Source organism: Shewanella sedimentimangrovi, from assembly GCF_017354965.1.
Taxonomy (GTDB): domain Bacteria; phylum Pseudomonadota; class Gammaproteobacteria; order Enterobacterales; family Shewanellaceae; genus Shewanella; species Shewanella cyperi.
The window spans coordinates 3,791,819-3,907,161 of sequence record NZ_CP071502.1 but is presented as its reverse complement, the minus strand read 5'-3'; the positions used below and the strand labels follow the sequence as shown (position 1 = coordinate 3,907,161).

Genomic DNA, 115,343 nt, shown 5'->3' with positions numbered 1-115,343 from the left:
CTCCTGCTTGCTCATTTGGGTATTAAGCTGCTTGAGTTCCTTTTCCAGCGCGGTGGGTGAGTGTTTGTCAAAGGCCTGATAACCACTCAGCAAAAACTCCAGATAATCTTTGAGCTGTTTGAGAAATGCCTTTTGCCCGGCGCGCAGGCTAATGTCCTGCAGGCCAAACTGGCTGCTGAGTTTATCGTTTATCACATCGAGGGCATGTTCGTTGCCCGCAACTATCAGTACAGATTCACCCCGGGCCATGTGTTCGGCGGCGACAGCGGCAATGCTGTAACTCTTGCCGGTACCAGGCGGGCCAATTACACAGCCAAGGCTTTGATTGGCAGCAATATTGAGCACTTTTTCCTGGGCCCGTGACAGCAGGCAGGGCAGCGATTGCCCCTTGGGGGGCAGTTGCCTGGGAGCTATGATGCCGCCGGTAAGGCTTAACAGCGGTGCCGAAAGGGCTTCAACACCTTGCATGGTCGCAACTTCATGCAGGATGCCGCGGCTGGCGGCGGGGCGCTCGAGAAAGACCAGTGCTGAGGCTGAAAATAGTCCAAGGCCGGCTTTTTTATGATATCGCTGCAGCGTATGCAGCGGTGTCAGCTTCGGAAAGCCCAACAGCCCCAATACGTCTATCTGCTGCGAACTCTGACCCAGCAATCCCGTCCAGGTCTCGGGTTGCTCAGGCTTGCCGATGGCGGCAATGCTGGCGTCAGCCGAGTCTTCAGGTAGCAGTAGCTTCAGCAGCGGCTCGTTAATCTGGCTGTTGCCGTCTTTAAGGCTGACATAATAGTCGTCGCCATCCTGCTCCAGAAGGGCCTCGCGAAAGACTAATGGACTGAAAATGGGCCTTTGCTGGCCATTTTCTTCAATTTGACCCACCACAAAGTGGGAGCAATAGAGCAACACTCGCTCGCGCAGATACATGGCAATACGTGGCTGCAGGGCTTCGGCAAATTCCCGCTCCAGAGGCTGACGCGGCAAAAAACCATTCAGCAGTATCTCTTCGCCTTCGAGGAATAACCTGTCTTCCTTTTTTAGCCTGCCCAAGTGCCACAGGTTAAGGTCGACACAGTCTTCCTGGTAACAGTCGTGGTAATAGGCAAGCAGGTGTTTGGCATGTTGCATCGATTATTGGCAAAGTATCTGTAAATCATAATGTTGTAATCGCACATGCTAGCGGTTTTGCCCATAGGTTTCCATTATCATTCCTTCGGGTATGCGGGCTCCTTTCTTGGCCCCCAAGATGAGCAATGGTATTGGGGGTGTATTTGGGTTGGGAGGAAAATGGATTGTTTGCATGTTGAGCTGCGTAACATGTACCACAAGGGCCGGCCCGCTTGTGGAGATGCCTGATTAACGCCTGGTCAAGCGTCGCGGTTAATCACAGCCAGACTGAGCTCAGTGCTGTTTGTCACTGTGAGGCAGTACGTCTATACGCTCGCGTTCATCATTACCGGGCCGTTTGTCGCTGGCCCCTGGTGGGCCCATTCTGAAATCGAGTTGTACTTCCATGGCTTTGGTGGCCTTGGGCTCATACTGCCATTGATTAAGTGCCTCGATGGCGACCTTATCAAACACGCCGGCGGGTTCTGACTTGAATATGGTCACATTGGATACCCGCCCATCCTGGCCTATGTCGAACCTGGCCTGGATATAGCCTTCCACCAAGTCTTTGGCGGCCTGTGCCGGATATTTGGGCTCAACCCGCATCACAGGATGGGGGGCGGCCTGCTTTTCACCGGCTATGGCTGGCGCCTGGCTCCAGATGCCGAGCCCGGCGGTCAGCACCAGTGGCAGCAGCAGTGAGCTGCGGCTGAAGCCGTGTTGGGTCTTAAGCTGCATGAGTCTTTGTTTCATTGTGTGTTTATCTCCATAGTGGTGTGAAAGTGGTTGCCAATTCCGGGCAACCTGGGTGGCATGGCCTATCAGCGCGCGGCCATAGGCAATACGCTCTGCCTGGGTGAGACCGGCTGTTACGGCAGCGTCACAGGCGAGTTCCTGATCCTGCCGGAAACTACGGTACGCCAGCAGACAAAGGGGGTTAAACCAGCACAGGCAAACCAGGCTAATGGCCAGCAGGTTGAGGTGCAGATCGCCCCGCTGCCAATGCCCGAGTTCGTGGGCCAGGATGAGATTTTTTTCCTCGTTCGGCGTCTTGTGCATAAAGCCCGATGGCAATACCACGGTCGGGGATAGGAATCCGAGCACAAAGGGGCTGAGGGTGTCATTTGAACTGAGCAGCTTGAGTCGCCCCTCTGCCGGCAGCGGCGACGCACGGCGCAGGAGTTTGGCCAACTGAATGAGACTGCGCAGCAGTAATCCCAGGCAGGCGATGAGTCCCAGCCAATATCCGCCGCCAAGCCAGTCAATTTCACTGGCCTGTTGCGACAGTTTGCCCAAGGTGACCCGGTAGGTTTCCATGTTGGCCGTTGCCGGCAGCCCCATGGGCAGCGACAGCAAGGTCAGCAGCAGTGGCACTGTCAGCCAGAGGCCATACTGGAAACGGGCGCCGAATCGGGTCAACACCCAGGGCCTGAGCAACAATATCGTTGCCAGCAGCAGGCTCAGAGGTGGCGTGATAGCCAGCAGCCAATTAATCATGCCCTTGCTCCTTTTCCCAGGCATCGATCAGCTGCTTCAGTTCGGCCACGTCATCCTGGGTCAATTTGCTTGAGCCGGCAAAACCTGCCACCAGGGGGGCCAGCTTGCCGCCGAACACCCGCTTGATAAAGCTCTGGCTTTCCCGGCTTTGGAAGCTTTGTTGGCTCAGCAAGGGGTAGTAGTTGTAAGCGCGACCGTCTTTGTCAAAGCCCACTGCGCCCTTGTTCACCAGGCGGTTTAGCAGGGTTTTGACCGTCTTTTCGTGCCACTGATCCTTTTGGTTGAGTTGCTGCACTATGTCATTGGCATTCAAGGGGGAAGATTGCCACAGTACCTTGAGCACTTCGAGTTCGGTGGGGCTGATGTCTTTAATATCTGTGTCTGTCATGACCATACCTGCGTTATTGATTACAACTGTAATACAAAACATATTACAGTTGTAATCAATAACGCAAGCAGAAATTTTGCGCAGGTCATTTTATGTCAGTCGCAGGGGGCGATTTTGGCCGTGAGTATGTGATCTTCCCAGCGACCATTGATCTGCAGATAGCTGCGGGCAAATCCTTCCCGTTCGAAACCGAGGCGTTCCAGCAGGGCGCCGGAGCGCACATTGGCAGGCATGTAGTTGGCCATGACCCTGTGCAGCTTCAGCGTGCCGAAGGCGTACTGCAGCGCAGTTTCACACATCTGCCTGGCCTGGCCCCGCCCCTGCAATTGACGGTCAATGCCATAACCCATAAAGCAGGCCTGGAAGGGACCGCCCACTATGTTGGACAGGGCGCAGTGCCCCAGAATGTGGCGTTCATCGGCAAGTACCAGCCAGGCGCACTGGCTGCCTTCGGCCTGTATGTCACGGATGCGACTCTGCCAATTGGCCAGGCTGTGAAAACCCTCGGGCCGCAGGGGTTCCCAGGGGGCAAAATGGGCTTGGTTGCGGCGAAAATAATCGGCCATCGCATGGGCATCTGTGGCACTGAGCAGTCTGGTATGCATGGCCGGGCTCTCCTGTGGCTGGGTTTTCTGTGGGCGCCCTTGGGAACAAGCGCACAATCACTGATGTGGGTTGTGGAAATTGTTCTGGCAGTTGATTGATTTTAAAGGCTAAATGTTGCATTGCAAATATAGTTTTCAGCCCCTATTCCCTAAAGTCTCCGGCCGCTATATGCTTGTGCCGTTTTCACCCTCCTTTGGCTATTGTTTGAGCAAACGATGAAGCATCTTTTCGCCGCACTCTTGCTGTTTTTGGCAAGCCGTGTGGTGGCCGGTCAGCCCAGTGACACCCCCGATATCGCCCCAACCTGCAGTGCCCGGAATGCGGCGAAAATACTCCCTCAGTTGCAGGCCTTGCTTGGCCGTGCCGATGGCGTTTGGCCCGGCTATGAGCTGGCGGCCAAACAGCTGGTGTATCGCCAGGATGGCGAACCCTGGCTTTGGCGCAGCGGTCAGCTTGTCGGTGTTGATAACGATGTGTTGGACGGTGTCGGTGATGCCGGCAAGGGTGTCGGATTCGGCGATTACCAGGGTTGGCCGGTATTGGTGCTGGAAGGGATGGAGGATTGCGCCGCTGCGGAAGCCCAAGCCGAATCCTTGCTGATACAGACGCTGCAGGAAGCCTTTATTTTCTACGTGCAATCGGGATGGAGTGTGCTTGAGTGGCAGTCTTCGCTCAGTGGCGAAATCTATCCCTTGAATGCCGAAGTGCGGGCGGTGCGGCAGCATTTGCTGCAGGCCTTGTTACAGGCCTTGGCCGAACCGGGCGCGCGACCACAGAAGCTGGCGGAGGCCGCCTTTTGGCGTCTGCGTTGGCGTGCCCTGGCACCCCAGGAAGACCAATTGGGATTTGCGACCGAATTGACACAGGGAACCGCGGCCTATGTGGCTATCAAGGCCCGGGCCTTGGAACTGGCGAGTCACAGCGGTAAAAGCTGGCAGGAGGAAGTGGTTGCCATGCTGAAACGGCAACCGGCCGCGATGGATGCCCAGGCTCAAAGCCGCCTTATCGGGGCCTTGGCCGGCTTGCTGCTGGATATCAGTTGGGGCGCCGGCAGTTGGCAGGATGCCGCCATCCAGGGCAGTTTACCGCTGGAGCTGTTGCTGGGGCCAGTGAGTGCCGGTCGGATCAGTCCAAAATCCACCACCAAGCCTGCCGCCGATTATGTTTATTACACCCCGACCAATGGTGCGCTGACCTCCCTGGAGGCTGAGCTGCAGGATGCGGATTTGCCGCTGCTTATCGTGCCGTCCGTGGTGGAACAGAGCCATTTCGAGGATCGACATGGGGTACGCGCCGGTCCCTACATTATGGTGTTGGGGGAAACGCCATCCCAGGCCTATCTGGGACTCAATGGCGAACTTGAGGGCCTGGCGCTGAAGGATGTGGATGCCCTGGAATTGGTGGGTGAACAGGATTGTGATGGGCTGGAGACGGCCTTGCTGATCCCCCTGACCCAGGCACACACATTTAACGATGGCCAACTGTCATTGAATGGTGAGCGGCTCAAGGGCGTCATCCGCGCCGAGCTGCACCAGAGTGCCGGGCGCAGGCTTTATTGCGCCGAGCTGTAACGGGATGAAATGATGAAGAAACATCAACCTGAATTTACCTATATGCGGGGCCTGGCCATAGTGCTGATCGTCCTGGGTCACAGCATATACAACTCCAATCAGGGCTTTCCTGCCTTGTTGGAAAACCTGTTGCGGGGCGGCACCGCGCTGTTCGTGTTTATCTCGGGCTACTTCTACCACAGGGTGTTTCATCCACGATTGGTGTACCGGGAATTCATGATGGGTAAGGTGCACAACGTGCTTTATCCTTTTCTGTGGGTGTCACTGTTGGGACTGCTGGCGCTGGCGCTGCAATGGTCGCTGATGTACCACAGGCCCCTGACGGAAGTCGCTAAGGGCATCTATTACACAGTGCGCAATGGCTATGTGCTTTATCCCCACTGGTACATTCCCTTTATCATGGCTGTGTTCGCCCTGTCGCCGCTGTATTCGGCCTATATTCGCTTGTCGGCGCTCTGGCGCTGGCTGTTGTTGCTGGTTTTCTCGCTGATCGCCATTTGGATGCACAGGCCCATAGGCAACATAAACGTGGTGCAATCGGTGATTTACTTCACGCCCTTCTATTTGCTCGGGATCCAATACTCGGCCCACGAGCAGAGCCTGGTGCGGCTGAAGGTTCCCATGGTAATGCTGGCCCTGCTGGGCTTGGTGTTCACCCTGGTATTCCAGACTTATTTCACCGACCATCTGGGTAACTTCCATAAGCTCGCCTGGCAATACAAGGGCATAGATTGGCAGTTTATCCAGAAGTTTTGCCTTTGCTGGTTGGTGTTGGGGTTGTGTCAGTGGTTGGCGGCAAGGGAGCTGCCACAGAAGCTCCATAATGGGCTGGAGTCCCTGGCCGAAATGAGCTTTGCCATCTTCTTTATTCACCCACTGTTTTCTCTGTTGTTCGGGGTTATTACCGGGTTGGCTCGCTATAAGTTGCCTCCGGGCAATCCCTGGACCACGGTGGCGTTCTCGGCACTGATTTTCGCCTTTCTGATGTTGGGCAGTGTCTGGAGTGCCAGGTGGATAAAACGCCGTCTGGGGGACAGGTCGAGACGTTTCATTGGCTGGTAACGTGAAACTATTGGTTGGCAAGGTAAAACAACAAGGCGCCCTCGGGCGCCTTGTGACTTTATAAACTCAAGCCCCGGGCTTACTTGCTCTCAAAGGTGAAGGCCTGACCCGCGAGCGCGGCTTCGTACATCAGTCCGCCCTTGGCGGCGGTAAATACCGCCATGCCGTTGACATAGGCGCCGGTGGCCGCTTGTTCTCCACCGGATTGACCGGCACCGGCGGAATTGCCCGTGGTGCCGGCCTGAGCGTTGGCTCCCACATTGATGGCGACGGCCGAAGCCTGGGCTCCAAATTCAAAACTGCCGCTGGTGAACTCCTCAAATGCCTTGGCATCGCGGAAGAAAATGATTTCGCTGTAGGCCTGACCACCCAGCTGGAAGCCGATGGACAGCTGGGTCATGCTGGAGTCACCCACATAGGCACCACCACGGAATACCCGACCTTTACCGTAGGCTGCACCTATGCCAATGCCACCCTTGCCTATGGTGGGGAACAGGGCGTAACCGTATGCGGAATTGAAGAAGCTGCGGGTCTCATTGGCCTGTTTGAAGTTGGCCAGGGCATCCTGGTAGCTGTCGGCAATGGCGGGTGTCGCGGCAGACAGAGCCAACATGAGGGCTGCGCCGAGGGATACAATCAGATTTTTCATGACGTTCTCCTTTGCTGAACTTATTCCAGCATAACCGGCAGCAGCGGAATTGGAACCTCGGTACGGTAAAATCGGCTCCCGGGTCAGCCGGGGTTCAGCAATGTAATTCAGTTGTTGCTGAACTGCTTGCGCCGCTGACGATTGGAGACATTTTCCTGGGGAAGGTCGGGTACGGGGCGGCGCTCAAGCCGTAAGTGACGTATGGCCAGCAGCGGGTGTGCCAGCAACATTCGCGGTCCGGCGAAGCGCATGATGGTTTTCGCCTGCTGTCTTTGCTCTGGCTTGTAGCAGTGGATGGGGCAGCGATTGCAGGCCGGCTTCCTCTCCCCATAGGGACAGCGGTCGAGTTTTTCCCTGGCATAGTCGAGGAACTCGCTGCAATCGGGGCAGGGACCAGCTGTTGAAGTCGATTTATGGTGAGCCCGGCAATAGAGCTTAACCATGGCTTCTATGGTGGCGAACTCTTGCTGCAGTCCACCCAGGAGTATGATGTCGCTTGCCATTGTGGTGCCTCCCCCAGGTTGCCTGCCTTCATCATAAGCCCGGCAGTCGGTATCGACAGCAGCAGAGTCCGAAAAATTGAGCTGCCGCACACTATTGTTGTTCATGGGATGGCAGGGCCGCTTGATAATTTTGATGGCCGACGCCGAATCAGAGATAAATACTTGATTTTATCGGAGACAATGCGTTAATAGTAATCACTGAATGCGCCTGATTTCCCTTGGGGAGGGATGGCACGCCAAGGGCGAACTGAGTATCGCTTTTGGCTCAGAGCAGACACCGGGCCAGTGCCCGGTATACAAGGTGGAAACCATGAAAATCATTATTATCTTGTTGCTGGTCGGCATTGGCATTTATCTGTATCGCCGTGCCCAGCGACTGGCGCGGGAAGAGCAGCAACCACCAAGGCCTGCCAAACCGCTGCAACAGCAGCCCGAGCAGACCCAGTCCGAAGTTGAGGCGCCATCCGAGGCAGAGGCGCCGGAAGCGGCACCTGTTGTGGCTGAAGACCTTGCGCCCACCGCGGCCGCCAAGCCTGATATGGTGCCAGAGCCAGAGCCAGAGCCAGAGCCAGAGCCAGAGCCAGAGCCAGAGCCAGAGCCAGAGCTAGAGCCAGAGCCAGAGCCAGAGCCAGAGCCAGAGCCGAAGGCCGCAGCTAAATCCAAGTCCAAGCCCAAGCAAGCATTTGCTACGGTTGCCGCGCCCGAATGGGCCAGCGACAGCCTGAAACAGGCCCTGAAGGAATTCGCCGCCAGTAGCGATCCGCTGGTAAAACACCAAAGCCTGCTGACCGCTGTTGGAGAGTGCTATAAGCAGCGCAAAGATGGCCAATGGCTAACCTTGGGCGCCACTCTGGCCGGTGATTATCTGCTCCTGGCAGCATCCTTGCTGAACAAAGGGGAAGCAATCAAGGGCGCCGGACTGATGCAGGCATCGACCTTGCTCAGCGATGCCGGCCAATTTGAGCCGGCACTGGCCGCCTGTCGCCTGGCCATCAAACATCAACTCAGCGATGGCACTGTCACCGGCTTTGAGGGACGTTTGGTCAGGATTGAAAAAGCCCAGGCCAAGGCCGGTGCCTGAAAGCCCCAGGATAAAAGCGGTTAATTGCCACGCCCCGGCGTTGTAGAATGATCGCAGCAGAGCGGTGCGCCTTGCACCGCTTTTTTTATCCGGAGAACCGATGAACCTGCGTCCCCTGTTGTACCTGTCGCTTTTGCCGCTGGTCTTTGGTTGCACCAAGGCGCCCGACTGGACCCTGGTGTACCGCGAAGCCGTGCCGGCCTCGGCTCCCTGGCGCTTTGGCGAGATTGCCGGATACTACCCCAGCCTGGAGCAATGCCTGCTCAAGGGCAAGGGCATGCAGCATCTGGGTAAGGGCGAATTCCGCTGTGGCAGCCACTGCGAGCTGGTGGATGATGATAAGTTGGCGCCCCGGGACAGAGTCCTGCGCTGCGATTGGCAGGAGGCTGTGAATGCGCTTTAAGCAGGATTTTTTCGAGCAACTGCCCGAGTTTTACAGCCAGGTGTGGCCCGCCGGATTGCCCAATCCCCGCTGGTTGTGTTGGAGCCCGGAAGCCGCGAGTCTGATAGGTTTGCAGCAGCCCGATGAAGCCCTGCTCAAGGGACTGGCCGGCAATGAGGAAATTCCCGGTGCCAGCTATTACGCCCAGGTCTACAGTGGGCATCAGTTTGGTGGCTACAGTCCCAGACTGGGGGATGGCCGCTCCATCATACTGGGTGAAGCCTTGGGCCCCAATGGCGCCTGGGACGTGGCCCTCAAGGGTGCCGGCCCAACCCCCTATTCCCGCCACGGCGATGGGCGGGCGGTATTGCGCTCGGCGGTGCGCGAGTTTCTGGTATCCGAGGCCCTGTTTCACTTAGGGATTCCCACTACCCGTGCCCTGGCGGTGATAGGCTCGGAATTGCCGGTATGGCGCGAAAGCCTGGAATCCGGCGCCATCACTGTGCGTCTGGCCCGCAGCCATATTCGCTTCGGCCACTTTGAATATTTCTGTTACAGCGAACGCGGTGCCAAAGACAAACTGTTGCAGTTGCTGAACTTCACCCTGGCCCAGCACTACCCCCATCTGAGTCAGGACATGGCCGGTTACCGGGCCTGGTTTTTTGAAGTGGTGCGGGACACGGCCCGCATGATTGCCCACTGGCAAGCGGTCGGTTTCGCCCATGGGGTGATGAACACAGACAATATGTCTATCCTGGGGGACAGTTTCGACTTCGGACCCTTTGCCTTCCTCGACACCTTCAAGGAAGACTTTATCTGCAACCATTCGGATCCCGAGGGGCGCTACGCCTTTGGTCAGCAACCCGGGGTGGCACTTTGGAACCTGCAGCGCCTGGCCCAGGCACTGACGCCGGTCTTGGCCTCGGACGATTTGCTGGCGGCGCTCAATACCTATCAGGATGAACTGGTGCAGGCCTATCTGGCCTTGATGCGTGCCAAATTGGGCTGGGTTGCCGATGGCAGCGACGAGCAGGATCAAAGGGATCTGACGCTTATCGGGGAATTTACCCAGCTGCTGGAGGCCAATCGTTTGGACTATACCCAAAGTTTCCGTCGTTTTGCCGCCCTTGACCCCAATGATCCCAAACCCGCGCTGCGGGACGATATGATAAATCTGCAGGGGTTTGATGCCTGGTATCAAGGCTATCGTGACCGCGTGGGCCAGCCGGCCGATGTGGTCCAGTGGCAAAGGCAGCGTGCGGGCGCCAATCCCAAATATATATTGCGCAATTATCTGGCCCAGGAGGCCATAGCCGCCGCAGAGCAGGGCGACAATCAGCCGCTGCAACAGTTGTTCGAACTGCTTAAAAAGCCCTTTGATGAACAACCGGATAAAGAAGATTATGCCAAGCGGCCGCCGGATTGGGGCCAGGGGCTGATCATGTCCTGCAGCAGCTGAATTCCTTTGTGGGAGAGTGAAATGAGATTACAACAGGTGTGGCTGGATAATGACGCCGGCACATTGCAAATCCGCGGCGAAATCAACTTTGATGACTTCGCCGCCTTTGCCGAACCCTTGGTCGAGTCCCTGGATTGCCGAGTGCTGGAACGCCAGTGGGGCGCCGACCGCCACCAATGGTTGCTGGACTTTGAAGGGTGCCAACTCTGGCTCAATTATGAGTTTTATGGCGATGTGGCCTGGCTGGCCAGCGACAGGGCCGAGGATATCGAAGTCTTGGCCTTCCTGGAGCACTTGCTGCAAAGGCAGTTGGAGCAGCAACAATGACGGATGCCGCCTTCCATTACCAGGCGTTGACCCCGGATCTGATCCTCGATGCGGTGGAGTCCCTGGGAATTTATCCCGAGACCGGGTTGCTGGCGCTGAACAGCTACGAGAACCGGGTATACCAATTTCGCTGTGATAGGGGCCGGCGCTATGTGGCCAAGTTTTACCGCCCCGAGCGGTGGAGCGACGCGCAGATTTTGGAGGAGCACAGTTTTGCCTTTGAACTGGCCGAGGCCGAGGTGCCGCTGGCGACTCCGGTGTGCATCAATGGTCAAAGCCTGCATCACTTTGGCGGCTTTCGCTTTGCCCTGTTCCCCTCCATCGGTGGACGCGGCTTTGAGGTCGACAATCTGGAGCAACTGGAGGCCGTGGGCCACTTTATCGGCCGCCTGCATCAGGTGGGCAAATCCGCCGCCTTCACCAGCCGTGAGGCCCTGACGCTGAAAGGTTTTGGCGATGACTCGCTCGCCTGGCTCAGGCAATCCGGGCACGTGCCTCCTTACCTGGAGCAGGCGTTTTTCACCGTGGCAGAACAACTGCTGCAGGCTGTGAAGTCGCGTTGGTTTGAGGCAGGTACCTTAAGGCTGCACGGCGATCTGCATCCGGGCAATATTCTCTGGACCCCCGATGGGCCGGGATTCGTGGATTTGGACGACGCCCGCACTGGACCCGCGATTCAGGATCTGTGGATGATGCTCAGCGGCGATCGCAGCCAGCGGCTGCTGCAACTGGAAATCCTGCTGGAGGCCTATGAGGAATTTTGCAGTTTTGATACCCGCGAGCTGGCACTGATAGAGCCATTGCGGGCGCTGCGCATGTTGCATCACAATGCCTGGCTCAGCCGCCGTTGGGCCGATCCCGCCTTCCCCATGCACTTCCCCTGGTTCGCCGGTGACAAGTATTGGGAGCAGCAGATCCTCGCCTTCAAGGAACAGTTGGCGAGTCTGGATGAGCCGGTACTCAGCCTCATCCCCTATTGAATTGGCACCAAAAAATTGAACTCCGGGCTTGAGAAGCACTCAAAAGCCGTATTAAGGTATGGGCACACAAGTGCCCGCAATGGCCGGCATTGCCGGTATTAAGGAAAAACCAAAGATGAAAAAAGTACTTTTGATGGCTGCCCTGTTGTTCGCACCCCTGGTTTCCATGGCGGTTGAGTACAAGGAAGGGGTACATTACACAGTGATCAGCGAAGGCCCAGGCTCGGCCAAACCCGAAGTTACCGAGTTCTTCTCATTCTTCTGCCCACACTGCTACAACTTCTCCAAAACCGTACTGCCTAAGATTGCCGAGAAGCTGCCCGAAGGCGTGACCTTTAACCAATCACATGTGGATTTTATCGGCCGAGAAATGGGCCTGGAAATGTCCCGCGCTTTTGCTGTTGCCCGTCAGCTGAACGTGGAAGAGAAAATAGATAACGCCCTGTTCGAGGCTATCCATGCCAAGAAGCAGCATTTCACCAGCCGTGATGACATTCGTGCCCTGTTCGTTGCCAATGGCGTGGAAGGCAAGGCTTTCGACGCCGCCGCCAATTCCTTTATGGTCAATGCCCAGATGTCCAAAATGAAGCGCGATACCGAAAACGCCAAGATTTCCGGCGTGCCTTCGCTGGTGGTCAATGGCAAGTACCGGGTAGAGACTGGCGCCATCAAGTCCTACGATGAGCTGCTGGATATTGCCTTTTACCTGGCGACCAACAAGCCCTGAGTGATAGCCCAATAAAAAAGGAGCCTTTAGGCTCCTTTTTTATTGCCGTGGCCGGCGACAGGATAAAAAAAACCGTACTTCCTGGTCGCAAGAAGCACGGCATAGAGCCATATGGCTCAGTTTTACCCTGAGTAACGTCATCAATGTAGCAGTATGACATTTTGTTGGCAAGTGCCAAATCCTTGACTTGCTATATTAATCTGCTTGTTAAGTGAGCAATCAATTCAGTTTACGTTAACGGAAGCATGATTTTACAAAAAATGGCTTAGAAAAATGAAACTAGACTGGTACAAAGTGGGTCAAAACAGTGTACCGAAAACAACGCCAACAAAAATACAGGAGGTCGCGTGAGAGTTTTTCCTGTTTACGCTCCCAAACTGATCGTCAAACATGTCAGGATTTTCCTGACCGGGGTGATCTGGGTGAAAGACCTGGGAAGGCTGGAGTTTGAGAAGGGAAAGTTTTTGCTTCCCAGAAAAAGCCTGCCGCAGGTTAAGCAGGCCATCATGGAACTGAACGAGCTAATCGAGGCGCAAAGCCAAGAGGCGAAAACCGCTTAATCTATCTGATTATTGAGCAGACCAACCAGGCCGGTGACTTTTTCATTCCAGGAGTTGAGCTCCTGTTGCAAGAGTTGGTTCTGCTCACTTAAGCCAACACTCTTCTGTTTTTCTTCTTCCAGCTCTAATTTGAGCAATTCAATGGTTTCCAGCGCTGCCTGGATTTTGGTTTCCAGTTTGGACAGTAATTCAAGGCTCATGGGGAGTCCTATATGGTTTCCGGATGGGATTGAGATTCTAACAAGCCCGGTGGACCCAGGCATAGTCATTCTTGCCGACAGCGCAAAAAAGCGTCCGAATTGACCACGCTTTTGGGGCTTTTCTTTGCAACTCTGTTATCAGTCTGGTTATGCTGGCATTTTCTGACAAAGCCCACCCATAGCCATGGACATTTCCGCCACCCATTTACTGCCCCTGTTGCTGACCCTGATACTTGCCCTGGTGTTGCGCCGAACCCTGTTGGCCCTGGGGATTGGTGTGCTGGCCAGCGCCGCCATGCTCAGTGATTATGCACCGCTGGCCACTCTGGCCTATTTGGGGGACAGCCTGAGTGGGCAATTCTACCTTGATGGCTGGCAAAGTTGGCACCTGAATGTGTTGGCCGCCATGATGCTGCTGGGGGTGATGACCGAATTGTTGGCCCGTGGCGGTGCCGTGGCTGCTTTTGGACATTGGCTGGAGCGGCGCATTCGCGATGGTCGCAGCGCCCGCTTGGGGATCATGCTGCTGGGCTGGCTGGTCTTTATCGACGGCATTTTCAGTTGCCTGGCGGTGGGCCACATCAGCCGCCCCATTGCCGAACGTTACGGTCTGCCCAAGGGGCAGGCGGCCTACCTGGTGGATGCCAGTGCCTCGCCCCTGTGTTCACTGGTACCCTTTTCCAGTTGGGGCCCCTATGTGATGGCACTGCTGGCGGCCATCAGTTTCCTGCCGCTGCCGCCATTGGCGGCCTTTATCGAGATAGCACGCCATAACCTCTATGCCATTTGCACCCTGGTGTTGCTGGCGCTGGTTGCCTGGGGCAATTGGGGTTGGCCCGAGGCCCAGGCCTGGCCAACGGAGGGGGAGCTGCGCCGGGGCAGCCCCTGGCAACTGCTGTTGCCCTTACTGACTTTGCTGACGGCCGCCGTCATTCTGACCCTGTATTCGGGCGCTCAGCAAGGGGGGGAGCTGGCCCAGTGGCTTGCCAACGCCGACATAGGCACAGCCATGCGGGATGCGGCCTTGCTGGCATGCCTGGTGGCCTTGCTGCTGTCTGCCGTCGGGGGCCGTAAGGTCGGGCAATTGCTTGGCGATCTGCTCCATGGGCTGCGCAATATTTCCCTCGCCATCGCCATACTGCTGCTGACCTGGATGACGGGCAAGGCGATTGCGGATCTCGGGGTGGCCAAGTTGCTGGCCGAAACTGCCGAACTCTGGTTGTCGCCCCGCTTCCTGTTGCCGGGGATCTTTATGCTGTGTGCCTTGATGGCCTTCGCCACCGGCACCAGCTGGGGCACCTTTGCCATCATGATCCCCATCTGTGCCGAGATAGCCCACTCCCTGGCGCCGGAATTGCTGTTGCCGGCCCTCAGCGCCGTGATGGCCGGCTCAGTGTTCGGCGATCATTGTTCGCCGATTTCCGACACCAGTATTCTCAGTGCCACCGCCAGTGGCTGCGAAGTGCAGCAGCACGTGCTGACCCAGTTGCCCTTTGCCATGATGGCGGCATTGGCCAGTCTGGGGGGCTATGTTTTATTCAATCTGGGGCTGGGCTATGGCTGGGGGCTGTTGTTGGCCCTGGGACTCTTGCCTGTCATGCTGGCACTGCTGCGCCGGCTGACCCGCCCAAACAATAGGGTCATCGGCCAATAGCCGATGTGAAACACATTTCACTGTTTAATTTACGGGAGCAAAGCAATGACAATTCGACGTTTGGGTGTGGGCCAGCGCATGAGCAACATAGTGATCCACCAGGGTCTGGTTTATCTCTGTGGTCAGGTGGCCAAGGACAAATACCAGGGGATCACAGAGCAAACCCGCACCATGCTGGAGGAGGTGGACGCCCTGCTGCTGGAAGCCGGCAGCTCCCGTGAGCATCTGCTCAGTGCCACCCTGTATCTGAAAAACATGGGCGACTACGATGCCATGAATGCGGTGTGGGATGCCTGGGTGCCCCGTGGGCATGCCCCGGCGAGGGCCTGTGTCGAGGCCAAGATAGCCGAGCCCGAGTATCTGGTGGAAGTGTCGGTTATCGCTGCCCTGAAGCCCTAATCCCTCATCCTCAAGCAATGCTCAGGGCTGCAGTTGCAGCCGCCCAAATTCGGCACCTTCGACATCGGGAGTCAGGGCAATGATCTGATCGAGGCGGATGGAGCGGATCTGGGTGGGGGTTTCCACCACCAGCCATTCGCTCTTGTCGGCCCGGGTTTCCGTGGTCATGGCCCTGGCGTGCAGCTTGCCTTCATCCTTTAGCTCCAGCAGCAAGGGATAGCCGCGAATGCAGGCCAGTTCGATGCAATCATAGAGATCGCAGGATATAGCGCGGTAGTCTTGCATTGATTATCTCTTAATTGTTAGCCAACCCCTTCAGTTTCCTAAACTTAGCTTGTCTTGCTGAAAAAGCAATTAGTTAGCGCACGTCATTCCCTTTGTGCCAAAGGTATGCCAGCCCCGGTCTTCTGGATATGGCAGGGGGAGGGCAAGATGAAGGCATGGGTTAGGGCATGGATTTGCGGATGGCTGCTGACGGCGCCGCTGGCGCAGGCTGAACTCTTGACCAGCGGCAACCGCGGTATCCGGCTGATAGAGCTGTATACCTCCGAGGGATGCAGCAGTTGCCCACCGGCGGAGGAGTGGTTGTCGGGGTTGCAGGATCTGCCCGGTTTGTGGCGTGACACCTTTGTGCTGGCCTTTCACGTCAGTTACTGGGATTACCTGGGCTGGCGCGATCCCTATGGCAGCAAGGCCTTCAGCGCCCGTCAGTACCAACACCTGAACGCCCGCCACAGCCGCAGCGTCTATACCCCGCAATTCTTCATCAACAGCCGCGAATGGCGCGGCGGCCAATTGCCGGAACCTGCTTCCCAGTCCACAGGAGAGCTGCGAGTCGACACCAGGGGTTCGCTCATTGAGGCCAGCTTTACCCCGCTCAATGCCATGGCGGCGCCCGAGCTGCACCTGGCACTGGTGGCCATGGGATTAACATCGCAGGTGACCGCGGGGGAAAACCGCAGTCGGGTGCTTAAGCATGATTTTTGTGTGCTGCAACATCAGCAGCTCAAAGGCGAATGGCGACAGGGCGCCTGGCATTCCCAGGCCCAATGGCCGGCATTACCGGCCACGGCCGCGGGCGCCAGTCGTTTGGCACGGGTTTACTGGATTGAGTCCGGGGGCGAGGTGCAGCAGGCCCTTGGCCACTGGCTGGTCGAACCCTGACCCGGATCAGCCATTGCGGCGGGCATAGATAAACAGGTCGGTATCACCATTGGTGGAGGCTTGGCGAAACTGTTTGAAGACAGTGAATCCCTGTTGCTCCAGCAAGGCTTGCAGCTCCTGCCCCCTGTGATAGTGAATAAAGACCCTGTCACCGCTGCTGGAGGTTTGCCAACCCGAGCGCTCGGGCTCACCCTCCATGGTACTCAGATACAGCAGCCCGCCGGGCCTAATCTTGTCGTGGGCACCGGCAATAAACTGCAGGAGATCAGAGCTATCCAGATAGGGCAGGCCAAAGCCGCAGCAGCAGAGATCAAACTGGCCTTCCAAGGTGCCTATGTCGCGGCTGTCCAGCAGCAAAAATTCGCCGTCGGGAATATTACCTCTGGCCAGGGCCAACATGCCCGGCGCCAGATCCGTACCGGTAATCCGTAACTCGGGTCGTCTGCGCTTGAGGTATAGCCCCAGGCTGCCGGGACCGCAGGCCACATCCAGCAAACGCACATCGGTGACGGCCATTTCCGCCAGCAGCCACTCGTAACTTTGGGCGTAGGGGGGCCATTCGAGGAAGCGCTCCTGATAGCGTTCCGCCAGACGACTGAAGGTGTCGGCGGTGATCTGGTATTTGTCCGTTACTTCACTTTCCATAATCGCCTAAAAAAATTAGCCCGAGGAGTTCCTCAGGCTAATCAATGGGGAAGCCGATGGCAAATCAGAGTTGCTCATGGCGGGACCTTTCATGCTTGCCACGGGATTCCTGCCTTTGATGCCCCTGTTCCCTTGCCGGTTGATGTGAGCGCATGTCCTGCCCTCTGTCCTGACGTGGTTTGCTTTCCTGTCTTGGGGCTCTTTCTATCCGCTCGAACTTCTCAACTTTCGCCGGTTTGTGAGTCTCAACCCGGGCGGGCGTCTGCCTGTATTCGGCTCTGGGCTGATGGATCTCACGCTGCGGGCTGCGAACCTCGGCTTTATGGCCTGATTCATTGCTGAATTTAGGCTCATTGCGGAACTTATGTTCAGTCCGGGGCTCACTCCTGAACTTGGATTCATCGCGGGCCTTATGTTCAGTCCGGGGCTCATTCCTGTATTTGGGCTCGGCTCTCAGCTTTTGCTCGAACCCTTGCTCCCGTCTTTCCTTCACTGCGTGCCACGAGGCTTTCCCCGGAGTCAGTAGCCGAACTTCGTGTTCACGGGCCTGGTGACGTTCGAACTGACTGGGGGCGTGGCTGAAGTAGCGATGCTTCACTTCGGGTGTACGATAGGCTACGCCGTGCCTGTGGTGTGGATTGTGGTGCCAACGGCTGCCACCGTTGCTGATCGAGATCCGCGTTGCTGGTGGGCGGTGGTAGTGATGGTGATGGTTAACCACCAGATAGCGCTCGGCCCAGAAGACGCTGCCGAAGTAGAAGTTGAACGAGATCCCTATACCGCTGTGCCACCAGAAATGGCCGTGATGATGTCTGTGGTTCGGAAATACCGTCCAGTACACTGGAGGATAGGCACTCCAGCGCCAGTAACCATAGACGGTGCGCGGGTCGTAATAGGGCACGTACACCACTTCGGGCTGCGGCGCTTCAATGATGATCTGGGTATTGACCCGTTTCACCACCAGCTTATCCATGTCATCCAGGCTGTTGGCCCTGTCGGCGTCCCGGCGCAGCTGCTGAATGCTGTCGAGCACCCGCGCTTCGTCATCAAGGAAGGCATCGCCCAGTCTCTGGGTCCAGTCGAGATCTTCGCTCATTTTCTCCAGCACATTGGGGAAGGCCACCAGGGCCACCACGCTGGGATCCCAATCCTGCTTGCCCGCCTTGGACATCAAACGGTCGCTGCTGAGATTGTCGTGTTTCTTGCGCCAGCGATTCGCCTGCACCACTTCCAGCGGATAGCTGGCGGCTATCAGTATGTGGGTCAGCAGGCTGTCGGGATAAAGGGCGATGGGCGCCAGCATCTGGGCCAGCTCGGCATCGGAAAACTTCTCATTGCCCCACTCTTGTTCCCGGGCTTGGTGTTCCTGGGCTTGGGGTGCGGCCAGCGCCTGGGTCACAGGGGCGGCAAACAGGGTCATGGCACACAGTGCCAGTGTCGCTGCCTTGGTCGCTTGGGTGATTGCCTTTTTCATAGGGCCTCCGCTGAAATTTGCTGGCAGGTCGCCAGCCTTGAGACCATATTAGGACCGTCAAGATGAACATAAGCTGAAAGATTTTTTGGCCCCGCCAAGCGGGGGATTTTTATGGAAAACCCTGCGGGTTTTGTCGCTTTGCAAGCGACGTAAAGTCGAAGCCTTCCAGGCTTCACTCGGGCAGAGGGCTTTGCGCGCCCAAAGCCCTCTGCACTCCAAAGGGCGCCCGCGACGAAGTGGAAGGCCCCTCGGTCATTTGGCGTCTTTTTACTATCGCGTCAGACGCTCATCCCTGATTCGACTGACGCTGCCTCGGTATCCATACCTCGGCCACGTAACAGACGCCAATGCCCTTCGGCCACTTCGAGCGGATAAGGTGCAATCGTCAGCCGTCTCAGTCAGGGGAGTGCTGTGCCATTTTTAGGTGAGATACTATCGTTCCCATGATGTTTTACGTTACATTGGAGCCCCGTTTACAAGGAGGTTTTATGAAGTATTTTTGTTTTTTCGCTCTGTTGGCTTTTTCCTCTTTCTCATATTCAAACAATAGCTTGCCTAATAACCGTCACATTGCCGTGGTGGGTAATGCACAGGTCAGTGCCACGCCAGATATTGCCGTGATCCACCTTGAGGTTGAAAGCTTAAAAGGCAGCAGCGCCGAAGCTAAAACGGATGTCGATGATAGGGTGAACAAGCTGCTGGCGGGCCTTGGCAAATTTAAGATTGATGAGAAAAATGTCTCAGCTTCCGGCATCTCGACAGCGCCTGTTTATTCCTACAGTGAAAATGACAAGCGCGTGCTGGATGGTTACCGCGCCAGCCGCAACTTAAAAGTGACTTTGAATGAGTTGGACAGCCTGAATGCACTGATGGATTTTGCTCTCAGTGTCCAGATTGATGAAATCACACGCGTTGAGCTGAAATCCTCGAAAGAAGCCGAGCTTAAGAATGAGGCCAGTGCCTTGGCCGTCGCCAATGCCAAGGAGAAAGGGAATATGCTGGCCAGCGCTTTTGGGGCAACTCTCGGCAACGTCTATAGCATTGGATCTTCAGCCGATGACAGTTACGGCCGCTATGGCTCCAACAGTGGCATAGAACGGATTGAGGTATCGGGCAGCTTGGCAAAGCCAAGAGTGTCAGGAAAATACCTGCAAGAGAACATGGTCTTTTCCGCCTCAGTCAGTGTGGTATTTGATCTGAATGTGGAGTGATATGTGCCCCTCTTGCGGCTCTCTTGATGACGCTTATGTGCCAGTTTAGTGTGGAGGTTCTGTGGATTTTGTAGGGATATTTGCAGGTGCTTTTGCGCAAGTCTGGTTCGTCATTCCTTTGCTTGCCGTTGCCTTAATATTTCAGAGTCGCTGGTTTAAAGGTGTGTTTGGCGAGTTTTTGGTAAACAGGCAGCTATCTCAACTACCCGACTCAAACTATACGCTTGTAAAAGATGTCACATTGCCAACTGAAGATGGTACAACTCAGGTTGATCATATTCTTGTGTCCAGGTTCGGTGTTTTTGTTATTGAAACCAAGAACATGAAAGGCTGGATTTTTGGCTCTGTGAACCAAAGGCAGTGGATACAAAAAATCTATCGGTACTCTTCCCGGTTTCAGAATCCGCTTCATCAAAACTACAAACATGTAAAAACACTGGAGTCATTGTTAGGTATAGGCGTTGAGAAATTGCATTCTGTGATTGTGTTTACTGGCGACAGTACATTTAAAACGGACATGCCAGATAACGTCACCCATGCCAGTGGTTGCTTGAGATACATCAAAAAGTTTGACCAAGTTGTGTTTTCAGACACAGAGCGTTACGAAATTATTACGTTATTACAAGAGGTTAAATTAAAAAGAGGTATTGTCACAGACATTAAGCACAGACAGCACGTTAAGGACCTGCGTTCTTCCAAAAAGCAGATAAAACTATGTGCTCGTTGTGGTTCAGAAATGGTGATGCGCGAAACGAAGCGTGGTGACAATAAAGGTAAACAGTTCTGGGGGTGTTCCTCGTACCCTAAATGCAGATCCGTTGAAGGCATCAACTGATGCGTAACAATGTTGCCCGTTCATCACAGTCTGGTTTGTTTGTGTCTGCTATTGAGATGGGCGAGGGCTCCTACCTCTCTCACACAAAATACGACTCACGTTTTATTCCCCACCGAAGCTGATTTGGCTGTCGGGCTGAGAGAAAAGGGCAAGCCGAGGCTACCCTTGATTTTGATATACACGAACCTCTCTTGATAGCACCTGTAAATGCAGTCCTACGGAAGGGTACAGTATTGAGTAAATGAGTTCGCCATTCTCGTACCTACCCATAGTCTCAGTATCAAGATCGCACTTCAGACCTAACCGTTGGGAAGACTTTATCAAGTCTTCAGCAGGACAATTGGTGTGATTAAGCAGCAACAAGTCGAGAATGACGTTCTGACCACCAAACCCCGTCATGAACAGCTGTGCTACCCCGATAAAGTTAACCACAAACTCATCGCCCCTTTCCTTTAGGGATAAAGTTACGCTTTCATCTTTTACTTTCAATGATATGACTTCGGCGTCGTGCAGGGGTGGCACCACTACTTCGGCTGCATCATTCAGTACAATTTGGATTTCAGTCATTTTTCATCACCCGACAAACTCTAACTTGTCGATATTTCCTTGATACTTGACGTAAAGAGTCAGTACACCCAAAACACTTTTGCTGAAGATTGCACCAATCCCGCTTGAAGCGGCCGAGGGCGTTGCTGAAAATGGCGTGGCGAGGCATGGATGCCGAAGCAGCGCCAGTCGAATCAGGGATGAGCGTCTGGCGCGTTAGCCAATTTTCAGTATAAGGCCGAGGGGCTTTCCGCTTCGTGGCGGGCGTCCTTTGGGTTGCAAGGGGCTTTGGACGAGCAAAGTCCCTTGCCCCGGTGAAGCCTGGAAGGCTTCGACTTTCCGTCGCTTGAAAAGCGACTCACTCTCCGTCGTTTGAAAAACGACCCAACAAACTTCCCGTCGCTAAGTCAAGCGACACCCAAGTTACTGGCGGAACACCAGCTCAAACCGGGCGCCGCCGAGGGCCTCGCTACGGCCCAGGTTAAGTCGGCCCTGGTAGCTGTCGACCAGGTCGCGCACTATCGCCAGGCCTATGCCGTGGCCTTTTTCGTAGGTATCTGCGCGCATGCCGCGCTCGAAGATGCGCTCTTTCAGTTCATCTGGGATCCCCGGGCCATCATCTTCCACCACCAGGTGCAGGTTGTTGCCTTGCATCACCCCGGCGATACGCACCTGGCTTTTGGCGGCCTTGCAGGCGTTGTCGAGCAGGTTGCCGAGCAGTTCGGTCAGATCGCCGCTGTCACCCTTGAACATCAGATCCGGCGCCAGCGACTGGGTTAACTGGAGCTGGGTATCCGCATGGAGTTTGCCCAAGGTGCGCAGCAGCTTGTCGGTCACCTCGGCAATGGCTACCCCCTGATGCCAGGAGGCGGCGCCGGCACTTTGGGCCCGCTTCAGCTGATGACTGATGGAATAGCTGATGGCGTCGATTTGCTCCAGTGCCGCCGCCGGTAACTGCGGCTGACTCTTGAGCACGGCCAAGGGGGTTTTCAGACTGTGGGCCAGATCCGCCAGGGCATTGCGGTAACGGGTGCGCTGATTTTGCTCTGTGGTCAGCAGTGAATTGAGCTGGCGCACCAGGGGTTGCAGCTCCCGGGGAAAGGCATCGCCAATCAATTGTTGACGGCCGTTTTCCACCGCTTCCAGCTCCCGCTGGAAATGTTGCAAGGGTTTCAGGGTCCACAGCAGCCACAGGCCCTGAACCGCCGCCAGCAAGATGGCGGTCAGTGCCAAATAGCGCCACAGGCTGTGCCTGAAGTCGCGCATCAGCTTGTCATGGGCGGCGCGGGATTTGATGATGTGCACCGTCAGGGGGAAGTCCTGCAGCCGGCCTTGGGCGTTGCGGGTCTCGAAGCTGGCGCTGAAGCTGAGAATAAATTGCCGCTCATCGCCGAGGCTCGGTTCGCCAAAGCTCAGTTCGCCAAAGCGGCGCTCGCCCCGGGCCGGACGGGGCAGGGTAGCGGGCAGCGCCTGACTCACCAGGGAGCCCGAGCGCCACAGTACGGCACCGTCGGCGCCGCTGATGATGGCATACAGCCCGGATTTGTCGATATTGAACTGGGGTTGGGCCAAGGCGTCCGGCATCTGCAACCCGTCGCTGTCCACTTCCGCCAGGGTCAGCACCGAATACAGCAGGGCATTGAGTTCGTCGCGGGTGCCGCTGCTGGCCTGGCGCTCGAAGGCATTGTGCAGTGCCATGCCAATGGCCGGCAGCAACAACAACAGCAGCAACAGGGCGCTGAGCCGCAGCCGGGTTTTCAGTGACATGGGGCGGGGATTATCAGCCACCTTGGGCATCATCCAGTTTGTTAAGCCGGTAACCCTGGCCGCGGAGGGTTTCTATCAGGCCCAGGCTGTTGTCCGGGTCCAGTTTTTTGCGCAGCCGGCGGATAAAGACTTCAATGACGTTGGAGTCCAGATCGAAATCCTGGTCGTAGATATGCTCGGTCAGCACGGTCTTGGATTTGACCTCGCCCCGGTGCAGCATCAGGAATTGCAGCAGCTTGTATTCCGATCCCGACAGGTTGACGGACTGACCGTGGAGCAGCACCTCGCCGCTGGCACTGTTGAGGCTGAGGGGACCGTTGTTGATCACCGGGCTGGCCTTGCCGGCGGAGCGGCGGATCAGCGCCTTGAGCCTGGCGCTCAGTTCTTCCGGGTGGAAGGGTTTGGTCAGGTAGTCATCGGCACCGGCATCCAGGCCTTCTACCTTGTCCTGCCAGCTGTCCCTGGCGGTGAGGATAATCACGGGAAAATCCCTTTGGGCCTCACGCAGCGCCCGAATAAGGCTGATGCCATCGAGCTTGGGCAGGCCCACGTCTATAATGGCCGCATCGTAGTCGTATTCCTGACCCTGGAACAGGCCGATTTCGCCATCTGTGGCCAGATCCACGCTGTACAGCAGCTGTTGCAGATGGTCCCTGAGATTTTGTGCCAGGGCGGCATCGTCTTCCACCAACAAGAGTCGCATATCAATCTCTCCCTACCGAGCCCGTGACCGCATCCACGGCCACGTAAAACACCTTGCCGTCGTTGGTCACCATTTTGATGCGATAACCGGGATTGCCGTTGACCGTGCTGCGACCCACCTTGAGCACCTTGCCCGGGTAGCGCCCACTGGCCATGGACGCCGCCTGTTCCGGACTGCGGACCCTGAGCTGGACCTGTTTGCCGTCCGGTGTCATCAAGTGGCTTGGCTTCAGGGATGGCAGCATGTATGCCTCACCTGTGGCGGTGACCAGCAGCAGGCAGGTGCCCAGCAGGGTGGCGGCAAATTTCATTCTCTTGTCCTCGGCACAGTGAAAGCAGGGAGTGATTCTGCTCTCAGTGTAAAAGATCCCCTGTCCATAAGAAACAGGCTGTTGCGGCATTCCCTTGGTTGCAGTTATAGCCGCCTTAAGCTGAACATTGGCTGAAAGTGGACTTTTGCACGCGTTCAGCCAATGTTCACCTGGCGCTGGTTTTAATGGCCCCATCAACCAGTCGAAGATGAGGTCAGGATGATGAACACATTCACTCGCAGCCAAACTTGGCGACAATTGTTACTGTTACCTTCCCTGCTGTTGCCCCTGGTGGGCCAAGCCGCCGAACCTTCACAGGCATCATTGGGCCGTGGTGCCGATCACAGCCTGCCGGCCGAACGCCTGGTGGATGACGCTACCCTGGACAAGCTGAGCCCTGTGCTCAAGCAGCTGAATCAGGTGCAGGCTCTGCCGGCCACCCCCATGACCCGGGAGCAGGTGCAAAGTGAGAAGCACAAGGGGGCCAAGCTGCAACGCAGTGCCCAACTGAATTCAGGTGTCTATCACGAGTTCAGCTTCTATGACGCCTTTGCCCGCCTGTTGGAAGACAGGGACTACGACGGCTTTTACAGCAGCTTCTCGGTCACCTTTGATGCCGATGTGTATTCCAGCTATGCCGGTGAAAGTGTGCCCGTGTATGCCGAGCTGTATTTAAGCTACGAGGGGGGCGACTGGATCCGCTACTTCACCACAGAAAATTTCATCATCCAGGGACAAACGGATTTGGATGACTACGAAGTGGTGACCACCCTGGCACAGGGCTATCGGCTGGGTCATTACGATGTGCTGATCGATCTCTATGAGGTGGGCTACGGCGATGTGGTGGCCACCATCAGCTCAGACGACACAGATGGCCTGTATGCCTTGCCACTGGAGGCCGCAGCCACGGATCTGGAGTATGTCGCGGTCAGCGACGGCCATGGTGGTGGTGCCCTGGGTTGGCTCGCCCTGACGCCTCTGGCTTGGTTGGCCTGGCGCCGCAGACGCGCCTGAATGCAATTCTTGGGGGACGGCTGACCGTCCCCTTTGTCTATTGGCTTTACAGCAGCACCTTTCCCTTATTCCCCGCTCACTTGACTTTATCCCTGCTGCTCCCTAGTCTGCTTGATCAGTAATCAAGGTGGTATGCAATGGACATAAAATTTAATTTAAAACCTGCGTCAGAGCGCCGCACTGAGCCTTTTGTCCCTCAGGGTGAAGTAGGCTTTGGCCGACTCAGAACCGATCACATGTTTATGATGGATTATCAGGACGGTGAGTGGCTCGATCCACGGATTGTGCCCTATGGCCCGTTCGAAATGGCCCCCGGCGCCATGGCGCTGCACTACGGCCAGTCCATCTTCGAAGGTGCCAAGGCCTTTATGCACGAGGACGGGGAAATCTACACCTTCCGCCTCAACAAGAATGCCGAGCGCATGAACCGTTCCGCCGACATAGTCTGCATTCCCAATCTGCCCGAGGCGATGCAGCTGGAAGCCATCAATGCGCTGATCGATGTGGACAGGCTGTGGTTCCCGCGTCAGGAGGGGGCCTGCCTCTATATTCGTCCCTTTATCTTCGCCACCGAAGACCGGTTGTCGGTCAGCCCCAGCAGCAAGTACACCTTCTGCGTGGTGCTGAGCCCCAGCGGTGCCTATTATGGCAAGAATCTCAACGCCATCCGCCTGCTGATCAGCACCAAGTACCACAGGGCCGTATCCGGCGGTACCGGTGCGTCGAAGGCCGCCGGTAACTATGCCGCTTCGCTGCGGGCCGGCAAGGCCGCCGCCGAATACGGTGCCGCCCAGGTGCTGTATCTGGATGCCAGCAACAAATACATAGAGGAAGTGGGCGCCATGAACCATTTCCATATCCTCAAGGACGGCACCATAGTGATCCCCGAGTTCACCGACACTATCCTGCGTTCCATCACCTCGGAGTCAATCCTGGCCCTGAGTGAGGAGCTGGGTTGCAAGGTACGTCAGGAGCCCGTGTTGCTGGAGAAGTTTATTGCCGATATCGAGTCCGGTGAAATCGTTGAGGCCGGCGGTTTTGGTACCGCCGCCGTGGTGTCGCCAGTCGGCTCCTACATTTTTGAGGATGGCAGGGTGGTGACCGTTGGGGATGGCCAGGTCGGCCCCCATATCAGCCGCATCTACAAGGTCTTTACCGAGATCCAAAAGGGTCTGCGCCCCGGTCCCGACGGCTGGGTCAAAAAGGTCGAGCATCGCGCCGGCTAACGCCGCGCTCAAAAGATGACGGCAATAAAAAAGGCTCCCTCGGGAGCCTTTTTTAATATCGGGTTCAGCTGGGTTCCGGTACCGACAGCAGCAACTTGCCACACTCTTCGGCGCTCATGGGCTTGCCAAGCAGGAAGCCCTGTACCTCGTCACACTCTTGTTGTGCCAGGAAGTGCAACTGCTCCTCGGTTTCCACCCCTTCGGCCACCACGGTCAAATCCAGACTGTGTGCCAGGGCGATAATGGCGCTGGTGATGGCGGCATCTTCCGGGTCATTGCTGATATCGCGCACGAATTCCCGGTCAATCTTCAGGACATCGATGGGGAAACGCTTGAGGTAACTCAAGCTGGAGTAGCCGGTGCCGAAGTCATCCACCGCCAGGGTCAGTCCCAGGGCCTTGAGCTTCGACAGCACGGCCACCGACTCCTGGGGGTTTTTCATGATCATCGATTCGGTCAGTTCCAGTTGCAGGAAGTGGGCCGGCAGCCCAGCCACCGCCAGGGCAACCTCTATGGTGGACAGTATGTCGGCCTTGAGCTGACGGGCGGACAGGTTGACCGCCACGTGCATCTCCTGGCAGCCCTGCTGTTGCCATTTGGCCATCTGCTGGCAGGCCTCGTTGATCACCCAGTGCCCCACCTGATTGATGATGCCTATTTCCTCGGCCAGGGGGATAAATTCCCCGGGAGAAATGTTGCCCAGCTCAGCCGAGTGCCAGCGCAGCAGCGCCTCGAAGCCTGTGAGTTCCCCCGTGTCCACCTTGAACTTGGGCTGATACACCAGGCGGAACTCCTGACGGCTGATGGCCTGTTTTAACCCGGCCTCCAGTTCCACATGGCGCATGGCGTATTCATTGAGCTTGGCGGTGTAGAATTGGAAGTTGTTTCTGCCCAATGACTTGGCGTGATACATGGCGGTATCGGCATACTTGAGCAGTGAATCCGCATCCAGGGTATCGAGCGGATACAGGCTGATCCCTATGGAGGTGGAAATGGTCAGCACCTTGTCTTCCAGAATGAAAGGGGTTTGGAAGGCGCGGATCAGTTTCTCGGCAATCAGGGTGGCCGCCTTGGGTTTGGTCATGCCCTCAAGGATGATGGTGAACTCGTCACCGCCGAGGCGGGCAACCGTATCCCCATCGCGGATACAGGTTTGCAACCTGTGGGCCACGGATTTGAGCAGCAAATCGCCCACATGGTGCCCCAGGGAGTCGTTGATATGCTTGAAGCGGTCGAGGTCGAGGAACAGCAGCGCCACCATGGTCTCATTTCTGTGGGCCTGACTGATGGCATGGTTAAGCCTGTCCTGGAACAGGGTGCGGTTGGGCAGCTTGGTGAGCGGATCAAAACTTGCCAGCAGGCGCAGATCTTCTTCGGCCCGTTTGCGGTCCGTGATGTCGGTAAATACGGCCACAAAGTGGCTGGCTTCGCCCTTGGCATCGATCACCTGATTGATTTCCAGCCAGATCAGCAGGGTTTGATGCTGCTTGGTGCGGATCTTGAGTTCGCCGGACCAATGTTTTTGCCGCAGCAGCTTTTGCTCTATGGCTTCAAATTGCTGGCGATGCCGTCTGTCCTTGGCGAGAAACAGGAAGTGCTTGCCCAGTACCTGTTCGCCGCTGTAGCCGGTGATCAAGCTGAAGGCGGGGTTCACCGAAGCGATGCGGTAATCGAGACTGCCCACCACCACGGCCTCGTTCATGCTGGCCAATACCTGGGCCGACAGGCGCAACTCGTTTTCGGTCACCTTGCGGCTGGTGATGTCCTTATGGGTACCCACCATACGCAGCGGCTTGTTGTCCTTATCCCTTTCCACCACCTGACCGCGGTCAAGCAGCCAGATCCATTCGCCGGGACGGTTTTCGATACGGTATTCGGCTTCGTAAAAGGGTTTTTTACCGTCGATGTGGGCCTGCAGCGCCATCAATACCCGCCCCTTGTCTTCCGGGTGGATCTTGTCCAGCAAGACGGGGCCTTCGTGCTGCTGCGAGTCATGGGGATACATGCGGGTGCGGAATACCTTGCCGGCAGCGAGATCCCAGTCCCACATGCCGTCACCCGAGGCCCACAGGGCCAGTTTCAGCCGTTCTTCCGAGGTGCGGATGCTGTTTTCAAATTCACGCCTTTGTATGAGTTTTTGCCTGCGGGCATGGATTAGCCAGCCAAGCAAACTCAGCAAGACAATGATGTAGCTGAAAAAGGCCGGGGTGGTGCGATACAGGGGCGCTTTTACCGTCAGCGGAATACTGAGAATTTGATGTCCCAGGGTATTGTGATCAAGACCGTGTCTCACCCGCAGAATATATTCTCCGGGATTGAGGTTGGTGTAAGTGATATTCGGGCTGGCACGATCGCTGTGCCACTTGTTATCAAAGCCCTGCAAATAGAAGCCAAAGCGATCCCGCCCGGGATAACTGAAGTCCAGGGAGCTGACCTCGAAGTTGACCACCTTGTCGGAATAGTCCATGACTATGGCCGGAGGATGACTGAGATCCAGCACCTGATGCGAGACTGTGCCCACGGCGTACCCCGTCAGCGCCAGCCTGGCATCCGTGCGTTGCTCAGGGATCCCCAAGGGATCAAAGCGGGTAATGCCGTTAATGCCACCGAACCAGAAGAAACCATACCTGTCCCTGTGTTTGGTGGCACCGTTGTATTCCTGCTCCTGCAGGCCCTCATACTCATTGAAGGTCAGCAGGCTGTTGTCTCTGGGGTCATAGCGGCTGACACCGGCGTTGCTGCTGAACCAGATGCGTTGGCGTGAGTCTTCCAGCAAGCCATAAATGGTTTCGCTGGGCAGGGAGACCGAGTCGCCCAAATGGCGGAATTGCCATTGCCCCTCGCGCTGGGTCGCTATGTCTATGCCTCCGTGGGTGCCGAGCCAGATTTCCCCGTTGCTCAACTGCACTATGTCGCGGATACGGTTGTTGCCGAGACTGTAGGGATTATTGGCCTGGTGGAGGAAGGACTGCACTATGCCAGTGTCCATTTCCAGCCGGTGTAACCCCTCAAGGGTCCCAATCCACAGATCATCGTCTATGTGCTGTACCACCAAAACCTGACGCAATGAAACCTTTTTGCCCTGGGCATTGTGCATGATCACCTTGGTGAGCGCATTGCCGTCCGTTTGTTTCAGGTACACACCATCATCGGCCGCCAGCCACAGACGGCCCTTGCTGTCTATGTCGAGGTTACGCAGCATATTGTTGCTGAAAAGCGATTGCCCCAGCAGGCTGAATGTCCCCTCGACCGACAGTCGACCCAGACCATAATTGGAGGCAAACCAGAGGGTTCCTGCAGCGTCTTCCTTGATATCCCTGACTATAAGGGAAATGGCGTTTTCATCCAGTCCCATGGCCTGGGTAAACAGCGAGGTGCGGTATTGATAGCGGTCAGCGCCGGGTTTCAGGGTCTTTAAGCCGGCGCCTTCGGTGCCTATCCACAGGGTGCCATCGGCTGTTTGGTGCAGGGCACGCACCATGTTGATCTGCTTGGGTCTGGCCGAGCTGTTATCAAACAGGTGCTCGAAAAATTGTCGCTGGACGTTGATTTTATCCAGTCCGGAATAACTGCCACCGAGCCACAGGTTGCCGTTGGGGTCGAGCAGAATGCTCATCAGGTTATTGTCGCTGATATCGCGAATACTGCGGCTATCGTTTCTGTGGTATTGGGGTTGCCAGCCGTACTTGGCTTTTAGTTCAATCAGGCCGGCGCCGGGGGCAATTGCCCATATCTCCCCCGGGGCGTCCATGTCGAAATCACGTATGTCCCCCTGAAAGAAGCTTTCCTGCCGGCTTTCAAACAACAGTTCTGCCGCTGTCTTGTCGAGGTGATAACGCCACAGTTTTTTGCCGGCGGCAATCCAGGCATTGCTGTTATCCAAGGCGCGGATCTGATTGATGCTGTCTTTACCGGGCAGCTTAAGGCGGGTGATGCTGTTGCTGCTGACCGCATAGCCACCATCACTCCTGGTGCCGACCAACAGAAAGTCATCACCGGCACTGGCCAGGGCGGTGATCTGCGGGTTAAGGGCGTTACCCAGGGGAATGGGGCGGATCTGGCCATTTTTGAGGTTCATGGAGAACAGGCCGCTGCGGGTGCCTATCCACAGGGTTTCGGAAATGACCGCCAACCGGGTGATGCCCATCTCGGTAAGGCCCTGGGCCTCGCCAAAGCGGCTGAATTTGCCGGTGCTGAGATCGAGCCGGTTCAGGCCCTGGGTGAAGGTACCTATCCACAAATGACCTTCCCTGTCCTGAATAATATCTGTGATATAGCCTTCGGAAATACTGTCTGGGTCTTGGGGATCGTGCAGGAAGACGTTGAACTTTTGGCCGTTGTAATAGTGCAGCCCGTCCTGGGTGCCAATCCACAGCATGCCGGCGCTGTCGGTGAACAGGCGGGTGACGGTATTTTGATTCAGGCCATCGCTGCTGCTGAAATGCTCAAACTTGAGGCTGTGCTGGTATTGGGGCACAGTCACATGGGCCAAATCGGCCGAGCTTTTCCATGGGATCAAGACGATCAACAGGGCAGCAATCAATAAGCGCAAAATCCGCGTCCCCTTTTTCTAGGTGCCTTTGGTGGCTTTGTTATGACCAACATCATGATACCAATATAGTTATTTGTATAGGGCATGTTGACGTTTTGTGGTCGTTTTTGCAGGAATATGACCGCTTTTTATACCGGGCTCCGTTCGGGCAGTATAATCGCACAGCACAAGCGGGCGTTGACGCGATTAAATTCCAGCCCTGAGACCTTAATATGCCCTGGAGCCTGGGTCAAAACCTGCCTGCGCTTTCGTTCGTTGTGGCCTGCTGGCCCGGGCGTCAGCATGGCCTGCCGCAGCTGGCTATGTGTGCCACAGCAAGAGTCCCAGCAGCACTGTTGCCAGCATAGCCAAAGCCAGCAAGCAGCGTACGGTTCTGGCCCATTTGGGATGGCTGAAGACTCGCCGCAACGCACCACCTGCCAGCAACCAGCCCAAATCCACCACTATGGCACAGCCAAAACACACCATGGCCGTCAGGCCATATCGCAGATACTCCTCATCCCCCGGCAGTAAAAATTGCGAGAACAGCGCTAGGAATGCCATATAGGCCTTGGGATTGAGCAGATTGAGAATGAAGCCGTCCAGCAAGCTTGGCTTGTCCTGGCGTTGCTCGGCCGTGGGCAGTACGGGCGCGGTGGCAATGCGCCAGGCGATGCGGGCGATATAGAGGGCGGCGATGATTTGCAATGCCAGCGCCAGTTGTGGCGCCGTCTTCAGCAGGGCCGCGACGCCGAACAGGGCTCCCGCTATGGCGGCCAGCAGACCTGCGAGTATGCCGCCGAGAAAAGGCAGGCTGTTGCGCACACCAAAGGTGGCGCTGCTGGCGGCCAGTGCCAGTGGGGCCGGTCCGGGGGAACCGAGCAGCAGCACTGTGGCGCCCACCAGCAACATCAGGGATTCAAACATGATTTTCTCCAAATTCAGGTAATAGCAGCCCGCGACAGCCAAAAGCAATCGGTTTTAAGGACAGTCGGTTTTAAGGGCTATCCGTTCAAGCAAAAGAAAAGGGACCTTGCGGTCCCTTGAATATCAGAAGCTGTCGCCGGGAACCCGGACCGCGCCTTCCATCAGGATCCGCGCCGAGCGGCTCATGATGGCCTTGGTCACAGTCCACTCGCCATCCTGCAGTTTGGCTTCGGCGCCGACACGCAGGGTGCCGGAGGGATGACCGAAACGCACCGCCTGGGGCTCGCCGCCACCGGCGGCCAGGTTGACCAGGGTGCCGGGGACGGCCGCGGCCGTGCCTATGGCCACGGCGCAGGTGCCCATCATGGCGTGGTGCAACTTGCCCATGGACAGGGCCCGCACCAGCAGGTCGACATCCTCGGCCGCAATCTGCTTACCACTTGAGGCCGTGTAGGACTTGGCCGGTGCCACAAAGGCAATCTTGGGGGTGTGCTGACGGGTGGCTGCTTCGGCGACGGTTTTGATCAAACCCATGCGCAGGGCGCCCGCCACGCGGATGGCTTCAAACATCGCCAGCGCTTGCGGGTTGCCGTTGATGGCCTCCTGCAATTCCGTGCCCTGGTAGCCTATGTCGGCGGCATTGACGAACACGGTCGGGATACCGGCGGTGATCATGGTCGCCTGCAAGGTGCCGACACCCGGCACTTCCAGGCTGTCCACCAGATTACCTGTGGGGAACATGGAGGCCGGACCATCACCTTCGCCCTCGTCGGCGGGGTCGATAAACTCCAGCACGATTTCGGCGGCGGGGAAGGTCACGCCGTCCAGTTCAAAGTCACCGGTTTCCTGCACCTCGCCATTGCTGATGGGCACGTGGGCGATAATGGTCTTGTTGATGTTGGCCTGCCAAATGCGCACCGAACAGATGCCGTTGGCGGGAATGCGGGCAGGATCCACCAGACCGGCGTGGATGGCGAAGGCTCCGGCGGCGGTGGACAGGTTGCCGCAGTTGCCGCTCCAGTCCACGAAGGCCGAGTCTATGGCCACCTGGCCGTAGAGGTAGTCCACGTCGTGATTAGCGACGTTGCTCTTGTTCAGGATCACGCACTTGCTGGTGCTGGAGGTGGCGCCGCCCATGCCGTCGGTGTGTTTGGCATAGGGATCGGGGCTGCCTATGACCCGCATCAGCAGGGCATCGCGGGCCGCGCCCGGTACCCGGGCAGCTTCTGGCAGGTCTTCCAGGCGGAAGAATACGCCCTTGCTGGTGCCGCCACGCATATAGGTGGCGGGAATTTTTATCTGTGGTTTAAATGCCATGGCATTGAATCCTTTGACATGAATTTAATAACGCTAGCCATTCCTAGTTGTTGCCATTTCATGTTTTACCTGGGCCTAGGAGCGAAGATCTTGCTGCGAGGCCAAGTCGGGAGCGCGGAGTGTATCGACCGATACATGAGCACTCCCGACGCCGGGATCGCAGTAAGAGAACGCTCAAACACTGCCTTGCAAGAAGTCTTCGGCAAAGCGCTGCAATACCCCGCCTGCGTCATAGATGGACACTTCCTCGGCGGTATCCAGGCGGCAGCGCACCGGCACTTCCACCGTTTCACCGTTGCGGCGATGGATAACCAGGGTCAGCTCGGCGCCGGGGGTGCGTTCACCCTTAACGTCAAAGCTTTCGGTGCCGTCTATGCCATAGCTGTTTCTGTCGTAACCCGGCAGGAACTCCAGCGGCAGCACGCCCATACCCACCAGGTTGGTGCGATGGATACGCTCGAAGCCCTCGGCCACAATGGCTTCAACTCCGGCCAGACGTACACCCTTGGCGGCCCAGTCACGGCTGGAACCCTGACCATAGTCCTTACCGGCGATGATGATCAGCGGCTGCTTGCGCTCCATGTAGGTTTCAATGGCTTCCCACATGCGGGTGACCTTGCCCTCGGGCTCGATACGGGCCAATGAACCCTGCTTCACCTTGCCGCTTTCGTCCTTCACCATTTCGTTGAACAGCTTGGGGTTGGCGAAGGTGGCGCGCTGGGCGGTCAGGTGATCGCCCCTGTGGGTGGCGTAGGAGTTAAAGTCTTCCTCCGGCAGGCCCATCTTGGCCAGGTACTCACCGGCGGCTGAGCTGGCGAGAATGGCATTTGAAGGTGACAGGTGATCTGTGGTGATGTTGTCACCCAGCACCGCCAGCGGCAGCATGCCGCTCAGGCTGCGCTCACCGGCCAGGGCGCCTTCCCAGTAGGGCGGACGACGTATATAGGTGCTTTGTGGGCGCCAGGCATACAAAGGATCCTGGTTTTCACCGTACTCCACCGCCAGATTGAACATGGGCTCGTACACCTTGCGGAACTGCTCCGGCTTAACGCTGGATTTGACTATGTCGTCAATCTCGGCATCGGTGGGCCAGATGTCCTTGAGGGTCACGGGCTTGCCGTCGGCATCCAGGCCCAGCACGTCTTTTTCGATGTCAAAGCGCACTGTACCTGCGATGGCGTAGGCCACCACCAGCGGCGGCGAGGCCAGGAAGGCTTGCTTGGCGTAAGGATGGATACGGCCATCGAAGTTGCGGTTACCGGACAGCACGGCGGTGGCGTACAGGTCACGGTCGATCACTTCCTGCTGGATCTTGGGATCCAGGGCGCCACTCATGCCGTTACAGGTGGTACAGGCGAAGGCCACAATGCCAAAGCCCAGCTGCTCCAGGTAGGGCAGCAGGCCGGCTTCCTTGAGGTACAGTTCCACGGCCTTGGAGCCGGGGGCCAGTGAGGTCTTGACCCAGGGTTGGCGCACCAGGCCTTTCTGCACCGCGTTGCGGGCCAGCAGACCGGCGGCAATCACGTTGCGGGGGTTGCTGGTGTTGGTGCAGCTGGTGATGGCGGCGATGATCACTGCGCCGTCGGGCATTTCACCGGGTACCTGTTGCCACTTGGCGGCGATACCCTTGGCGGCCAGATCGCTGGTGGCGACCCGGGCGTGTGGGTTGGATGGACCGGCCATGTTGCGCACCACTGTGGACAGGTCGAATTCCAGCACCCGGCCGTATTCGGCGCCTGTCATGGCATCGCTCCACAGACCAGTGGTCTTGGCATAGGTTTCAACCAGTTGCACCTGCTGCTCATCGCGGCCGGTCAGACGTAGGTAGTCTATGGTCTGGTTGTCGATATAGAACATGGCGGCGGTGGCGCCGTATTCCGGGGTCATGTTGGAGATGGTGGCGCGATCGCCCAGGGTCAGGCTGGCGGCACCTTCGCCGAAGAATTCCAGGTAGGCACCCACAACTCTTTCCTTACGCAGGAACTCGGTCAGGGCCAGCACTATGTCGGTGGCTGTGATGCCGGGTTGGGCGCGACCGCTCAGCTTGACGCCGACTATGTCCGGCAGGCGCATCCAGGAAGCGCGGCCGAGCATGACGTTTTCGGCTTCCAGACCACCCACACCTATGGCGATTACGCCCAGAGCATCCACGTGTGGCGTGTGGCTGTCGGTACCGACGCAGGTGTCGGGGAAGGCCACGCCATCGCGGGTCTGGATCACCGGTGACATCTTCTCCAGGTTAATCTGGTGCATGATGCCGTTGCCGGGCGGGATCACATCCACGTTCTTGAAGGCTTTCTTGGTCCAGTTGATGAAGTGGAAGCGATCGTCGTTGCGTCTGTCTTCGATGGCGCGGTTCTTCTCGAAGGCATCCTTTTCGAAGCCGCCGTGTTCCACTGCCAGGGAGTGGTCAACGATCAGCTGGGTCGGCACCACAGGGTTTACCTTGGCAGGATCGCCACCCTTGGCGGCAATGGCGTCACGCAGACCGGCGAGATCCACCAGGGCGGTTTGGCCGAGGATATCGTGGCAGACCACGCGGGCAGGGAACCAGGGGAAGTCGAGATCCTGTTTACGCTCGATCAATTGTCCGAGGAAGGCATTCAGCTGGGTGGGATCGGCGCGGCGCAGCAGGTTTTCGGCCAGTACCTTGGAGGTGTAGGGCAGCTTGGCATAGGCGCCGGGGCACAGGGCATCGACGGCTTCCTGGACATCAAAATAGTCCAGTGTCGTGCCCGGCAGGTTTTTGCGGTGTGCAGTGTTCATAGGCTTGTCCACAAAATACAGGGAAAAAAGGCAGGCGCCTTAGCGTCCTGCCTGTGTCATTTTTGCCGTTATCAGCGCTGGGCTATCGGCGTGACCTGGCGCAGACCCACGCCCACATAATCGGCACTTGGGCGGATTATGCGGTTGTTGCTGCGCTGCTCCATCACGTGTGCGGTCCAGCCGCTGGTCCGTGAGCAGACGAAGATCGGCGTGAACAGCTTGGTGGGTATGCCCATGAAGTGATAGGCGCTGGCGTGGAAGAAGTCGGCGTTACAGAACAGCTTCTTCTGTTCCCACATCAGCGACTCACAGGCCACGGAAACGCGGTACAGGCGGTCATCGCCATATTCCTTGGACAGCTTCTCGGACCATTGCTTGATGATGGCGTTGCGTGGGTCGGACTCGCGGTAGATGGCGTGACCGAAGCCCATGATCTTTTCCTTGCGCTCCAGCATGCCCATCAGCACTTCTCGGGCGTGCTCTTCGTCGCGCATGTCCTGAATGAGTTCCATGGCGGCTTCGTTGGCGCCACCGTGCAGTGGGCCACGCAGTGAGCCAATGGCACCGGTCACGCAGGAGTGCATGTCGGACAGGGTGGAGGCGCAAACGCGGGCGGTAAAGGTGGAGGCGTTGAACTCATGCTCGGCATAGAGGATCAGCGACACGTCCATCACCCGGGCGTGCAGCTCGGAAGGCGCCTTGCCGTGCAGCAGGTGCAGGAAGTGGGCACCGATCTGCTCGTCATCGGTCTCAACCTCGATGCGCACGCCGTCGTGGCTGAAGCGATACCAGTAGCAGATGATGGAGGGGAAGGCCGCCAGCATGCGGTTGGCCACGTCGAACTGCTCGTCGAAACCTTCTTCCGGCTCCAGGTTACCCAGCATGGAGCAACCGGTACGCAGCACGTCCATGGGATGGGCGCTGGCGGGGATGCGCTCCAGCACTTCTTTCAGTGCCTGTGGCAGGCCGCGCAGGCCCTTGAGCTTGGCGCGGTAGGCGCTCAGTTCCGCTTCGGTGGGCAGTTCGCCGTAAAGGATCAGGAAGGCCACTTCCTCGAAGCTGGCGTTTTCGGCCAGGTCTTTCACATCGTAGCCACGGTAGGTCAGACCGGAACCGGACTTGCCCACTGTGCTCAGGGCGGTTTCACCTGCGCTTTGACCACGGAGGCCGGCGCCGCTCAGTTTCTTCTCAGTTGTTTCTGCCATCTTGCATTCCCTCGTTTTTTGATTCGTTTGATTCGAGTCCGGCCAAGTTACGGAGTAGAGAGTACAGAGGCCGGTGTCGGTTGCGCCTATGGCGCAATCCGGTTATTCGTAATGCGCTTATTTCTGCTCGTTGAACAGGCGATCGAGCTTGTCCTCGAAGGCGTGATAGTTCAGGAAGTCATACAGTTCCTTGCGGGTCTGCATGGTGTCCAGCACATTGCGCTGGTGGCCATCGTTCATCAGTGCCTGCATGACCTTGAGCGCGGCCTGGTTGGCGGCGCGGAAGGTACCCAGCGGATAAAGCACCATGTCGGCGCCGGCCTCGGCCAGTTGTTCCTTGTTGAACAGCTCGGTCTGACCGAATTCGGTCATGTTGGCCAGTATTGGGGCATTCACCGCGGCGCGGAAACGGCGGTACTGATCCAGCTCGGTCAGGGCCTCGGCGAAGATCATGTCGGCACCGGCCGCCAGGTAAGCCTGGGCGCGTTCGATACCGGCTTCCAGACCTTCCACCGCCACGGCGTCGGTACGGGCCATGATCACGAAGTTCTCGTCGGTGCGGGCATCGACGGCGGCCTTGATGCGGTCAACCATTTCTTCGGTGCTGACCACGGCCTTGTTGGGTCTGTGACCACAGCGCTTCTGGGATACCTGGTCTTCCATGTGCACGGCGGCCACACCCACCTTTTCAAACTCCTTGATGGTGCGGGCGATGTTGAAGGCGCCGCCCCAACCTGTGTCTATGTCCACCAGCAGTGGCAGTTCGGTGGCCGAGGTGATGCGACCGGCATCGATCAGCACGTCATTCATTGAGGTCATGCCCAGATCCGGCAGACCGTATGAGGCGTTGGCCACACCGGCACCGGACAGGTACAGGGCCTGGAAGCCGGTACGTTCCGCCATCAGGGCGAAGTAGGCGTTGGTGGTGCCAACAATTTGCAGTGGCTTGGAGCGGGCCAGGGCCTCGCGGAAACGTTTTCCTGCGCTGTGGGTCATGCTGTCTCTCCCTCTGGGTGTTTGCTGCGACCTGGCCCCATCGCATTGAACGATGCTTCGGCTTCGGCCTTGAGTTCCAACAGGCGCGCCTCGGTATTCTGGCGGCCCTTTTCGATATGACGGCGCATCAGCAGCGCCGCCAGCTCACCATCGCGGGCGGCGATGGCTTCGACTATGCGTTTGTGTTCGGCGATGGCTCGTACGGGGCGGGCACGGTTGCTGCACTGGTAACGGTACATGCGCAGCAGATGGTAGAGACCACCAATCAGGGTCTCCTGCAGGTGTTTGTTGCCGCTGGCCTGGATGATTTGGTAGTGGAAGTCGACGTCGCCCTGTTCCTGGAAATAGGTGTCGCCTTCCTTGAGGGCCGCTTCCTGGGATGCCAACAACGCTCTGAGGCGGGTCAGCTGCTCGTCGGTGATCCTCTGGGCCGCCAGCTCGCAGGCCATGGCCTCGAGGGTGCTGCGCAGGGCGTAGAGGTCATTGAGCTCTTCCACCGATAACTGGGCGACCCGGGCACCCACGTGTGGCAGGCGCACCACCAGGCGTTGCCGCTCCAGGGTCTGCAGGGCCTCGCGGGTCGGACCGCGACTGATGCCGTAGCGGGCGGCCAGGGCCTGTTCATTGATCTTGCTGCCGGGGGCCAGCTCACCCTTGATGATGGCGTTCTGGATGCTGACCAGCACCTGATCTGCCAGGGTGGTGGCGGGCTTTTCCTGCATTTCGGCAAGGTCTTTGACTGACATCTGTGCTGCCATTGTTGACATCGAATGGCTAAAAGTTAGTTGCTGGCTGGAGTTTTGTCAACAATGTGTTGACGTAGACGTAAGTCTAACTACGAGATGTTTGCTCTGTAATATATTGATATATATTGATTGTCGCTGTCTTTATTGGGTTTGCTCAATTCGATTTAAAAATTGTTCTATATCAATATTGTCGACAATCCTTGTTGTTTTCAGTCCTTTGTCGCCGATGCTTTTCTGTGGCGGCAACAGCAGTTATGCTGGATCCCAGATTGCCTGTGGGGTGGATTGAATAGCAAAGTATGCAGAAAATTCTGGTGAGTGCCTGCTTGTTGGGTGAAAAAGTGCGCTACGACGGTGGTGATAATCTGTTACAGGATGAACGTTGGCTCGGCTGGCAACGGGAGGGGCGTTTGCTGCCCCTGTGTCCGGAATGCGCCGGGGGGCTGTCAACCCCAAGGGCCGCCGCCGAGCGTGTCGGCGAAAGGGTCATCACCCGGGGCGGTATAGATGTCAGTGAAGAATTTGCCCTGGGGGCCGAGTGGGCCCTGGCATTGGCCCAGGGGGAGAAGGTCGCCATTGCGATCCTCAAGGCCCGCAGCCCTTCCTGTGGCAGCGGCCAGATTTACGATGGCAGCTTCAGCAAAAAACTTGTCGACGGCGATGGCGTCACCGCAGCCCTGCTCAAGGCCCACGGCATCAAGGTGTTCACCGAGGCGCAACTGGATGAGGCCGCGGCCGAGCTGGCGCGCCTGGAATCTACCTCCAGCATCAGCTGATTTACCGGTAAGGGGCGCATTTCCGCCCCGCAGGTCAGGCTATCAGGTTGTTGTACTCTCCGGCGGCCATCACAGGAACAAATTCTGTGATGGTGTAACTGACAGCCCCACTCTGAATAAAGGGGTCCGCATCCAGCATCTGTCTGAGTGCTTTCTCCGTATCGTGCCTGGAGATGATTATCCCACCCGTTCTGGGCACTTTACGACCACCGAACAACAGCCGATTCGATTCATACTCCTTTGCCAGATACTGCCTGTGTTGAGCCGTGAGCTCGGCAGTCAACTTATCCGGTTCGGTGAAACACATGTCTACCAAATACATAACGTCTTTACCTTTTGTTGATCTTGAACCATGATGCTACTTATTTCGTAGCAACAATAACGCTACTAATTTAGAAGCGCAAGTTGGAAGCACAAGTCTGATGAATACACCATTACCAAAAAAGACTGTAAGAGGTTCAAATTCGGGGGTCGCTATCATGGCGGTGTTCGATTTGTTGGGCCGGAAATGGAATATGAGGTTGCTGTGGGAGTTACGCAGCGGGGCATGCAGCTTCAGGTCACTGCAGGAAAGGTGTGACGGCATGTCGCCTTCGGTGATGAATTCAAGAGTCAAGCAATTGACGGAAGCCATGCTGATAGAGAAGTCCGACAATGGCTATGTGCTGACCGCACTGGGCGCCGACTTGATGGACACCCTTGATCCGTTACGGCAATGGGCGGCAGACTGGGAAAGCAAAGTTAACGGCTAGCTTGGCACGTGATTAAAACCATTGGCGCCAAGGCTTCTTGGCGCCGGGGCATTTCCAGCAAGAGTTAATGTGTTTCCTTGTGAGCTGGCTGATTAAAGGCTTTAGCGTCATTGGTTTGCATTATTTGGTCGATTTGCGTGTCCTTGGCTTCCCACAGACCATTGAGCCAGCGCTGGAACTCGGCGCGGTATTCGGGCTGCGAGAAATACCTCTTATCGTCCACCTGGGGCACAGGCAGGGCCTCGATATGCATCACTACCTTGCTGACCTTGCCCTGCATTACGCCCATGAGTATGTCCTTGGGGGCGTCGGGATACACCAGGGTGATGTTCAGCAGCTGATTGAACTGCTCGCCCATGGCCGACAGGGCGAAGGCAATGCCGCCGGCCTTGGGTTTCAGCAGGTGGCGGTAAGGTGAATTCTGCCGCGCGCGCTTCTCATCAGTGACCCGGGTGCCTTCCACGTAGTTGATGATGGACGTGGGAATATGGCGGAACTTCTCGCAGGACTTGCGGGTGGTTTCCAGATCCTTGCCCTTGAGCTTGGGATTCTTTTTCAGTTTTTCCGGACTGGTGCGGTTCATAAAGGGCATGTCCAGCGCCCAGCAGCCCAGGCCCATGATGGGTACGTAGATCAGTTCCTTCTTGAGAAAGAACTTCAGCATGGGAATGTGGTTGCGCAGGATATAGGTCTGGGCCGCGATATCAAAACCGCTCAGGTGGTTGCTGATCAGCAGGTACCAGCCATCGGGCTGCAGGTTTTCCAGCCCCCGCACGTCCCATTCTATCTTGGCTATCAGAAACAGTATGCCGCCATTGCAGCTGGCCCAGGCCCACATAAAGCGGTTCATCAGTGCCGACACCCATTTACGGCCGGTTTCGCCCGGGGTCACCAGCTTCAGCAGGCCACCGAGGCACACCAGGCTGCCCCACAGGGCGGTATTGATGATAAGCAGCGAGGCACTGAGCAGAAACAGCACCGGGCCGGGTAAAAAATTAAACATCTTGCTGCCTTGCCTCCTGTGTGGCCAATTGTTCGAAGATCTTGTCTTTCTCGACCCAGATGGCGTTGAGGCGCTCCTGGAATTGCTGCTTGAAGGCCCGGTCGTTCATATAGTCGCCGCGCAAACCGTCATCAATATTGGTGACCTGAATGTGCACCCGCACTTCATAGACCTGGCCCGAAATATAGTCCCAGAAGCTGGGCACCTTGCCGGGGTAGTGAATGGTCACATCCACCAGCTTGTGGATCTGGCTGCCCATGGCCGACAGCGCAAAGGCCATGCCTCCTGCTTTGGGTCTGAGCAGGTGATTGAAGGGAGAGCCCTGTTTCTGGTGCTTTTCGGGGCGAAAACGGGTGCCCTCGACAAAATTCATCACGCTCACCGGCTTGTGCTTGAACTTGGCACAGGCTCGACGGGTGATCTCTATATCCTTGCCCCTGAGTTTGGGATTGCGCTTGAGTTCCGCCGTGCTGTAGCGGCGCATAAAGGGGAAGTCCAGCGCCCACCAGGCCAGTCCCAGCACAGGCACATACAATAGCTGCTGCTTGAGAAAGAACTTGAGGAAGGGGATCTTGCGGTTCAGTACGCCCTGCAACACCAGAATATCGACCCAGGACTGGTGATTGGCGATCACCATGTACCATTCCCTGGTGTCCAGCGCAGCGTCGCCACTGACCTTGATCCTGATGGGGTGCCACAGGCGGGCAATCAAGCCGTTGACACTGATCCAGCCGGAGGCACAGCCATCAATGCCGTGGGACAGCAAGGTGCGCAGCGCATCTATGGGCAGCAGTTTCACCAAGCCCAGCAGCAAAATAGGCACAAACCAGAACAGGGTATTGGCCACGTAGCATAAAAATGCCAGGCAACCTCTCAGCAGCGTCAATATGGCGCCCATTGCGTCCTCCGTACGAAATTCGGAGGCCTATGTTAACCGCAGTTGCCGGAGGGCTCAATCTTAAGCTGGTGTGGGGCCCGGGTAGGCTCTGAAAGTCGTTGGAAGCGTCAATCTTAGGACTGATCAGCGCTTTAGTTTTTAGGGCTGGCACTGAGACTGGCCAGGGTCTGGCGCCATAACCGGGCCAGCCCTTGGTCAAACAGGTAAAAGGTCAATGTCAAAGCGCTGAATTCGGGCTCCAGGCAAACGCCAAGGGCAATGGTGGCGGCGTCTTGGTGGGGATAACCATAGACGCCGCAGGAGATGGCGGGCAGGGCAACACTCACACAGCCATGGGCCAGGGCCAATCGCAGCGAGCTGCGGTAGGCCGAGGCCAGATGCCCGGCGGGATCCGCATCGGCGGAGTAAATGGGGCCCACTGTGTGGATCACATAACGGGCGGCCAGTTTGCCTGCCGCCGTGATCCTGGCCTCGCCCACGGGACAGCGGATGCCATTGCGTTCGGGCAGGCTGCGGCAGGCCTCCAGCAGTGCCGGACCGGCCGCCCTGTGAATGGCGCCATCGACACCACCGCCACCCAGCAGACGGCCGTTGGCGGCATTGACAATGGCATCCACCCTGGCCCCGGTGATGTCGCCCTCGATGATCTGAATCCCCGGCATCTGCTGTCTCCCCTTACTCCTGTCGCCGACGTCCCGTGGCGATTAAGCTCAAGAGTAGCAGCCAGGGGCTGAAGGCGCCGCCGCTGCCCGATGCATCACTGCCGTCGGTGCTGCCGGCAGCCTGACTGCGACTGGGATCCAGGGGAAAGGCATCGGTCGCGTCCGGCACCCCATCGTTATCATCGTCGCTGTCGGCATTGTTGCCTATGCCGTCGCTGTCAGTGTCGAGCCACTCGGCAGCATTGAGTGGGAAGGCATCCTCGTTGTCCGTTACTCCGTCATTGTCATCGTCGCTGTCGCCATTGTTGCCTATGCCATCGCTGTCAGTGTCGAGCCACTCGGCGGCATTGAGTGGGAAGGCATCCTCGTTGTCCGTTACTCCGTCATTGTCATCGTCACTGTCGCCATTGTTGCCTATGCCATCGTTGTCTGTGTCGAGCCACTCGGCGGCATTGAGTGGGAAGGCATCCTCGTTGTCCGTTACTCCGTCATTGTCATCGTCGCTGTCGCCATTGTTGCCTATGCCATCGTTGTCTGTGTCGAGCCATTCGGCCGGATTGAAGGGGAAAGCATCTTCATTATCAGGCACGCCATCGGCATCCGTGTCGTCACTGCCATTGCCCTGGCTGTTAAAGACCTTACTGTTAAATATCAGGGCGGCTGTCATGGGGAAGTGATCCGATGCCGCTTCCGTGATGCTGTTGATCAGGCGTTGGGCTCCCAGCAGTTGTTGTCCGTTTGCAAGGTAAAGCAGCCAGTCCACGCCACTGTGATTGGACCCTTGGGCCTGGCTCCAACTGTCGGCCAGCGGCGCTGGGGTCGGATTGCCGTCAATCTGCCCAGTGCCGAGCAGGTACTCCATGGTGGCCGAGTTTTCCGTGGCATTGAGATCCCCGGCAACCACGGCAGGCACTTGCCAACTGGCACCGATTTTGGCGACAAAGTTCGCCAGCGCTCCGGCGTGCTGCAAATTGACCTCGGCGGCGCTGTAGCCGCTGGGCAGCTCAGTGGCCTGCGGGGCGCAGAAGTGGGTGTTGAAGATTAAAAACTGGCTGCCGCTTTGCTTATCCTGGAACAGGGCATAGTTGATAAAGCGCTCTGCGGTGCAGAACAGCATGTCGCCGGGAGCGCTGCTGCCGGATTGCAGCAGATGCAGCTTTTGGCTGTTGTACAGCAAGGGCATGCCGTTGCTGCCCACATCGGCCAGGGCGTAGCTTGAATTCAGCAAGGGCTGCAGCTGTTGCAGTGGGGTTGCGCCGGCCTCCTGCAGTGCCACCAGATCGGCCAGGCTGCTGTTGATGACACTGGCAATGGCTTCAGCCCGGCTGCTTTGCCAATCGGCGCCGCCTATGTTGTAGCTCATAAAGGCCAGCGCCGACGACATATTGTGGCGCCGCTCGCTGCCAAGGGTGGGGCGGTCGAATGGGAAGGTCTCGGTCGCCACCCTGGGGTCGGTCAGGGCATTGGCAAGGAAATCGGCAACGTTCTCCTGGGCGCGCTCATTGCCGGAAGCCAGCGACAGGTTGCTGTAGGGCACAGTGACACCCGGGGTGGCCGTGGGAATACCGGACTGATCTTCGTGAAACTGCTGATGGCGGTTGGCAATGCCATTGGCGGCATCGGCATTGCTGTTATAGAAGGCGATGGCATCGCGGGCATCGGTTACCCAACCCACATGCATCAGTGCCGGCCTGAGCCCCAGATTGCGCAGCGACGGCACCTTGAAGCGGCCATAATCACGGCTGTTGTCCGTGACCAGCATATGGCCTATGTCCTCAGCCGCCGGGCGCAGGCCGAGATTGTAGAAGCGGTTGTCGCTGAACAGCGGTGGCACGTGGCAGCGACCGCACAGGCTCTGGCCATCAAACAATTCCCAGCCGGCAATTTGCCTCTGGGTCATGGCCGTTGCGTCGCCTGCGATAAAGCGATCCCAGGGGGTCTGATCTGCTACCAGGGTGCGCTCATAGGTGGCAATGGCCATGGCGATCCTGGCCGGGGTAATATTGCTGTCGCCAAAGGCGGCGGCAAATAACTCGGGGTAGCTCTGGCCGGCGGCGATTGCCGGGGCTATGTCGGCGGGAATATTGCTCGCCAGTGCCAGCGGGGTTACCCGGGCCAGCTTGGTGGTGACATCGTTCCAGCTGCGATCGCTGGCCGCCATTTCGATGCTGCTGAGTATCGGCCCCACGGCCTGACTTTCCAGCGCCGCCCGGTTCGGCAAGAGTTCCAGCGACGGATTGAGGGGGTCGCTGAAGCTGGCCGAGGCGCGGCCATCCCAAAACAGCTCATTGGCAAAGGCGGCATTGATAAAGGAGGGCGTGGCCCGGCCCGTCACCTGGGGCTGAAAACCAAAGCTGGCATCGGCCACCAGGTTGAGGTTGGCGTCGTAGTGACGTATCCCGTGGGAACCGAGGGTGTCATCCTCGGTTCCAAACAGCCCATCTGGGCCCGGGTGGGCGGCGGGATTGGGATCGGCGCCGCCGGCGGCAGCCTTGTGGCAGGAGCCGCAGGCGACGGTATCGTCGCTGGACAACTGCTCGTCCCAGAACAGGATCTTGCCCAACTGGCGTTTGGATTCTGTGATGGGATTGTCTGCCGGAACTGGGACCGGCATCTGGCTCAGGGGGATATTGGCAGCCTGGGAGGCCAGGCTGGTCAGCGCTGGCAGGGCAACCAGCAGGGTTTGAACGGTTATTTTTAGTTTCATGATATTCACCTAACAATACGACCTGGTTGCGACCATTGTTGTCGGAATGTTAGACGTCGAAACTGCCCTTGGCTGCCCGGTTTACACAGCTTTACATCTCTTTACCCCGGTTGGCGTTCGCGTTACCCAAGTTGGCTTTCGCGGCAGATAAATTGACATTCTTGGGTGGATTAATGCTGCCTCAATCCCGCCAACAAGCGGTCCATGGCGCGGTAGCCCAGGGCCTGGGCCAGATGGCGGCGCTCCACCTGAATACTCTGGTCCAGGTCGGCTATGGTGCGTGCCACCCGCTGCAGGCGGTGAAAGCTGCGTACCGACAGCCCGAGGCGATTGACGCTCTGTTCCAGGAATTGCAGATCCGCAGCGGCAAAGCCCGCCTGCTGCAACTGCTTGCCGGACAGGTCACTGTTGAGCACCCCGGCCCGGGCCAGCTGGGTTTCCCTGGCCCGGCGCACCCGCTGGGCCAGTTCGGCCGAGGTGGCACCTGTGCTTGTCTGTTTGCTGAGGGTGCCGGCGGGCAGTCGCGGCACCTCGATGGACAGGTCGAATCTGTCGAGAAAGGGGCCCGACAGACGGGCCAGATAACGGTTTATCTGCTCAATACTGGCGCGGCTGTCGGCATCGCTGCTGCCACAGGGGCTGGGGTTCATGGCGGCGATCAGCTGAAAGCGGCTGGCAAAGGTGAGTTTGGCGGCGGCGCGGGAAATCACCACCTCGCCGGTCTCCATGGGTTCGCGCAGACAATCCAGTACCCGGCGGGGAAATTCCGGCAACTCGTCGAGAAACAATACGCCGCGGTGGGCGAGGGATATTTCACCGGGTCTCGGAATACTGCCGCCACCCACCAGGGATATGGCCGAACTGGTGTGATGCGGTGCCCGGAATGGCCGCTGCTGGAATTTCTGCGGCGCTATGCTCATGCCCGCCACCGAATGCAGCGCCGCCACCTCCAGCGCTTCCTCGTAGTTAAGCGGTGGCAGCAGCGACATTATCCTGCTGGCCAACATGGTCTTGCCCGTACCCGGGGGACCCAGCATCAATAAATTGTGATTTCCGGCGGCGGCAATTTCCAGCGCCTGTTTGGCCTGATACTGGCCTATGACTTCGCTGAGGCAGGGGCCCGGGTGTGGTGGCGCTTCATCCAGCCATTCGGTGCCGACACTCAGTCCCGGCAGCTGCTGCTGGCCGTGGAGAAAAGCCGTCAGCTGCGGCAATTGGCAACACAGGTGGATATGGGGGTAGCCCACCAGTTCGGCATCAAGGCGGTTATCCTGGGGCAATATCAGGCTGCGACCCGCCTGGCGGGCGGCGATGATCACAGGCAACAGCCCCTGGCAGGGACGGATTTCACCTGTGAGGGCCAGCTCGCCGACAAACTCCCGCTCCTTGAGGCTGGCAAGCGGGATCTGGCCCGAGGCGGCGAGTATGCCAAGGGCTATGGGCAAATCGTAGCGGCCACCTTGCTTGGGCAAGTCCGCCGGCGCCAGATTGACTGTGATGCGGCGCATCGGGAACTCGAAGCCAGCATTGACCAGGGCGCTGCGTACCCGCTCCCGGGCTTCCTTGACCGAGGCCTCCGGCAGGCCCACCAGATTGAATGCGGGCAAGCCATTGCCCAAATGCACCTCCACCATTACGGCCGGGGCTTCGACGCCCAAACTGGCCCGGGTGGCAACACAGGCGATCCCCATTAACAAGTCCTTTTGTCAGTCGGCATTGGCATGAGTGTAGCAGGCCCTCGACGCCGTGGTGCACTATGCTTCTTAGGCGGGAGGTCAGTATGCAAAAACTCTGGTTGTTCTGTTGCTTAGTCTTTATAACGCCGGCCTGGTGCGCGCCGGATGTGGTGTTTTTCAACCCGGGACGGGCTGATGAAAGCTTTTGGGGCGATGTGGACAGCCTGTTGCAGGAGGCCGCCGCTGAACTGCAACTGCAATTACTGACCGAACACGCCGAACGCAATCATTTCCAGATGATCAATCAGGTGCAGCGACTGGCTGCCGCTCGGGAGTTGCCCCGTTATGTCATTTTGGTGAACGAAAAGAGCACCGGCCTGAGCATGTTGGAGGCTCTATATGGCAAGCCGGTGTACGTGCAGTTTGTGCTCAACGACATCAGTCTGGGGGAGCGCAGTAAATTGCTCAAAGATCCCCATTGGCAAAGGTTTTTGTTGCCTGGACTGGTGCCGGACAATGAGGCCATAGGCAGGCAGACGGCGACAGCCTTGCTGGCGCGTGCCGCACTGTCCCGCCCCCTGGCGCTGCTGATCTCCGGTGACAGGCTGACCCCGGCCTCGGTGGAGCGTACCCGCGGCGCCGAGGCGGTACTGCAGCAGGGGGCCGAGGTAACCCAGACTATTTACGGTCTGTGGCAGGAGGAGCGCAGTTATCAGCAGTTCAAGGTGTTGTTGGTGCGCTATCCGGCATTGGCACTGGTGTGGACAGCCAATGACCATATGTTGTTCGGCGCCTTGAGGGCCGCGCAGGAAGCGGGAAAAGTACCCGGAAAAGATATCTTTTTCAGCAGCTTCAATACTTCGGCCAAGGCGTTGGCACTGCGGCGTAAAGGAGACCTCAGCGTGCTTGCCGGAGGTCACCTGCTGACCGCGGCCGTGGCGCTCGCCAGATTGAAGCGCCACAGGGACACTGGTATTTACCCCGGGGACTTGCCGCAGCTGTTTTGGTTGCTGGAGCCCGATACCCCCATGTTCAATGCCCTGGAACAGAGAGATTGGCAGGCACTGCTGACGCTGACATTGACCATGGAGACGCCATCATGAGGCGGAGTCGTAACAGCATAGGCTCCAAGATGACCTTCACCATAGTGGGGGTCAGCAGTCTGTTTGCCCTGCTGACCATCATGGTTCAGCTGTGGTGGAATTATCATTCGGCACTCGACAATGCGGTAGCCGACATCGACAGGTACACCCGCTCGCTCTTACCCAGCATGTCCCACGCCCTGTGGGATGTGGACCAGCCCTTGCTCAAGGATTTGGTCTCCGGGGTTGGCGTCTTGCCCTCGGTCAGTGGCCTTGAGCTCGCCAGCCGTGACGGGGTTTATCTCAACCTGGGGCAGGGCGTGCCCGTCGATCCCGGACATAGATATCTGCTGCTGCATTACCCGCTCAGCATTCAGGAGCAAGCCATAGCCGAGCTGACAGTGGCCCTTGACCGCCAGCAGATTTACCTGCAACTGGGGCGTGAGGTGATGGTGATAGTGTTGGGTAACGGCCTCAAGATGCTGTTGGTCATCTATGTCATCCTCACTCTGGCCAATCGTCTGATAGTTCGCCGGGTCGAGGCGCTGGCGAACTTTGCCGACGGGATAAACCTGAGCGAACTGACCAAGTTGCGGCTGGATCCCAAAGTGGCCGAATCTCGGGATGAGATAGGCTTGGTGGCTCAAGCATTTAGCCGAATGTACCAGAGGATGCGTCACGATTATGCCCTGGTGCGGCGTCAGCAGCGGGCCCTGACCCGGCACCAGCAGGAGCTGAGCCAGACAGTGGAGGAGCGCACCGCCAGGTTGCGCTGGCAGACGGACGCCAATCGGCAGCTGGCGCAGATTTCCCTCAGCTTCCTCAATGTGTCTGTGGACGATATTGCATCTTTGCTGGCACAGGTGGTGCGACAAATCGGTGAATTGCTGCAGGTGGAGCGGGTCAGTGTGGTGGAGTTTGAGGATGACCGCTTGCACTACCGGGCCTTTTGGTCCTGTATTCCCAATGCCCAATCCGCCGATGAGCAGCTGACGGATGTGGCGCGCCTGAAACGGCGATTTACCAATAACAGCATGATTATCATCGAAGATGTGGAGTCCATATCCGGGCGCTGGCCCGAAGAGTATCGGGAACTGTCAAGCTTGGGGATCCGGGGTATCGCCGGATTTGCCATCATGGACGGCGATGCTTTGGTGGGGGTGCTGGCCCTGGCTCAGGTCAGTGGCCACCTGGAGTGGAATGATGACAAATCCCAGTTGCTGACCCAATTTGCTGCCACCCTCAATGCCCTGCTGATCCGCAGGCGCAGGGAAGGGCAGATGCTGTTATTGCAAAGGCAATTGCTCAGGGCCAATGCCCGGCTGGCGAAGCAGGCGGCCACAGATGAACTGACCGGACTGGTGAACCGGCGGCCCTTCAGTGCGCGTCTGGAGCAGGCGCTCGGAACCGAGGCGCTGCTGTTGATGATGGATGTGGACTTTTTCAAACATTACAACGACAGCTATGGCCATCCGGCCGGGGATGAGGTGCTCAGACGGCTGGCCCAGGCCCTGAAACAGGCGCTGCCGGAAGATGCCCTGTTGGCCCGTATCGGTGGTGAGGAGTTTGCCGCCGTCTGTCCCGGGCAGGCGCCCGAGGTGTGCCGGCAACTGCCGCAGCGGCTGCTTGATGCCGTGCGGGAGCTGAATATTCCCCACGGTGCTTCACCCCATGGTCGGGTCAGCCTGAGTCTGGGGGTGGTGAATTTACTTGGGGTGGATTCGGTGCGCGATGCCATGGGCCGCGCCGATGCCTGCCTGTACCGGGCCAAGGCGCTGGGGCGTAATCGCGCCGAATGGGAAGAGCATTAGGTATCCGACCAGTTGGCGCCGGATGGCAGCGGGTGCAGTTTTTGGTGCGGTTCGTACATTTGCCAACGCTTGTCGTTGCGTTTGGCATAGTACATGGCGATATCGGCATGCTTGAGCAGGTATTTCTTGTCCTCACCATGCTCTGGGAAAAGTGCGATGCCGACGCTGGTACTGACCGCCAGTCTGTGACTGCCAATGATGATGTCCTGCTTGAGCAAGTCTTGCAGCATCTCAGCCAGGGCTATGGCATCCACGGCTTCACCCTTGGGCAAGAGAATGGCCAGTTCATCCCCCCCCAAACGTGCCACCAGGGCGCCCTCTGGTACATGGCTGCTGACTCGCTCTGCCACTTCCACCAGTACCAAATCCCCCACGTGGTGACCGCAGGTATCGTTGATCACCTTGAAATCATCAAGATCCATCATCAGGCAGGCAAATTGCCCCGGCTTGCTGGCCAACAGTGCGGTAATGGCGGCATAAAAAGCGTGGCGGTTGGGCAGGCCGGTGAGGTGATCGTGATTGGCCTGATAGTCTTTTTCTTCCAGGGTCCACAGCAGTTGCTTCATGGTTTGGCCGCTCAGCTCGCTGACCAGGAACACAAAGCCGCCACCGCCAAAAAAGATAAAGGCGACTATCATCTCCAGCTGGCCGGTATTCTGGGCGCTCAGCAGCCACAAAAAGCCGATATAGCCCAACACAAACAGGCATACCAAGGCCAGCAGCACATACCAGCCCTGCTGGCTGCACTCGGGCACCCGACATATCTGATAGATGCGCGGCAGGGCAAACAGCAATCCCAGCAGGCCGGCGAGCACCAGAATAAAAGCGAGAGTATTCATATCCACCAAAGGGAGGAGGCCGCAGGTGACTTGAGTATAGTCTCTGCGGCGCACAAGGGCATACAAGGGGCTGGTGGGGGCCGAAGCCCACCATTATAATGGCCGGCCGCAGCACCAGGAGTTCCCATGGCCAAAGCACCGATGACATTCAATATTGACGATCTGTCCACCTGGCAGAAGTACCGCAAAAATCTTTGCAATGATTGTCATGCCACCTGTTGCACCCTGCCGGTGGAGGTGAAGGTCAGCGATCTGGTGCGGATGGAGCTGGTGGATCCCTTCGAGGCCGATGACCTCAAGGGCATAGCCAAAAGATTGCAAAAGGCGCGCATCATTGACAGTTTCAGCCACAAGACCGGCATCTTTACCCTGGCGCGGATGGCCAATGATGATTGCCTGTATCTGGACAGGCACAGCCGCCGCTGCACCATCTATGACAAGCGACCCGAGACCTGTCGCAACCATCCCCAGATTGGCCCCAAACCCAATTATTGCCCCTATCGTCCCAGAAGCTGATTGCTTGCGGCGTGCGGGTGAATGCGTTCTCCGCAGCACATCAGACGGCTCAGCCGCAACCATCCCCCAGATAGGCCCCAAACCCAATTATTGTCTATATTGTCCCAGAGGTTGAGCCTGTGCGGGTGCATGCCTTCCCCGCAGCACATCTGACGGCTCAACCGCAACTTTCACCAGCCAGGTCTCAATCCCAACTATTGCTGTTACCACGGCTAAACAGACATAATTCCTCAGGACTCAGAGCCTTGGGGCTGGCTTTTTACACCCGGGCACAGGCAAAATGACCGGGTGGCAAAAATTTGGCCGCCCGGACACACAAGCGTCATGCTTTCCGGGCAGACTGCAGGCGCGGCCGGATGGGCACACGCCCCGGGAGGGCCCGGGGCTTTGGCAAGGTGAAACATGAGCTTTTTCGATAATGCTGTGATTATTCTGCTGCTGATTGGCGTCAGCAGTTTCTTTTCCATGTCCGAGATTGCCCTGGCGGCATCGCGCAAAATCCGTCTGCGGCAAATGGCCGACGAGGGCGACGACAGGGCCGAGCGGGTACTGGCACTGCAGGCTCATCCGGGCAGTTTTTTCACCGTGGTTCAGATAGGTCTCAATGCCGTGGCCATCATGGGCGGTATCGTCGGTGAATCGGCCTTTACGCCCCATATCAACAAGTTGATTTCGCCCTGGGTGTCGGAGGCCTGGGTCAATCAGCTGAGCTTCCTGCTGTCCTTCCTGCTGGTGACCAGCCTGTTTATTTTGCTGGCGGATCTGATGCCCAAGCGTATCGCCATGGCCCTGCCCGAGCGGGTGGCCGTGACTTTGGTGACGCCCATCGGGTTTTGCATCTCTGTGCTGCGGCCTCTGGTATGGCTGTTCAACAGTCTGGCCAATGGCCTGTTCCGCCTGTTGCAGATCCCGACGGTGCGCAACGATGAAATCACCTCCGATGATATCTATGCCGTGATGGATGCCGGAGCCGAGGCCGGGGTGCTCGACAAGGGCGAGCAGCAGATGATGGAAAACGTGTTCGAGATGCAGACAGTGCCGGTGACCTCGGCCATGACGGCCCGGGAGAGTCTGGTGTACTTCCTGCTCAGCGATTCAGAGGACGACATCAAGCAGAAGATAGCCAACGACCCCCACAACAAGTTTCTGGTCTGTGATGGTCAGCTGGATGCCATCAAGGGCTATGTGGATGCCAAGGAGCTACTGATCCGGGTGATCAACGGTCAGAGCATGAGCCTCAAGGATACTTCTTTGGTACATACCTGCCCCATCATTCCCGACACCCTGAGCCTGTCCGAGGCCCTGGATTACTTCAAAAACAACCGCGCCGATTTCGCCGTGGTGATGAACGAATACGCCCTGGTGGTCGGTATAGTGACCACCAACGATCTGCAAAGCGCAGTGATGGGTACCTGGGTGCTGGCGGAAGGTGAAGAGCAGATAGTGGCCCGGGACGCCTCTTCCTGGCTGGTGGACGGGGTTACGCCAATCACTGATGTGATGCGGGCCTTCAACATAGACCATTTCCCCAACAGTCAGAACTACGAGACCATAGCCGGTTTCATGATGTACATGCTGCGCAAGATCCCCAAGCGTACCGACTTTGTGGTCTTTAACGGCTACAAGTTTGAGGTGGTCGACATAGACGCCTACAAGGTCGACCAGCTGCTGGTAACTCGCATCGAGCCGGTCGAAGATTAAGCACCAGCCTGAGCTATTTCGCTGAGCCAATGGCCGCCAGAAAGGCGGCTATCAGGGGATCGTCCCGGCGTTTTGCCTTGCAGCAACAGCCGAGCTCGAAGGGCGGTATGGCCACTGGGCTCGGCAGCAGTGCAATCCGGTCGCGCATCGGACTGTGCTGCACAACCACTTCGGGGCTGACGCTGACCCCGCATCCCAGTGCCACCATGGACACTATGGCCTCGTGGCCCGATACCTTGGCGTAAATATTCGCCCCTATGCCCATGGCCTTGAACCAATTGTCGATGCGCTTCCGGCCCGGGCCATGCTCGGGCACGATAAAGGGCAACCTGTCCCAGGGGATCTCGCTTTCTTCCAATAACTCCCGCACCCGGCAAGGGATCTGCGGCCCTATGACGGTCAGGGGTATGGTGTCCATGGGGGCAAAATGCAGGCTGTCGGGGAAGGGATCCTGCAAAGCCGCGATGGCAATATCGGCGCGGTTTTGCTGCACTTCGGCCATGGCGTTGGCCGCATCCCCGGTATTGAGCACTATCTCCACCAGGGGGTGTTCGCGGCGGAACCTGTCCAGCAGCGCCGGCAGGTGGCTGTATGCGGCGGTCACAGAGCAATAGAGATTGAGCAAGCCCCGCAGCTGCTGCTGATTGGGATCGAGCCGGCTCCTCAGTTGCTGCCAGCCCGCCAGTGTTTCGGCGGCAAAGCGGCGGAATTCCTCGCCGCCCCGGGTCAGACGCACGCTGCGATTGTCCCGCTCCAGCAGGCGACAACCGGCCTGTTGCTCCAACCGTTGCAGGGCCCGGCTCAGGGTGGAGGGGCTCACATGCATCTGCTCTGCGGTGCGGGCGAAATGCAGGGTGTCACACAGATGCAGGTATAGCTGGATTTCGCGGATATCCATGGCCTGAACTCCCCTTGGCTGACCACTCTTATGTTGCAATTGTTTGTGTCGCAACTCTTTGTGTTGCGAAAAGTGCAACGACAAGTTTCGATTATATCATTTTAAGCAATGCTAACTCTGGACTATAGTGTTTTGCAATCACAGGCGGTTAAGGCCGCGCTGTCGTCACAGAATTGATAGATGGAAAATTCACTATGGCAAATTACTTTAACTCCTTGAATTTGCGCCAACAGCTGGCCCAGCTGAGCCAATGTCGTTTTATGGATCGCAGTGAATTTGCCAATGGCTGCGACTACATCAAGGACTGGAACATTGTCATCCTCGGTTGCGGTGCCCAGGGCCTGAACCAGGGGCTGAACATGCGTGACTCAGGGCTGAATATCTCCTATGCCCTGCGTGCCGAAGCCATTGCCGAGAAGCGTGCCTCCTGGAAAAAAGCCACAGACAACGGCTTCAAGGTTGGCAGCTTTGAAGAGCTGATTCCTGATGCCGATCTGGTGCTGAACCTGACCCCGGACAAGCAGCACACCAATGTGGTCAAGGCCGTGATGCCGCTGATGAAACAGGGCGCAACCCTGTCCTATTCCCACGGCTTCAACATTGTCGAAGAAGGCATGCAGGTGCGTCCCGACATTACCGTCATCATGGTGGCGCCCAAGTGTCCCGGTACCGAGGTGCGTGAAGAGTACAAGCGCGGCTTCGGGGTGCCGACACTGATCGCAGTGCATCCTGAGAACGATCCCAAGGGGGATGGTCTGGAGATCGCCAAGGCCTATGCCAGCGCCACCGGTGGCGATCGCGCCGGGGTACTGCACTCTTCCTTTATCGCCGAGGTGAAGTCGGATCTGATGGGCGAGCAGACCATACTCTGCGGCATGCTGCAGACCGGTGCCATCCTCGGCTATGACAAGATGGTGGCCGACGGTTTCGAGCCTGGCTATGCCGCCAAGCTGATCCAGCAGGGTTGGGAGACGGTTACCGAGGCGCTCAAGCACGGCGGTATCACCAATATGATGGATCGCCTGTCCAACCCAGCCAAGATCAAAGCCTTTGATATGGCAGAAGAATTGAAAGAAATACTGGCGCCCTTGTTTGAAAAGCACATGGACGACATCATCAGCGGCGAATTCTCCCGCACCATGATGGCGGACTGGGCCAATGACGACGCCAACCTGCTGCGCTGGCGCGCCGAGACCGCCGAAACCGGCTTTGAACGGGCACCGACCTGCAGCGAAGCCATCGACGAGCAGACCTATTTCGACAAGGGCATCTTCCTGGTGGCCATGATCAAGGCCGGGGTTGAGCTGGCGTTCGATACCATGGTGGCCGCAGGCATCATTGAAGAGTCGGCCTATTATGAGTCGCTGCACGAGACCCCGCTCATCGCCAACACCATAGCGCGCAAGCGTCTGTACGAGATGAACGTGGTGATTTCGGATACCGCCGAATACGGTTGCTACCTGTTCAATCACGCCGCCGTGCCCTTGCTGCGCGACTATGTGAACGCCATGTCGCCGGAATTTTTGGGTGCCGGCCTCAAGGACCAGGGCAATGGCGTCGACAATCGCCGCCTGATCGAGGTCAACGACGCCATCCGCAACACAGCGGTGGAATACATAGGCGCCGAGCTGCGCGGTTACATGAAAGATATGAAGCGCATCAACGCGGCCCAATAAATTTCGCCAGCCCCGGCCGGCATTGCAGTCATCGGCAGCCCGCTTTCAAGGTGAGGCTGCCAACGAAAGGCAATTGAAAAGATTGCGGAAAATTTCAGATGTTTTTTAGTTTGTGTTGCTTGCATTGTCTCGGCAGGGAAGCTGAATCTTTTTTAAGATGAAACTTTGCTGTTGTGATCCGCTGGGATCTTGTGCTAAAGCTTAAGGCTCGCCCCAAAGGCTGCAAGAATTACCGGCCCAAGAATTAAAGGAAAGTGTCAATAGTGTTGAACCTGGCTGCCAAGCTCATTCTCGTGATTATTACCGTCGTGATTATTAAATCACAGCGGGGGCGGCCCATGGCAAACTGACAGACCTTAACCAGGAAAGAAGTTGCAAGAGACCCCCCGCTCCGAAAGGACCGGGGGGTTTCTCGTTTAAGAACCAATAAAAATTCGCTGATAAATCAGGGCTCAGCCCACAAGGCAGGACAGGACGATGGAAGTACAGACGATGCGGGGAGCGGATGCGGTTATCAAGGTGTTGGCCGCCCATGGAGTCACCACGGTATTCGGTTATCCCGGCGGCGCCATCATGCCCATCTACGACGCCCTGGTGGGCCACGAGCTGGAACACATACTCTGTCGCCACGAGCAGGGCGCCGGCTTTGCCGCTGTGGGCTATGCCCGCGCCAGCGGCAAGACCGGGGTCTGCTTCGCCACCTCTGGCCCGGGTGCCACCAACCTGATCACCGCCCTGGCCGATGCCATGTTGGACTCTGTGCCCCTGGTGGCCATCACGGGCCAGGTATCCACCGCCGTCATAGGCACGGATGCCTTCCAGGAAGTGGATCTGCTGGGCATGAGCCTGTCCTGCACCAAACACAGCTTTATGGTGCAGCGCCTGGAAGATCTGGTGCCGACCCTGTACCGCGCCTTCGACATCGCCGCCTCCGGGCGCCCCGGTCCCGTGCTGGTGGACATCCCCAAAGACATACAGCTGGGACGGCTGGAATACCGCGCGCCGCTGTTGGCCCTGAGCCCTGAGCCCAAGGCGGCAGAGGCCGATATCCAGTCCGCCAGACAGCTGCTCTCGCAGTCCCGCAAGCCCATGCTGTACGTGGGCGGCGGGGTGGGCATGGCCGGCGCCGTGGAACCCCTGCGGGACTTTATCCGGGTGACCGGCATGCCCTCGGTAGCCACCCTCAAGGGGCTGGGTGCCATTGCCCACGACACGCCGGGTTATCTGGGCATGCTCGGCATGCACGGCGGCAAGGCCGCCAATCTGGCGGTGCAGGAATGTGACCTGCTGCTGGTGGTGGGAGCCCGCTTCGATGACAGGGTGACCGGCCGTCTCGACAGTTTTGCCAGCAAGGCCAAGGTGATCCATCTGGACATAGATGCCGCCGAACTCGGCAAGCTGCGCCGCCCCGATGTGGCCATGGCCGGAGAGCTGCGTTCGCTGTTGCCCAAGCTGGCACAAGCGCTGGACATAGGCTCCTGGCTGGCGGAGGTGGCCGAACTGGCCCGGGATCATCAATGGCAGTATCGCCAGGATGGCAATCTTATCTATGCCCCGGCGCTGCTCAGGCGCCTGGCATCCAAACTGCCCCAGGACAGTGTGGTCAGCTGCGATGTGGGCCAGCACCAGATGTGGGTGGCCCAGCACATGTATTTCCGCCGCCCCGAAGATCATCTGTCGAGCGCCGGCCTCGGCACCATGGGCTTTGGCCTGCCGGCGGCCATAGGCGCCCAGATGGCCCGCCCCGGCGCGACCGTGGTCACTGTGTCCGGTGACGGCTCCTTTATGATGAATGTGCAGGAGCTGACCACCATCAAGCGCCGCGGCCTGCCGGTGAAGATACTGCTGATAGACAACCAGAAGCTCGGCATGGTCAAGCAGTGGCAGCAGCTGTTTTTCGAGCAGCGCTACAGCGAAACCGACCTGTCCGATAACCCGGATTTCGTCACCCTGGCCTCGGCCTTTGATATCCCCGGCAAGACCATATTCGCCGCCGACGAGGTGGAGCAGGCCCTGGACGACATGCTGGCCAGCCCCGGCCCCTTCCTGCTGCACGTGGCGATAGACGACAGCTATAACGTTTGGCCTCTGGTGCCGCCGGGCGCCTCCAACAGCGACATGATGGAAGAGATGGAGAAAAGTACATGATCCGGCGTCTGCCAGCATGTTTAGGGCAGAGCCCCGAATTAGGCGAGCAGATTTTCAGTGTGGCAATGAATGACAGCAATAACCTTTGGCTCTGTACCGCGGTAACGCTCTGAGCCGCCAACAGTGACTTGATGGAAGAGATGGAGAAACGCACATGATCCAGCATCTGGAAGTAACCTTACAACACAGTCCCGAGGTGGTTGAGCGGGTATTGCGTGTCACCCGTCACCGCGGCTTTCGCGTGACCTGCATGAATATGCGCCTGACCGACAACAGCGTGGCCCTCGATATGGAGGTCGACAGCGAGCGTGCCATCGAACTGCTTTCAAACCAGCTCAATAAGCTGGTGGACGTCACCGGCTGCCGGGTGCTGAGTCCTGTGGCATTATCCAAGGTGGCCAGCGCCTGACTCGTGCCCGATAAACCCAATTGAATTAACAGTGAAGGAATCCCCATGGCTAAATTACGCTCCGCCACCAGTACCGAAGGCCGCAACATGGCCGGCGCCCGCGCCCTGTGGCGTGCAACAGGTGTGAAAGACTCAGATTTCGGCAAACCCATTATTGCCATTGCCAACTCTTTCACCCAGTTTGTGCCCGGTCACGTACACCTGAAGGACATGGGCGCCCTGGTGGCCTCGGCCATCGAAGAGGCGGGCGGGCTGGCCAAGGAATTCAACACCATAGCCGTGGACGACGGTATCGCCATGGGCCACGGCGGCATGCTGTATTCGCTGCCGTCGCGGGAGCTTATCGCCGACAGCGTCGAGTACATGGTCAATGCCCACTGCGCCGATGCCCTGGTGTGCATCAGCAACTGCGACAAGATCACCCCCGGCATGCTGATGGCGGCCCTGAGGCTCAATATCCCCGTGGTATTCGTCTCCGGCGGCCCCATGGAAGCGGGCAAGACCCGGTTGTCGGACAAGCTCATCAAGCTCGACCTGGTGGATGCCATGGTGGCCGCCGCCGATGCCAGCGTGTCGGATGCCGACAGCGAGCGCATCGAGCGCAGCGCCTGTCCCACCTGCGGTAGTTGCTCGGGCATGTTTACCGCCAATTCTATGAACTGCCTCACCGAGGCCCTGGGTCTGTCGCTGCCCGGCAACGGCTCCCTGCTGGCGACCCACAGCGATCGCCGCGAACTGTTTTTGGAAGCCGGGCGCAGGGTAATGCAGCTGACCAAACGTCACTATTTCGAGGACGATGCGTCGGTGCTGCCACGGGCCATAGCCAACTTCAAGGCCTTTGAAAACGCCATGGCCCTGGACGTGGCCATGGGCGGTTCCTCCAATACTGTGCTGCATCTGCTGGCCGCGGCCCAAGAGGCGGAGCTGGATTTCACCATGGCCGATATCGACCGCATCAGCCGCAAGGTGCCGCACCTGTGCAAGGTGGCGCCATCGACGCCCAAGTACCATATGGAAGACGTGCATCGCGCCGGGGGCGTGATGGCGATCCTCGGCGAGTTGGACCGTGCCGGTCTGCTGCACACTGACGTCAACCACGTGGCCTCAGAGGATGGCAGCCTCAAGTCAGTGCTGGCCCGTTATGATGTGGCCGTGACAGAGGACGCTCAGGTGCAGGAGTTCTTCCGCGCCGGCCCCGCCGGTATCCCCACCACCCGAGCCTTCAGCCAATCCTGCCGTTGGGACACCCTGGATGCGGATCGCCGTGAGGGCTGTATCCGCAGCCGCGAATTTGCCTTCAGTCAGGAAGGCGGCCTGGCGGTATTGCATGGCAACCTGGCGGAAAACGGCTGCATAGTGAAAACCGCCGGGGTGGATGAGTCCAATCTGGTGTTCAGCGGCGTTGCCCGGGTGTACGAAAGCCAGGACGAGGCGGTGGCCGGGATCCTCGGCGGTGAGGTGGTGGCCGGTGACGTAGTGGTGATCCGCTACGAGGGGCCCAAGGGCGGTCCCGGTATGCAGGAAATGCTCTATCCAACCAGTTACCTCAAGTCCCGCGGCTTGGGTAAGGCCTGCGCTCTTATCACCGACGGTCGCTTCTCCGGCGGCACCTCGGGCCTGTCCATAGGTCACGTCTCTCCGGAGGCCGCAGCTGGTGGCACCATAGCCCTGATTGAAAACGGCGATGCCATAGACATAGATATCCCCAAGCGCAGTATCCAATTGCGGGTCTCCGAGGTCGAGCTGGCGGAGCGCCGCGCCGCCATGGAGGCCAAGGGGCCGCTGGCCTGGAAACCGCTGGCACGGGTACGCCCCGTGTCCCTGGCGCTGAAAGCCTACGCCATGCTCGCCACCAGTGCCGACAAGGGCGCGGTGCGTGACAAGTCAAAACTGGAGGCCTGATATGCCCGACGTTGCCACCGTGGATTTGGCCCACAGTTATCTGCAAAAAATCCTGCTCTCGTCCGTCTATGACGTGGCCAAGGTCACGCCGCTTTCCAGCATGAACAAGCTGTCGGCCCGTCTGGGCTGCCAGGTGTTCCTTAAGCGCGAAGACATGCAGCCGGTGCACTCCTTTAAGCTGCGCGGCGCCTATAATCGCATCGCCCAGCTGTCCGCTGAGGAGTGTCGCCTCGGGGTGGTGTGCGCCTCCGCCGGCAACCATGCCCAGGGGGTGGCGCTGTCGGCCTCAAGTCGCGGTGTGGATGCCGTCATAGTCATGCCCACCACAACGCCGGATATCAAAATTGATGCGGTGCGCCGCCTCGGTGGCACTGTGCTGCTGCACGGCCAGTCCTTCGATCAGGCCAATGAACATGCCCAGCATCTGGCCCGCAGCGAGGGCCGGGTGTACATAGCCCCCTTCGATGATGAGGCGGTGATTGCCGGTCAGGGCACGGTCGCCCAGGAAATGTTGCAACAGCAGCGGGATCTGGAGCTGGTATTTGTGCCGGTGGGCGGCGGAGGCCTGGTGGCGGGCATTGCCGCCTACTACAAGGCGGTCAAACCCGGGGTGAAGATCATCGGGGTTGAGCCCGAGGATGCCGCCTGTCTCAAGGCCGCGCTGGCGGCCGGTGAACCCGTGACCCTGCCCCAGGTGGGCTTGTTTGCCGACGGGGTGGCGGTCAAGCGCATAGGCAGCGAGCCCTTCCGTCTGGCGAAGGCCTATGTGGACGAAGTGGTGACCGTCAGCTCGGATGAAATCTGCGCCGCGGTCAAGGATATCTTCGAGGATACCCGCGCCATCGCCGAACCCGCCGGGGCCCTGTCGCTGGCGGGATTGAAAAAGTATTTCGGCCTCAGCGGCCCGGGACTGGCCGAAGGCAGTCACAGGGGCGCGGGGCAAAAGGTGGCCGCCATCCTCAGCGGCGCCAATGTCAATTTCCACAGCCTGCGTTACGTGTCCGAGCGTTGTGAGCTGGGGGAGCAAAAGGAAGCCGTACTGGCGGTGCGGGTACCGGAGCAACCCGGCAGTTTCCTGCGCTTTTGCGAACTGCTGGAGCGGCGGGTGATGACTGAGTTCAACTACCGCTTCAGCAGTCGCGACAGCGCCGTGGTGTTTGCCGGTATTCGACTCAGCCAGGGCCAGCAGGAGCTGACCGACATCATAGACAGGTTGGAAAGTGCCGGTTTTGCGGTGCAGGACCTGTCCGCCGACGAGACCGCCAAGCTGCATGTGCGCTACATGGTGGGCGGCCACCCGCCGGAGCCACTTAACGAGCGCCTGTTCAGCTTCGAGTTTCCCGAGTACCCGGGGGCACTGCTGAAGTTTCTCACCACCTTGCAGAGCAAGTGGAACATCAGTTTGTTTCACTACCGCAACCATGGCGCCGCCTTCGGTCGGGTGCTGGCGGGCTTCGAGGTGCCTGAGGCGGATCACCAGGCCTTTGGCCGTTTCCTGACCGAGCTGGGTTTTGTGTGGCAGGAAGAAACCCAGAGTCCGGCCTACCGGCTGTTTCTCGGCAATAGGCCCGGCTGAGGAGTGAAAGTCAGTCCTTAGACCAAGGCAGGGGCGTTTTTCAGCGCGGCTTTGTGTTAGGGTAAATATTCCAATTTGGCCCAGTTTGCACTTTGGCCCAGATTGCACTTTTGGCCCAGATTGCACTTTTGGCACAGTTTGCACTTTTGGCACAGTTTGCACTTTTGGCCCAGTTTGCATAAGCAGCATAAGGAGAGCCCATGATAGCCGCACCCCAAGTTTCGCCCTTCACCCCACCGCGTCGGACCTTGATGGGCCCGGGGCCTTCCGATGTGTATCCCGAGGTGCTGCTGGCCCAGGCCCGTCCCACGGTCGGTCACCTGGATCCCCTGTTTGTGGCCATGATGGATGAGCTCAAGGCCCTGCTGCAATACGCTTTCCAGACCCAAAACGAGATGACACTGGCGGTGTCCGCCCCCGGCAGCGCCGGCATGGAGACCTGTTTCGTCAACCTGGTGGAACCCGGAGACAAGGTCATAGTCTGCCGCAACGGGGTCTTTGGCGAACGTATGCGCCAGAACGTGGTGCGTTGCCGGGGCGAGGCCGTGGTGCTGGATTTTGACTGGGGCAAGCCGGTGGATCCCGCCGTGGTGGAAGCGGCGCTGAAGGAACATCCCGATGCCCGCTTCCTGGCCTTTGTTCATGCCGAAACCAGCACAGGTGCCCTGTCCGATGCCCAAACCCTGTGCCGTCTGGCGCGGGAACATGATTGCCTGTCGATAGTGGATGCGGTCACCTCCCTCGGTGGCGTCGAGCTCAGGGTCGATGATTGGGGCATAGACGCCATCTATTCCGGCAGTCAGAAGTGTCTCTCCTGTGTCCCCGGTCTGTCGCCGGTATCCTTCGGGCCACGGGCAGTGGCCAAGCTCAAGGCCCGTGGCACTGAGGTGCAAAGCTGGTTTCTCGATCAGACCCTGGTGATGGGCTATTGGAGTGGTGCCGGCAAACGGGCCTACCATCACACGGCACCGGTCAATGCCCTTTATGCCCTGCACGAATCGCTGCGGCTGCTGGCCAATGAGGGCCTGGAAAATGCCTGGCAGCGCCATGCCGCCATGCATCAGGAGCTCAGGGCAGGGCTGGAACGCCTGGGGCTCGAGTTTGTGGTGGATGAGGCCCATAGGCTGCCGCAGCTGAATGCGGTTTATATCCCAACAGGCGTAGAGGATGCTGCGGTACGTAACCGTCTGTTACAAAACTATAATCTGGAGATAGGTGCCGGTTTGGGGGCTTTGGCGGGCAAGGCTTGGCGCATCGGCTTGATGGGCTATGGCGCCCGACGGGAAAATGTGGCACTGTGCCTAAAGGCTATGGAGGAAGTGCTGAGATAGGGGTGAGGATTTGCCCCCTTCTGATGTCAGCGTTTATAGTAAAAACAACGATATTTCGAAGGGTTACTATGCGCTTTATTGTTTGCGTCTGCGCCTTGTTGGTGACGCTGTCCGGGCATGCTGCCACCGAAGTGGTGATTGGCAGCGCCCTTAACCGCCCCCCCTACATACTCGAAGACAGTGAGTCGGGATTGGAGCTGGAGATAGTGCGGGCGGCGCTCAAGGCTTCGGGGTTTGATGCCAGATTCAAATTCTATTCCCAGAAGCGGCTGCAACTTTACTACATGAAAGACAGGATTGAGGCGGCCATGTCGGTCAATGCCGCTGCCGGTCTCTCAGGTTATCCTTCCGATTACTACATCTATTACCAGGACGTTGCCGTGACCCTGGCATCACGGCAACTCAAGTTCAGTGAACTCAATCAATTGCAGGGCTACAGCCTGGTGGCCTATGAAGGCGCCCAGTACATGCTGGGTGAGAAGTTCCAGCGCCTGAGCAACAAGACCATCTACCGTGAGGTGGAACCCCAGGAGCTGCAAAATCGCATGCTGTATCTGGGGCGCATTGATGTGGCCGTGGCGGACAAGTATGTGTTCCTTGCCAACAACAAGTTCGTCGGCCCGGATATCGACAGTACCCAGCCGTTGCAATTTCACGAGGTATTTCCGAGAGCTCCATACCTGGTAATGTTTCACAACTCAGTGGTGCGTGATGCCTTTAACCGTGGCCTGGCGGAAATTCGCAAAAACGGCGAATACGACCGCTTGGTGAAGCAGTTTTTAAACTAAATCAGCATGCGGAAAAGCCGGGCAGATGCCCGGCTTTCATTTTTTTCAGTCGGGCGCTCAACCCCAACGACGCCCCAGTTCTGCCAGACCGGCGCGCTGTAAATCATCCGGCGTCATCAGGATGCGAAACTGGCAGTTGGCCTTGAAGTTGAGAAAAAAGGGCTCGGCAATGGCGGGTACCGACCAAGGCTCGGCCACTTCCACCACAAACACGCCGCAGCGGAAGCCATTCTGCTCGGTAAAGTAGGCCGCCTCGGGCTTGATACTGTCCATGATATTGCCGATCAACTCACCCACCTGACCCGTGCGTACCAGGGTGTTGAAGGGCTCATGGGGAAACTCGACGGTAAGCAACATTTTCATCGCGGGACTCCAATTGTCAGCGACCCTGAGCGGGTCACAGGGAACAAAAATGCGCTGGCAATTGCTCAATACCGGCGCGGTTCAGTCTCTTAACAGTTGTAGTCCAAGGCGGCTTTGTCCAGTTGCGGCGGGAAATTCAATCCCAGTTGCTCAAAATCTTCTGCCAGGTTCAGACCAACAGACGGCCCCGAAAACCGCGGGCAGAGTAATAGGACTCGGCGCCGTTGTGGTAGACAAACACCCGGCCAAAGCGGCGATCGCCGAAGATGGCACCACCGCGATCGCGAATGTTTGCGGGGGTCGCCAGCCAGCTGGAGGTTTTCAGATCGAACTCTCCCAGGGTCTGTAACTCCTGGTACTGGGCCTCGGTTAACAGCTCAATGCCCATGGCGGCGGCCATGGCCACGGCGCTGCCGGCGGGCTTGTTTTGCTTGCGCGCTTCCAGCGCTTTGGCGTCGTAACAGAGGCTGCGCCTGCCCGTGGGGCTTTCCGGCGCACAATCACAAAAGATGAACTCAAAGCGGGTTGCATCAAAGCCGATAACATCGGGCTCGCCGCCGCTCTGTTCCATGGCGAGCAGGGCGTCAAGCTTGTCCGGACAGGTCTCCAACCTGTCCTGCACCCGCATCCAGTCGATATCCGGATGGCGTTGGGGATGTTGCTCGAAGCGGGTCTTGAGGGTTTGGATCAGTGCTTGGTGTGTGGCATCCATGTCTTTGCTCCCTGTTGCCATTTACTGATAGTTACTGGCTGCTTTTACGGTTGGAGGTGAATTGCTGCTTGTTTGAAATTCAGCCAGGTTGCCAATATTCAAAAATACCCTGTTGTGAGTCAAGCCGATTGCCGCCCGCATAGGGCGGCGGTCTGGAGCGCCGGCGTAGACTGCTCGCCGAGAAAATCCTGCAGGGCCCGCATATCCACCGGTCGTCCCGGCAAACGGCCCCAATCCACCAGGGTACCCCGGGCGAGATCCCCTGCCAGCAAGGTATGGGGCAGGTGCCGCCATAGAAGCACACCCGTGGCAAGCCATGCCACAGGTGTTTCCCAACGCCTTTGCCTTTCCCGAGGGGGCCGAAAAAGTCATGATGGCGAAAGTTATCCGCGGCTACAGTCGGGACTGAGCTGGCCCAATACCTGGGGGGCTTCCCGCCCGGCTTGGAAGGGACTTCCTTTCAGCCCTAGCTCAGCAGCTGGATATCGGCGACCTTGACCACCTTGGCGCTGACCAGGATGGTCGCTATGTCCGGGCCACTGAGTTCTAGCCGCACCTTGATTTCACTGGGGCGTCCTAAAAAGCGCCCCTGTTTGATGACGAGGTCTGGCGTATCAAGCCGCCCCTGCCGGTGCAAATAGGTGGCCACTGGACCGGCGGCACTGCCGGTCGCCACGTCCTCGGCCAGACCTTGGTTATCCCAGGTGCGGCCCTCCAGATTTACCACATCCAGCAGGTAAAGAAACTTGGCGCCCAGGGGGGCAAGCAGCGGCGTGAGATCCCGGACCTGGAAGCTGACCTTATCCAGCCCGGATTCAACCGGCAAAATGACATAGGGCAAGCCGGTGGAGATGACTTCTGCCCGCAGTGCCGGATTGCCGGGTGGCGACAGGCTGAGTGCGGCGTAAAGAGGTTCGGATTCCGCGTCCGATAAGGTGCACAGGTACTCGGGCTTGCCCTGATCCATGGTGGCGATAAATTCATTGCCCTCAAGGCGGCTGCTGAGGTGGATGGGGCGGCTTTTGGTATGCACCAGCCACTCGTGGGCATGGGTTGTGCCGTATTGCTGATGCAGATGCAAGGCGAGCCCCAGCAGGGGATGACCGGCAAAGTCCAGCTCTTCCTCGACGGTAAAAATCCGCACATGGAACCCATCCTTCCTGAGCTGCAGGAAAATGGACTCGAACTGGCGCATCTCCCTGGTCCAGGCCTGCATCTCCTCTGTTGTTAAGGCATCACAGTCGGAGAATATGGTCAGGCCGTTACCCTGAAGTTTTTCCTTGGCAAATACGTCCACCAGTTCACATTTCACTATCCCGTTCTCCGTTTGAGGGTAAAAGGGCCCCATGCCCTGTTTGTGCAGCCTTAAGGGCGGGTGCGCTAATGGCCAAATAAATAAGATAGCCACCGAGAATCATATCGACGGCACCGCAAAACTCCGGCCACCAAGCTGGTGTTCCCGGATTCAGAAACAGGAATTGGTGCAAGGCATCGTAGCCGCCGTGCAGTAGGCAGCCAAGCGCAATCAGGCTCGCTGCCAGTCTGCGGCTGGCGCGGATTGCCCACCAGACCAATGCCAGAAACACCAGGCTGGTGAGCAGCTCCAGGCCCAAGGCGGACAGATCCCGGCCATAGAGGGCAAAGGCAAAATAGTAACAGGGGAAGGAGGCCAGCAGCAGGGGATAGGCAAGGCGGCCGCGTTCCAGACCGGTTCGTTTGAAGTGCCCTATGATAAGCATGGCCGTGATTATCCCCACGGCAAAGGCATACCAGTTCATACGTCAGGTCCTGCTGTTGAGCAGTCTTGCCAACCACTCCCGTATCGCCTCCGCCGAGGCCGGGTAACCCAGCTCATTGCTCAGCAGCGCAATCGCGGCTGCATTCTCGCTGTTGGCGACTCTGATGAAGACTTCTTGCATGGGGAATCCTTGCTTAATTTTCCTAGCATTAGCCTGATGATTGTGCCTCTAACTCAGCATTTTGGATATTGAGTTTTGAACAGGCTTGAGCACAGAAAAAGCGCTAGTTGCGAAAATACAGACACTTGTTAACATCATTAAATGTTACGTTTGTATATGATCTCTCCATTTGCGAGCTTATACTCCAATAGGTCTAATTTACCAACACCATATTTAAAACACTCATGTTTCATAAGAAAGAGATTATCGTAGTCTCCTTGGAAAACAGTTTGAATTGTATCTTCTCTATGTTTTCCATCTTTCAACTCGCAAAACTTCAAAACTGTAAAAAGAAAACTGGTTAACAACGCTTCTTCTCTATCGACTCCGCTATTTTCATTGCAAACTATGCGGAGTACACCGGATGGTGTCGAGTGAATATTGGGCGCTGACTTGAAGTAACAGTAATCTAAAATGAATATCTCGCTGGGATAATTTAACCATTCATCTTCGATCTTTACAGATGAGTACCACCCGCCAACGGTATTTTCGTTAGTAGTCGTAGTTTTAAAACATAGAGCGATAAAGTTATTTATTGGGTATGGATTGACCTTTGTATATAAATTTGATTTGTCGCAAATATCAATAAAGCTACCTTTATTGAAATTAGTTTTAATTTCAATTGCACATACGACGGAATATGGCGAAACAACAACAAAATCTAGATCTTTAAACAAATACGCAGATGGGACGTTCTCGTCGACTACAATTATATCTATCTGCGGACTAATATCTTTTGATGATGGATTAAAAATGAATCCTGTTTTGACAGAAAACCTTTGTGGTAAAAAATTCTTCAAGTAGTTTGAAATAATGCTTTCATGAAATGTACCTATTGAGGGTGCATGCTTTATTAGTTCATTTAGCCTACCAAGTTTACTCAGTAGTTCTTTCGCATAGTTTTGATATAGTGCCATTACATAACCCATTGAGCCGTACGAGAGCGCTAACAGATGTATAGTATGTTTGCGCATTTAGGTTACTGAACGGCTATAAACACGCATTGCTAAGTTTTTGTATTCACTTCTGAATACGACAATTGATAAAAATACCCTTCGCGGATTTCAAACCTACTCTTATCTGGCTCGGGCTGAAGTGGTGTGCTTCGCCCCAGAGCCTATTTTTATTTCATTTAATCAGCATCTTGTCAGAGATTACCATCGTTGGGCAAGTGATAAATCGATGTACTTTTTTTCTATTTTCACCGGCAACACTTTTGCCAGAGTGGAACACCTTTAATCAAGCACTGCCGCACCAGTGGCCATTGGCGACATGGATGTCGCCGCTGAGCCTCCATGGACGGATTCACGGCGTGTCACTGGAGAGGCAGTGCGAAAGCGCACCGCAGGTGATTGGTAGCAACAAGAGGTTGATGTTGTCGCAAAGCGAAAGATAGCCGCTGTGCTAGCGGCACAAAGTCGTGGGGCTTCACCCCACACCCGAGGAAAGGGGGCAGTGTCGACTTGCCCCCTTGTCCAATCCCCCAGAGACCCCCGACCGGAGCCGAAAGCTCCTCGGGTTTATGGGCGAAACGGCCAACGCGACAGACTCGCCTCCATGCTCGACTGTCGCTACCTCGGCGTCCGGCCTCGGTTGTTGCCGTTTCTTGCCCAACACCCTCGGCGGCTCCGAAGGGGGGAACCGGTGCAACAGTTCCGCATTGGCATTCCACTGGTGCTGGCGCCATCTGGCAATTCCGGCGGTGTTGCACCACTGCTGATCTACTTGCGTGTGATCTCGTACTTGGCGAAGTGGTCCCAAGTACCGTCTTTCTCCTGGCCCTCAATGGTCAGTTTCCAGCTGTCATGTGCCTGGTCGTAGACCAGGGTGTCACGGAATACTCCGGTGGTGTAGGGGATATGGAATACCAGGCTGTTGCCGGTTACCTGCCCCGTGCCATGGGGCACAGAATACTTGCCGCCGAAGCTGTCGAGCCAGTGGGCTATGACCTTGCCTTCCTTATCGACGCTGATGAATACACGGGCCTCATACTCAGAGGGTACCTGCACATCGTTCATGTGCATTTCGGTGAAGGTGCCCTGCAGCGTGGCAAAGGCCTCCATGTCATATTGCACCGGCTTGCCCATCACATCACCCACCATGATCCACTTTCCTTCCAGGGCTTGCAGCAGTGTGGCTTGGGTCGCAGAGTTAGTTGAATTCTCTTCGGCGTAGCTGTTTGTGGCCAGGACAAAAAGGCCGGCGACAGCGGTCTTGAGGATGCGCATCTTTTTCCCGGATGCAGGCGTTAGTTCCATTTTTACAGGCATTGTTCTTAAACCGTTGAATCAAAAAATTGATGATAGTTAATGTTTTACGAAAATTTGTCCAGCTTTTTCAGGCGTGCCGTTTTCGGTGCCGACCCGCATCCGGAATTGAAATTCCTCTTGGGAAGAAATCGCCGCCTTGGCGGCGGCAAGCTCACTTTTGCCCGAAAGTGGCCCACTCAGGGGAGATCGTGTTCCTTGTCATACTTGGGCAGGGCGTCGGCAAATTCGCCGGACCATTGGGGTTTGCTGCCGTAGAAAATATGCGCCTCAACCGGCAGGTTGGGCTCCTCATCCAGGGTGCCGAGGGCGATATCGAAAGTGCCACGGCCATCGAGGAATTGGTAAAACAGGCTGGAACCGCAATGTTGGCAAAAGCCGCGCTGGGCTATCTCGGAGGAGCGGAAGGTTTTCAGGGCGTCTTCAAGCACATGGAATTGAATGTCCTGCTGCAATACCGTGCCATAGGTGGCGAAGGCGGCGCCGTGGAACTTGCGGCACATGGAGCAGTGACAGTGGGACAGATGGGGAGAAAAACGCTGGATCTTGTAACTCACCCGTTTGCAAAGGCAACTTCCTTTCATGGCAATTCCTTGTTCTGGTTGGGCCGAATATAGGCAACGAATTTGCCAAAACTAACACAGAGTGACGTCATTGAAAGGGGAGAAATGTAACCAAAAACGGCTGGTCCGAGCCGGAAAAAACAGGGCCGGCCCTTGGGCCGGCCTGAGGATTATTCACCTGAGAGGCGCTTTTCCAGTTCGTTGACCTGGGCCTGCAGGGCTTCGAGTTTCTCGCGGGTACGCAGCAGTACGTGCTGCTGGACCTCAAACTCTTCCCGGGAGACAAGATCCAGCTTAAGCAGCTGATTTTGCAATACCTGCTTGCTGCGTTCTTCGAACTCACCGGCAAATTGCTTCAGCCCGGCCGGCAAGTTATCGCTCAATTGCTTGGCCAGTTCTTCGATTTTTTTCGGGTTGATCATCACGTGTTCCACCTTTGTCTTCTATTACCGGATTGTAACTCAGGAGCCTGAGTCAAAACAAACCGCCGGGCTTGCTTCCGGGACGGTAGTCAGAGGCAATTTGTGCAAATTTTCGACCTGGATCAAGTCGCTGCGACAGCCCTTGGTCTATTGTTCAAAGAGGAGTAGCCAAGGAAATTAGCCGGAGGATAAGGATATGGATTACCAGGTACATTTTTCATTAACCATAAGAAGTTTCGACGGTAAAACCGCAGCCTTTCTGTCGAAGCAGATGAGCCTGCCCTTTGTGCCCTTTATCGGTTTGCGTCTGGCACAGGCCAATGGCGCCAGCGAACCCGTGGTCTCTGTGGCCTGGGACGAAGTCAGCCAGAGTTTCCAGTGTCATATCGACGCCCATGAGGCCGAAATGCCGGCCGCCTGTCGTTTGGGGCTGGATTATCTGGTGCAGGCCGCCAAGGACAATGGCTGGCAGGGCGCAGGCAAGATATACGAATTGGCAGCCGGTTAGCGGCTGACCCGCTGATGTCAGTCCCGCCAGCGGGCGGGGCTGTGGTTTCTTTTGTTCCTGTATTGCCCTTCACTCTGCGGTTTCCTTTCGCTCTTGCTATCGCCTCTGCGGCGCCCGGTCTGTTATGATCCCGGCCTTTGATATTGGTTGCCGAGATCCCCAACACCCATGAAGCTCAACCCCGCTCAAAACGATGCCGTTCATTATGTCTCTGGTCCCTGCCTGGTACTGGCGGGAGCAGGCAGTGGCAAGACGCGGGTAATCATCAACAAGATTGCCTACCTGGTGCAGAAATGCGGTTACCAGGCGCGCAATATTGCCGCCGTGACCTTTACCAACAAGGCGGCACGGGAGATGAAGGAGCGGGTGGCCCAGTCCATGGGACGCAAGGAGGCCCGGGGGCTGTGGATTTCCACCTTCCATACCCTGGGATTGGAGATCATCAAGCGCGAGCACAAGGTGGTGGGGCTCAAGGCCGGTTTTTCCCTGTTTGACGATCAGGACACCCTGGCGCTGCTTAAGGAACTGACCGAAAAGGAATTGCAGGAGGACAAGGATCTGCTCAAGCTGCTGGCGACCGCCATTTCCAACTGGAAAGGGGCGCTGGTGATCCCCGAGCAGGCCCGCAAGCTGGCCAGGGACGAACGGGAGCAGCTGTTTGCCCTCTTGTACCAGCGTTATGCCCAGCATATGAAGGCCTACAATGCCCTCGATTTCGACGACCTGATCCTGCTGCCAACCCTGTTGCTGCGCCACAATGCCGAGGTGCGCAGTCGCTGGCAGGCGCGCATCCAGTACCTGTTGGTGGACGAATACCAGGACACCAACACCAGCCAGTACGAGTTGGTGAAGCTGCTGGTGGGTGAACGGGCGCGCTTTACCGTGGTGGGTGACGACGACCAGTCCATCTATTCCTGGCGCGGTGCCAAACCGCAGAACCTGGTGTTGCTGGGCAAGGATTTCCCGAGCCTCAAGCTTATCAAGCTGGAGCAAAACTACCGCTCCAGCCAGCGCATCTTGCGGGCCGCCAACATACTGATTGCCAACAATCCACACGTGTACGACAAGGCGCTGTTTTCCGAGCTGCCCTACGGCGAGCCCATGCGGGTGTTGATCGCCGCCAACGAGGAGCAGGAGGCCGAGCGGGTGGTAGCGGAGATAGTGCGCCACAAGTTTGTCGGCCGCACCCAGTTTGGTGATTACGCCATTCTCTACCGCGGTAACCATCAGTCACGCTTGTTGGAGCGGGCGCTGATGACCAACCGTATCCCCTATAAGCTCAGCGGTGGCACCTCCTTCTTCGCCCGGGCGGAGATCAAGGACATCATGGCCTACCTGCGGCTGGTGGTGAATCCCGATGACGATAATGCGCTGCTGCGGATCATCAACCTGCCCAAGCGCGGTATTGGTCCGGCGACCCTGGAGCGGCTCGGCAACTTTGCCAACGAAAAGCATATTTCCATGTTTGCCGCCATTTTTGAGCCAGACCTCAACCACCATCTGGGGGCGACGGCTATGGCGACCCTGTATGAGTTCGGCCGCTTTATCGTCGACACAGGGGAAATTGCCGAGCGCGGTGAAGGGGTGGACGCGATCAAGCAATTGATCCGCAAGATCAACTACGAAGATTACCTGTACGAGACCAGCCCCAGTGCCAAGGCGGCCGAGATGCGGATGAAAAACATCTCCGAGCTGTACCGCTGGGTGACCGAAATGCTACAGGGCGACGATCTCGACCAGCCCATGACCCTGCCCGAGGTGGTGACCCGTCTGACCCTGAGGGACATGATGGAGCGCAACAACGAGGAAGAGGGCGGCGATCAGGTACAGTTGATGACCCTGCATGCCTCCAAGGGCCTGGAGTTTCCCTATGTGTTTATGGTGGGAACGGAGGAGCGCATTCTGCCGCACCAGACCAGCATAGATGAGGACAACGTCGAGGAGGAGCGGCGTCTGGCCTATGTGGGCATCACCCGGGCCCAGCGCGAACTCTGGTTTACCCTGTGCCGGGAACGGCGCCAGTTTGGTGAAACCATGCGCTGTGAACCCAGCCGCTTCCTCGACGAGCTGCCCCAGGACGATTTGCTGTGGGAACACCGCAAACCGCCCCAAAGCGCCGAGCAGCGTCAGGAAACGGGCAAGAGCAATATCGCCAACCTGCGGGCCATGCTGAAGAAATAGCGCTCAGGCGCAGTTCGGGATCCTGCCCTCGGGGTGCGTGCCGAACAGCTTGCCCTGGCCAAGAACGATCCCCAATTTCTGCAGCCTGTGCCAGCGTCTGGCATCCTCCACGCCGCTGGCGATCAGCGTCAGACCCAGGGCATTGGCTGCCGCGACCATGGCTTGCAGCAGCCGCTCCTGCTCCGGATTACCTCCACTCTGGCCCAAAGACTCGGCCAACTTCAGGCTGGAGACGGGCAGCAGCGTCAGGTTGTTAAGCGGGCTGACGCCGGTCCCAAAGCCGGAAAGCCCCAGTTTGACCCCCAGTTTGTGCAGCAAGGTCAGGCCACTGATGTGGTTTTTGGTATCCTGGACCATGGCCTTCTCATCAAAAAACAACCACAGGTCCAGCTTGCTTAGCGGCAGGGTTTTGAGACTGTTCTTCAGGCTGCGCAGCGCGTGTTTGTGTTTAAGGTGACCGCTGGCCAGTTGCAGGTGGCAGGGCAGTTCCAGCGCGGCCGCGTGTTGACTTAAATTGGCAATCAGGTGCTTGTCCAGTTCCAGTTCCAGGTTGCAGCAACGCGCCAGCTTTCTCAGCTCGTTGGCGCCCATATGACCAAAATCCCTGTGCTCCCAGGTCAATGACAGGGCCAGTGCCGAGGCAGCCTCATCTGCATTGCTGCTGACGGGGCTGAACTGCAGTTGCAGCGCGTTGGAGCCCATGGCCTGGCGCAGTTCGTTTTCCAACTCCAACTCGTGGGTCAGGGCCTCACGGGCCTTGTCATCGAACTTCACATAGCAGCCCTTGCCACGGGACTTGGCCTGATACATGGCCGCATCGGCATCCCGCAGCAGGGATTCAGCCGTGGCTATTCGCTGCTGATTGCTGATGGCTATGCCTATGCTGGCGCCTGACTGGAACTCCTGATTACCGAGCAAAAACGGGCGACTGAGCTCCGAGAGTATGCGTTCACTTACTTCTTCTGCGTCCTGTGCGTGGTTAATGGCGTCGAGCAGGATCACGAACTCATCACCGCCCAGGCGTCCCAGGGTGTCATTGTCGCGGATACAGGTTTTGAGACGGCTGGCGGTTTCTATCAGGAAACGATCCCCCTGCAGATGGCCCAAGGTATCGTTAATCAATTTGAAGCGGTCGAGATCGATAAACAGCAGGGCGAATTGGTCTTTGCCGTGGCGGCGCACATGCTTGACCGCCTGGGCCAGGCGTTCCATAAACATCGACCTGTTGGGCAGGCCCGTCAGGGCATCGTGATGGGCATCGTGGATCAGTTGCTGCTCTATCTGCTTGCGGCGCAGGATCTCCTGCTGCAGATCCTGATTGACCGCCGCCAGTGCCCGGGTACGGGCCTCGACCTTTTCTTCCAACTGTTCATAGCTGCGCTGCAAGGATTCGGCATTGAGCTTACGTTCGATGGCCGTGCCTATGTGTTGGGACACAAAGGTCAGCAACTCGAGATCCCTGAGCTGGTAATTCTGGTTGGCGCTGAGGCTGTAGATGGTCAGGGCACCGCGGACCTGATCCTGGATATACAGGGGCACACCTATCCACTGGTGCATGCTCTGGGTCTTGTTCAGTTCTGGCGCTTGGGCATAGATGTCACCTGCCTGTTCCAGGGCGCGGATATCGTCACTGTTCAATAGCAGTGGGCGCCCATGTTTGAGCAGATATTCGGTGAGTCCATCGGTCAAGGGCCGGGGCGGCGGCACATCGGCATCGATTTGCGACATATAGAAGGGGAAATGCAGCGATCTCTGCTCCTCGTCGCTGACCAAGGCGATATAACAGTTATTGGCCGGTAACAGGTGGCTGATGATAGCATGCAGACGCACGTAAAAGTCCTGCTGCTCCAGACCGCTGGCCGCCAGTTCGGCGATTTCATAGAGGGATTTCTGTAAGCGCTCCGCCCGGCGCCGCTCATACACTTCCTGTTTAAGCCGGTCGTAGGCCAGGCTCAGCTCCCGGGTGCGTTGCTCTATGGCTTGTTCCAGTTGCTCCTGATGCTTGAGACGCTCCATGACCCCAGCGATATGGTGGCTGATGAATTCCATCAGCTCCAGCTCGGTCTCGCCATAGAGGGTCGCGCCGTCATAGCTTTGCACCACTATCACACCCGTGGTCACTTCGTTATGGCGTATGGGTACACCCAACCACTGATTGCAATCGGAACCCAGGCTGACGATTTCTCCCGCGTCGATAAGCTCGGCAAAGGTGGTGGCATTGCACAGCAACGCTTTGCCGGTGCGGAATACGTAACCGGTGAGCCCCCGCATCAGCACGCCATGGAGCTGCCCATTGGGGTAACTGACGGCGGGATGGGGGTCTTTCTCATCGGCGAAGAAAGGGATTTCCAGTTGGCCGCTGAGAGCATTGAAGGTGGCGATAAAGAAGTTGTCGGCAGCGATCAGTTGCCGGATGTGATTGTGTACCCCGGAATAGAAATCTTCCGGAGTACTGACCTCGGTGGAAATATTGGAAATTTCCAACAGCGCATCGCGTATGATTTCTGCACGCTTGTATTTGCCCGCCAATCTGCGCAGGCGTTCGACCCTTTTCAGGAGTCTGTGCACCTCTTCCCCAGGCAGGGGACAGGTTTCATCCTTAAATCCATTATCCCTGAACATAGCGCTCGCCGATTTGTTGTTATGGTATTTTTCTATCTGGGAACGGCCTAGTCCCAGGACCAAAGAGTAGAATTAACATGAAATACCGTATGTGCCAAGGGGATATTCCCTTTGTACGGCGTTGTTTTTTACAGCGGTTGACTCAAAACTTGAGCAAACGGCGAAAAAATACAAATAAGCGCTGGACGGCGGAACAAATAATTCCTACTATATGCGGCGCTAACAAGGTGGGCACCCATAGCTCAGTTGGATAGAGCGCACCCCTCCGGAGGGTGAGGCCGAGGGTTCGAATCCTTCTGGGTGCGCCAGTTGGATAACACCCGGTTAGCAGGAAAAATCAGTGGTGATTGTAGCTCAGTTGGTAGAGCCCCGGATTGTGATTCCGGTTGTCGTGGGTTCGAGCCCCATCAGTCACCCCATTTCCTTTGAAGATCTAAGTCGGTGATTAGCGCAGTCCGGTAGCGCATCTGGTTTGGGACCAGAGGGTCAGAGGTTCGAATCCTCTATCACCGACCACTTCTCTCTTCTCATTTCAAAGATATTCAGATTCGGTGATTAGCGCAGTCCGGTAGCGCATCTGGTTTGGGACCAGAGGGTCAGAGGTTCGAATCCTCTATCACCGACCACTTTCCGCTTCACTTTTTCAGTTTCCCTTATCTGTTCCCGTATTCCTGTTTTTTCTGCGTCTTGAACTATTGGCTGAATGCGTGCCAATGGCGTGTTCAGCAGTAAATTTCTCTCAATAAAAAAGCGCCCTGAGGCGCTTTTTCAGTATTTCGGCCATGGCCGAATTCAGAGTTCCACCGGCGTTGGTGGCGCAATAAAGCCCTGGAAAGCGGTTGTTTTCAGCGGCAGGAAGCGGTTCAGCTGCTGCTGTTCCTGGATACCAGTGACTATGACCTTGATTTCCAATCCTCGGGCGACGTTCACCAGGGCACGGCACAGTTCGCTGTTGTGCTGGTTTTCATCGTAATAGGCGAAGGATTGGTCCAGCTTCACATAGCTGGGTCTGAGATCCTGCAGGTAAGACATGGATCCAAACTGGCGACCGAAGTGGTCAATACCGAAATGAGCGCCATTTTCGCGGATGATGTTACACAGGGTTTGGCAGGCATCGGCGGAACTGTATATGCCCGACTCGGGGATGTCGAAGCAGATCCGATTCGCCAATGGCGAGGCGCGCAGGAATTGCCTCAGCCACTCGTGGAACTTGGGATCCGACAGACTCTGGTGGGTCAGGTTGATGGCCACAGGCTCCAGGTTGCGCTCCAGCAGCTGGGCATCGTGTACCGTTTGGATCAGGCAGCGGTCGAGTGTGGCGCCCATGGACAGCAGCTCCACATAGGGCATGAACTGGCCCGCGTGTACCAGCTTGTCACCCAGCTCCAGTTGACAGTAAAGCTCACGCTGCAATACCCCTGCATTGTCATGGAGCTGAATGGGTTGCCAGCGGAATTTGAAATGCTTGGCATTGATGGCACTGGAGAGCTTTTCGCGCCATTGTTCACGGGTAAACAGCTGCTGTTCATTGGATTCAAACCAGTGGAACACCTGGCCATCTTTCAGCGCTTTTTGCAGCGCGTTATCGGCCTGGGCCAGGATGTCGGACACATTCATTGCACCTATGCGTTCGGCCACACCTATGGCGAATTGCTCATTGGGTTTACAGCCGGCCTTGGAGATTTCCTGGTTGACGGTGCGGATCAGGGTTTGCAGGTACTTACTCAGCTGCTCGCGCTCGACATCTGTGACCAGGAAAGCAAATTCAAAGGCGGCGATGCGGGCGATAACGCAGGGCGCAATTTCATTGAGTTGCTCTGTGAGCTTTTCCGACAGCAAGCGTATGGTTTCGTCCCGTACCTGGTAGCCGTATTTGCTGTGCACTTCTTCCAGCCAGTCAAAGCGTGCCATGAACAGGGCGCCACTGTTGGGCTCGCTGAGCCAGCTGGTCAGGCGGCCGACCATGTACTGGCGGTTGGGCAGACCGGAGGCATGATCCACCAGATTCTTTTTACGCAGTGCGGTCACTTCTTCGTCGAGAGAAGCGAAAATCTGTTTCAGTTGCGCCGTCATGCTGTTGAATGCCAGCACCACTTCCTTTAGTTCTTCGGTTTTTGGCAGCGGCAGTTCCGGCCCGAATTGACGCTTGGCCACGCTCTTGGCGTGCTCAGACAATTCATGCAGGGGTCTAAGTATCCAACCAAGGCCGAACCTGGCGGTGAAGATGGCAATCAGAAACAGGGCAGAAAAGACCATCACGGTATTGGTTAAAATGCGCCACAGTTCGTGGTAGCCAAAGCCGGGGTGGGCGGTGATTTCCAGGTGTGCCAGTTGCAGCCAGCCCGAGGTGATGGTGCTTTCTTTTTTGATGGCTCCAAAGATGTTCAGCTTGATAAACCATTGCGGCACATCCTGAATACGGATGGCGTTGTTCCATTCCTGCTGTTTGCCATCGACCAACCAGGTCAGTTTCACTTGCTGATAGTAGCCGCCTTCAAAGATCACATTGATCAGTGTTTCGGCGGTGGCCATATCGCCCGACTCCAGTGCCGGCACCAACAACAGTCCGAGCGAATTGCTGACGTTGTTGAGGTCTGATTCCATTTGCTTGGTCAAAAAACTTTTAGTTTCAGTAAATTGAACGTATCCAAGGCTGCAGATCACCAGCAGGAACAGGCCAAATAATAGCGAGTAAAGCTGTCGAAACAGTGTCATGTCAGTAGCTACTCCAGTCTCATACGGGGTTGACGCAGACGGTCAAGTCCCAGTCTGTGGGTAAGGTCGTTCCATTTTTCCAGTCGGGCCGATGAACCCGCCAGAACGCCTCGCCCTTTTTCTTTGTTCAACCACAGCTGCTTACCGTTGAAGCTGTACACGGGCAGCAGATCTTTACGCGCAGTGGCCGGTTTGATCGCAGGATCCAGGTTATCCAGTACCAGGGGGACCGAACCAGGCGTTTCGTAATAGGCCAGCACCATATGGTACTGGTTCACCGTTGTCGCCTTGACCATGGTAATGCGCATCTTGTCTTCCGGTACACCAAGCTGCAACAGGGTAAAGTACTTGGCGATGGAGAAGTCCTCACAATCGCCACCATTGACACCGATAAATTCCATTGGTGTGGCCCAATAGTTGGAGTCACCCCAAAGCTTGATGTCATCGACGAAGCGGAACAGATTGAAGAAGCCATTGATCTTTTCGAGCTGTTCCATCTCGGACAGGCCTTGAGCCGAAGCCACCACATTGAACCAGGCTCTGGCACGCATGCCGGCACGCTCGCCATAGCGGGATTCGAGCGTGCTGACAACTTGGGCTTCATCAAGTTGAGACACAGAGCTGGCAAACAGGCAGCTACCAAGCAGAGTCGACGCCACAATGCTCAGTTGGCAGACCCTCTTTAAAATACTTTGTGTGTGTAGCCTGCCTGCCATCTTCTGTGCTTAGTGGACGTTATTTCACTTGTTCGTCAACAGTATATATTGTCCACTTCATATCGGCAGCAGTATCTTCACCCGTCAGCTCAGCAATTACCCGGCGATTGCGGGTGTGGGCCAGCGGGGTGTCCGATGGGTCCACGGGGCGATCAAAGCTGTAACCGATTGCGGTCAGGCGCTCGGCGGCGATGCCAAACTGCTGTGACAGCACAGCGGTCACGGCATTGGCGCGGTTTTGCGACAGCTCCTGGTTATGCTCATGGGTGCCGGTACGGCTGCAGTGTCCCTCAATGGTCACCTTGGTATTGGGATACTGACGCATAAAGGCCGCCAGCTCTTCTATCTGACCATAGTACTGGGGATCCAGGTAGAAGGAGTCGTTGGCGAACAGAATTTTCAGCTCACGGCGTTCATTGATAGGCTTGATTTTGCCACAACCATAGTTATCAATGGATGCTCCGAGCACAGTGCCGGCGCAGCGTTCCCGGGCTTCAATTACGCCATCGTGATCTATGTCGTTCAGGTCATGTACCTGGTTGGTTGGGTTATCCATATTGACGGTATCGCGCATGGAGCAGGCACCGAGCATGGACATTGCCAATAATAAGTATAGGGCTTTCATTAGTTCACTCCTCCTTCGTAGTTGCGCTCACCTTTCCATGTTTCCGGACGAGTGACCCTCAAAGAGTCGAGCAAACGGCCGGTGGCATTGAGCACCCGGTACTTGGCAACGATTTCGTCAAATTCGGCCTGTAGGTAATCTTTGCGGGCTTCAAACAGTTCATTTTCTGTGTCCAGCAGATCGAGCAAGGTGCGCTGGCCCAGGTTGAATTGCTGTGAGTAAGCCACTTGCGTGTCTTTGGCAGCCACTACGTGCTCACGTATGTACTGTTTCTGCGGTGCCAGCAATTCAAAGGCATTCCAGGCCAGATTGGCACCTTCCAGTACTTCACGGTAGGCGCGTTGGCGGATTTCCTTGGCTTCGCTGATCTTGTAGGCCGCTTCTTTTTCGCGGGCCAAATCTTTGCCACCGGCGAACAGGTTGTAGCGAACTCTCACCATGGCCAGCAGGTCGTTGCTGTAGCCGTTAACGTTCTGGCTGGGGATGATGCTCTTGCCATCTTCACCGTCGAGGTCGTTGTTCCAGTTGCCGTCCAACTCCAGGGTCACCTTGGGATAGTAATTGGCCTGGGCTGAAGACCGCTCATGTTCGGCGGCATTGATGTCGGCTGCGGCAGATTTGAGTATCGGATGATTTTCCTGAGCCAATGTCACTGTGCTGGGGAGATCCGCCGGCAGCATGTCGGCATCGGGTACCGGAACAATCATATCGTCCGGCTCCATTTCCACCACTCTCAGGTATTGGGCCTTGGCGTCGTAGAAATTATTGCGGGCAGCCATCAGATTGGCGTTGGCGCGGGCCAGACGGCCGGTGATTTGAGACAAGTCGGCAATTGAGCCCAGACCAGAGTCGGTGCGCTGCTTGATTTGATCGTAAATGTCCTGGTGAGTTTTCAGGTTCTTTTCAGCCAGTTGCAATACCTGTTCGGTACGCAGGTAATTGACATAGACCTTGGATACGTCCAGTGCCATATCTTCAGCGGCAGAGAAAAGGGCCCACTGATCGGCGCTGGCTTCGAAGCTGAAACGGTCGATTTCGCTGCTGGTGTAGAAGCCATCGAACAACATTTGTTTGATGCTGATGCCAAATTCGCCACGATCCAACTCGACCTCATCCTTGCCACGGCGACGGGTGGCTGGACTATCGGTGTTCTCGTAGCCATAGCCACCTGTGATGTCTATGGTCGGCATGTAGCCGGCAATGGCCTGGTTGACTTGTTCTTCCCTGGCCTTGAAGCGATTGAATGCCACCCTCAGCTGAGGATGGGTATCCAGCGTATGGGCAACGGCCTGCTCCAGGGTATGACTGGAAGCTGTGGCCGGCAGCATCAATGCGCCAACCGCCAGTGCCAAGGCACTGCGCCTGAGCTGCAGCATAAGTTTATCGTTCATTTGAAACCCTCCCGGTTTACTGTGCCTAGCGCTCCCTGAGCGCGTTCTCTCTGGCTCTAAGTATTGGATTTAATATGTACTCAAGAATAGATCTTTGCCCTGTGATCACATCGACCGAAGTCAGCATCCCAGGGATAATTGGCATCTGTGTGCCATCCTCTTTAACTAAATTGGACTCTTCGGTCCGAACTCTGATGAGGTAGAAGCTATTGCCCTCCTCATCCTGGGTCGTATCGGCACTGATGTGCTCCACCGTCCCATTTAAACCACCATAACGGGTAAAATCGTAGGCTGTGACCTTCACCACGGCCGGCAGGCCCGGATGCAGGAAGGCAATATCCTTGGGGCTGATGCGGGCTTCAATCAGCAGTTTGTCTTCCGACGGTACTATCTCAATAATGTCCACCCCGGGCTGCACCACACCGCCCAGGGTGTTGATGTGGACGGTTTTCACCGTGCCATTGACCGGAGAGGTGATCACCGCCTTGCTGACCTTGTCCTGGGCTCCGACCTGGGCTTCATTCATCCGTGACAGGCGGGTTTGTAGCTCGCTGAGCTGGGTGCGGGCATCGCTGGCGTAGACAAACACGGCTTCGCGGCGCTTGAGTATGGCTTCATCCAAGGTGGCCTTGGCCTTGGGCTGCATAACCCGCAGTGACTTGAGTTCCCCCTGCAGATCGTTGACCGTTCTTTGCAGCTTGAGCAATTCCACTTCGGGCACTATGCCTTTTTCTGCCAGCGGCTTGGTCAGCTCCAGCTCACGGCTGATCAGCTGGAAGCTGGTGGTCAGGGTGGTGATCTTGGAGGCCAGATCTTCGGCTTCCTGTTGTCGCTGCTGGATCTGACGGGCAAGGATCTCCAGCTGGTTTTCCAGGTTCGACAAACGGCCGTTGTAATCTGCCTGCTGGCGGCTGACCAGCTCAGGCTTGTCGGCTATCAGATTGCCGGGGAAGGTCAGTGGATGTTTGGTGATCCTCACCTGTTCGCGCCAGTCCTTGGCCATGTCGGACACCTGGATGCTGTCCAGTTCGGCCTTGAGGCGAATAACAGTGGCTTGCAGGCTGTAGACTTCCTGTTCCTGCTGGGCAAAGTCCGAGCGGAAACGGGTATCGTCTATGCGGGCCAGGGGCTGGCCCTTGGTGACCATATTGCCTTCACGGACAAAGAGTTCCTGCAGTATACCGCCGTCGAGACTCTGTATGACCTGCACCTGTGACGAGGGGATCACTTTGCCACTGCCGGTGGTGACCCGGTCCAGTTCCGCAAAGTAGGCCCACAGCAAAAAGACGAAGGCAAAGGCTGCCAAAGCCCAGATGGTCAGGCGGTGGCTGGTGGGAGCATCGGCCATCATGGCGCCATAGATGTCATCCACCATCTCCAGATCCTGGGTTGTCAGATGCTTGCTCATGACTTTTGCCCCCCGGCGAGCAGACCCAGGCTGAGTTTTTCCAGCACTTCGGCCTTGGGACCATCGGCCAACACGTGGCCGCGTTCCAGCACTATGATGCGATCCACCAGTTTCAGCAGGTGCATCTTGTGGGTGATGAGCAGCAAGGTTCTGTCCTTGGAGACGTTTTCCATGGCGCGGATAAATTGCTTCTCGGCTCGGGCATCCAGACTGGCCGTTGGTTCATCCATCAACAGGATAGGCGGGTCGTTAAGCGTCGCGCGTGCCAAAGCCACGGTCTGACGCTGGCCCCGTGACAGGGCTTGACCGCCTTCACCCACCTGCTGGTCGAGCCCCTCTGACTCGAGGTTGGTGAACAGGCTGACCCCTGACAACTGCACCGCCCGTATCAACTGATGCTCTGACACCTGACGGGTACCGAACAATATGTTGTCGCGTATGCTGCCGTGGAACAGGACCACATCCTGGGGCAGGTAGCCGAAATTGCGCCTCAGATCGCTGGGGTGGATCTGGGCACTGTCCAGGCCGTCGTAACGCAGGCTGCCCTTGGTGGGCTGGTACAGTCCAACCAGCAATTTGGCCAGGGTACTTTTGCCACTGCCGTTGCGTCCAATGATGGCCACCCGCTCGCCGGGTTGGATGCTGATGCTGCAAGGGTGCAACACGGGTTTTTCCGAACCGGGGTAATTGAAGCCCACATGGTCGGCCTCAATCTTGCCGAGCAGTCTTTGCTTGCTCACCAGATGGCCCTTATTCTCGAATTCATCTTCCTGGGTCATGATGCCGTCCAGTTGACGCAGGGCGCTGGCGGTATGGTTACCGCGGGTAAGCAGGTTTGCCAGTTGTGCCATGGGGGAGATGGCGCGGCTGGAGAGCATGACCGCGGCTATGATGCCGCCCATGGAGATCTCATTCTCGGCGACCCGGTACACCCCGAGGATCACCACGCTGACCACTGTCAGTTGCACCATAAAGTTGGCGGTATTGGCCACGGCATTGGTTAACTTTTTTGACTTAAGCTGCCAGGTGGCCGTATGGCCAATCATCTGTTGCCAGGATTTCTGCACCAAGCCTTCGGCACCGTAGGCCTTGATGGATTCCAGCGCCGCCAGACTTTCGATCAGATGACCGTGCTTGAGGCTGGAGAATTTGTTGCTCTCTTCTATGGCAGCTTTGAGCTTAGGCTGGATATACAGGGTGTAGCCTATGATGATCAAGCCGCCAAACAGAGGTACCAGGGCCAGATCACCCGCTACAATGTAAATGATTAACAGGAAAAACAGCGCAAAGGGCAGGTCCACCAGGGTGGTGATGGTGGCCGAAGTAAGAATGTCTCTTATGCTGTCGAATTCGCCCAGCTGCTTGGCCATGCCACCGACACTGGGAGAGCGATTGGCCAGCGGTATCCCAATGGCTTTGGCAAACAGTCTGGATGACACTATGATGTCGACCTTTTTGCCAGCCACATCAATCAGGTAGCTCCTCAATTGCCGCATGATCAAGTCAAAGATATAGGCTATGGCAGCCCCTATCGCCAGCACCCAGAGGGATTCGAAAGCCAGGTTAGGCACAACCTTGTCATACACGTTCATGATGAACAGCGGCGACACTAAAGCAAACAGGTTGACCAAAATCGAGGCGATCAGTACGTCACGATAGATGGGCGCTGCATCCTTGAGTGTTTGCCATAACCAGTGATGCCGGGTGTCATGACGATAGACGTCGAATCCCATGTCACCACGGTACTGCTGCTTGACCAGAAACAGGTAGCCCACATACAGGGCTTCCAATGCCTCAATGGACAGGCTTTCTTCGCCACCGGTTTCAGGAAGCTGAATCACGGCAGTGTCATTTTCATGATCCAATTTGCGCAGCAAACAGGCTTTTTTGTCTTTCAGCAGCAGGATGCAGGGCAGCATGATGGCTGACACCTGATCCAGCCCCTTGCGGGTCAGACGCGCAGTCAAGCCCGCCCTGGCTGCGGCCTGGGGGAGTAAGTCAGGCGTCAACAGGGCGCCGCTGATGGGCAAGCCGGCCGCCAGCGAGTCGCTGGAACAGGGGCTTCCAAAATATTCAGTCAGGAGTACGAGACTATCGAGTAAGGGATCAACTGTGACCCGAGTGGAGGCAGAGATAGTCCATTGCTCCTGCTTTTCAGAGGCAGTGAGAGACACCTTGGGTTGTTACCTTTGTATTTTTAATGCGTTACGCTAAGTATCAACCAAGGTGAGCGATATTGCTACCGCTCACCCTGGGATTCACTTGTTAAGGTATGTAGTGACCGCTGAAGTTATGGCTTTGTTCATCCAGCGTTGAAGAACCGCTACTCACAGACTGAATACCGGGGCTATCAGAGGTGGTATCTATGATGAGTGGGCCATTGCCGTCACCGAGCAAACCATTAATGATACCTGTCTCGTTTGTTGCCTCAACACCATATTCTGCCGCCAGGTCCACACCATCGAGAACGATGCGTTGATCGACCTGACCATCCTTGTCTGCATCAATCTCTATTGTGGTGGAACCATTTTCTATGGTGAAGCTGAGGAAGCCTTCCAGGCTGTATTGATCTTCGCCCTGGAGCAGATCGCTCAGATCCAGCTTGTCCTGGCTGATGTCGAAGTCGACGATATGATCGGTACCCGTATCACCGGCTTGCCAAACGAAGGTGTCTGCACCAAGACCGCCTATCAGGGTGTCGTCACCTTGACCGCCAATTAACATGTCATCACCTGACTCACCATCCAGGTAATCGTTGCCGTCGCCACCGATCAGATCCGAGCTGGCCGAGCCACCACGAATTGATATGGAGGTGTCGGTTCCGTCCTGGATAACGATTTCCAGTCTTGGGCTGAAGCCATTTTCCAGTGGTGATTGGGTCTGTACAACCCAATCGTCAAAGGTGAATATGCCACCATTATCGGTAAAGACACTGCTGTCAATGGTCCAGGTGCCATCACCATTATCATGGATTTCCAGGCTGGCATCTTGCGCTGAATAAATCTTGGCGCCGGCGGGGAAGCCTGACAAAGTGATGCTTTGAATGCTCTCGCTGCCGTCCAGATCCGTAAATTCATAGGATGCAGTGATGGGGTACACGTAAGCCGACTGGGTAACCCCAGAAGTGGTCATGCTCAGCAGTGTGGAGCCGTTGCCCCCATTTGAACTGCCAGACAATTCAAAGCTGAATGAATTGAAGGCCACTTCACTGTGCAGCACCATGGTTTCCTGGCTGTTTTGATTACCAGAGAAGGTGTAGCTCTGCACTGTCGTGGTGCCATCAATATTGTGCATGGTAAAGGTGATAGTTTGACCTGAAGCATTCTTGAAGGTCAGAGCTATGTCTGTCAGATAGCTTGGCAAATCGATGTTCATGTAATCATCGCCATCTATCCGGAAATCACCACCGCGGCCAACACCAATACCTTGTCCGTTGCTGACACTCAGGGATTCACCTTCCCTGGTGGTAATTGTGGTGCCGTCCTCATAAACGATTTTGACAATGTCGTTGCTATGCGAACCGGTACCATTGTAGGTGGTATAGCCTGAATCAAAGTTGATCAGTACTTCAGTGACATCGCCCAATGTGACGCCAAACTCTTGTCCGGCTATATCCGCAACTGGGATCACTGTGCCTGTGACGGTAGCAGTAGCTTCGCCGCCATCGAGATCTTCGATAACGTAATCAAAGGTTACTGGGCCGCTGTAATTCGCAGTTGGGGTGAAGGTGATTTCGCCCTCAGCATTGATGAATATGGTGCCGTGATCGACCGCAATGGATTGTTCCCCGCCCGTCAGCAGGACTCCATTGATGGACTTGATGGTTAACCCTTCACCAATATCGTTCCCCAACAGGTCCAGGGCATCAGAGGTTTGATCCTCCATTACCGAGAAACTGTCGTCATTGGCAATCGCGATATCGTCTACCGGATTGACAGTGATTGAAACTGTGGCCGTATCTGTACCGCCATTACCATCGGCAACTGTGTAGGTAAAGCTAATGGGGGCGGGTTCACTGCCGTCATGGCTGTAGCTAAAACTGCCATCTTGATTAATGGTCAGTGTGCCACCTGAAATGGCTACCGTTGCTACACCATTGACGAAGTTGATCTGTTCTCCATTGATATGGGTAATGTTGAGTTCGTCACCCTCTGGGTCGCTGTCAACGCCTGTGCCTGTGTCATCTGTGATGATATTGCCTGAAACCGAATCACCTTCATCAACCGAATAGCTGTTTGCCAGTGCCACTGGCTCATCATTGTCAGGGGTGACCACTATGGTCAGGGTAGCGGTGGCACCGGTGTTGGTGGTGTAGGTCACCACCGGCACGTTGCCGTTCCAGTTGTCGTTGGGGGTGAAGCTGTAAGAACCGTCGGCATTGAGCACCAGGGTGCCGCCATCGAGCTCGACGCTGTCACCGGCGCTGTAGCTGTTGCCGTTCACTTCGAAGCTGACCACAGACAGTTCGTCATCGACGTCGCTGTCGTTGTCGAGCACGTTGCCGCTGGCCACCGTGTCTTCGGCTACGGTGTTGAAATCATTGACCGCGTTGGTGGCATCGTCCACCGGGGTGACCACGATGGTCAGGGTAGCGGTGGCACCGGTGTTGGTGGTGTAGGTCACCACCGGCACGTTGCCGTTCCAGTCTGCGTTGGGAGTGAAGCTGTAAGAGCCGTCGGCATTGAGCACCAGGGTGCCGCCGTCGAGCTCGACGCTGTCACCGGCGCTGTAGCTGTTGCCGTTCACTTCGAAGCTGACCACCGACAGCTCGCTGTCGATGTCGCTGTCGTTGTCGAGCACATTGCCGCTGGCCACCGTGTCTTCGGCTACGGTGTTGAAGTCATTGACCGCGTTGGTGGCGTCATCCACCGGCGTCACGACGATCGTCAGGGTGGCGGTGGCACCGGTGTTGGTGGTGTAGGTCACCACCGGCACGTTGCCGTTCCAGTCTGCGTTGGGAGTGAAGCTGTAAGAGCCGTCGGCATTGAGCACCAGGGTGCCGCCATCGAGCTCGACGCTGTCACCGGCGCTGTAGCTGTTGCCGTTCACTTCGAAGCTGACCACGGTCAGGTCGTCATCGACGTCGCTGTCGTTGTCGAGCACGTTGCCGCTGGCCACCGTGTCTTCGGCTACGGTGTTGAAATCATTGACCGCGTTGGTGGCATCGTCCACCGGGGTGACCACGATGGTCAGGGTAGCGGTGGCACCGGTGTTGGTGGTGTAGGTCACCACCGGCACGTTGCCGTTCCAGTCTGCGTTGGGAGTGAAGCTGTAAGAGCCGTCGGCATTGAGCACCAGGGTGCCGCCGTCGAGCTCGACGCTGTCACCGGCGCTGTAGCTGTTGCCGTTCACTTCGAAGCTGACCACCGACAGCTCGCTGTCGATGTCGCTGTCGTTGTCGAGCACATTGCCGCTGGCCACCGTGTCTTCGGCTACGGTGTTGAAGTCATTGACCGCGTTGGTGGCGTCATCCACCGGCGTCACGACGATCGTCAGGGTGGCGGTGGCACCGGTGTTGGTGGTGTAGGTCACCACCGGCACGTTGCCGTTCCAGTCTGCGTTGGGAGTGAAGCTGTAAGAGCCGTCGGCATTGAGCACCAGGGTGCCGCCATCGAGCTCGACGCTGTCACCGGCGCTGTAGCTGTTGCCATTCACTTCGAAGCTAACCACGGTCAGGTCGTCATCGACGTCGCTGTCGTTGTCGAGCACGTTGCCGCTGGCAACCGTGTCTTCAGCCACGGTGTTGAAGTCATTGACCGCGTTGGTGGCGTCATCCACCGGGGTGACCACTATGGTCAGGGTGGCGGTGGCACCGGTGTTGGTGGTGTAGGTCACCACCGGCACATTGCCGTTCCAGTCTGCGTTGGGGGTGAAGCTGTAGCTGCCGTCGGCGTTCAGCACCAGGGTGCCGCCATCGAGCTCGACGCTGTCACCGGCGCTGTAGCTGTTGCCGTTCACTTCGAAGCTGACCACAGACAGTTCGTCATCCACGTCGCTGTCGTTGTCGAGCACGTTGCCGCTGGCCACCGTGTCTTCAGCCACGGTGTTGAAATCATTGACCGCATTGGTGGCATCGTCCACCGGGGTGACCACTATCGTCAGGGTGGCGGTGGCACCGGTGTTGGTGGTGTAGGTCACCACCGGCACGTTGCCGTTCCAGTCTGCGTTGGGAGTGAAGCTGTAAGAGCCGTCGGCATTGAGCACCAGGGTGCCGCCGTCGAGCTCGACGCTGTCACCGGCGCTGTAGCTGTTGCCGTTCACTTCGAAGCTGACCACCGACAGCTCGCTGTCGATGTCGCTGTCGTTGTCGAGCACATTGCCGCTGGCCACCGTGTCTTCGGCTACGGTGTTGAAGTCATTGACCGCGTTGGTGGCGTCATCCACCGGGGTGACCACTATGGTCAGGGTGGCGGTGGCACCGGTGTTGGTGGTGTAGGTCACCACCGGCACATTGCCGTTCCAGTCTGCGTTGGGGGTGAAGCTGTAGCTGCCGTCGGCGTTCAGCACCAGGGTGCCGCCATCGAGCTCGACGCTGTCACCGGCGCTGTAGCTGTTGCCGTTCACTTCGAAGCTGACCACAGACAGTTCGTCATCCACGTCGCTGTCGTTGTCGAGCACGTTGCCGCTGGCCACCGTGTCTTCAGCCACGGTGTTGAAATCATTGACCGCGTTGGTGGCATCGTCCACCGGGGTGACCACTATGGTCAGGGTAGCGGTGGCACCGGTGTTGGTGGTGTAGGTCACCACCGGCACGTTGCCGTTCCAGTCTGCGTTGGGAGTGAAGCTGTAAGAGCCGTCGGCATTGAGCACCAGGGTGCCGCCATCGAGCTCGACGCTGTCACTGGCGCTGTAGCTGTTGCCATTCACTTCGAAGCTAACCACGGTCAGGTCGTCATCGACGTCGCTGTCGTTGTCGAGCACGTTGCCGCTGGCAACCGTGTCTTCAGCCACGGTGTTGAAGTCATTGACCGCGTTGGTGGCGTCATCCACCGGGGTGACCACTATGGTCAGGGTGGCGGTGGCACCGGTGTTGGTGGTGTAGGTCACCACCGGCACATTGCCGTTCCAGTCTGCGTTGGGGGTGAAGCTGTAGCTGCCGTCGGCGTTCAGCACCAGGGTGCCGCCATCGAGCTCGACGCTGTCACCGGCGCTGTAGCTGTTGCCGTTCACTTCGAAGCTGACCACAGACAGTTCGTCATCCACGTCGCTGTCGTTGTCGAGCACGTTGCCGCTGGCCACCGTGTCTTCAGCCACGGTGTTGAAATCATTGACCGCATTGGTGGCATCGTCCACCGGGGTGACCACTATGGTCAGGGTGGCGGTGGCACCGGTGTTGGTGGTGTAGGTCACCACCGGCACGTTGCCGTTCCAGTTGTCGTTGGGGGTGAAGCTGTAAGAGCCGTCGGCGTTCAGTACCAGGGTGCCGCCATCGAGCTCGACGCTGTCACCGGCGCTGTAGCTGTTGCCATTCACTTCGAAGCTAACCACGGTCAGGTCGTCATCGACGTCGCTGTCGTTGTCGAGCACGTTGCCGCTGGCAACCGTGTCTTCAGCCACGGTGTTGAAGTCATTGACCGCATTGGTGGCATCGTCCACCGGCGTGACAACGATCGTCAGGGTGGCGGTGGCACCGGTGTTGGTGGTGTAGGTCACCACCGGCACGTTGCCGTTCCAGTCTGCGTTGGGGGTGAAGCTGTAGCTGCCGTCGGCGTTCAGCACCAGGGTGCCGCCATCGAGCTCGACGCTGTCACCGGCGCTGTAGCTGTTGCCGTTCACTTCGAAGCTGACCACAGACAGTTCGTCATCCACGTCGCTGTCGTTGTCGAGCACGTTGCCGCTGGCCACCGTGTCTTCAGCCACGGTGTTGAAATCATTGACCGCATTGGTGGCATCGTCCACCGGGGTGACCACTATGGTCAGGGTGGCGGTGGCACCGGTGTTGGTGGTGTAGGTCACCACCGGCACGTTGCCGTTCCAGTTGTCGTTGGGGGTGAAGCTGTAAGAGCCGTCGGCGTTCAGTACCAGGGTGCCGCCATCGAGCTCGACGCTGTCACCGGCGCTGTAGCTGTTGCCATTCACTTCGAAGCTGACCACAGACAGTTCGTCATCCACGTCGCTGTCGTTGTCGAGCACGTTGCCGCTGGCCACCGTGTCTTCAGCCACGGTGTTGAAATCATTGACCGCGTTGGTGGCATCGTCCACCGGGGTGACCACTATGGTCAGGGTAGCGGTGGCACCGGTGTTGGTGGTGTAGGTCACCACCGGCACGTTGCCGTTCCAGTCTGCGTTGGGAGTGAAGCTGTAAGAGCCGTCGGCGTTCAGCACCAGGGTGCCGCCATCGAGTTCGACGCTGTCACCGGCGCTGTAGACGGTCTCATCACCGGCGATGGTGAAGCTGACCACAGACAGTTCGTCATCGACGTCGCTGTCGTTGTCGAGCACGTTGCCGCTGGCCACCGTGTCTTCGGCTACGGTGTTGAAATCATTGACCGCGTTGGTGGCGTCATCCACCGGGGTGACCACTATGGTCAGGGTAGCGGTGGCACCGGTGTTGGTGGTGTAGGTCACCACCGGCACGTTGCCGTTCCAGTCTGCGTTGGGAGTGAAGCTGTAAGAGCCGTCGGCGTTCAGCACCAGGGTGCCGCCATCGAGTTCGACGCTGTCACCGGCGCTGTAGACGGTCTCATCACCGGCGATGGTGAAGCTGACCACAGACAGTTCGTCATCCACGTCGCTGTCGTTGTCGAGCACGTTGCCGCTGGCCACCGTGTCTTCAGCCACGGTGTTGAAGTCATTGACCGCATTGGTGGCATCGTCCACCGGGGTGACCACTATGGTCAGGGTGGCGGTGGCACCGGTGTTGGTGGTGTAGGTCACCACCGGCACGTTGCCGTTCCAGTTGTCGTTGGGGGTGAAGCTGTAAGAGCCGTCGGCGTTCAGTACCAGGGTGCCGCCATCGAGCTCGACGCTGTCACCGGCGCTGTAGCTGTTGCCATTCACTTCGAAGCTGACCACAGACAGTTCGTCATCCACGTCGCTGTCGTTGTCGAGCACGTTGCCGCTGGCCACCGTGTCTTCGGCTACGGTGTTGAAATCATTGACCGCGTTGGTGGCATCGTCCACCGGAGTCACGACGATCGTCAGGGTGGCGGTGGCACCGGTGTTGGTGGTGTAGGTCACCACCGGCACGTTGCCGTTCCAGTCTGCGTTGGGGGTGAAGCTGTAGCTGCCGTCGGCGTTCAGCACCAGGGTGCCGCCGTCGAGCTCGACGCTGTCACCGGCGCTGTAGCTGTTGCCGTTCACTTCGAAGCTGACCACAGACAGTTCGTCATCGACGTCGCTGTCGTTGTCGAGCACGTTGCCGCTGGCCACCGTGTCTTCGGCTACGGTGTTGAAGTCATTGACCGCGTTGGTGGCGTCATCCACCGGGGTGACCACTATGGTCAGGGTGGCGGTGGCACCGGTGTTGGTGGTGTAGGTCACCACCGGCACATTGCCGTTCCAGTCTGCGTTGGGGGTGAAGCTGTAGCTGCCGTCGGCGTTCAGCACCAGGGTGCCGCCGTCGAGCTCGACGCTGTCACCGGCGCTGTAGCTGTTGCCGTTCACTTCGAAGCTGACCACAGACAGTTCGTCATCGACGTCGCTGTCGTTGTCGAGCACGTTGCCGCTGGCCACCGTGTCTTCAGCCACGGTGTTGAAGTCATTGACCGCGTTGGTGGCGTCATCCACCGGGGTGACCACTATGGTCAGGGTGGCGGTGGCACCGGTGTTGGTGGTGTAGGTCACCACCGGCACGTTGCCGTTCCAGTTGTCGTTGGGGGTGAAGCTGTAAGAGCCGTCGGCGTTCAGTACCAGGGTGCCGCCATCGAGCTCGACGCTGTCACCGGCGCTGTAGCTGTTGCCATTCACTTCGAAGCTGACCACAGACAGTTCGTCATCCACGTCGCTGTCGTTGTCGAGCACGTTGCCGCTGGCCACCGTGTCTTCAGCCACGGTGTTGAAATCATTGACCGCGTTGGTGGCATCGTCCACCGGGGTGACCACTATGGTCAGGGTAGCGGTGGCACCGGTGTTGGTGGTGTAGGTCACCACCGGCACGTTGCCGTTCCAGTCTGCGTTGGGAGTGAAGCTGTAAGAGCCGTCGGCGTTCAGCACCAGGGTGCCGCCATCGAGTTCGACGCTGTCACCGGCGCTGTAGACGGTCTCATCACCGGCGATGGTGAAGCTGACCACAGACAGTTCGTCATCGACGTCGCTGTCGTTGTCGAGCACGTTGCCGCTGGCCACCGTGTCTTCGGCTACGGTGTTGAAATCATTGACCGCGTTGGTGGCGTCATCCACCGGGGTGACCACTATGGTCAGGGTAGCGGTGGCACCGGTGTTGGTGGTGTAGGTCACCACCGGCACGTTGCCGTTCCAGTCTGCGTTGGGAGTGAAGCTGTAAGAGCCGTCGGCGTTCAGCACCAGGGTGCCGCCATCGAGTTCGACGCTGTCACCGGCGCTGTAGACGGTCTCATCACCGGCGATGGTGAAGCTGACCACAGACAGTTCGTCATCCACGTCGCTGTCGTTGTCGAGCACGTTGCCGCTGGCCACCGTGTCTTCAGCCACGGTGTTGAAGTCATTGACCGCATTGGTGGCATCGTCCACCGGGGTGACCACTATGGTCAGGGTGGCGGTGGCACCGGTGTTGGTGGTGTAGGTCACCACCGGCACGTTGCCGTTCCAGTTGTCGTTGGGGGTGAAGCTGTAAGAGCCGTCGGCGTTCAGTACCAGGGTGCCGCCATCGAGCTCGACGCTGTCACCGGCGCTGTAGCTGTTGCCATTCACTTCGAAGCTGACCACAGACAGTTCGTCATCCACGTCGCTGTCGTTGTCGAGCACGTTGCCGCTGGCCACCGTGTCTTCGGCTACGGTGTTGAAATCATTGACCGCGTTGGTGGCATCGTCCACCGGAGTCACGACGATCGTCAGGGTGGCGGTGGCACCGGTGTTGGTGGTGTAGGTCACCACCGGCACGTTGCCGTTCCAGTCTGCGTTGGGGGTGAAGCTGTAGCTGCCGTCGGCGTTCAGCACCAGGGTGCCGCCGTCGAGCTCGACGCTGTCACCGGCGCTGTAGCTGTTGCCGTTCACTTCGAAGCTGACCACAGACAGTTCGTCATCGACGTCGCTGTCGTTGTCGAGCACGTTGCCGCTGGCCACCGTGTCTTCGGCTACGGTGTTGAAGTCATTGACCGCGTTGGTGGCGTCATCCACCGGGGTGACCACTATGGTCAGGGTGGCGGTGGCACCGGTGTTGGTGGTGTAGGTCACCACCGGCACATTGCCGTTCCAGTCTGCGTTGGGGGTGAAGCTGTAGCTGCCGTCGGCGTTCAGCACCAGGGTGCCGCCATCGAGCTCGACGCTGTCACCGGCGCTGTAGCTGTTGCCGTTCACTTCGAAGCTGACCACAGACAGTTCGTCATCCACGTCGCTGTCGTTGTCGAGCACGTTGCCGCTGGCCACCGTGTCTTCAGCCACGGTGTTGAAATCATTGACCGCATTGGTGGCATCGTCCACCGGGGTGACCACTATCGTCAGGGTGGCGGTGGCACCGGTGTTGGTGGTGTAGGTCACCACCGGCACGTTGCCGTTCCAGTCTGCGTTGGGAGTGAAGCTGTAAGAGCCGTCGGCATTGAGCACCAGGGTGCCGCCGTCGAGCTCGACGCTGTCACCGGCGCTGTAGCTGTTGCCGTTCACTTCGAAGCTGACCACCGACAGCTCGCTGTCGATGTCGCTGTCGTTGTCGAGCACATTGCCGCTGGCCACCGTGTCTTCAGCCACGGTGTTGAAGTCATTGACCGCATTGGTGGCATCGTCCACCGGGGTGACCACTATGGTCAGGGTGGCGGTGGCACCGGTGTTGGTGGTGTAGGTCACCACCGGCACGTTGCCGTTCCAGTTGTCGTTGGGGGTGAAGCTGTAAGAGCCGTCGGCGTTCAGTACCAGGGTGCCGCCATCGAGCTCGACGCTGTCACCGGCGCTGTAGCTGTTGCCATTCACTTCGAAGCTGACCACAGACAGTTCGTCATCCACGTCGCTGTCGTTGTCGAGCACGTTGCCGCTGGCCACCGTGTCTTCGGCTACGGTGTTGAAATCATTGACCGCGTTGGTGGCATCGTCCACCGGAGTCACGACGATCGTCAGGGTGGCGGTGGCACCGGTGTTGGTGGTGTAGGTCACCACCGGCACGTTGCCGTTCCAGTCTGCGTTGGGGGTGAAGCTGTAGCTGCCGTCGGCGTTCAGCACCAGGGTGCCGCCGTCGAGCTCGACGCTGTCACCGGCGCTGTAGCTGTTGCCGTTCACTTCGAAGCTGACCACAGACAGTTCGTCATCGACGTCGCTGTCGTTGTCGAGCACGTTGCCGCTGGCCACCGTGTCTTCGGCTACGGTGTTGAAGTCATTGACCGCGTTGGTGGCGTCATCCACCGGGGTGACCACTATGGTCAGGGTGGCGGTGGCACCGGTGTTGGTGGTGTAGGTCACCACCGGCACGTTGCCGTTCCAGTTGTCGTTGGGGGTGAAGCTGTAAGAGCCGTCGGCATTGAGCACCAGGGTGCCGCCATCGAGCTCGACGCTGTCACCGGCGCTGTAGCTGTTGCCATTCACTTCGAAGCTAACCACGGTCAGGTCGTCATCGACGTCGCTGTCGTTGTCGAGCACGTTGCCGCTGGCCACCGTGTCTTCAGCCGCGGTGTTGAAATCATTGACCGCGTTGGTGGCATCGTCCACCGGGGTGACCACTATGGTCAGGGTAGCGGTGGCACCGGTGTTGGTGGTGTAGGTCACCACCGGCACGTTGCCGTTCCAGTCTGCGTTGGGAGTGAAGCTGTAAGAGCCGTCGGCGTTCAGCACCAGGGTGCCGCCATCGAGTTCGACGCTGTCACCGGCGCTGTAGACGGTCTCATCACCGGCGATGGTGAAGCTGACCACAGACAGTTCGTCATCGACGTCGCTGTCGTTGTCGAGCACGTTGCCGCTGGCCACCGTGTCTTCGGCTACGGTGTTGAAATCATTGACCGCGTTGGTGGCGTCATCCACCGGGGTGACCACTATGGTCAGGGTAGCGGTGGCACCGGTGTTGGTGGTGTAGGTCACCACCGGCACGTTGCCGTTCCAGTCTGCGTTGGGAGTGAAGCTGTAAGAGCCGTCGGCGTTCAGCACCAGGGTGCCGCCATCGAGTTCGACGCTGTCACCGGCGCTGTAGACGGTCTCATCACCGGCGATGGTGAAGCTGACCACAGACAGTTCGTCATCGACGTCGCTGTCGTTGTCGAGCACGTTGCCGCTGGCCACCGTGTCTTCGGCTACGGTGTTGAAATCATTGACCGCGTTGGTGGCGTCATCCACCGGGGTGACCACTATGGTCAGGGTGGCGGTGGCACCGGTGTTGGTGGTGTAGGTCACCACCGGCACGTTGCCGTTCCAGTTGTCGTTCGGGGTGAAACTGTAGCTGCCGTCGGCGTTCAGCACCAGGGTGCCGCCATCGAGCTCGACGCTGTCACCGGCGCTGTAGCTGTTGCCATTCACTTCGAAGCTGACCACGGTCAGGTCGTCATCGACGTCGCTGTCGTTGTCGAGCACGTTGCCGCTGGCCACCGTGTCTTCGGCTACGGTGTTGAAATCATTGACCGCGTTGGTGGCATCGTCCACCGGGGTGACCACTATGGTCAGGGTGGCGGTGGTGCCTACGTTGGTGCTGTAACTGATCACTGGCACTTCGCCGTTCCAGTTACCGGCTGGCGTAAAGATGTAAGAACCGTCGGCATTGAGTGTGAATGTGCCTGAAGTGAGAGTGATGCTGGTACCTGCGCCATACTCCACGCCGTCAATTATAAAGCTGGTGACTTCAGTTTGGCCCAGGTTGTCACTGTCATTGTCGAGCACATTGCCAGTGGCAGTAGTGTCTTCGGCAATCTGCTGCACATCATTATTGGCTATGGCAACCAGGTTGAAGCCTTCGCTGCCGCCATTTACTGCAGCGCCAGTGCTGAACAGTATGGTTTGACTGTCGTAGCCGGCGCCGGCCAGGGCTTCTGCGCCATCGCGTACCAAAGATACAAAGCCTGAATCACCCTCATTTCCTGGTGCACCACCGGCGGCAGTGGCCGGCAGATCGGCGGTCGGATCGTCACCGGCAGCAATTAAGTCCTGCAGCTGTTGAATTTCTGCATCGGATACGGATTCATTGGGAGCGGAAAACTCACCGCTATTAAAGCTGGAGCCGTCCTGTAATTGCAGCTCCAGGTTGGCATTGTCTGCCAACAGGATTTCACTACCTTGCGGCAATGCATCCCCAAGCCTGAGTTCTTGCTCGAGGCCATTGCTGACTATATATACTTTTCCATCCAGGCTCTTTACCTGACTGTTTTGTGATGTGATCAATGATTTCATAGCCAGCCCCTGCAGCAAAAACGTCCGTATTCGAAAGCAACTTTATGTACTGCAAATGTTGCAAATATAGTGTTTGTGAAACTTATGAGAGCGAATGTTAATTGAGTTATCTAGTTAAGTCAATTATTTGACGGGTGGCGGGTTTTTGCAACGTTATGAAAAGTAAGGGTAAAACCTTTTTTGGTTGAAAAATAAAACAGGAGTACGAAGGTACTCCTGTTTTTATCATGGTTTTTAAGGTAGGGGCCTGAGTTTAGGGGATGCTGTGCTCGTCCCGAATCACCACATGGTTTGGTTCCGGCAGTATGGGGGGGGCCGGTGGTTCAGTGACCAGAAGGGCGTTATCCCCCAGCAAGCCCTGAATAATGTCGGTTTCGTTGGCCGAGCCATAGATTGCCGACAGATCCGTGCCATGCAGAACTATTGTGACTGTATCCCCTCCGGGATCGGCACCGTTGCTGTCTATGGTGATTGTGGTATCACCACCACCGAAGCTGAAGCTGAAGTAATCTTCCAGGCTGCCGTTTTCTTCATTGAGCAGAATATCTGATAAATCCAAAGCATCATGATCGGGGTCGAAATGATAGACATCATCGGTACTGCCATCGGCTGAACCTGTATCCCACACCAAGATATCCCGGTCTGTGTCTATACCTGCATCCAGACTGTCACTGCCCAAGCCGCCGATGAGGTAATCGGCACCTGTGCCGCCTTCTATGGTGTCGTTTCCGCTGCCGCCCAGCAGCTCGTCGTCACCTGTCAGCCCTTTGATGATATCGTTACCTTCCCGGCCAACAATTTCATCGTTCAGATTGGCCCCTGTCAGTATGTCTCCTTCAGTGGTGCCGAAAATCAGGTTATCGACATTGTCTGTGCCCGTGACGGTAATGGCGGTATCCGGTAACAACTCGTGGGTGAAGGTCGCTTGTACAAAGCGTGCCTGGTAGGAGCCACCATCATTATCCAGATAGGTGATGGTCCAAATGTCTCCCGCGGATACCGGATTGGCTGCCAGGTATTGGGCAAGAGTGGTCGATAGATCAGATTCCATCAGTATGCTGTCGTAGGCCACACTGGCCTTCATCAGGCCTGAATCCACATCAAAGGTCCAGTCTGTCACCCCGTTTGCAGCGGCAATGACAATAAAGGTGATGCCATTGATGGTGAGCCTGACCGAGACTTCATCTTCCCTTTCCTGGCCGGTAGTACCACCAATTTCATCCCCAGGAATGGGAATGTCGAAGGGTGACTTCTGGAAGTCGGTGAAGAGATCCAGCGTACCCAAACTGGGATCGGTATTAAGTACTTCGGCGAAACCACTGCTGACGGTTAAGAAGGCATCCTGATCGTTACCCGAAGTGAGTGGCGAACTGCCGTCGCCGATCAGGACACTGTTATCGCCAAGGCTATTTTGCGGCACCGTGTGGATAACAAAGTCACCCAGTACCTGCTCTGTACCCGAATTGATGGTGAAGGTGAGTGAAATATCCAACTGACTGTCCAAATCGCCGTTGTCACCCGGCATATAAACCAGAGTGCCCAATTCAGTGGCCGACAGGTTGACCGGGTTGTCAAAATCATACGGCACTAAATCTACGGCTCCATCGGGAACGTACCAAAGCGTACCTATGTCTGCGACCACATTCTGATCCACAAAGGCCATGCTGATATTGGTAATGCTGATGACATCATTGGTATCTGTGTCTGTAGGTACGGCAATATGCAGTGGATATCCATCGTCATAGGGATTGAGCAACTCAGCCATGGAGGCCGGTACCCAGATTTCCTTGGCGAACTCACCCTCTACGGCATCGTTGGTGCCGGTGATGGTGATGGTGACATCATCATAGGCACTGCCGCCGTGACCGTCGCTGACGGTCACCCTGAAGGTCAGGGTGATGGTTTCGCCTTCGCCCAGGAAGTCGAGGTCGAGATTGCTGGCATCAAAGGTCCAGCCGGTGCTGCCCGGTGCAGCCGCATTGGTGACGCTGGCACTGAAGCCGGCTTCCAGGGCGGCCTTCAGGCCGGCATCAAGGACACCGCCGCTCCAGACGGCACCGCTTTGGAGGCTGGTCGCCACGCTCACCAGGTCATTGGTATCCACGTCATCGAAGCTGACGGTACCGCTGGCAAGGAGGCTCTGGTTGCTGGCATCGAGCGCTTCAACAAAGCCGAAGTCGGCGATGTCACTGATGGTCGGCGCATCGTTGGTGCCGGTGATGGTGATGGTGACATCATCATAGGCACTGCCGCCATGACCGTCGCTGACGGTTACCCTGAAGGTCAGGGTGATGGTTTCGCCTTGGGCCAGGAAGTCGAGGTTGAGGTTGCTGGCATCAAAGGTCCAGCCGGTGCTGCCCGGCGCAGCCACATTGGTGGCGCTGGCACTGAAGCCGGCTTCCAGGGCGGCCTTCAGGCCGGCATCAAGGACACCGCCGCTCCAGACGGCACCGCTTTGGAGGCTGGTCGCCACGCTCACCAGGTCATTGGTATCCACGTCATCGAAGCTGACGGTACCGCTGGCAAGGAGGCTCTGGTTGCTGGCATCGAGCGCTTCAACAAAGCCGAAGTCGGCGATGTCACTGATGGTCGGCGCATCGTTGGTGCCGGTGATGGTGATGGTGACATCATCATAGGCACTGCCGCCATGACCGTCGCTGACGGTCACCCTGAAGGTCAGGGTGATGGTTTCGCCTTCGCCCAGGAAGTCGAGGTTGAGATTGCTGGCGTCAAAGGTCCAGCCGGTGCTGCCCGGCGCAGCCACATTGGTGGCGCTGGCACTGAAGCCGGCTTCCAGGGCGGCCTTCAGGCCGGCATCAAGGACACCGCCGCTCCAGACGGCACCGCTTTGGAGGCTGGTCGCCACGCTCACCAGGTCATTGGTATCCACGTCATCGAAGCTGACGGTACCGCTGGCAAGGAGGCTCTGGTTGCTGGCATCGAGCGCTTCAACAAAGCCGAAGTCGGCGATGTCACTGATGGTCGGCGCATCGTTGGTGCCGGTGATGGTGATGGTGACATCATCATAGGCACTGCCGCCATGACCGTCGCTGACGGTCACCCTGAAGGTCAGGGTGATGGTTTCGCCTTCGCCCAGGAAGTCGAGGTTGAGATTGCTGGCGTCAAAGGTCCAGCCGGTGCTGCCCGGCGCAGCCACATTGGTGGCGCTGGCACTGAAGCCGGCTTCCAGGGCGGCCTTCAGGCCGGCATCAAGGACACCGCCGCTCCAGACGGCACCGCTTTGGAGGCTGGTCGCCACGCTCACCAGGTCATTGGTATCCACGTCATCGAAGCTGACGGTACCGTTGGCAAGGAGGCTCTGGTTGCTGGCATCGAGCGCTTCAACAAAGCCGAAGTCGGCGATGTCACTGATGGTCGGCGCATCGTTGGTGCCGGTGATGGTGATGGTGACATCATCATAGGCACTGCCGCCATGACCGTCGCTGACGGTCACCCTGAAGGTCAGGGTGATGGTTTCGCCTTGGGCCAGGAAGTCGAGGTTGAGATTGCTGGCGTCAAAGGTCCAGCCGGTGCTGCCCGGCGCAGCCACATTGGTGGCGCTGGCACTGAAGCCGGCTTCCAGGGCGGCCTTCAGGCCGGCATCAAGGACACCGCCGCTCCAGACGGCACCGCTTTGGAGGCTGGTCGCCACGCTCACCAGGTCATTGGTATCCACGTCATCGAAGCTGACGGTACCGTTGGCAAGGAGGCTCTGGTTGCTGGCATCGAGCGCTTCAACAAAGCCGAAGTCGGCGATGTCACTGATGGTCGGCGCATCGTTGGTGCCGGTGATGGTGATGGTGACATCATCATAGGCACTGCCGCCATGACCGTCGCTGACGGTCACCCTGAAGGTCAGGGTGATGGTTTCGCCTTGGGCCAGGAAGTCGAGGTTGAGATTGCTGGCATCAAAGGTCCAGCCGGTGCTGCCCGGCGCAGCCACATTGGTGGCGCTGGCACTGAAGCCGGCTTCCAGGGCGGCCTTCAGGCCGGCATCAAGGACACCGCCGCTCCAGACGGCACCGCTTTGGAGGCTGGTCGCCACGCTCACCAGGTCATTGGTATCCACGTCATCGAAGCTGACGGTACCGCTGGCAAGGAGGCTCTGGTTGCTGGCATCGAGCGCTTCAACAAAGCCGAAGTCGGCGATGTCACTGATGGTCGGCGCATCGTTGGTGCCGGTGATGGTGATGGTGACATCATCATAGGCACTGCCGCCATGACCGTCGCTGACGGTTACCCTGAAGGTCAGGGTGATGGTTTCGCCTTGGGCCAGGAAGTCGAGGTTGAGGTTGCTGGCATCAAAGGTCCAGCCGGTGCTGCCCGGCGCAGCCACATTGGTGGCGCTGGCACTGAAGCCGGCTTCCAGGGCGGCCTTCAGGCCGGCATCAAGGACACCGCCGCTCCAGACGGCACCGCTTTGGAGGCTGGTCGCCACGCTCACCAGGTCATTGGTATCCACGTCATCGAAGCTGACGGTACCGCTGGCAAGGAGGCTCTGGTTGCTGGCATCGAGCGCTTCAACAAAGCCGAAGTCGGCGATGTCACTGATGGTCGGCGCATCGTTGGTGCCGGTGATGGTGATGGTGACATCATCATAGGCACTGCCGCCATGACCGTCGCTGACGGTTACCCTGAAGGTCAGGGTGATGGTTTCGCCTTCGCCCAGGAAGTCGAGGTCGAGATTGCTGGCATCAAAGGTCCAGCCGGTGCTGCCCGGTGCAGCCGCATTGGTGACGCTGGCACTGAAGCCGGCTTCCAGGGCGGCCTTCAGGCCGGCATCAAGGACACCGCCGCTCCAGACGGCACCGCTTTGGAGGCTGGTCGCCACGCTCACCAGGTCATTGGTATCCACGTCATCGAAGCTGACGGTACCGCTGGCAAGGAGGCTCTGGTTGCTGGCATCGAGCGCTTCAACAAAGCCGAAGTCGGCGATGTCACTGATGGTCGGCGCATCGTTGGTGCCGGTGATGGTGATGGTGACATCATCATAGGCACTGCCGCCATGACCGTCGCTGACGGTTACCCTGAAGGTCAGGGTGATGGTTTCGCCTTGGGCCAGGAAGTCGAGGTTGAGGTTGCTGGCATCAAAGGTCCAGCCGGTGCTGCCCGGCGCAGCCACATTGGTGGCGCTGGCACTGAAGCCGGCTTCCAGGGCGGCCTTCAGGCCGGCATCAAGGACACCGCCGCTCCAGACGGCACCGCTTTGGAGGCTGGTCGCCACGCTCACCAGGTCATTGGTATCCACGTCATCGAAGCTGACGGTACCGCTGGCAAGGAGGCTCTGGTTGCTGGCATCGAGCGCTTCAACAAAGCCGAAGTCGGCGATGTCACTGATGGTCGGCGCATCGTTGGTGCCGGTGATGGTGATGGTGACATCATCATAGGCACTGCCGCCATGACCGTCGCTGACGGTTACCCTGAAGGTCAGGGTGATGGTTTCGCCTTCGCCCAGGAAGTCGAGGTCGAGATTGCTGGCATCAAAGGTCCAGCCGGTGCTGCCCGGTGCAGCCGCATTGGTGACGCTGGCACTGAAGCCGGCTTCCAGGGCGGCCTTCAGGCCGGCATCAAGGACACCGCCGCTCCAGACGGCACCGCTTTGGAGGCTGGTCGCCACGCTCACCAGGTCATTGGTATCCACGTCATCGAAGTTGACGGTACCGTTGGCAAGGAGGCTCTGGTTGCTGGCATCGAGCGCTTCAACAAAGCCGAAGTCGGCGATGTCACTGATGGTCGGTGCATCGTTGGTGCCGGTGATGGTGATGGTGACATCATCATAGGCACTGCCGCCATGACCGTCGCTGACGGTTACCCTGAAGGTCAGGGTGATGGTTTCGCCTTCGCCCAGGAAGTCGAGGTCGAGATTGCTGGCATCAAAGGTCCAGCCGGTGCTGCCCGGTGCAGCCGCATTGGTGACGCTGGCACTGAAGCCGGCTTCCAGGGCGGCCTTCAGGCCGGCATCAAGGACACCGCCGCTCCAGACGGCACCGCTTTGGAGGCTGGTCGCCACGCTCACCAGGTCATTGGTATCCACGTCATCGAAGTTGACGGTACCGTTGGCAAGGAGGCTCTGATTGCTGGCATCGAGCGCTTCAACAAAGCCGAAGTCGGCGATGTCACTGATGGTCGGTGCATCGTTGGTGCCGGTGATGGTGATATTCACCTGCTGATTATCACTGGCGCCAAATTCATCGGTTACAGTGACGGTAAAACTTAAGGTAATGGTCTCGCCGTCCGCCAGGAACTGCACCAAGCTGTTGGCAATACTGAATTCCCAACCGTCGTTGTCGGCACTGAATCCAGCCGCCAAGGCGTTAATTTCTGCCAGGGTGAGGGCACCACCGCTCCAGCTGGCATCGCCATTGTAACTGGTGCTGATCTCGTGACTGTCTCCCACGTCGACATCGGTAAAGCTGAGGGCTCCACTGTCAGACAGCATACCGGCAATGACATCGACATCTTCCATCACGCTGCCACCGTTATCCAGGGTCAATATCGGCGCATCGTTGCTGCCGACTATGGTTATGGTCACTTCCTGTGTGCTGGTTGCGCCATTTTGGTCTGTGACTGTGACCAGGAAGGTTTCTGTACGGGTTTCGCCTTCCTGCAAACTGTCGGCAGCGCTGTTGTCGATTGTAAAGGTCCAGGTGCCGGTTTCGGGATCTATGACGAAGTCACCGAACTCACCCTCGGCGTTACCACTCCAGGTCAATACGGCATCATGATCCGCATCTGTGGCCGTCAGGGTACCGGAAATTTCGGGAGAGCCGGGATTGATATTGCCGTCATCAAAGTTACCCGCTTCTATAACAGTGCCGTCGGCATCGCCTTCTTCAGGGGGATTGATGACAGGCCCGTCATTGGTGCCGTGGATGGTCAGGGTGACTACTTGGCTGTCGCTGGCGCCAAATTCATCTGTGACGGTGACAGTAAAGCTGAGGGTAATGGTTTCGCCGACGGACAGGAATTGCACCAGGCTGTTGGCGATGCTGTAATCCCAGCTGTTGCTGTCGACACTGAAACCGGCCAGCAGGGCATTGATCTGATCCTGGGTCAGACTGCCACCGCTCCAGCTGATATCGCCGTTATAGATACTGCTCATCTGATGCTCGTCGCCCAGATCCACATCGGTGAAGCTGAGGGCGCCGCTGTCAACCAGCATGCCGGCTGAGACATTTTGATCTTCGGTGACGCTGCCACTGGTCTCGGCGCTCAATATCGGCGCATCGTTGCTGCCGACTATGGTGATGGTCACTTCCTGAGTGGCAGTGGCACCAAATTCATCGGTCACAGTGACGAGGAAAGTTTCAATGCGCACCTCTCCTTCCTGCAGACTGTCGGCGGCGCTGTTATCGAGGATATAGGTCCAGGCACCTGTGGCCGCATCTATGCTGAAACTGCCGAAGGGGCTGTCAGCATTACCGCTCCAGGTCAGCACTGCACCGTTGTCCACGTCGCTGGCGCTGAGGTTACCGCTGACAGAGGGGACGCCGGGATAGAAGGAGCCATCGTCGAAGTTACCGGCTTCTATTACTGTACCCAGATCCTGGCCTTGCTCCGTGGTAATGACGGGGGCATCGTTGCTGCCGGTGATGGTTATGGTCAGAGTTTGGACACTGATATCGCCATCGGCGTCCTGTAGCACGTAGCTGAAGACCTCATTCAGGGTTTGGCCCTGAGCCAGGGCCTGCACCGCCTGCAAACCGGTATTCAATTGGTAGCTGTAACTGCCATCGCTGTTGAGTGTCAGTACGCCAAAACTGCCATTGATTTGGCTGGCCTGGCCCACACTGATGTTGGTGGCACTTCCGGCGCCGGCCGCGGTAACCTGGGCTGTATCAGCGCCCTGGGTGTCGTTGGCGAGCAGGTTGCCGATCACCGCCAGACTGGTATCTTCAGACAGACTGTTGTTGTCATTCTGGCCGCTGGGAGCATCGTCACCGACGCTGATGGTGAGGGTGCTTGAGGTGGTGACGCCAAGATTGTCGGTCAGCAGCAGCGAAAACAACTGGTTAAATATGTCCCCCTGGCTGTGATCGACCGCGGCTGTCTGGGTAAAGCTGAAGCTCATAATACCGTTTGCCAGGTCAACCCCGGAAATAGTCAGCACCCCATAAGAGGTGCTGATAGTCACAGGTCCATTGAATATGCCATCGGTCACAATGGCCACTCCGTCAATGCTGATGCTCAGTACACCGGAAGTGGCACTGAAGGCCAGGGTGCCATCTTGGGTAACCTGTTGGGCATCCGGGGTAGACCCCAGGGGTAAGGCAGCATCGGAGAAGGTGAGATTGGCATTGGCGAGGAATGGGGCTTCGGGGAGTATATCGGTCAGCAGAGGTTCTTCCTGGGCGGTCAGCGTCGTAGTGGTGAACCCTGTTGTATCCCATCCTGCACTGGCGAGGGTTTCGGCACCATCACGGCCGACACTGGTGTAGTCGAATCCACCCTCGGTTCCACCACCGCCGGCACCGGCTGCGGTTTCAGGTAAATCAGCTGTCGGATCCTGGCCTGCCAATATCTGGGCCTGCAGGGCGGCTATCTCCGCATCTGTAGCGTCAGCAGGCAGATCTGGCATCTGCGTTGAGGCTGGCGTTGTTTGTGCCTGAGACTGCATGTTCACTTCGCTCATGCGGGTGCCGTCTGCATACTCAATGACAAACTTATCATCGGAAGCAAATATCAATTGCTCCCCCTGGTGGATGATGTCACCAATATTTAATGTGCGAACGTTGCCTTGCTCATCCTTGGCCCTTAGCTGGCCAACTATCTGGGTGACAACTGCATCCTGTTGGTTGATTGCAATGCCCATGATCCTTACTCCGAGTGTCCGGCCTACCGCTGCCGGAAATGGGGGTGTCTGAGTCCACGCCAGAGGCAATGGTGCTACTTTAAGTCTGGGGAGCGGGACTGGACTGTCAAATTCATGACGCTTGACGGGTGGTTGGCACGGTTCAGGTCCGGCACGGTGGTATCAGGGGATAATCCACCTTATTCATGGGGTTAAGGCTTATTGGTTGCTGATGTATTCTGACTTAATAAAAACGCCACCTAATTGGTGGCTTTTTTAATCCTAAAAATTCTATCAATCTATGCAGGCCGCGGCCTTTTTATAACTCAGAAACGCACCGTGAGTATCGCCCAATTGCTCCTGGGCGTGGGCAAAAGCAGACCAGTGTTCGCGGGTGGGATGCAATTGACATAGCTTTTCCAGGGTATCCCGGGCCGCCTTGTTCTCGCGCAGCAGCAGTTGGACCTTGGCCAAGCTCTGAAGATAATCGCTGTCATCGGCCCAGCCGCTACCCAGTTGTTGCAGTAGCTTTATGACTTCGGTGTCGTCCACTGTCACTATCTTGGGCAGTACCACAAAGGCCGGTTCGGGATGATCTTTTTTCAGCGCCTTGCTTAGCCATTTGATGGCATCTTCATGACGTCCAAAAGCGTGCAGCCCCAGAGCATACTGACTCATGAGTTCAGAAGATGAGCGTTCCTGACGGCTCAGCCAATGCCAACACTTGTCCAGCTCCTGTTCACTGTGGGCGGCAGCATCGGTCAGCAGAGACAGGTTAATCCGGTTGCTCAGTTGGGTCAGTTGCTGCTCATCCAGCAGTTTTTGTTTGGTGATGGCGGGTAGCAGCAGTTTCAGGGCCTGCCAGTCCTGCTGTGCCAGATACAGCTCTTTTGCCAGGCGAATAATGGCGGGTTTGCTGCGACTGTTGGGATTGAATTTATCCAGCAGAATTCTGGCTTGCGCCAATTCACCCTGTTGCAGTAAATAGCGCGCCTTGGCCAGTTTAACCGCGTCCCCGTGCTGGGGATCAACCTGATCCAGTAAGGTATCCCGGGTTTCCGGCTTGCCCTGTTGATGAGCTGCTCGGGCAGCGGCCAGCAAGTTCAGCGCCGGCAACTCGCCGTTGGCGGCACCTTTGAGCATGGCTTTTTCTGCCTGGGGCCAATCTTCCTCCGCCAACGCCAGAGCGCCTTGAAGGGTGTGTTTCTTGGCAGCATTTCGGCGCCATTTTTGCGGTAGATATCGACTGCCAAGGAGCAGTGACAAGCCTTTGATAAAAGCGGACTCCGCAAGGTACAGCACAGCGTAAAACAGGATCAGCAGCAAAGAGGCGAACACCACACTGGTTTCTATCTGGTAGTCCCAGGCGGCGATATAAACGTAACCAGTGTTGCCTATCAAATAGGGACTCAGGCATAAACCCATCAACACTATCAGCAGGTAAAACAGGGAACGGATCATTGACCAGTCTCCCCAGCGCTTGACTCGGCACCCAGCAGATCACCGTATTCTTTAAACTGCTGCAACAGCTTGTCAGCCTTGAAGCTTTCAATAGTGATGGGGTCAATTCTCAGGGTTTGCAGTGCGTCCAGGGCTTCCAGCGCCGCTTGGGTTTGTTCGCTGCTCAGGCTGAAATACTGATAGATCCATTTACGGGCCATGGCGATGGATTGGCGATAATTCAGTTCATCATGGCGATGCAAGGCCAGTTGCGCCTGCAGCAGCTTATTGCGGACGTTTTGCTGCAGGTACCACTGCTGTTGGGGGGACAGCAGCGGCGCCAGATCGGTATTGCGATGGCGTATGGTAATGAATTCCTGGATAAGCGCCTGCCAGCTTTTGGCTAAATTAGTGCGCCAGTCATCTATGGATTCGGTCAGTTGCTGCTGATCTTCTGCTGCAATCGGCTCTGCTTCGGTGCGGTTGAGGGGCAGTTTATCCAGACCATTAATAATTTCATCAATGGCATAAAGGGTGCCGGCGGCATCGGTGATCTTGATGCTGCTGACACTGCTGATATCGCTTGCCAGCGCCTTGCGCAAGGGAAGCAGGGCGGGATTTTGCAGTGACTCAATGCGGCCATCGGCTTCTTTCAGTAGCGCCATCGATGTGGCGGGATCCCGCTCCAACCATAATTTGCGCCCGGCCAAACGGATCAGGTATTCGGCTTCGGCCAATACCCAATGGTTGGGGTCACGCTGGGTCAGGCTATTGATGCGCTGTGCGGTTTGTTGCTGTTGGTCTTCCAATGCCTGGAGTTTGCCTGCCAGGGTCGACTGCTGCTGCAGTTGTTGGCTGAGTGCGGATATCTGGCCGTTGGCATTATTCAGCGCCGTTTGCCATTGGTGACCCGCGCTTTGATTTTCCTGCTGTAGGGCCTGCATTTGCAAATAGAGCCAGTAGCTGCCGCCAATGGCGGTTGCCGCCGCCAGCAAAGCAAACAGTGTGAGCACCATGAAGAACCAGGGGCGGCCCTTGGGGGCATTTTCAGCGGTTGGCTGCGGGTCCATATCCTGCGGGGTGTCCGGGAGTGTGGATTCGACTTCTTGCGGTTGGTTATCCATGAAACTGTCCTGTTAACACCTGTAATGGCGGAAAGAAGAGAATTACAGTGACAGGGCGTCAAGCATGGCCTGGTGGTTGGCCGCGCCTGCATTGGTAACCCTGGTCAATCCTTTATCGCGAGCCTGGGCTTCCACCCGGCAGCTGGGCACTATGATATGACAGGAATTTAGCCAAGCAAAACACTCTTTGGGAACCAGTTTCAGCAAGTTGTCCAGCACTTCACCGCTGGTCAGCAGCAAAGTATCTATCCCAAAGGCCTGCCAGGCCGCGACAGTGGCTTGTGGATCCAGTGGTGGGCAGCCACGACGATACACCTCAAGGTAATTTACCTGGGCTCCCCGTTGGCTGAGGGTTTCGGCCAGGGTTGCACGCCCACCTTCTCCCCGGATAATGCCAATTTTGCGTTCGCTGACTTGGTCAAAGTCCGGCAATTGCAGCAGGCCTTCGGTCTGCTGGCAGTCGTCGGGTGCCCGGGTCACATTGAGGCCTAATTGTTCGAGGGCGGCGGCGGTGGCCTCACCCACGGCGTAATAACGGCTTGTTGGCCAATGGCTGCCAAAGAGAGTGGCGGCGTGGGTTACGGCTGTGGTGCTGATGAAAATGAGCATGTCGGCCTCTTTGGCCAGGCTCAGTGCCTCCGGGCTGACGGCAATGCTCTCAACACACAGGAGCGGCGTCACCATAAAAGCGACGCCGCGTTCGGTTAACGCTTGTTGCATCTGCCCATTGCGCCCCTCGGGACGAGTCAGCAGCACCTTCATCATCAAGCCTTGGCGTATACGGCATCCAGTATGGCCTTGGCGCCTTTGCCAAGCAGCTCGTCTGCCAGTTGCTGACCCAGGCTAACCGCATCGTCCGCTGCGCCTTGGATTACGCCGGTGATAATTTCAGAGCCATCGGGATTGCCCACCAGGCCGCGCAATGTCAGCTGGCCGGCATCAATTTCGGCAAAGGCACCAATGGGAACCTGACAGCCACCCTCAAGGCGGGTGTTCATGGCCCGTTCGGCCAGCACCCGCAGGCGGGTTGTTTTATGCTCCAGCGGTGCCAGCAGGGCCTTAACCCGGGCATCGTCGGTGCGGCATTCAATACCTACCGCGCCCTGGCCATTGGCCGGCAGAGATTCTTCGGCGGAAATGAAAGAGGCGATACGCTCTGACAGACCGAGGCGGATCAAGCCCGCTGCGGCCAAAATGATGGCGTCATACTCACCTGAGTCCAGCTTGGCCAGGCGGGTGCCCACGTTGCCGCGCAGATCTTTGATTTGCAGATCCGGACGACGGGCGCGCAATTGGCACTGACGACGCAGGCTGGATGTACCCACCACAGCGCCATGGGGCAGTTGCTCCAGGTTGGAATAGCTGTTGGACACGAAGGCATCACGGGGATCTTCGCGTTCACAAATCACTTCCAGCCCCAAGCCTTCAGGGAAATCCACTGGCACGTCTTTCATGGAGTGCACGGCGATGTCGGCCTTGTCTTCCAGCATGGCGACTTCCAGCTCCTTGACGAACAACCCTTTGCCACCGACCTTGGCCAGCGGCGTATCGAGGATCACATCGCCCTTGGTGCTCATGGGCAACAATTCGACCACCAAGCCTGGATGAATGCGTTCCAGTTCTGCCTTAACAAATTCAGCCTGCCACATGGCCAAAGGGCTTTTACGGGTTGCGATGCGAATGAGGTTTTGCGACATGCCGTAGATTCCATATCTGGTCTGGATAAATTGCGCCAATGCTAACATTGGCCGGTGGCGAATGTCACAAATGCCTGCAGGATCTTTGAACTAGGTCAGCTTAAGCTATTTTTAAGAATGTGACGCAGGTCTCATTTATTTGCTATGTCGTTCGGGAGTGGCTAGGATGTAACACATTGTTTCCATGGAATGGCTTGGCTATATCGGATGCTGCGCTCACAGGTCTCCCATCATGCTCCCATTGAACTGTCAGAGCGGCTGAATTGCGTGCGACAGGCAAGGGCTCTGGCCTTGCTGACGCCGTTGCAACGCCATTTGTTTCACAGTATCTCCCTGCTGCTGCATTTTCACGGCCCCAGATTGCCGGGGTATAACGGCCATGAAACCCCCTGTGGTATTGCTGATTTTGCCTTGATTGAAGAAATGCAGCAGGCCGCAAAGACCCTGTCACTGACCTTACCCAAATTGGTTCCCGAGCTGCCTGCAGCCATCGAGGGGGTTTATGCCATGGGCAGCACCGGCACCCTGGGGCAAAATCCCCGCAGTGACCTTGATATCTGGGTCATCCATGATGCGGCGATGCAAGGTTCTGAATTGTCCATGCTCAAAGATAAGTTGCACAAGTTGCACCTTTGGTACGAGGGCTATGGCTTTGAGGTCAACTTCTATCTGGTGCATCCGCAACAGTTTTCCGCCGGAAAGCCCCATGGTCAGCGTCTGGCTACGGAACACAGCGGCAGTGCCCAGCACTGGCTGTTACTGGAGGAGTTCTATCGCAGCCAGATCCGTCTGTCGGGCAGGCCCTTGGCCTGGTGGCCGCAGGCCTCCAAGTTTCCTGAATGTCTGAGTCTTGGAGACGAGCATAATCTACCGGCGAGCGAATACTTCAGTGCGTCCCTGTGGCAGTTGTACAAGGGACTGGCCAATCCCCACAAGGCCTTGCTCAAAGTTATGCTGCTGGAGACCTATGCCGTCAGCTATCCAAAGACAGTGCTGTTGACCGATAAAGTATGGCAGCACACCTGCGAAGGGGATTTTTCCAGCGCCAACGACCCTTATTTTTTGCTTTATGAGGCGGTAGAGCAGTATTTGCTGCAAAAGGAAGATTGGCACCGTCTGGAAATCGTCCGCCGTTGTTTTTATCTCAAGTGCGGGGTGCGTCTTTCCTGGGAATCACAGGCAAGGGACTGGCGTTGGCACAAGCTCAAGAAGTTGGTGGGGGATTGGGCTTGGCCTGAAAGCCTGATACAGACACTGGATGACTGTGAACATTGGCATAGCGGCCAGTTGCAATGGTTTAACGCCCAACTGAACGAATTGCTGCTGGCCAGCTATCAGACCCTGCTGCATTTTGCCTCGGCCCATGGGCTGCGGGAGGGATTGCGCATCGAAGAACTGGGTATGCTGACCCGCAAGTTGCATACTTTCTTTCGCGAAGATAAGCAGCAAATCATCAAGTTCAACCGCCTCTGGAGCCAAAGCGTGTTGGAACCTGAGTTGCTGTTACGTCGCGATTCTGATGGGGCTTTCTCCCTCTATCGTAAGCCGGAGGGAGCGGACCCTGCTACCCTGCTGTTCCAATCGGATTCACTGGCCAGGCTTATCGCCTGGGCCTGCATCAATGGTGTGTGTGACGGTCGCAGCCGTTGGACCTTGACGGGGGAATTGCCCCTGTCCGCCAAAGATGTCAGGCAACTGACCGAACGTATCTTGCCTTGGGTGGCAGGTCGCAGTCCCAAGGTATCCAAGCAGGATCTTTGTCATCCCTGGCATTACCGTAAGGCCATTGTACTGCTGAACATTGAACAGGATCCAAGCATTGCCTGGGAAGGCCAGGAAGTGATGGTCGATGTGACCCATGCCAATCTGTTTTCTCTGGGGCGCAAGCAGCGGAATGTCCTGGGCTCGATTGACCTTTTGTTGCTCAATTCCTGGGGCGAATGGCAATGCTGCCAATTCAACGGGGAAGAGGCGTTGCTCGAAGCCCTGACCTTTATGATGCCGGGACTGCGTCGTGCCGATGAAGATGTGGTAGTGGAGGTGATCAGTTGTGCTGCCAAACTGTCGGTGCAACTGGAAATTGCCTTGTCTACCCTGCTGAAGCGTTTGCTGGCCATAGGTGCCCAGGTGAAATCTTCCAGTACCCTGATGCAACCATTGCAGGTTGGGAAACGCAGATTTGGGCTGTTTTTCAATACCATGGGACTCAAGTACCAGGACCTCAGCGACGCCAAATCCCTGTATCAGCAAGTGTTTCATACCGAGTTGCTGGAATTGCCAAGGCCGGATATGGGCGACGATCCTTTCTCCAGTGCCCCTGAAGTTATCCAGCAATATGCGGCAGCTGAGGTTATTCAGTATTTTCTGCGTCCACGGGAAGAGGGTCTGGATGTGTTTATTCTGAATGCCGACAATGAGCTGAGTCATTTTATCCAGCATGGCAGTCATATTGAGGAGCTGGTCAGTAAAGTGAGTTGCCAGCACGTATTTGACGGTTTGTTTGAGGTCAAGCGGCGGTTCAATTTGCCGCAGTTTTTCCTGCTGGAGCGCTGTGAAGGCGAGCTCAGGGTGCTGCCCTTTGCCAATGCAATGGGGGCGCAGCGGGAAGAAATGGGGGCTGAGCTATAGCCCCCTCAGGCTTACCAGCTGACGTCGATACCGCTCTGACGCTTGATGGATTCACGTACAAATGACATGAACTCCAGGCCACCATTGCGCTGGTCAATCCAGTCACCGTCAATGCAGGCGAAATGGAAGCCACCGAAACGGGTCGCCATCCAGATCTCATGCAGCGGCTCCTGTTTATTGATGACTATCACTGAACCATCGTCGAATTCCAACTGCAGCGCGCCATGGCTGGCGTCCACATCCACATCGGCACCCTGGCTGTCTATGGCGTCCTCGATGGCGTTTTCTATGATGTGGAACATCTCGTCTGCTTTTTGGTGAAACTCGGAGTCTGTCATCGACATCTATTTCTGTCCTTTGCTTTCATTGGTATGGATGCGATTATAAGTCCATTAGCCATCCAGTGCACAGACGTTGAGAAAAATGAAACTGCAATTATCCCTGTTGCTTGTTAGCCTGCTGGTCGTGGGTTGTGGTCAGAAAGGCCCTTTGTATAAAACGCCGCCGGCGGCGGACAATCAGACCCAAGAACAAACAGACAAAGACAAAGCAAAACAATAAGGAATACTGTCTTGGACCACTTTAATTATCGAGGCGACACCCTGTATGCGGAAGACTGCGAGGTGGCCAAATTGGCCCGTCAGCATGGCACGCCGCTGTACATTTATTCCCGGGCGACACTGGAGCGCCATTGGCATGCCTTTGATCAGGCGGTGGCGTCCCATCCGCACCTTATCTGCTATGCAGTGAAAGCCAATTCCAACCTGGCGGTGCTGAATGTGTTGGCCCGTCTGGGCAGTGGCTTCGACATAGTCTCAGGTGGTGAGCTTGCCAGGGTGATGGCCGCGGGCGGCGATCCGGACAAGGTGGTATTTTCCGGCGTGGGCAAGAAGGTTGATGAACTGGAAATGGCGTTGGAAGTGGGCATTCACTGCTTTAACGTGGAGTCAGCTGCCGAGCTTGAACTGCTCAATGACGTGGCCGGCCGCCTGGGCAAGGTGGCGCCGATTTCACTGCGGATCAACCCCGATGTGGACGCAGGCACCCATCCTTATATCTCCACCGGTCTCAAGGAAAATAAATTCGGCATTCCCATGGGCGAGGCCGAAGCCCTGTTTTTGCGTGCCGCAAGCCTGCCCAATCTGCAGGTGAAGGGCGTGGATTGCCACATAGGTTCGCAGCTGACCGAGCTGCGGCCCTTCCTGGATGCCACGGACCGTATGCTGGCGCTGATCGATCGCCTTGCCGAAAACGGTATCGTGATTGAACACCTGGACGTGGGTGGCGGCCTGGGCGTGACCTATAACGACGAGACACCACCGCATCCGGACAAGTATGCCGAGGCGCTGTTGCAGAAAGTTGCCGGGCGGCCGCTGAAACTGATCTTTGAACCCGGCCGTGCCATCGCCGCCAATGCCGGTATCTTTGTGACCGAAGTACTGTTCCTGAAGGACAATGGCGACAAACGCTTTGTGATAGTCGACGGTGCCATGAACGATCTTATCCGTCCTTCGCTCTACAGTGCCTGGCAAAACATCATTCCCGTGAGCCCCCATGAAGGTGACTCATGCCTTTGTGACGTGGTGGGACCTGTATGTGAGACCGGGGATTTCCTTGGTAAAGACCGTCAGTTGAACGTGGTGTCCGGCGATCTGTTGGCGGTGCGTTCCGCCGGTGCCTACGGCTTTGCCATGTCATCCAACTACAACACCCGCCCCAGGGCGGCGGAAGTCATGGTGGATGGCGCAACAGCCAGTGTTGTCAGGGAAAGGGAAAAACTGACGCTGCTCTGGCATGGTGAGCAGATCCTGCCGTAAACTGACGCTATTCACGAGTTTGGATACCCGCCAAGGCGGGTGTCATGGTAAAGGGAAGCTATCTTGATCCATTTCACTAAGATGCACGGCCTGGGCAATGATTTCATGGTGGTCGATGGCGTGACCCAGAACGTGTATTTTTCCCCGGAGCAGATCCGTCGCCTTGCCGATCGCAATTTTGGGATTGGTTTCGACCAATTGCTTCTGGTGGAACCGCCTTACGATCCGGACCTGGACTTCCACTATCGCATCTTCAATGCCGATGGCAGCGAAGTTGAGCAGTGTGGCAATGGCGCCCGCTGTTTTGCCCGCTTTGTGCGCAACAAGGGCCTGACCAACAAACACAAGATCCGGGTCAGCACCAGCAGCGGCAAGATGACCCTGAGGTTGGAACGTGATGGTCAGGTGACGGTCAATATGGGCGTGCCTGTACTGGATCCGGCCCAGATCCCCTTTAAGGCCAAAAAGGCCGAGAAGACCTATCTGATTCCGACGCCAACCCAGACCTTTTTGTGCGGGGTCGTGTCCATGGGCAACCCCCACTGTGTGTTGCAAGTGGACGATGTGGACACAGCTCCTGTGGGCGAGGTGGGCTCCTTGCTGACCCGCCATGAACGCTTCCCCAAGGGCGTCAATGTGGGCTTTATGCAGGTGTTGAGCACGGAACATATTCGCCTGCGGGTCTACGAGCGCGGCGCGGCGGAAACCCTGGCCTGCGGCAGCGGCGCCTGTGCCGCCGTGGTGGTGGGGCAATTGCAGGAAAAACTGGGCACCCAGGTGCGGGTAGACCTCCCCGGCGGTACCCTGACCATCAATTGGGAAGGCGAGGGCAAGCCCCTGTGGATGACCGGTCCCGCCCAGCACGTGTACGATGGACAGATCCCGCTATGAAAGATGTGAAGCCCCTGATGACTGAACCTTTTGACGAACAGATCATCCGCGAATACCTGCTGGATAATCCTGATTTTTTCTGTCGCTATCCCGAGTTGTTGTTGGCCATGCGGATGCCCCACGGTGAACGGGGCACTGTGTCACTGGTGGAACGGCGCCAGGAATTGCTCCGCAGCCGGGTACAGCAACTGGAAGAAGAAATTACCGCCCTGATGACGATGGCCAGCCGTAATGAAAGCATCTTCCGCTTCAATAACGAGCTGTCGTTCCGCTTGTTGGAATGCGAGGACTTGGGCGAGGTGCGCCAATGCCTGTCCGAGGGGCTCAAGCAGCAATTTGGCTTCAGTCATGTACGGCTGATCACTGTCCACGATATTGACAGCGAGCTGTCGGC

General features: G+C 57.3%; 89 protein-coding genes and 4 tRNA genes (2 of these 93 running past the window's edge). 40 read left to right on the top strand and 53 right to left on the bottom strand.

Annotated elements, in window-relative coordinates; genetic code table 11:
- The 4 genes from JYB85_RS17405 to JYB85_RS17390 all read right to left on the bottom strand — a co-directional run.
- On the bottom strand, positions 1-1,119 hold the 5' portion of the coding sequence (locus JYB85_RS17405) for a DEAD/DEAH box helicase (RefSeq protein WP_207380292.1). Its footprint begins 1,566 nt before the window's first position; 1,119 of the gene's 2,685 nt are visible here — the first part of the coding sequence; the start codon lies at positions 1,117-1,119; its stop codon lies beyond the left edge, outside the window.
- A gap of 273 nt (positions 1,120-1,392) precedes the next feature.
- On the bottom strand, positions 1,393-2,595 hold the full coding sequence (locus JYB85_RS17400) for a M56 family metallopeptidase (RefSeq protein WP_207380291.1): 1,203 nt from the start codon (positions 2,593-2,595) through the stop codon (positions 1,393-1,395).
- Positions 2,588-2,983, bottom strand: coding sequence for a BlaI/MecI/CopY family transcriptional regulator (locus JYB85_RS17395; RefSeq protein WP_207321190.1), 396 nt, complete (start codon positions 2,981-2,983; stop codon positions 2,588-2,590). Before JYB85_RS17395 ends, JYB85_RS17400 begins: the two co-directional genes overlap by 8 nt.
- A 95-nt stretch (positions 2,984-3,078) precedes the next feature.
- Complete coding sequence (locus JYB85_RS17390; RefSeq protein WP_207380290.1) at positions 3,079-3,588, bottom strand: GNAT family N-acetyltransferase; 510 nt, start codon at positions 3,586-3,588, stop codon at positions 3,079-3,081.
- A gap of 216 nt (positions 3,589-3,804) precedes the next feature.
- On the opposite strand from JYB85_RS17390, the gene JYB85_RS17385 reads away from it, so the two are divergent.
- On the top strand, positions 3,805-5,160 hold the full coding sequence (locus JYB85_RS17385; protein ID WP_207380289.1) for a hypothetical protein: 1,356 nt from the start codon (positions 3,805-3,807) through the stop codon (positions 5,158-5,160).
- A gap of 12 nt (positions 5,161-5,172) precedes the next feature.
- The gene (locus tag JYB85_RS17380; RefSeq protein WP_207380288.1) at positions 5,173-6,222 is read left to right on the top strand and encodes an acyltransferase family protein; all 1,050 of its coding nucleotides are present in this window, start codon (positions 5,173-5,175) and stop codon (positions 6,220-6,222) included.
- A 79-nt stretch (positions 6,223-6,301) separates the two neighbouring features.
- On the opposite strand, the gene JYB85_RS17375 is transcribed toward JYB85_RS17380, so the two are convergent.
- Together JYB85_RS17375 and JYB85_RS17370 are read right to left on the bottom strand one after the other, a co-directional pair.
- Positions 6,302-6,871, bottom strand: coding sequence for a YSC84-related protein (locus JYB85_RS17375; protein WP_207380287.1), 570 nt, complete (start codon positions 6,869-6,871; stop codon positions 6,302-6,304).
- 107 nt (positions 6,872-6,978) lie between these two features.
- On the bottom strand, positions 6,979-7,374 hold the full coding sequence (locus tag JYB85_RS17370) for a nitrous oxide-stimulated promoter family protein (RefSeq protein WP_207380286.1): 396 nt from the start codon (positions 7,372-7,374) through the stop codon (positions 6,979-6,981).
- A gap of 202 nt (positions 7,375-7,576) precedes the next feature.
- Here JYB85_RS17370 and JYB85_RS17365 point away from each other — a divergent pair, with 202 nt between their 5' ends.
- The 7 genes from JYB85_RS17365 (at position 7,577) to JYB85_RS17335 (ending at position 12,890) form a co-directional block, all read left to right on the top strand.
- Positions 7,577-8,455: a hypothetical protein gene (locus tag JYB85_RS17365; RefSeq protein WP_228730142.1), complete on the top strand. Its 879-nt coding sequence runs from the start codon at positions 7,577-7,579 to the stop codon at positions 8,453-8,455.
- A 100-nt stretch (positions 8,456-8,555) separates the two neighbouring features.
- Positions 8,556-8,858 carry a hypothetical protein gene (locus JYB85_RS17360; RefSeq protein WP_207380285.1) on the top strand — a complete coding sequence of 101 codons (303 nt, stop codon included), beginning with the start codon at positions 8,556-8,558 and terminating at the stop codon, positions 8,856-8,858.
- The gene (locus JYB85_RS17355; RefSeq protein WP_207380284.1) at positions 8,848-10,296 is read left to right on the top strand and encodes a protein adenylyltransferase SelO; all 1,449 of its coding nucleotides are present in this window, start codon (positions 8,848-8,850) and stop codon (positions 10,294-10,296) included. Before JYB85_RS17360 ends, JYB85_RS17355 begins: the two co-directional genes overlap by 11 nt.
- A 21-nt stretch (positions 10,297-10,317) precedes the next feature.
- Positions 10,318-10,623 carry a DUF3630 family protein gene (locus JYB85_RS17350; RefSeq protein WP_207380283.1) on the top strand — a complete coding sequence of 102 codons (306 nt, stop codon included), beginning with the start codon at positions 10,318-10,320 and terminating at the stop codon, positions 10,621-10,623.
- Positions 10,620-11,603, top strand: a complete 984-nt coding sequence (locus JYB85_RS17345) for a serine/threonine protein kinase (RefSeq protein ID WP_207380282.1) — start codon at positions 10,620-10,622, stop codon at positions 11,601-11,603. Before JYB85_RS17350 ends, JYB85_RS17345 begins: the two co-directional genes overlap by 4 nt.
- A gap of 115 nt (positions 11,604-11,718) precedes the next feature.
- Positions 11,719-12,330, top strand: coding sequence for a thiol:disulfide interchange protein DsbA/DsbL (locus JYB85_RS17340; RefSeq protein WP_207380281.1), 612 nt, complete (start codon positions 11,719-11,721; stop codon positions 12,328-12,330).
- A 347-nt stretch (positions 12,331-12,677) separates the two neighbouring features.
- On the top strand, positions 12,678-12,890 hold the full coding sequence (locus JYB85_RS17335) for a DUF1107 domain-containing protein (RefSeq protein ID WP_207321178.1): 213 nt from the start codon (positions 12,678-12,680) through the stop codon (positions 12,888-12,890).
- Here JYB85_RS17335 and zapB read toward each other — a convergent pair.
- Entirely contained in the window at positions 12,887-13,090 is a 204-nt protein-coding gene (gene zapB, locus JYB85_RS17330) for a cell division protein ZapB (protein WP_207321177.1), read from the bottom strand. The two genes, JYB85_RS17335 and zapB, sit on opposite strands and share 4 nt — an antisense overlap.
- A 184-nt stretch (positions 13,091-13,274) precedes the next feature.
- Between zapB and JYB85_RS17325 the strand changes: the two genes are divergently transcribed.
- Together JYB85_RS17325 and JYB85_RS17320 are read left to right on the top strand one after the other, a co-directional pair.
- Positions 13,275-14,744 carry a Na+/H+ antiporter NhaC family protein gene (locus JYB85_RS17325; RefSeq protein ID WP_207380280.1) on the top strand — a complete coding sequence of 490 codons (1,470 nt, stop codon included), beginning with the start codon at positions 13,275-13,277 and terminating at the stop codon, positions 14,742-14,744.
- A gap of 45 nt (positions 14,745-14,789) precedes the next feature.
- A complete protein-coding gene (locus JYB85_RS17320) occupies positions 14,790-15,143 on the top strand; it encodes a RidA family protein (RefSeq protein WP_207380279.1) in 354 nt (117 codons plus the stop codon).
- Between the two features lie 21 nt (positions 15,144-15,164).
- Here JYB85_RS17320 and JYB85_RS17315 read toward each other — a convergent pair whose 3' ends face one another.
- The gene (locus JYB85_RS17315) at positions 15,165-15,428 is read right to left on the bottom strand and encodes a Rho-binding antiterminator (protein ID WP_207380278.1); all 264 of its coding nucleotides are present in this window, start codon (positions 15,426-15,428) and stop codon (positions 15,165-15,167) included.
- 147 nt (positions 15,429-15,575) lie between these two features.
- On the opposite strand from JYB85_RS17315, the gene JYB85_RS17310 reads away from it, so the two are divergent.
- Entirely contained in the window at positions 15,576-16,307 is a 732-nt protein-coding gene (locus tag JYB85_RS17310) for a DUF1223 domain-containing protein (RefSeq protein ID WP_207380277.1), read from the top strand.
- A 6-nt stretch (positions 16,308-16,313) separates the two neighbouring features.
- On the opposite strand, the gene JYB85_RS17305 is transcribed toward JYB85_RS17310, so the two are convergent.
- Positions 16,314-16,952 (bottom strand): class I SAM-dependent DNA methyltransferase, encoded by a 639-nt coding sequence (locus JYB85_RS17305; RefSeq protein ID WP_207380276.1) that lies wholly within the window; start codon positions 16,950-16,952, stop codon positions 16,314-16,316.
- A 64-nt stretch (positions 16,953-17,016) separates the two neighbouring features.
- Complete coding sequence (locus tag JYB85_RS17300; RefSeq protein WP_228730141.1) at positions 17,017-18,426, bottom strand: DUF3300 domain-containing protein; 1,410 nt, start codon at positions 18,424-18,426, stop codon at positions 17,017-17,019.
- A 488-nt stretch (positions 18,427-18,914) separates the two neighbouring features.
- Here JYB85_RS17300 and JYB85_RS17295 point away from each other — a divergent pair, with 488 nt between their 5' ends.
- Entirely contained in the window at positions 18,915-19,637 is a 723-nt protein-coding gene (locus JYB85_RS17295) for an SIMPL domain-containing protein (protein WP_207380275.1), read from the top strand.
- 61 nt (positions 19,638-19,698) lie between these two features.
- Entirely contained in the window at positions 19,699-20,472 is a 774-nt protein-coding gene (locus tag JYB85_RS17290) for a nuclease-related domain-containing protein (RefSeq protein WP_207324862.1), read from the top strand.
- 159 nt (positions 20,473-20,631) lie between these two features.
- Here the strand turns inward: JYB85_RS17290 and JYB85_RS17285 are convergent, their stop codons facing one another.
- The 4 genes from JYB85_RS17285 to JYB85_RS17270 form a co-directional block, all read right to left on the bottom strand.
- Complete coding sequence (locus tag JYB85_RS17285) at positions 20,632-21,039, bottom strand: hypothetical protein (protein WP_207380274.1); 408 nt, start codon at positions 21,037-21,039, stop codon at positions 20,632-20,634.
- A 402-nt stretch (positions 21,040-21,441) separates the two neighbouring features.
- Complete coding sequence (locus JYB85_RS17280) at positions 21,442-22,815, bottom strand: ATP-binding protein (RefSeq protein ID WP_228730140.1); 1,374 nt, start codon at positions 22,813-22,815, stop codon at positions 21,442-21,444.
- Positions 22,799-23,488 (bottom strand): response regulator transcription factor, encoded by a 690-nt coding sequence (locus tag JYB85_RS17275; RefSeq protein ID WP_207380272.1) that lies wholly within the window; start codon positions 23,486-23,488, stop codon positions 22,799-22,801. Before JYB85_RS17275 ends, JYB85_RS17280 begins: the two co-directional genes overlap by 17 nt.
- 1 nt (position 23,489) lies before the next feature.
- The gene (locus JYB85_RS17270; protein ID WP_207380271.1) at positions 23,490-23,798 is read right to left on the bottom strand and encodes a PepSY domain-containing protein; all 309 of its coding nucleotides are present in this window, start codon (positions 23,796-23,798) and stop codon (positions 23,490-23,492) included.
- A gap of 222 nt (positions 23,799-24,020) precedes the next feature.
- Here JYB85_RS17270 and JYB85_RS17265 point away from each other — a divergent pair, with 222 nt between their 5' ends.
- Complete coding sequence (locus tag JYB85_RS17265) at positions 24,021-24,812, top strand: choice-of-anchor H family protein (RefSeq protein WP_228730139.1); 792 nt, start codon at positions 24,021-24,023, stop codon at positions 24,810-24,812.
- Positions 24,813-24,949: 137 nt separating this feature from the next.
- The gene (locus JYB85_RS17260; protein WP_207380269.1) at positions 24,950-26,038 is read left to right on the top strand and encodes a branched-chain amino acid aminotransferase; all 1,089 of its coding nucleotides are present in this window, start codon (positions 24,950-24,952) and stop codon (positions 26,036-26,038) included.
- Positions 26,039-26,102: 64 nt separating this feature from the next.
- Here the strand turns inward: JYB85_RS17260 and JYB85_RS17255 are convergent, their stop codons facing one another.
- From JYB85_RS17255 to JYB85_RS17225, 7 genes are all read right to left on the bottom strand, one after another.
- Positions 26,103-30,593, bottom strand: coding sequence for an EAL domain-containing protein (locus tag JYB85_RS17255; protein WP_407695902.1), 4,491 nt, complete (start codon positions 30,591-30,593; stop codon positions 26,103-26,105).
- A gap of 297 nt (positions 30,594-30,890) precedes the next feature.
- Complete coding sequence (locus JYB85_RS17250) at positions 30,891-31,496, bottom strand: LysE family translocator (protein ID WP_207380268.1); 606 nt, start codon at positions 31,494-31,496, stop codon at positions 30,891-30,893.
- A 123-nt stretch (positions 31,497-31,619) separates the two neighbouring features.
- The gene (gene prpF / locus JYB85_RS17245) at positions 31,620-32,813 is read right to left on the bottom strand and encodes a 2-methylaconitate cis-trans isomerase PrpF (RefSeq protein WP_207380267.1); all 1,194 of its coding nucleotides are present in this window, start codon (positions 32,811-32,813) and stop codon (positions 31,620-31,622) included.
- Positions 32,814-32,987: 174 nt separating this feature from the next.
- Positions 32,988-35,579: a Fe/S-dependent 2-methylisocitrate dehydratase AcnD gene (gene acnD, locus JYB85_RS17240; RefSeq protein WP_207380266.1), complete on the bottom strand. Its 2,592-nt coding sequence runs from the start codon at positions 35,577-35,579 to the stop codon at positions 32,988-32,990.
- A gap of 71 nt (positions 35,580-35,650) precedes the next feature.
- Entirely contained in the window at positions 35,651-36,784 is a 1,134-nt protein-coding gene (gene prpC, locus JYB85_RS17235; RefSeq protein ID WP_207321159.1) for a bifunctional 2-methylcitrate synthase/citrate synthase, read from the bottom strand.
- Positions 36,785-36,901: 117 nt separating this feature from the next.
- Positions 36,902-37,780 carry a methylisocitrate lyase gene (prpB, locus tag JYB85_RS17230; RefSeq protein ID WP_207321158.1) on the bottom strand — a complete coding sequence of 293 codons (879 nt, stop codon included), beginning with the start codon at positions 37,778-37,780 and terminating at the stop codon, positions 36,902-36,904.
- Positions 37,777-38,526, bottom strand: coding sequence for a GntR family transcriptional regulator (locus JYB85_RS17225; protein WP_228289651.1), 750 nt, complete (start codon positions 38,524-38,526; stop codon positions 37,777-37,779). Before JYB85_RS17225 ends, prpB begins: the two co-directional genes overlap by 4 nt.
- Before the next feature lie 299 nt (positions 38,527-38,825).
- Here JYB85_RS17225 and JYB85_RS17220 point away from each other — a divergent pair, with 299 nt between their 5' ends.
- The gene (locus tag JYB85_RS17220) at positions 38,826-39,302 is read left to right on the top strand and encodes a DUF523 domain-containing protein (RefSeq protein ID WP_207380265.1); all 477 of its coding nucleotides are present in this window, start codon (positions 38,826-38,828) and stop codon (positions 39,300-39,302) included.
- Positions 39,303-39,336: 34 nt separating this feature from the next.
- Here JYB85_RS17220 and JYB85_RS17215 read toward each other — a convergent pair whose 3' ends face one another.
- Entirely contained in the window at positions 39,337-39,624 is a 288-nt protein-coding gene (locus tag JYB85_RS17215; RefSeq protein WP_207380264.1) for a YciI family protein, read from the bottom strand.
- Positions 39,625-39,781: 157 nt separating this feature from the next.
- On the opposite strand from JYB85_RS17215, the gene JYB85_RS17210 reads away from it, so the two are divergent.
- A complete protein-coding gene (locus JYB85_RS17210; RefSeq protein WP_228730138.1) occupies positions 39,782-40,054 on the top strand; it encodes a winged helix-turn-helix transcriptional regulator in 273 nt (90 codons plus the stop codon).
- Positions 40,055-40,118: 64 nt separating this feature from the next.
- Here JYB85_RS17210 and JYB85_RS17205 read toward each other — a convergent pair whose 3' ends face one another.
- The 5 genes from JYB85_RS17205 to JYB85_RS17185 all read right to left on the bottom strand — a co-directional run bounded on the left by JYB85_RS17205 (position 40,119) and on the right by JYB85_RS17185 (position 47,015).
- Complete coding sequence (locus JYB85_RS17205; RefSeq protein ID WP_207380262.1) at positions 40,119-41,057, bottom strand: acyltransferase; 939 nt, start codon at positions 41,055-41,057, stop codon at positions 40,119-40,121.
- Entirely contained in the window at positions 41,050-41,955 is a 906-nt protein-coding gene (locus JYB85_RS17200) for an acyltransferase (protein WP_207380261.1), read from the bottom strand. The genes JYB85_RS17205 and JYB85_RS17200 overlap by 8 nt, the downstream gene beginning before the upstream one ends.
- Positions 41,956-42,086: 131 nt before the next feature.
- A complete protein-coding gene (locus JYB85_RS17195; RefSeq protein WP_207380260.1) occupies positions 42,087-42,617 on the bottom strand; it encodes an O-acetyl-ADP-ribose deacetylase in 531 nt (176 codons plus the stop codon).
- Positions 42,618-42,630: 13 nt separating this feature from the next.
- Entirely contained in the window at positions 42,631-45,324 is a 2,694-nt protein-coding gene (locus JYB85_RS17190) for a cytochrome c peroxidase (RefSeq protein WP_228730137.1), read from the bottom strand.
- Positions 45,325-45,494: 170 nt separating this feature from the next.
- Positions 45,495-47,015 (bottom strand): YifB family Mg chelatase-like AAA ATPase, encoded by a 1,521-nt coding sequence (locus tag JYB85_RS17185; protein ID WP_207380259.1) that lies wholly within the window; start codon positions 47,013-47,015, stop codon positions 45,495-45,497.
- A gap of 89 nt (positions 47,016-47,104) precedes the next feature.
- Here JYB85_RS17185 and JYB85_RS17180 point away from each other — a divergent pair, with 89 nt between their 5' ends.
- Complete coding sequence (locus tag JYB85_RS17180) at positions 47,105-48,103, top strand: ABC transporter substrate-binding protein (RefSeq protein ID WP_207380258.1); 999 nt, start codon at positions 47,105-47,107, stop codon at positions 48,101-48,103.
- Positions 48,100-49,893, top strand: coding sequence for a diguanylate cyclase domain-containing protein (locus JYB85_RS17175; protein ID WP_207380257.1), 1,794 nt, complete (start codon positions 48,100-48,102; stop codon positions 49,891-49,893). The genes JYB85_RS17180 and JYB85_RS17175 overlap by 4 nt, the downstream gene beginning before the upstream one ends.
- On the opposite strand, the gene JYB85_RS17170 is transcribed toward JYB85_RS17175, so the two are convergent.
- On the bottom strand, positions 49,890-50,732 hold the full coding sequence (locus tag JYB85_RS17170; RefSeq protein WP_207380256.1) for a GGDEF domain-containing protein: 843 nt from the start codon (positions 50,730-50,732) through the stop codon (positions 49,890-49,892). The genes JYB85_RS17175 and JYB85_RS17170 overlap by 4 nt on opposite strands.
- Before the next feature lie 126 nt (positions 50,733-50,858).
- Here JYB85_RS17170 and JYB85_RS17165 point away from each other — a divergent pair, with 126 nt between their 5' ends.
- Complete coding sequence (locus JYB85_RS17165; RefSeq protein WP_207380255.1) at positions 50,859-51,248, top strand: YkgJ family cysteine cluster protein; 390 nt, start codon at positions 50,859-50,861, stop codon at positions 51,246-51,248.
- Between the two features lie 402 nt (positions 51,249-51,650).
- Complete coding sequence (locus JYB85_RS17160) at positions 51,651-52,949, top strand: hemolysin family protein (protein ID WP_207380254.1); 1,299 nt, start codon at positions 51,651-51,653, stop codon at positions 52,947-52,949.
- Between the two features lie 13 nt (positions 52,950-52,962).
- Here JYB85_RS17160 and ilvY read toward each other — a convergent pair whose 3' ends face one another.
- Positions 52,963-53,847 carry an HTH-type transcriptional activator IlvY gene (ilvY, locus tag JYB85_RS17155; protein ID WP_207380253.1) on the bottom strand — a complete coding sequence of 295 codons (885 nt, stop codon included), beginning with the start codon at positions 53,845-53,847 and terminating at the stop codon, positions 52,963-52,965.
- A gap of 194 nt (positions 53,848-54,041) precedes the next feature.
- On the opposite strand from ilvY, the gene ilvC reads away from it, so the two are divergent.
- From ilvC to JYB85_RS17120, 7 genes are all read left to right on the top strand, one after another.
- Complete coding sequence (gene ilvC, locus JYB85_RS17150) at positions 54,042-55,523, top strand: ketol-acid reductoisomerase (RefSeq protein ID WP_207380252.1); 1,482 nt, start codon at positions 54,042-54,044, stop codon at positions 55,521-55,523.
- A 477-nt stretch (positions 55,524-56,000) separates the two neighbouring features.
- A complete protein-coding gene (gene ilvG, locus JYB85_RS17145; protein ID WP_207380251.1) occupies positions 56,001-57,671 on the top strand; it encodes an acetolactate synthase 2 catalytic subunit in 1,671 nt (556 codons plus the stop codon).
- A 154-nt stretch (positions 57,672-57,825) separates the two neighbouring features.
- Positions 57,826-58,080 (top strand): acetolactate synthase 2 small subunit, encoded by a 255-nt coding sequence (gene ilvM, locus JYB85_RS17140; protein ID WP_207324837.1) that lies wholly within the window; start codon positions 57,826-57,828, stop codon positions 58,078-58,080.
- A 45-nt stretch (positions 58,081-58,125) separates the two neighbouring features.
- Positions 58,126-59,982, top strand: coding sequence for a dihydroxy-acid dehydratase (ilvD, locus tag JYB85_RS17135; protein ID WP_207380250.1), 1,857 nt, complete (start codon positions 58,126-58,128; stop codon positions 59,980-59,982).
- A gap of 1 nt (position 59,983) precedes the next feature.
- Positions 59,984-61,558 (top strand): threonine ammonia-lyase, biosynthetic, encoded by a 1,575-nt coding sequence (gene ilvA, locus JYB85_RS17130; protein WP_207380249.1) that lies wholly within the window; start codon positions 59,984-59,986, stop codon positions 61,556-61,558.
- A 200-nt stretch (positions 61,559-61,758) separates the two neighbouring features.
- On the top strand, positions 61,759-62,889 hold the full coding sequence (locus tag JYB85_RS17125; protein ID WP_207380248.1) for a pyridoxal-phosphate-dependent aminotransferase family protein: 1,131 nt from the start codon (positions 61,759-61,761) through the stop codon (positions 62,887-62,889).
- Between the two features lie 68 nt (positions 62,890-62,957).
- Complete coding sequence (locus JYB85_RS17120; protein WP_207380247.1) at positions 62,958-63,677, top strand: substrate-binding periplasmic protein; 720 nt, start codon at positions 62,958-62,960, stop codon at positions 63,675-63,677.
- A gap of 57 nt (positions 63,678-63,734) precedes the next feature.
- Here JYB85_RS17120 and JYB85_RS17115 read toward each other — a convergent pair whose 3' ends face one another.
- From JYB85_RS17115 to ubiK, 10 genes are all read right to left on the bottom strand, one after another.
- Complete coding sequence (locus JYB85_RS17115; RefSeq protein ID WP_207380246.1) at positions 63,735-64,040, bottom strand: panthothenate synthetase; 306 nt, start codon at positions 64,038-64,040, stop codon at positions 63,735-63,737.
- 169 nt (positions 64,041-64,209) lie between these two features.
- Complete coding sequence (locus JYB85_RS17110) at positions 64,210-64,752, bottom strand: DUF4256 domain-containing protein (RefSeq protein WP_207380245.1); 543 nt, start codon at positions 64,750-64,752, stop codon at positions 64,210-64,212.
- Positions 64,753-64,871: 119 nt separating this feature from the next.
- Positions 64,872-65,075, bottom strand: coding sequence for a hypothetical protein (locus tag JYB85_RS17105; protein WP_207380244.1), 204 nt, complete (start codon positions 65,073-65,075; stop codon positions 64,872-64,874).
- A 143-nt stretch (positions 65,076-65,218) separates the two neighbouring features.
- Positions 65,219-66,064 carry a PhzF family phenazine biosynthesis protein gene (locus tag JYB85_RS17100; protein ID WP_207380243.1) on the bottom strand — a complete coding sequence of 282 codons (846 nt, stop codon included), beginning with the start codon at positions 66,062-66,064 and terminating at the stop codon, positions 65,219-65,221.
- Positions 66,054-66,530: a hypothetical protein gene (locus tag JYB85_RS17095; RefSeq protein WP_207380242.1), complete on the bottom strand. Its 477-nt coding sequence runs from the start codon at positions 66,528-66,530 to the stop codon at positions 66,054-66,056. The genes JYB85_RS17100 and JYB85_RS17095 overlap by 11 nt, the downstream gene beginning before the upstream one ends.
- A gap of 3 nt (positions 66,531-66,533) precedes the next feature.
- Positions 66,534-66,671 carry a hypothetical protein gene (locus tag JYB85_RS17090; RefSeq protein ID WP_207380241.1) on the bottom strand — a complete coding sequence of 46 codons (138 nt, stop codon included), beginning with the start codon at positions 66,669-66,671 and terminating at the stop codon, positions 66,534-66,536.
- 137 nt (positions 66,672-66,808) lie between these two features.
- On the bottom strand, positions 66,809-67,627 hold the full coding sequence (locus tag JYB85_RS17085; RefSeq protein WP_207380240.1) for a DUF6602 domain-containing protein: 819 nt from the start codon (positions 67,625-67,627) through the stop codon (positions 66,809-66,811).
- A gap of 804 nt (positions 67,628-68,431) precedes the next feature.
- Positions 68,432-68,938: a hypothetical protein gene (locus JYB85_RS17080; RefSeq protein ID WP_207380239.1), complete on the bottom strand. Its 507-nt coding sequence runs from the start codon at positions 68,936-68,938 to the stop codon at positions 68,432-68,434.
- Positions 68,939-69,156: 218 nt separating this feature from the next.
- Positions 69,157-69,561: a GFA family protein gene (locus tag JYB85_RS17075; RefSeq protein ID WP_207380238.1), complete on the bottom strand. Its 405-nt coding sequence runs from the start codon at positions 69,559-69,561 to the stop codon at positions 69,157-69,159.
- 149 nt (positions 69,562-69,710) lie between these two features.
- Positions 69,711-69,962 carry a ubiquinone biosynthesis accessory factor UbiK gene (gene ubiK, locus JYB85_RS17070; protein ID WP_207323277.1) on the bottom strand — a complete coding sequence of 84 codons (252 nt, stop codon included), beginning with the start codon at positions 69,960-69,962 and terminating at the stop codon, positions 69,711-69,713.
- Positions 69,963-70,158: 196 nt separating this feature from the next.
- Between ubiK and JYB85_RS17065 the strand changes: the two genes are divergently transcribed.
- Entirely contained in the window at positions 70,159-70,470 is a 312-nt protein-coding gene (locus tag JYB85_RS17065) for a hypothetical protein (RefSeq protein WP_207380237.1), read from the top strand.
- 168 nt (positions 70,471-70,638) lie between these two features.
- Positions 70,639-72,651, top strand: coding sequence for a DNA helicase Rep (gene rep / locus JYB85_RS17060; RefSeq protein WP_207380236.1), 2,013 nt, complete (start codon positions 70,639-70,641; stop codon positions 72,649-72,651).
- 3 nt (positions 72,652-72,654) lie between these two features.
- Here rep and JYB85_RS17055 read toward each other — a convergent pair whose 3' ends face one another.
- A complete protein-coding gene (locus tag JYB85_RS17055) occupies positions 72,655-75,273 on the bottom strand; it encodes a diguanylate cyclase domain-containing protein (protein ID WP_207380235.1) in 2,619 nt (872 codons plus the stop codon).
- 231 nt (positions 75,274-75,504) lie between these two features.
- Between JYB85_RS17055 and JYB85_RS17050 the strand changes: the two genes are divergently transcribed.
- From JYB85_RS17050 to JYB85_RS17035, 4 genes are all read left to right on the top strand, one after another.
- Positions 75,505-75,581: transfer RNA gene (locus JYB85_RS17050), tRNA-Arg, on the top strand.
- Positions 75,582-75,616: 35 nt separating this feature from the next.
- Positions 75,617-75,692 (top strand) — tRNA-His (locus tag JYB85_RS17045).
- Between the two features lie 20 nt (positions 75,693-75,712).
- A tRNA-Pro gene (locus tag JYB85_RS17040) sits at positions 75,713-75,789 on the top strand.
- Positions 75,790-75,822: 33 nt separating this feature from the next.
- Positions 75,823-75,899 (top strand) — tRNA-Pro (locus tag JYB85_RS17035).
- A 166-nt stretch (positions 75,900-76,065) separates the two neighbouring features.
- Here the strand turns inward: JYB85_RS17035 and JYB85_RS17030 are convergent.
- The 12 genes from JYB85_RS17030 to hemC form a co-directional block, all read right to left on the bottom strand.
- Positions 76,066-77,988 (bottom strand): bifunctional diguanylate cyclase/phosphodiesterase, encoded by a 1,923-nt coding sequence (locus JYB85_RS17030; protein WP_207380234.1) that lies wholly within the window; start codon positions 77,986-77,988, stop codon positions 76,066-76,068.
- Positions 77,989-77,996: 8 nt separating this feature from the next.
- Positions 77,997-78,704, bottom strand: coding sequence for a transglutaminase-like cysteine peptidase (locus JYB85_RS17025; protein WP_207380233.1), 708 nt, complete (start codon positions 78,702-78,704; stop codon positions 77,997-77,999).
- Positions 78,705-78,723: 19 nt separating this feature from the next.
- On the bottom strand, positions 78,724-79,329 hold the full coding sequence (locus JYB85_RS17020; protein ID WP_207380232.1) for an OmpA family protein: 606 nt from the start codon (positions 79,327-79,329) through the stop codon (positions 78,724-78,726).
- A complete protein-coding gene (locus tag JYB85_RS17015) occupies positions 79,329-80,705 on the bottom strand; it encodes a TolC family outer membrane protein (protein WP_407695901.1) in 1,377 nt (458 codons plus the stop codon). Before JYB85_RS17015 ends, JYB85_RS17020 begins: the two co-directional genes overlap by 1 nt.
- Before the next feature lie 40 nt (positions 80,706-80,745).
- Positions 80,746-82,128, bottom strand: coding sequence for an HlyD family type I secretion periplasmic adaptor subunit (locus JYB85_RS17010; protein ID WP_207380230.1), 1,383 nt, complete (start codon positions 82,126-82,128; stop codon positions 80,746-80,748).
- Positions 82,125-84,302, bottom strand: a complete 2,178-nt coding sequence (locus tag JYB85_RS17005; protein ID WP_207380229.1) for a type I secretion system permease/ATPase — start codon at positions 84,300-84,302, stop codon at positions 82,125-82,127. Before JYB85_RS17005 ends, JYB85_RS17010 begins: the two co-directional genes overlap by 4 nt.
- Before the next feature lie 91 nt (positions 84,303-84,393).
- Positions 84,394-96,561: a retention module-containing protein gene (locus tag JYB85_RS17000; protein ID WP_207380228.1), complete on the bottom strand. Its 12,168-nt coding sequence runs from the start codon at positions 96,559-96,561 to the stop codon at positions 84,394-84,396.
- Between the two features lie 253 nt (positions 96,562-96,814).
- A complete protein-coding gene (locus JYB85_RS16995; protein WP_207380227.1) occupies positions 96,815-105,373 on the bottom strand; it encodes a retention module-containing protein in 8,559 nt (2,852 codons plus the stop codon).
- A gap of 273 nt (positions 105,374-105,646) precedes the next feature.
- The gene (locus tag JYB85_RS16990) at positions 105,647-106,813 is read right to left on the bottom strand and encodes a heme biosynthesis HemY N-terminal domain-containing protein (RefSeq protein ID WP_207380226.1); all 1,167 of its coding nucleotides are present in this window, start codon (positions 106,811-106,813) and stop codon (positions 105,647-105,649) included.
- Entirely contained in the window at positions 106,810-107,916 is a 1,107-nt protein-coding gene (locus tag JYB85_RS16985) for a uroporphyrinogen-III C-methyltransferase (protein ID WP_207380225.1), read from the bottom strand. The genes JYB85_RS16990 and JYB85_RS16985 overlap by 4 nt, the downstream gene beginning before the upstream one ends.
- 42 nt (positions 107,917-107,958) lie before the next feature.
- Positions 107,959-108,678, bottom strand: coding sequence for a uroporphyrinogen-III synthase (locus tag JYB85_RS16980; RefSeq protein WP_207380224.1), 720 nt, complete (start codon positions 108,676-108,678; stop codon positions 107,959-107,961).
- Positions 108,679-108,680: 2 nt separating this feature from the next.
- Complete coding sequence (gene hemC, locus JYB85_RS16975; protein WP_207321116.1) at positions 108,681-109,613, bottom strand: hydroxymethylbilane synthase; 933 nt, start codon at positions 109,611-109,613, stop codon at positions 108,681-108,683.
- A 207-nt stretch (positions 109,614-109,820) separates the two neighbouring features.
- Between hemC and JYB85_RS16970 the strand changes: the two genes are divergently transcribed.
- Positions 109,821-112,241: a class I adenylate cyclase gene (locus tag JYB85_RS16970; protein ID WP_207380223.1), complete on the top strand. Its 2,421-nt coding sequence runs from the start codon at positions 109,821-109,823 to the stop codon at positions 112,239-112,241.
- A gap of 11 nt (positions 112,242-112,252) precedes the next feature.
- Here JYB85_RS16970 and cyaY read toward each other — a convergent pair whose 3' ends face one another.
- Positions 112,253-112,585: an iron donor protein CyaY gene (gene cyaY, locus JYB85_RS16965; RefSeq protein WP_207380222.1), complete on the bottom strand. Its 333-nt coding sequence runs from the start codon at positions 112,583-112,585 to the stop codon at positions 112,253-112,255.
- Between the two features lie 79 nt (positions 112,586-112,664).
- On the opposite strand from cyaY, the gene lptM reads away from it, so the two are divergent.
- The 4 genes from lptM to JYB85_RS16945 all read left to right on the top strand — a co-directional run.
- The gene (gene lptM, locus JYB85_RS16960; protein WP_207321113.1) at positions 112,665-112,802 is read left to right on the top strand and encodes an LPS translocon maturation chaperone LptM; all 138 of its coding nucleotides are present in this window, start codon (positions 112,665-112,667) and stop codon (positions 112,800-112,802) included.
- 11 nt (positions 112,803-112,813) lie between these two features.
- Positions 112,814-114,058: a diaminopimelate decarboxylase gene (gene lysA, locus JYB85_RS16955; protein WP_207380221.1), complete on the top strand. Its 1,245-nt coding sequence runs from the start codon at positions 112,814-112,816 to the stop codon at positions 114,056-114,058.
- Positions 114,059-114,121: 63 nt separating this feature from the next.
- Positions 114,122-114,949 carry a diaminopimelate epimerase gene (gene dapF, locus JYB85_RS16950; RefSeq protein ID WP_207380220.1) on the top strand — a complete coding sequence of 276 codons (828 nt, stop codon included), beginning with the start codon at positions 114,122-114,124 and terminating at the stop codon, positions 114,947-114,949.
- A protein-coding gene (locus tag JYB85_RS16945) for a DUF484 family protein (RefSeq protein WP_207321110.1) crosses the window boundary here: on the top strand, positions 114,946-115,343 show its 5' portion. The gene runs 238 nt beyond the window's last position; the window shows 398 of its 636 coding nt (coding positions 1-398); its start codon is at positions 114,946-114,948; the stop codon falls past the right edge of the window. The genes dapF and JYB85_RS16945 overlap by 4 nt, the downstream gene beginning before the upstream one ends.

Coding starts and splice junctions, on each gene's coding strand:
- JYB85_RS17355 (WP_207380284.1), top strand. CDS start 8,848: ATGCGCTTTAAGCAGGATTTTTTCGAGCAACTGCCCGAGTTTTACAGC.
- ilvY (WP_207380253.1), bottom strand. CDS start 53,847: ATGGATATCCGCGAAATCCAGCTATACCTGCATCTGTGTGACACCCTG.
- JYB85_RS17195 (WP_207380260.1), bottom strand. CDS start 42,617: ATGCCGGGGATTCAGATCATCGAGGGCGACATCACCGGGGCCAGGGTG.
- JYB85_RS17375 (WP_207380287.1), bottom strand. CDS start 6,871: ATGAAAAATCTGATTGTATCCCTCGGCGCAGCCCTCATGTTGGCTCTG.
- JYB85_RS17095 (WP_207380242.1), bottom strand. CDS start 66,530: ATGAACTGGTATGCCTTTGCCGTGGGGATAATCACGGCCATGCTTATC.
- JYB85_RS17385 (WP_207380289.1), top strand. CDS start 3,805: ATGAAGCATCTTTTCGCCGCACTCTTGCTGTTTTTGGCAAGCCGTGTG.
- JYB85_RS17305 (WP_207380276.1), bottom strand. CDS start 16,952: ATGGAAAGTGAAGTAACGGACAAATACCAGATCACCGCCGACACCTTC.
- JYB85_RS17055 (WP_207380235.1), bottom strand. CDS start 75,273: ATGTTCAGGGATAATGGATTTAAGGATGAAACCTGTCCCCTGCCTGGG.
- JYB85_RS17285 (WP_207380274.1), bottom strand. CDS start 21,039: ATGACTGAAATCCAAATTGTACTGAATGATGCAGCCGAAGTAGTGGTG.
- JYB85_RS17115 (WP_207380246.1), bottom strand. CDS start 64,040: ATGAAAATGTTGCTTACCGTCGAGTTTCCCCATGAGCCCTTCAACACC.
- JYB85_RS17175 (WP_207380257.1), top strand. CDS start 48,100: ATGAGGCGGAGTCGTAACAGCATAGGCTCCAAGATGACCTTCACCATA.
- JYB85_RS17110 (WP_207380245.1), bottom strand. CDS start 64,752: ATGGATGCCACACACCAAGCACTGATCCAAACCCTCAAGACCCGCTTC.
- JYB85_RS17170 (WP_207380256.1), bottom strand. CDS start 50,732: ATGAATACTCTCGCTTTTATTCTGGTGCTCGCCGGCCTGCTGGGATTG.
- JYB85_RS17165 (WP_207380255.1), top strand. CDS start 50,859: ATGGCCAAAGCACCGATGACATTCAATATTGACGATCTGTCCACCTGG.
- JYB85_RS17120 (WP_207380247.1), top strand. CDS start 62,958: ATGCGCTTTATTGTTTGCGTCTGCGCCTTGTTGGTGACGCTGTCCGGG.
- JYB85_RS17265 (WP_228730139.1), top strand. CDS start 24,021: ATGAACACATTCACTCGCAGCCAAACTTGGCGACAATTGTTACTGTTA.
- JYB85_RS17180 (WP_207380258.1), top strand. CDS start 47,105: ATGCAAAAACTCTGGTTGTTCTGTTGCTTAGTCTTTATAACGCCGGCC.
- hemC (WP_207321116.1), bottom strand. CDS start 109,613: ATGTCGCAAAACCTCATTCGCATCGCAACCCGTAAAAGCCCTTTGGCC.
- JYB85_RS17075 (WP_207380238.1), bottom strand. CDS start 69,561: ATGAAAGGAAGTTGCCTTTGCAAACGGGTGAGTTACAAGATCCAGCGT.
- JYB85_RS17085 (WP_207380240.1), bottom strand. CDS start 67,627: ATGGCACTATATCAAAACTATGCGAAAGAACTACTGAGTAAACTTGGT.
- JYB85_RS17185 (WP_207380259.1), bottom strand. CDS start 47,015: ATGGGGATCGCCTGTGTTGCCACCCGGGCCAGTTTGGGCGTCGAAGCC.
- JYB85_RS17400 (WP_207380291.1), bottom strand. CDS start 2,595: ATGATTAATTGGCTGCTGGCTATCACGCCACCTCTGAGCCTGCTGCTG.
- prpB (WP_207321158.1), bottom strand. CDS start 37,780: ATGACCCACAGCGCAGGAAAACGTTTCCGCGAGGCCCTGGCCCGCTCC.
- JYB85_RS17215 (WP_207380264.1), bottom strand. CDS start 39,624: ATGTATTTGGTAGACATGTGTTTCACCGAACCGGATAAGTTGACTGCC.
- JYB85_RS17020 (WP_207380232.1), bottom strand. CDS start 79,329: ATGAAAGCCCTATACTTATTATTGGCAATGTCCATGCTCGGTGCCTGC.
- JYB85_RS17360 (WP_207380285.1), top strand. CDS start 8,556: ATGAACCTGCGTCCCCTGTTGTACCTGTCGCTTTTGCCGCTGGTCTTT.
- JYB85_RS17365 (WP_228730142.1), top strand. CDS start 7,577: ATGCGCCTGATTTCCCTTGGGGAGGGATGGCACGCCAAGGGCGAACTG.
- ilvM (WP_207324837.1), top strand. CDS start 57,826: ATGATCCAGCATCTGGAAGTAACCTTACAACACAGTCCCGAGGTGGTT.
- JYB85_RS17320 (WP_207380279.1), top strand. CDS start 14,790: ATGACAATTCGACGTTTGGGTGTGGGCCAGCGCATGAGCAACATAGTG.
- ilvD (WP_207380250.1), top strand. CDS start 58,126: ATGGCTAAATTACGCTCCGCCACCAGTACCGAAGGCCGCAACATGGCC.
- JYB85_RS17390 (WP_207380290.1), bottom strand. CDS start 3,588: ATGCATACCAGACTGCTCAGTGCCACAGATGCCCATGCGATGGCCGAT.
- JYB85_RS17015 (WP_407695901.1), bottom strand. CDS start 80,705: ATGCTGCAGCTCAGGCGCAGTGCCTTGGCACTGGCGGTTGGCGCATTG.
- JYB85_RS17295 (WP_207380275.1), top strand. CDS start 18,915: ATGAAGTATTTTTGTTTTTTCGCTCTGTTGGCTTTTTCCTCTTTCTCA.
- JYB85_RS17340 (WP_207380281.1), top strand. CDS start 11,719: ATGAAAAAAGTACTTTTGATGGCTGCCCTGTTGTTCGCACCCCTGGTT.
- JYB85_RS17345 (WP_207380282.1), top strand. CDS start 10,620: ATGACGGATGCCGCCTTCCATTACCAGGCGTTGACCCCGGATCTGATC.
- JYB85_RS17030 (WP_207380234.1), bottom strand. CDS start 77,988: ATGACACTGTTTCGACAGCTTTACTCGCTATTATTTGGCCTGTTCCTG.
- JYB85_RS17280 (WP_228730140.1), bottom strand. CDS start 22,815: ATGCCCAAGGTGGCTGATAATCCCCGCCCCATGTCACTGAAAACCCGG.
- JYB85_RS17380 (WP_207380288.1), top strand. CDS start 5,173: ATGAAGAAACATCAACCTGAATTTACCTATATGCGGGGCCTGGCCATA.
- ilvA (WP_207380249.1), top strand. CDS start 59,984: ATGCCCGACGTTGCCACCGTGGATTTGGCCCACAGTTATCTGCAAAAA.
- JYB85_RS17210 (WP_228730138.1), top strand. CDS start 39,782: ATGGCGGTGTTCGATTTGTTGGGCCGGAAATGGAATATGAGGTTGCTG.
- acnD (WP_207380266.1), bottom strand. CDS start 35,579: ATGAACACTGCACACCGCAAAAACCTGCCGGGCACGACACTGGACTAT.
- ubiK (WP_207323277.1), bottom strand. CDS start 69,962: ATGATCAACCCGAAAAAAATCGAAGAACTGGCCAAGCAATTGAGCGAT.
- JYB85_RS17300 (WP_228730141.1), bottom strand. CDS start 18,426: ATGAAAAAGGCAATCACCCAAGCGACCAAGGCAGCGACACTGGCACTG.
- JYB85_RS16980 (WP_207380224.1), bottom strand. CDS start 108,678: ATGAAGGTGCTGCTGACTCGTCCCGAGGGGCGCAATGGGCAGATGCAA.
- JYB85_RS17000 (WP_207380228.1), bottom strand. CDS start 96,561: ATGAAATCATTGATCACATCACAAAACAGTCAGGTAAAGAGCCTGGAT.
- JYB85_RS17065 (WP_207380237.1), top strand. CDS start 70,159: ATGGATTACCAGGTACATTTTTCATTAACCATAAGAAGTTTCGACGGT.
- JYB85_RS17270 (WP_207380271.1), bottom strand. CDS start 23,798: ATGAAATTTGCCGCCACCCTGCTGGGCACCTGCCTGCTGCTGGTCACC.
- JYB85_RS17310 (WP_207380277.1), top strand. CDS start 15,576: ATGAAGGCATGGGTTAGGGCATGGATTTGCGGATGGCTGCTGACGGCG.
- JYB85_RS17395 (WP_207321190.1), bottom strand. CDS start 2,983: ATGACAGACACAGATATTAAAGACATCAGCCCCACCGAACTCGAAGTG.
- JYB85_RS17250 (WP_207380268.1), bottom strand. CDS start 31,496: ATGTTTGAATCCCTGATGTTGCTGGTGGGCGCCACAGTGCTGCTGCTC.
- JYB85_RS17205 (WP_207380262.1), bottom strand. CDS start 41,057: ATGTTTAATTTTTTACCCGGCCCGGTGCTGTTTCTGCTCAGTGCCTCG.
- ilvC (WP_207380252.1), top strand. CDS start 54,042: ATGGCAAATTACTTTAACTCCTTGAATTTGCGCCAACAGCTGGCCCAG.
- JYB85_RS16985 (WP_207380225.1), bottom strand. CDS start 107,916: ATGGATAACCAACCGCAAGAAGTCGAATCCACACTCCCGGACACCCCG.
- JYB85_RS16995 (WP_207380227.1), bottom strand. CDS start 105,373: ATGGGCATTGCAATCAACCAACAGGATGCAGTTGTCACCCAGATAGTT.
- JYB85_RS17080 (WP_207380239.1), bottom strand. CDS start 68,938: ATGCGCATCCTCAAGACCGCTGTCGCCGGCCTTTTTGTCCTGGCCACA.
- JYB85_RS17025 (WP_207380233.1), bottom strand. CDS start 78,704: ATGGCAGGCAGGCTACACACACAAAGTATTTTAAAGAGGGTCTGCCAA.
- cyaY (WP_207380222.1), bottom strand. CDS start 112,585: ATGTCGATGACAGACTCCGAGTTTCACCAAAAAGCAGACGAGATGTTC.
- JYB85_RS16970 (WP_207380223.1), top strand. CDS start 109,821: ATGCTGCGCTCACAGGTCTCCCATCATGCTCCCATTGAACTGTCAGAG.
- JYB85_RS17350 (WP_207380283.1), top strand. CDS start 10,318: ATGAGATTACAACAGGTGTGGCTGGATAATGACGCCGGCACATTGCAA.
- JYB85_RS17200 (WP_207380261.1), bottom strand. CDS start 41,955: ATGGGCGCCATATTGACGCTGCTGAGAGGTTGCCTGGCATTTTTATGC.
- JYB85_RS17160 (WP_207380254.1), top strand. CDS start 51,651: ATGAGCTTTTTCGATAATGCTGTGATTATTCTGCTGCTGATTGGCGTC.
- JYB85_RS17010 (WP_207380230.1), bottom strand. CDS start 82,128: ATGAGCAAGCATCTGACAACCCAGGATCTGGAGATGGTGGATGACATC.
- ilvG (WP_207380251.1), top strand. CDS start 56,001: ATGGAAGTACAGACGATGCGGGGAGCGGATGCGGTTATCAAGGTGTTG.
- JYB85_RS17090 (WP_207380241.1), bottom strand. CDS start 66,671: ATGCAAGAAGTCTTCATCAGAGTCGCCAACAGCGAGAATGCAGCCGCG.
- JYB85_RS17225 (WP_228289651.1), bottom strand. CDS start 38,526: ATGTCAGTCAAAGACCTTGCCGAAATGCAGGAAAAGCCCGCCACCACC.
- JYB85_RS17275 (WP_207380272.1), bottom strand. CDS start 23,488: ATGCGACTCTTGTTGGTGGAAGACGATGCCGCCCTGGCACAAAATCTC.
- JYB85_RS17315 (WP_207380278.1), bottom strand. CDS start 15,428: ATGCAAGACTACCGCGCTATATCCTGCGATCTCTATGATTGCATCGAA.
- prpF (WP_207380267.1), bottom strand. CDS start 32,813: ATGGCATTTAAACCACAGATAAAAATTCCCGCCACCTATATGCGTGGC.
- JYB85_RS17325 (WP_207380280.1), top strand. CDS start 13,275: ATGGACATTTCCGCCACCCATTTACTGCCCCTGTTGCTGACCCTGATA.
- JYB85_RS17370 (WP_207380286.1), bottom strand. CDS start 7,374: ATGGCAAGCGACATCATACTCCTGGGTGGACTGCAGCAAGAGTTCGCC.
- JYB85_RS17125 (WP_207380248.1), top strand. CDS start 61,759: ATGATAGCCGCACCCCAAGTTTCGCCCTTCACCCCACCGCGTCGGACC.
- lptM (WP_207321113.1), top strand. CDS start 112,665: ATGAAACTGCAATTATCCCTGTTGCTTGTTAGCCTGCTGGTCGTGGGT.
- zapB (WP_207321177.1), bottom strand. CDS start 13,090: ATGAGCCTTGAATTACTGTCCAAACTGGAAACCAAAATCCAGGCAGCG.
- JYB85_RS17190 (WP_228730137.1), bottom strand. CDS start 45,324: ATGAAACTAAAAATAACCGTTCAAACCCTGCTGGTTGCCCTGCCAGCG.
- JYB85_RS17220 (WP_207380265.1), top strand. CDS start 38,826: ATGCAGAAAATTCTGGTGAGTGCCTGCTTGTTGGGTGAAAAAGTGCGC.
- prpC (WP_207321159.1), bottom strand. CDS start 36,784: ATGGCAGAAACAACTGAGAAGAAACTGAGCGGCGCCGGCCTCCGTGGT.
- JYB85_RS17260 (WP_207380269.1), top strand. CDS start 24,950: ATGGACATAAAATTTAATTTAAAACCTGCGTCAGAGCGCCGCACTGAG.
- JYB85_RS16990 (WP_207380226.1), bottom strand. CDS start 106,813: ATGATCCGTTCCCTGTTTTACCTGCTGATAGTGTTGATGGGTTTATGC.
- rep (WP_207380236.1), top strand. CDS start 70,639: ATGAAGCTCAACCCCGCTCAAAACGATGCCGTTCATTATGTCTCTGGT.